Origin of the sequence: Gordonia liuliyuniae, from assembly GCF_021738805.1 — a bacterium.
Lineage (GTDB): Bacteria > Actinomycetota > Actinomycetes > Mycobacteriales > Mycobacteriaceae > Gordonia > Gordonia liuliyuniae.
On the sequence record NZ_JAKKOR010000001.1, the window covers coordinates 396,810 to 510,266 of the forward strand.

Annotated in this window: 111 protein-coding genes and 1 riboswitch (2 of these 112 running past the window's edge); of the genes, 67 read left to right on the plus strand and 44 right to left on the minus strand. The window is 67.0% G+C overall.

What is annotated here, in order from left to right; translation table 11 throughout:
• The 4 genes from L5G33_RS01805 to L5G33_RS01820 all read right to left on the minus strand — a co-directional run.
• A protein-coding gene (locus tag L5G33_RS01805; protein WP_236996421.1) for an HAD family hydrolase crosses the window boundary here: on the minus strand, positions 1-187 show its 5' end (the start). Its footprint begins 482 nt before the window's first position; only the first 187 of its 669 coding nucleotides appear in the window; the start codon lies at positions 185-187; the stop codon falls past the left edge of the window.
• Positions 188-328: 141 nt separating this feature from the next.
• A complete protein-coding gene (locus L5G33_RS01810) occupies positions 329-958 on the minus strand; it encodes a TetR/AcrR family transcriptional regulator (RefSeq protein ID WP_236996422.1) in 630 nt (209 codons plus the stop codon).
• Between the two features lie 52 nt (positions 959-1,010).
• Complete coding sequence (locus L5G33_RS01815) at positions 1,011-2,006, minus strand: oxygenase MpaB family protein (RefSeq protein WP_236996423.1); 996 nt, start codon at positions 2,004-2,006, stop codon at positions 1,011-1,013.
• A 29-nt stretch (positions 2,007-2,035) separates the two neighbouring features.
• Complete coding sequence (locus L5G33_RS01820) at positions 2,036-3,910, minus strand: acyl-CoA dehydrogenase family protein (protein WP_236996424.1); 1,875 nt, start codon at positions 3,908-3,910, stop codon at positions 2,036-2,038.
• Positions 3,911-4,103: 193 nt separating this feature from the next.
• Positions 4,104-4,193: riboswitch (SAM riboswitch) on the plus strand.
• A gap of 125 nt (positions 4,194-4,318) precedes the next feature.
• Between L5G33_RS01820 and L5G33_RS01825 the strand changes: the two genes are divergently transcribed.
• The 10 genes from L5G33_RS01825 to L5G33_RS01870 all read left to right on the plus strand — a co-directional run bounded on the left by L5G33_RS01825 (position 4,319) and on the right by L5G33_RS01870 (position 15,351).
• Positions 4,319-5,149 (plus strand): 2OG-Fe(II) oxygenase, encoded by an 831-nt coding sequence (locus L5G33_RS01825; RefSeq protein ID WP_236996425.1) that lies wholly within the window; start codon positions 4,319-4,321, stop codon positions 5,147-5,149.
• A complete protein-coding gene (locus tag L5G33_RS01830; RefSeq protein WP_236996426.1) occupies positions 5,149-5,838 on the plus strand; it encodes a tRNA-dependent cyclodipeptide synthase in 690 nt (229 codons plus the stop codon). Before L5G33_RS01825 ends, L5G33_RS01830 begins: the two co-directional genes overlap by 1 nt.
• A complete protein-coding gene (locus tag L5G33_RS01835; protein ID WP_236996427.1) occupies positions 5,835-7,208 on the plus strand; it encodes an MFS transporter in 1,374 nt (457 codons plus the stop codon). The genes L5G33_RS01830 and L5G33_RS01835 overlap by 4 nt, the downstream gene beginning before the upstream one ends.
• Complete coding sequence (locus L5G33_RS01840; protein WP_236996428.1) at positions 7,205-8,323, plus strand: LLM class flavin-dependent oxidoreductase; 1,119 nt, start codon at positions 7,205-7,207, stop codon at positions 8,321-8,323. The genes L5G33_RS01835 and L5G33_RS01840 overlap by 4 nt, the downstream gene beginning before the upstream one ends.
• Before the next feature lie 30 nt (positions 8,324-8,353).
• Positions 8,354-9,937, plus strand: a complete 1,584-nt coding sequence (locus tag L5G33_RS01845; protein ID WP_236996429.1) for an ABC transporter substrate-binding protein — start codon at positions 8,354-8,356, stop codon at positions 9,935-9,937.
• Complete coding sequence (locus tag L5G33_RS01850; protein ID WP_236996430.1) at positions 9,934-10,899, plus strand: ABC transporter permease; 966 nt, start codon at positions 9,934-9,936, stop codon at positions 10,897-10,899. The genes L5G33_RS01845 and L5G33_RS01850 overlap by 4 nt, the downstream gene beginning before the upstream one ends.
• Positions 10,896-11,759, plus strand: coding sequence for an ABC transporter permease (locus L5G33_RS01855; protein WP_236996431.1), 864 nt, complete (start codon positions 10,896-10,898; stop codon positions 11,757-11,759). The genes L5G33_RS01850 and L5G33_RS01855 overlap by 4 nt, the downstream gene beginning before the upstream one ends.
• Positions 11,752-13,176, plus strand: a complete 1,425-nt coding sequence (locus L5G33_RS01860; protein WP_236996432.1) for an ABC transporter ATP-binding protein — start codon at positions 11,752-11,754, stop codon at positions 13,174-13,176. The genes L5G33_RS01855 and L5G33_RS01860 overlap by 8 nt, the downstream gene beginning before the upstream one ends.
• 61 nt (positions 13,177-13,237) lie before the next feature.
• Positions 13,238-13,819 carry a TetR/AcrR family transcriptional regulator gene (locus L5G33_RS01865; RefSeq protein WP_236996433.1) on the plus strand — a complete coding sequence of 194 codons (582 nt, stop codon included), beginning with the start codon at positions 13,238-13,240 and terminating at the stop codon, positions 13,817-13,819.
• Positions 13,816-15,351 carry an MFS transporter gene (locus L5G33_RS01870; protein ID WP_236996434.1) on the plus strand — a complete coding sequence of 512 codons (1,536 nt, stop codon included), beginning with the start codon at positions 13,816-13,818 and terminating at the stop codon, positions 15,349-15,351. Before L5G33_RS01865 ends, L5G33_RS01870 begins: the two co-directional genes overlap by 4 nt.
• A gap of 251 nt (positions 15,352-15,602) precedes the next feature.
• On the opposite strand, the gene L5G33_RS01875 is transcribed toward L5G33_RS01870, so the two are convergent.
• Positions 15,603-16,172, minus strand: coding sequence for a TetR/AcrR family transcriptional regulator (locus L5G33_RS01875; protein ID WP_236996435.1), 570 nt, complete (start codon positions 16,170-16,172; stop codon positions 15,603-15,605).
• Between the two features lie 48 nt (positions 16,173-16,220).
• Between L5G33_RS01875 and L5G33_RS01880 the strand changes: the two genes are divergently transcribed.
• From L5G33_RS01880 to L5G33_RS01895, 4 genes are all read left to right on the plus strand, one after another.
• The gene (locus L5G33_RS01880; RefSeq protein ID WP_236996436.1) at positions 16,221-17,030 is read left to right on the plus strand and encodes an acyl-CoA thioesterase; all 810 of its coding nucleotides are present in this window, start codon (positions 16,221-16,223) and stop codon (positions 17,028-17,030) included.
• A 44-nt stretch (positions 17,031-17,074) separates the two neighbouring features.
• Positions 17,075-17,752, plus strand: coding sequence for a hypothetical protein (locus tag L5G33_RS01885; RefSeq protein WP_236996437.1), 678 nt, complete (start codon positions 17,075-17,077; stop codon positions 17,750-17,752).
• A gap of 72 nt (positions 17,753-17,824) precedes the next feature.
• Entirely contained in the window at positions 17,825-18,574 is a 750-nt protein-coding gene (locus L5G33_RS01890) for a hypothetical protein (protein ID WP_236996438.1), read from the plus strand.
• Positions 18,571-19,284 (plus strand): hypothetical protein, encoded by a 714-nt coding sequence (locus tag L5G33_RS01895; protein WP_236996439.1) that lies wholly within the window; start codon positions 18,571-18,573, stop codon positions 19,282-19,284. The genes L5G33_RS01890 and L5G33_RS01895 overlap by 4 nt, the downstream gene beginning before the upstream one ends.
• Before the next feature lie 111 nt (positions 19,285-19,395).
• On the opposite strand, the gene L5G33_RS01900 is transcribed toward L5G33_RS01895, so the two are convergent.
• A complete protein-coding gene (locus L5G33_RS01900; RefSeq protein ID WP_236996440.1) occupies positions 19,396-19,596 on the minus strand; it encodes a hypothetical protein in 201 nt (66 codons plus the stop codon).
• A gap of 311 nt (positions 19,597-19,907) precedes the next feature.
• Positions 19,908-21,251: an NADP-specific glutamate dehydrogenase gene (gene gdhA / locus L5G33_RS01905; protein WP_236996441.1), complete on the minus strand. Its 1,344-nt coding sequence runs from the start codon at positions 21,249-21,251 to the stop codon at positions 19,908-19,910.
• Between the two features lie 340 nt (positions 21,252-21,591).
• On the opposite strand from gdhA, the gene L5G33_RS01910 reads away from it, so the two are divergent.
• The gene (locus L5G33_RS01910; protein ID WP_236996442.1) at positions 21,592-25,362 is read left to right on the plus strand and encodes an NACHT and WD repeat domain-containing protein; all 3,771 of its coding nucleotides are present in this window, start codon (positions 21,592-21,594) and stop codon (positions 25,360-25,362) included.
• Here the strand turns inward: L5G33_RS01910 and ehuA are convergent, their stop codons facing one another.
• From ehuA to ehuB, 4 genes are read right to left on the minus strand one after another with little or no spacing between them, the layout of a single operon-like run.
• Positions 25,363-26,088: an ectoine/hydroxyectoine ABC transporter ATP-binding protein EhuA gene (ehuA, locus tag L5G33_RS01915; RefSeq protein WP_236996640.1), complete on the minus strand. Its 726-nt coding sequence runs from the start codon at positions 26,086-26,088 to the stop codon at positions 25,363-25,365.
• A 34-nt stretch (positions 26,089-26,122) separates the two neighbouring features.
• A complete protein-coding gene (ehuD, locus tag L5G33_RS01920) occupies positions 26,123-26,728 on the minus strand; it encodes an ectoine/hydroxyectoine ABC transporter permease subunit EhuD (protein ID WP_236996641.1) in 606 nt (201 codons plus the stop codon).
• A 32-nt stretch (positions 26,729-26,760) separates the two neighbouring features.
• Positions 26,761-27,489, minus strand: a complete 729-nt coding sequence (ehuC, locus tag L5G33_RS01925) for an ectoine/hydroxyectoine ABC transporter permease subunit EhuC (RefSeq protein WP_236996443.1) — start codon at positions 27,487-27,489, stop codon at positions 26,761-26,763.
• Positions 27,490-27,523: 34 nt separating this feature from the next.
• Positions 27,524-28,390 (minus strand): ectoine/hydroxyectoine ABC transporter substrate-binding protein EhuB, encoded by an 867-nt coding sequence (gene ehuB, locus L5G33_RS01930; protein ID WP_236996444.1) that lies wholly within the window; start codon positions 28,388-28,390, stop codon positions 27,524-27,526.
• 230 nt (positions 28,391-28,620) lie between these two features.
• Here ehuB and L5G33_RS01935 point away from each other — a divergent pair, with 230 nt between their 5' ends.
• Positions 28,621-29,079 carry a TY-Chap domain-containing protein gene (locus L5G33_RS01935; protein ID WP_236996445.1) on the plus strand — a complete coding sequence of 153 codons (459 nt, stop codon included), beginning with the start codon at positions 28,621-28,623 and terminating at the stop codon, positions 29,077-29,079.
• A gap of 7 nt (positions 29,080-29,086) precedes the next feature.
• Here the strand turns inward: L5G33_RS01935 and L5G33_RS01940 are convergent, their stop codons facing one another.
• Positions 29,087-29,665: a DUF2812 domain-containing protein gene (locus L5G33_RS01940; protein ID WP_236996446.1), complete on the minus strand. Its 579-nt coding sequence runs from the start codon at positions 29,663-29,665 to the stop codon at positions 29,087-29,089.
• A 100-nt stretch (positions 29,666-29,765) separates the two neighbouring features.
• Positions 29,766-31,235, minus strand: a complete 1,470-nt coding sequence (locus L5G33_RS01945) for a DUF6777 domain-containing protein (RefSeq protein ID WP_236996447.1) — start codon at positions 31,233-31,235, stop codon at positions 29,766-29,768.
• Positions 31,236-31,448: 213 nt separating this feature from the next.
• Between L5G33_RS01945 and L5G33_RS01950 the strand changes: the two genes are divergently transcribed.
• From L5G33_RS01950 to L5G33_RS01975, 5 genes are all read left to right on the plus strand, one after another.
• Positions 31,449-32,462, plus strand: a complete 1,014-nt coding sequence (locus tag L5G33_RS01950) for an SIS domain-containing protein (RefSeq protein ID WP_236996642.1) — start codon at positions 31,449-31,451, stop codon at positions 32,460-32,462.
• Positions 32,459-33,640, plus strand: a complete 1,182-nt coding sequence (locus L5G33_RS01955) for an N-acetylglucosamine-6-phosphate deacetylase (RefSeq protein WP_236996448.1) — start codon at positions 32,459-32,461, stop codon at positions 33,638-33,640. Before L5G33_RS01950 ends, L5G33_RS01955 begins: the two co-directional genes overlap by 4 nt.
• A 65-nt stretch (positions 33,641-33,705) precedes the next feature.
• A complete protein-coding gene (locus L5G33_RS19345) occupies positions 33,706-34,410 on the plus strand; it encodes a Rho termination factor N-terminal domain-containing protein (protein ID WP_308191528.1) in 705 nt (234 codons plus the stop codon).
• 99 nt (positions 34,411-34,509) lie between these two features.
• The gene (locus tag L5G33_RS01970) at positions 34,510-35,598 is read left to right on the plus strand and encodes an S-(hydroxymethyl)mycothiol dehydrogenase (RefSeq protein ID WP_236996449.1); all 1,089 of its coding nucleotides are present in this window, start codon (positions 34,510-34,512) and stop codon (positions 35,596-35,598) included.
• Positions 35,595-36,221, plus strand: coding sequence for an MBL fold metallo-hydrolase (locus L5G33_RS01975; RefSeq protein ID WP_236996450.1), 627 nt, complete (start codon positions 35,595-35,597; stop codon positions 36,219-36,221). Before L5G33_RS01970 ends, L5G33_RS01975 begins: the two co-directional genes overlap by 4 nt.
• 31 nt (positions 36,222-36,252) lie before the next feature.
• Here L5G33_RS01975 and L5G33_RS01980 read toward each other — a convergent pair whose 3' ends face one another.
• Entirely contained in the window at positions 36,253-36,645 is a 393-nt protein-coding gene (locus L5G33_RS01980; protein ID WP_236996451.1) for a YccF domain-containing protein, read from the minus strand.
• Positions 36,646-36,750: 105 nt separating this feature from the next.
• On the opposite strand from L5G33_RS01980, the gene L5G33_RS01985 reads away from it, so the two are divergent.
• The 4 genes from L5G33_RS01985 to L5G33_RS02000 all read left to right on the plus strand — a co-directional run bounded on the left by L5G33_RS01985 (position 36,751) and on the right by L5G33_RS02000 (position 40,251).
• A complete protein-coding gene (locus L5G33_RS01985) occupies positions 36,751-37,389 on the plus strand; it encodes a GntR family transcriptional regulator (protein ID WP_236996452.1) in 639 nt (212 codons plus the stop codon).
• The gene (locus L5G33_RS01990) at positions 37,386-38,642 is read left to right on the plus strand and encodes an MFS transporter (protein WP_236996453.1); all 1,257 of its coding nucleotides are present in this window, start codon (positions 37,386-37,388) and stop codon (positions 38,640-38,642) included. The genes L5G33_RS01985 and L5G33_RS01990 overlap by 4 nt, the downstream gene beginning before the upstream one ends.
• 29 nt (positions 38,643-38,671) lie before the next feature.
• The gene (locus tag L5G33_RS01995; protein ID WP_236996454.1) at positions 38,672-38,917 is read left to right on the plus strand and encodes a hypothetical protein; all 246 of its coding nucleotides are present in this window, start codon (positions 38,672-38,674) and stop codon (positions 38,915-38,917) included.
• 80 nt (positions 38,918-38,997) lie between these two features.
• Positions 38,998-40,251, plus strand: coding sequence for an ATP-binding protein (locus L5G33_RS02000; RefSeq protein ID WP_236996455.1), 1,254 nt, complete (start codon positions 38,998-39,000; stop codon positions 40,249-40,251).
• 154 nt (positions 40,252-40,405) lie between these two features.
• Here the strand turns inward: L5G33_RS02000 and L5G33_RS02005 are convergent, their stop codons facing one another.
• The 5 genes from L5G33_RS02005 to L5G33_RS02025 all read right to left on the minus strand — a co-directional run bounded on the left by L5G33_RS02005 (position 40,406) and on the right by L5G33_RS02025 (position 47,142).
• Complete coding sequence (locus L5G33_RS02005; RefSeq protein ID WP_236996456.1) at positions 40,406-41,854, minus strand: catalase; 1,449 nt, start codon at positions 41,852-41,854, stop codon at positions 40,406-40,408.
• Between the two features lie 167 nt (positions 41,855-42,021).
• Positions 42,022-43,536, minus strand: coding sequence for a fatty acyl-CoA synthetase (locus tag L5G33_RS02010; protein WP_236996457.1), 1,515 nt, complete (start codon positions 43,534-43,536; stop codon positions 42,022-42,024).
• A gap of 91 nt (positions 43,537-43,627) precedes the next feature.
• A complete protein-coding gene (locus tag L5G33_RS02015) occupies positions 43,628-45,163 on the minus strand; it encodes a CoA-acylating methylmalonate-semialdehyde dehydrogenase (protein ID WP_236996458.1) in 1,536 nt (511 codons plus the stop codon).
• Positions 45,164-45,213: 50 nt separating this feature from the next.
• Positions 45,214-45,999, minus strand: a complete 786-nt coding sequence (locus L5G33_RS02020; RefSeq protein ID WP_236996459.1) for an enoyl-CoA hydratase — start codon at positions 45,997-45,999, stop codon at positions 45,214-45,216.
• A gap of 69 nt (positions 46,000-46,068) precedes the next feature.
• Positions 46,069-47,142 (minus strand): 3-hydroxyisobutyryl-CoA hydrolase, encoded by a 1,074-nt coding sequence (locus L5G33_RS02025; protein ID WP_236996460.1) that lies wholly within the window; start codon positions 47,140-47,142, stop codon positions 46,069-46,071.
• 178 nt (positions 47,143-47,320) lie between these two features.
• On the opposite strand from L5G33_RS02025, the gene L5G33_RS02030 reads away from it, so the two are divergent.
• Complete coding sequence (locus L5G33_RS02030; RefSeq protein WP_236996461.1) at positions 47,321-48,235, plus strand: LysR family transcriptional regulator; 915 nt, start codon at positions 47,321-47,323, stop codon at positions 48,233-48,235.
• A 49-nt stretch (positions 48,236-48,284) separates the two neighbouring features.
• Here L5G33_RS02030 and L5G33_RS02035 read toward each other — a convergent pair whose 3' ends face one another.
• Positions 48,285-49,295: an alpha/beta hydrolase gene (locus L5G33_RS02035; RefSeq protein WP_236996462.1), complete on the minus strand. Its 1,011-nt coding sequence runs from the start codon at positions 49,293-49,295 to the stop codon at positions 48,285-48,287.
• Between the two features lie 236 nt (positions 49,296-49,531).
• On the opposite strand from L5G33_RS02035, the gene gltB reads away from it, so the two are divergent.
• Together gltB and L5G33_RS02045 are read left to right on the plus strand one after the other, a co-directional pair.
• Positions 49,532-54,181, plus strand: a complete 4,650-nt coding sequence (gene gltB / locus L5G33_RS02040) for a glutamate synthase large subunit (protein WP_236996643.1) — start codon at positions 49,532-49,534, stop codon at positions 54,179-54,181.
• Positions 54,174-55,628, plus strand: a complete 1,455-nt coding sequence (locus tag L5G33_RS02045; protein ID WP_236996463.1) for a glutamate synthase subunit beta — start codon at positions 54,174-54,176, stop codon at positions 55,626-55,628. The genes gltB and L5G33_RS02045 overlap by 8 nt, the downstream gene beginning before the upstream one ends.
• Positions 55,629-55,656: 28 nt before the next feature.
• On the opposite strand, the gene L5G33_RS02050 is transcribed toward L5G33_RS02045, so the two are convergent.
• From L5G33_RS02050 to L5G33_RS02065, 4 genes are all read right to left on the minus strand, one after another.
• Positions 55,657-56,418, minus strand: coding sequence for an isocitrate lyase/PEP mutase family protein (locus tag L5G33_RS02050; RefSeq protein WP_236996464.1), 762 nt, complete (start codon positions 56,416-56,418; stop codon positions 55,657-55,659).
• Between the two features lie 38 nt (positions 56,419-56,456).
• Positions 56,457-57,644: an ABC transporter permease gene (locus L5G33_RS02055; protein ID WP_236996465.1), complete on the minus strand. Its 1,188-nt coding sequence runs from the start codon at positions 57,642-57,644 to the stop codon at positions 56,457-56,459.
• Positions 57,641-58,549: an ABC transporter ATP-binding protein gene (locus L5G33_RS02060; RefSeq protein ID WP_236996466.1), complete on the minus strand. Its 909-nt coding sequence runs from the start codon at positions 58,547-58,549 to the stop codon at positions 57,641-57,643. Before L5G33_RS02060 ends, L5G33_RS02055 begins: the two co-directional genes overlap by 4 nt.
• Before the next feature lie 315 nt (positions 58,550-58,864).
• Entirely contained in the window at positions 58,865-59,077 is a 213-nt protein-coding gene (locus L5G33_RS02065) for an RNA-binding S4 domain-containing protein (protein ID WP_236996467.1), read from the minus strand.
• 140 nt (positions 59,078-59,217) lie between these two features.
• Between L5G33_RS02065 and rraA the strand changes: the two genes are divergently transcribed.
• Both rraA and L5G33_RS02075 read left to right on the plus strand, forming a co-directional pair.
• Positions 59,218-59,706, plus strand: a complete 489-nt coding sequence (gene rraA / locus L5G33_RS02070) for a ribonuclease E activity regulator RraA (RefSeq protein ID WP_236996468.1) — start codon at positions 59,218-59,220, stop codon at positions 59,704-59,706.
• A 53-nt stretch (positions 59,707-59,759) separates the two neighbouring features.
• The gene (locus tag L5G33_RS02075) at positions 59,760-61,307 is read left to right on the plus strand and encodes a succinic semialdehyde dehydrogenase (RefSeq protein WP_236996469.1); all 1,548 of its coding nucleotides are present in this window, start codon (positions 59,760-59,762) and stop codon (positions 61,305-61,307) included.
• 3 nt (positions 61,308-61,310) lie between these two features.
• Here L5G33_RS02075 and L5G33_RS02080 read toward each other — a convergent pair whose 3' ends face one another.
• The 3 genes from L5G33_RS02080 to L5G33_RS02090 all read right to left on the minus strand — a co-directional run bounded on the left by L5G33_RS02080 (position 61,311) and on the right by L5G33_RS02090 (position 63,532).
• A complete protein-coding gene (locus L5G33_RS02080) occupies positions 61,311-61,871 on the minus strand; it encodes a hypothetical protein (RefSeq protein WP_236996470.1) in 561 nt (186 codons plus the stop codon).
• A gap of 93 nt (positions 61,872-61,964) precedes the next feature.
• The gene (locus L5G33_RS02085) at positions 61,965-62,687 is read right to left on the minus strand and encodes a cutinase family protein (RefSeq protein ID WP_236996471.1); all 723 of its coding nucleotides are present in this window, start codon (positions 62,685-62,687) and stop codon (positions 61,965-61,967) included.
• A 128-nt stretch (positions 62,688-62,815) separates the two neighbouring features.
• The gene (locus L5G33_RS02090; RefSeq protein ID WP_236996472.1) at positions 62,816-63,532 is read right to left on the minus strand and encodes a DUF6474 family protein; all 717 of its coding nucleotides are present in this window, start codon (positions 63,530-63,532) and stop codon (positions 62,816-62,818) included.
• Between the two features lie 134 nt (positions 63,533-63,666).
• Here L5G33_RS02090 and L5G33_RS02095 point away from each other — a divergent pair, with 134 nt between their 5' ends.
• A complete protein-coding gene (locus tag L5G33_RS02095; protein WP_236996473.1) occupies positions 63,667-65,304 on the plus strand; it encodes a TM0106 family RecB-like putative nuclease in 1,638 nt (545 codons plus the stop codon).
• Positions 65,305-65,410: 106 nt separating this feature from the next.
• Positions 65,411-65,854, plus strand: coding sequence for an XRE family transcriptional regulator (locus tag L5G33_RS02100; protein WP_236996474.1), 444 nt, complete (start codon positions 65,411-65,413; stop codon positions 65,852-65,854).
• Between the two features lie 57 nt (positions 65,855-65,911).
• Here L5G33_RS02100 and L5G33_RS02105 read toward each other — a convergent pair whose 3' ends face one another.
• Both L5G33_RS02105 and L5G33_RS02110 read right to left on the minus strand, forming a co-directional pair.
• On the minus strand, positions 65,912-66,673 hold the full coding sequence (locus L5G33_RS02105) for an SDR family NAD(P)-dependent oxidoreductase (protein WP_236996475.1): 762 nt from the start codon (positions 66,671-66,673) through the stop codon (positions 65,912-65,914).
• 52 nt (positions 66,674-66,725) lie between these two features.
• Positions 66,726-67,448 (minus strand): TMEM165/GDT1 family protein, encoded by a 723-nt coding sequence (locus L5G33_RS02110; RefSeq protein WP_236996476.1) that lies wholly within the window; start codon positions 67,446-67,448, stop codon positions 66,726-66,728.
• Between the two features lie 158 nt (positions 67,449-67,606).
• Here L5G33_RS02110 and L5G33_RS02115 point away from each other — a divergent pair, with 158 nt between their 5' ends.
• The 5 genes from L5G33_RS02115 to L5G33_RS02135 all read left to right on the plus strand — a co-directional run bounded on the left by L5G33_RS02115 (position 67,607) and on the right by L5G33_RS02135 (position 72,617).
• Positions 67,607-69,631, plus strand: a complete 2,025-nt coding sequence (locus L5G33_RS02115) for an ATP-binding cassette domain-containing protein (RefSeq protein ID WP_236996477.1) — start codon at positions 67,607-67,609, stop codon at positions 69,629-69,631.
• 1 nt (position 69,632) lies between these two features.
• On the plus strand, positions 69,633-70,382 hold the full coding sequence (locus L5G33_RS02120; RefSeq protein ID WP_236996478.1) for an energy-coupling factor transporter transmembrane component T family protein: 750 nt from the start codon (positions 69,633-69,635) through the stop codon (positions 70,380-70,382).
• 119 nt (positions 70,383-70,501) lie between these two features.
• Complete coding sequence (locus L5G33_RS02125) at positions 70,502-70,954, plus strand: ABZJ_00895 family protein (RefSeq protein WP_236996479.1); 453 nt, start codon at positions 70,502-70,504, stop codon at positions 70,952-70,954.
• A gap of 197 nt (positions 70,955-71,151) precedes the next feature.
• Positions 71,152-72,078: a helix-turn-helix domain-containing protein gene (locus L5G33_RS02130; protein WP_236996480.1), complete on the plus strand. Its 927-nt coding sequence runs from the start codon at positions 71,152-71,154 to the stop codon at positions 72,076-72,078.
• A complete protein-coding gene (locus L5G33_RS02135; protein WP_236996481.1) occupies positions 72,075-72,617 on the plus strand; it encodes a dihydrofolate reductase family protein in 543 nt (180 codons plus the stop codon). The genes L5G33_RS02130 and L5G33_RS02135 overlap by 4 nt, the downstream gene beginning before the upstream one ends.
• A 135-nt stretch (positions 72,618-72,752) precedes the next feature.
• On the opposite strand, the gene L5G33_RS02140 is transcribed toward L5G33_RS02135, so the two are convergent.
• Positions 72,753-73,382 (minus strand): superoxide dismutase, encoded by a 630-nt coding sequence (locus L5G33_RS02140; protein WP_236996482.1) that lies wholly within the window; start codon positions 73,380-73,382, stop codon positions 72,753-72,755.
• A gap of 142 nt (positions 73,383-73,524) precedes the next feature.
• Between L5G33_RS02140 and msrA the strand changes: the two genes are divergently transcribed.
• Both msrA and L5G33_RS02150 read left to right on the plus strand, forming a co-directional pair.
• Complete coding sequence (gene msrA / locus L5G33_RS02145) at positions 73,525-74,238, plus strand: peptide-methionine (S)-S-oxide reductase MsrA (RefSeq protein WP_236996483.1); 714 nt, start codon at positions 73,525-73,527, stop codon at positions 74,236-74,238.
• Positions 74,238-75,344: a winged helix DNA-binding domain-containing protein gene (locus tag L5G33_RS02150; protein WP_236996484.1), complete on the plus strand. Its 1,107-nt coding sequence runs from the start codon at positions 74,238-74,240 to the stop codon at positions 75,342-75,344. The genes msrA and L5G33_RS02150 overlap by 1 nt, the downstream gene beginning before the upstream one ends.
• Here L5G33_RS02150 and L5G33_RS02155 read toward each other — a convergent pair.
• A complete protein-coding gene (locus L5G33_RS02155) occupies positions 75,310-76,044 on the minus strand; it encodes a VOC family protein (protein WP_236996485.1) in 735 nt (244 codons plus the stop codon). The two genes, L5G33_RS02150 and L5G33_RS02155, sit on opposite strands and share 35 nt — an antisense overlap.
• A 464-nt stretch (positions 76,045-76,508) precedes the next feature.
• On the opposite strand from L5G33_RS02155, the gene L5G33_RS02160 reads away from it, so the two are divergent.
• The 4 genes from L5G33_RS02160 (at position 76,509) to L5G33_RS02175 (ending at position 79,632) form a co-directional block, all read left to right on the plus strand.
• On the plus strand, positions 76,509-76,841 hold the full coding sequence (locus L5G33_RS02160) for a rhodanese-like domain-containing protein (RefSeq protein WP_236996644.1): 333 nt from the start codon (positions 76,509-76,511) through the stop codon (positions 76,839-76,841).
• Between the two features lie 302 nt (positions 76,842-77,143).
• Complete coding sequence (locus tag L5G33_RS02165; RefSeq protein ID WP_236996486.1) at positions 77,144-77,911, plus strand: DUF4328 domain-containing protein; 768 nt, start codon at positions 77,144-77,146, stop codon at positions 77,909-77,911.
• Entirely contained in the window at positions 77,908-78,693 is a 786-nt protein-coding gene (locus tag L5G33_RS02170) for a glycerophosphodiester phosphodiesterase (RefSeq protein ID WP_236996487.1), read from the plus strand. The genes L5G33_RS02165 and L5G33_RS02170 overlap by 4 nt, the downstream gene beginning before the upstream one ends.
• Positions 78,694-78,717: 24 nt before the next feature.
• Entirely contained in the window at positions 78,718-79,632 is a 915-nt protein-coding gene (locus tag L5G33_RS02175; protein ID WP_236996488.1) for a DUF5926 family protein, read from the plus strand.
• Between the two features lie 27 nt (positions 79,633-79,659).
• On the opposite strand, the gene L5G33_RS02180 is transcribed toward L5G33_RS02175, so the two are convergent.
• The 3 genes from L5G33_RS02180 to serS all read right to left on the minus strand — a co-directional run bounded on the left by L5G33_RS02180 (position 79,660) and on the right by serS (position 82,893).
• Positions 79,660-80,205 (minus strand): ferritin, encoded by a 546-nt coding sequence (locus tag L5G33_RS02180; protein WP_236996489.1) that lies wholly within the window; start codon positions 80,203-80,205, stop codon positions 79,660-79,662.
• Between the two features lie 43 nt (positions 80,206-80,248).
• Positions 80,249-81,550 carry an LCP family protein gene (locus tag L5G33_RS02185; RefSeq protein WP_236996490.1) on the minus strand — a complete coding sequence of 434 codons (1,302 nt, stop codon included), beginning with the start codon at positions 81,548-81,550 and terminating at the stop codon, positions 80,249-80,251.
• Between the two features lie 86 nt (positions 81,551-81,636).
• Positions 81,637-82,893 (minus strand): serine--tRNA ligase, encoded by a 1,257-nt coding sequence (gene serS / locus L5G33_RS02190; RefSeq protein WP_236996491.1) that lies wholly within the window; start codon positions 82,891-82,893, stop codon positions 81,637-81,639.
• A gap of 75 nt (positions 82,894-82,968) precedes the next feature.
• Here serS and L5G33_RS02195 point away from each other — a divergent pair, with 75 nt between their 5' ends.
• Together L5G33_RS02195 and L5G33_RS02200 are read left to right on the plus strand one after the other, a co-directional pair.
• Entirely contained in the window at positions 82,969-84,273 is a 1,305-nt protein-coding gene (locus tag L5G33_RS02195) for a septum formation family protein (protein ID WP_236996492.1), read from the plus strand.
• Positions 84,274-84,279: 6 nt separating this feature from the next.
• Positions 84,280-84,630 carry a metallopeptidase family protein gene (locus L5G33_RS02200; protein WP_236996493.1) on the plus strand — a complete coding sequence of 117 codons (351 nt, stop codon included), beginning with the start codon at positions 84,280-84,282 and terminating at the stop codon, positions 84,628-84,630.
• A gap of 4 nt (positions 84,631-84,634) precedes the next feature.
• Here L5G33_RS02200 and L5G33_RS02205 read toward each other — a convergent pair whose 3' ends face one another.
• Both L5G33_RS02205 and pheA read right to left on the minus strand, forming a co-directional pair.
• Positions 84,635-85,282 carry a histidine phosphatase family protein gene (locus tag L5G33_RS02205; protein ID WP_236996494.1) on the minus strand — a complete coding sequence of 216 codons (648 nt, stop codon included), beginning with the start codon at positions 85,280-85,282 and terminating at the stop codon, positions 84,635-84,637.
• Position 85,283: 1 nt separating this feature from the next.
• Positions 85,284-86,207 (minus strand): prephenate dehydratase, encoded by a 924-nt coding sequence (pheA, locus tag L5G33_RS02210; protein WP_236996495.1) that lies wholly within the window; start codon positions 86,205-86,207, stop codon positions 85,284-85,286.
• A 167-nt stretch (positions 86,208-86,374) separates the two neighbouring features.
• Between pheA and L5G33_RS02215 the strand changes: the two genes are divergently transcribed.
• Both L5G33_RS02215 and L5G33_RS02220 read left to right on the plus strand, forming a co-directional pair.
• Complete coding sequence (locus L5G33_RS02215) at positions 86,375-87,136, plus strand: DUF2470 domain-containing protein (RefSeq protein WP_236996496.1); 762 nt, start codon at positions 86,375-86,377, stop codon at positions 87,134-87,136.
• Positions 87,137-87,192: 56 nt separating this feature from the next.
• Positions 87,193-87,960 (plus strand): CPBP family intramembrane glutamic endopeptidase, encoded by a 768-nt coding sequence (locus tag L5G33_RS02220; RefSeq protein WP_236996497.1) that lies wholly within the window; start codon positions 87,193-87,195, stop codon positions 87,958-87,960.
• Positions 87,961-88,263: 303 nt separating this feature from the next.
• Here L5G33_RS02220 and L5G33_RS02225 read toward each other — a convergent pair whose 3' ends face one another.
• The gene (locus L5G33_RS02225; RefSeq protein WP_236996498.1) at positions 88,264-88,911 is read right to left on the minus strand and encodes a TetR/AcrR family transcriptional regulator; all 648 of its coding nucleotides are present in this window, start codon (positions 88,909-88,911) and stop codon (positions 88,264-88,266) included.
• A gap of 15 nt (positions 88,912-88,926) precedes the next feature.
• Entirely contained in the window at positions 88,927-90,534 is a 1,608-nt protein-coding gene (locus tag L5G33_RS02230) for an MBL fold metallo-hydrolase (protein WP_236996499.1), read from the minus strand.
• Between the two features lie 125 nt (positions 90,535-90,659).
• Here L5G33_RS02230 and L5G33_RS02235 point away from each other — a divergent pair, with 125 nt between their 5' ends.
• The 5 genes from L5G33_RS02235 (at position 90,660) to L5G33_RS02255 (ending at position 95,307) form a co-directional block, all read left to right on the plus strand.
• Positions 90,660-91,415 carry a lysophospholipid acyltransferase family protein gene (locus tag L5G33_RS02235; protein WP_236996500.1) on the plus strand — a complete coding sequence of 252 codons (756 nt, stop codon included), beginning with the start codon at positions 90,660-90,662 and terminating at the stop codon, positions 91,413-91,415.
• Positions 91,416-91,433: 18 nt separating this feature from the next.
• Positions 91,434-92,210 (plus strand): lysophospholipid acyltransferase family protein, encoded by a 777-nt coding sequence (locus L5G33_RS02240; RefSeq protein WP_236996501.1) that lies wholly within the window; start codon positions 91,434-91,436, stop codon positions 92,208-92,210.
• A gap of 26 nt (positions 92,211-92,236) precedes the next feature.
• Positions 92,237-93,046 (plus strand): HAD family hydrolase, encoded by an 810-nt coding sequence (locus L5G33_RS02245; RefSeq protein WP_236996502.1) that lies wholly within the window; start codon positions 92,237-92,239, stop codon positions 93,044-93,046.
• Between the two features lie 120 nt (positions 93,047-93,166).
• A complete protein-coding gene (locus L5G33_RS02250; protein WP_236996503.1) occupies positions 93,167-94,084 on the plus strand; it encodes an alpha/beta fold hydrolase in 918 nt (305 codons plus the stop codon).
• Positions 94,085-94,122: 38 nt separating this feature from the next.
• A complete protein-coding gene (locus L5G33_RS02255) occupies positions 94,123-95,307 on the plus strand; it encodes a thiolase family protein (protein ID WP_236996504.1) in 1,185 nt (394 codons plus the stop codon).
• A gap of 80 nt (positions 95,308-95,387) precedes the next feature.
• Here L5G33_RS02255 and L5G33_RS02260 read toward each other — a convergent pair whose 3' ends face one another.
• Positions 95,388-96,200, minus strand: a complete 813-nt coding sequence (locus tag L5G33_RS02260; protein ID WP_236996505.1) for a FadR/GntR family transcriptional regulator — start codon at positions 96,198-96,200, stop codon at positions 95,388-95,390.
• A gap of 254 nt (positions 96,201-96,454) precedes the next feature.
• Here L5G33_RS02260 and L5G33_RS02265 point away from each other — a divergent pair, with 254 nt between their 5' ends.
• Positions 96,455-97,354: a DUF2889 domain-containing protein gene (locus L5G33_RS02265; protein ID WP_236996506.1), complete on the plus strand. Its 900-nt coding sequence runs from the start codon at positions 96,455-96,457 to the stop codon at positions 97,352-97,354.
• Here L5G33_RS02265 and L5G33_RS02270 read toward each other — a convergent pair.
• Complete coding sequence (locus L5G33_RS02270) at positions 97,330-98,019, minus strand: TetR/AcrR family transcriptional regulator (protein ID WP_236996507.1); 690 nt, start codon at positions 98,017-98,019, stop codon at positions 97,330-97,332. The genes L5G33_RS02265 and L5G33_RS02270 overlap by 25 nt on opposite strands.
• Before the next feature lie 142 nt (positions 98,020-98,161).
• Here L5G33_RS02270 and L5G33_RS02275 point away from each other — a divergent pair, with 142 nt between their 5' ends.
• From L5G33_RS02275 to L5G33_RS02295, 5 genes are read left to right on the plus strand one after another with little or no spacing between them, the layout of a single operon-like run.
• Positions 98,162-99,298 carry an amidohydrolase family protein gene (locus L5G33_RS02275; RefSeq protein WP_236996508.1) on the plus strand — a complete coding sequence of 379 codons (1,137 nt, stop codon included), beginning with the start codon at positions 98,162-98,164 and terminating at the stop codon, positions 99,296-99,298.
• Positions 99,299-99,305: 7 nt separating this feature from the next.
• Complete coding sequence (locus tag L5G33_RS02280) at positions 99,306-100,520, plus strand: thiolase C-terminal domain-containing protein (protein ID WP_236996509.1); 1,215 nt, start codon at positions 99,306-99,308, stop codon at positions 100,518-100,520.
• Entirely contained in the window at positions 100,520-100,945 is a 426-nt protein-coding gene (locus L5G33_RS02285; protein WP_236996510.1) for a Zn-ribbon domain-containing OB-fold protein, read from the plus strand. The genes L5G33_RS02280 and L5G33_RS02285 overlap by 1 nt, the downstream gene beginning before the upstream one ends.
• Positions 100,946-100,981: 36 nt before the next feature.
• Positions 100,982-101,206, plus strand: coding sequence for a hypothetical protein (locus tag L5G33_RS02290; protein WP_236996511.1), 225 nt, complete (start codon positions 100,982-100,984; stop codon positions 101,204-101,206).
• The gene (locus L5G33_RS02295; protein WP_236996512.1) at positions 101,203-101,856 is read left to right on the plus strand and encodes a PaaI family thioesterase; all 654 of its coding nucleotides are present in this window, start codon (positions 101,203-101,205) and stop codon (positions 101,854-101,856) included. Before L5G33_RS02290 ends, L5G33_RS02295 begins: the two co-directional genes overlap by 4 nt.
• A gap of 60 nt (positions 101,857-101,916) precedes the next feature.
• Here the strand turns inward: L5G33_RS02295 and L5G33_RS02300 are convergent, their stop codons facing one another.
• Positions 101,917-102,828, minus strand: a complete 912-nt coding sequence (locus L5G33_RS02300) for an acyl-CoA thioesterase (protein ID WP_236996513.1) — start codon at positions 102,826-102,828, stop codon at positions 101,917-101,919.
• A gap of 117 nt (positions 102,829-102,945) precedes the next feature.
• On the opposite strand from L5G33_RS02300, the gene L5G33_RS02305 reads away from it, so the two are divergent.
• Genes L5G33_RS02305 through L5G33_RS02315 form a run of 4 tightly spaced genes read left to right on the plus strand, consistent with a single transcriptional unit; the run spans position 102,946 to position 105,640 of the window.
• A complete protein-coding gene (locus tag L5G33_RS02305) occupies positions 102,946-103,971 on the plus strand; it encodes a TIGR03617 family F420-dependent LLM class oxidoreductase (protein WP_236996514.1) in 1,026 nt (341 codons plus the stop codon).
• Positions 103,971-104,267 (plus strand): enoyl-CoA hydratase/isomerase family protein, encoded by a 297-nt coding sequence (locus L5G33_RS19210; RefSeq protein WP_265742363.1) that lies wholly within the window; start codon positions 103,971-103,973, stop codon positions 104,265-104,267. The genes L5G33_RS02305 and L5G33_RS19210 overlap by 1 nt, the downstream gene beginning before the upstream one ends.
• Positions 104,237-104,788 (plus strand): enoyl-CoA hydratase/isomerase family protein, encoded by a 552-nt coding sequence (locus L5G33_RS02310; RefSeq protein WP_265742364.1) that lies wholly within the window; start codon positions 104,237-104,239, stop codon positions 104,786-104,788. Before L5G33_RS19210 ends, L5G33_RS02310 begins: the two co-directional genes overlap by 31 nt.
• 45 nt (positions 104,789-104,833) lie before the next feature.
• A complete protein-coding gene (locus L5G33_RS02315) occupies positions 104,834-105,640 on the plus strand; it encodes an enoyl-CoA hydratase (protein WP_236996515.1) in 807 nt (268 codons plus the stop codon).
• Positions 105,641-105,650: 10 nt separating this feature from the next.
• Here L5G33_RS02315 and L5G33_RS02320 read toward each other — a convergent pair whose 3' ends face one another.
• The 3 genes from L5G33_RS02320 to L5G33_RS02330 are packed head-to-tail and all read right to left on the minus strand — an operon-like array spanning position 105,651 to position 108,736.
• Positions 105,651-106,724: an NADH:flavin oxidoreductase gene (locus tag L5G33_RS02320; protein ID WP_236996516.1), complete on the minus strand. Its 1,074-nt coding sequence runs from the start codon at positions 106,722-106,724 to the stop codon at positions 105,651-105,653.
• A 55-nt stretch (positions 106,725-106,779) separates the two neighbouring features.
• Positions 106,780-107,541 carry an SDR family NAD(P)-dependent oxidoreductase gene (locus L5G33_RS02325; protein ID WP_236996517.1) on the minus strand — a complete coding sequence of 254 codons (762 nt, stop codon included), beginning with the start codon at positions 107,539-107,541 and terminating at the stop codon, positions 106,780-106,782.
• 46 nt (positions 107,542-107,587) lie between these two features.
• Positions 107,588-108,736, minus strand: coding sequence for an acyl-CoA dehydrogenase family protein (locus L5G33_RS02330; protein WP_236996518.1), 1,149 nt, complete (start codon positions 108,734-108,736; stop codon positions 107,588-107,590).
• Between the two features lie 140 nt (positions 108,737-108,876).
• On the opposite strand from L5G33_RS02330, the gene L5G33_RS02335 reads away from it, so the two are divergent.
• The 5 genes from L5G33_RS02335 to L5G33_RS02355 all read left to right on the plus strand — a co-directional run.
• Entirely contained in the window at positions 108,877-109,641 is a 765-nt protein-coding gene (locus tag L5G33_RS02335; RefSeq protein ID WP_236996519.1) for a crotonase/enoyl-CoA hydratase family protein, read from the plus strand.
• A gap of 1 nt (position 109,642) precedes the next feature.
• Entirely contained in the window at positions 109,643-111,151 is a 1,509-nt protein-coding gene (locus L5G33_RS02340) for a class I adenylate-forming enzyme family protein (protein WP_236996520.1), read from the plus strand.
• Entirely contained in the window at positions 111,148-112,707 is a 1,560-nt protein-coding gene (locus L5G33_RS02345) for an AMP-binding protein (RefSeq protein WP_236996521.1), read from the plus strand. Before L5G33_RS02340 ends, L5G33_RS02345 begins: the two co-directional genes overlap by 4 nt.
• 79 nt (positions 112,708-112,786) lie before the next feature.
• Positions 112,787-113,092: a hypothetical protein gene (locus L5G33_RS02350; protein WP_236996523.1), complete on the plus strand. Its 306-nt coding sequence runs from the start codon at positions 112,787-112,789 to the stop codon at positions 113,090-113,092.
• A 12-nt stretch (positions 113,093-113,104) separates the two neighbouring features.
• Positions 113,105-113,457, plus strand: partial view of a class I adenylate-forming enzyme family protein gene (locus L5G33_RS02355; protein WP_236996524.1) — the start only. The gene runs 1,165 nt beyond the window's last position; only the first 353 of its 1,518 coding nucleotides appear in the window; the start codon lies at positions 113,105-113,107; the stop codon falls past the right edge of the window.

Genomic DNA, 113,457 nt, shown 5'->3' on the forward strand with positions numbered 1-113,457 from the left:
CAGATGCACGCCGCTCGTTACCTACTGCTGTCATCATGAGGATCAACCACGGTATGGCGGTGAAGAGACGCCACGGAGCCCTAGCCAGGCGTCGGCCGATGAACCACATCATCGTGTCCCTGCGCGTGAGGACGCCGTCGAGGTCATACACGGCTACGGGCTGCTGGACGCGCTCGAGGATTGCCATACTGATCGACGCTACCGCCTGTGACCTGACCAATTGATACCGGAGCAGTCATCACACCTCTTGACCACGTCGTCGCCGATCACGCTGCGCGAGATAGCCTTCCAATGACGACACGTTCGAGAACGTGTGCTCGAACAGTAGTCAGGCTCCGCGGAGTCCGCGGTACACCGCCGCGCCGACGAACGCGCCGAGGTTGTACGGCGTCCACGCGCCGTCGTCCGCCTCCCGTGATGCGAGCAGCGTCCGGACTGCTCCCTCGCCCGACGACACCCAGAACTCGACGAGTGCGGGCAGCTTTCGGTCTGCGTCCTGCGTCCCCCACGCGGCGAGCGTCGGCCGGAGAAGATCGCAGCAGCGGGTGAGCACGAATGCGCGGCCCCGACCGAACAGGTCCGTGACCTCCGCATCCGGGTTCCCGTACAGGAGCTGCCACGACTCCGGCCGCGCGTCGACCGCTTCGAGCAGCGACTGGAATCCTTCGACGAACACCGATTCGGTCGCGTTCACGCGGCGGTCGCGGAGAATGCTCGACAGCGCTTCGCCGAGGTAGGTCTCCTCCCGCGCGATCAACGCGCCGAGGATCTCCGACCGGCTCGGGTAGGCGGCGTACACGACCGGCCGGGTCACGTCGAGAGCCGATGCGACGGCGGCCATCGTCACCGATGAGATGCCGTCGCGGCTGGCGATCTCCAACGCCGCATCCAAGATCTGCGGACGGCGGCGGCCCGGACCGAGGTGCGGTGCACGCGTCCGTGACGTGCGAGAAACCACCGCTACACCCGCCTCCCGCTCGATTCGTCGAAGCAACCTCCAACCCTACGGTTCAGTGAGAAGCTCCGACTCCGTCGGGGTAGGGAGCAGTTCCGACTCCGCCGGGGGCACCGAGGTACTTCGCGCGTGCATCGGCGACTGTCACCGTGTGCGCGAACATCGGTGTCCCCGCGTGGCGATGCTGGCGGTACAGCCTGCCGGTCATCGGTCCGATCGCCTTCGACACGAGCCGGTCCATCAACTCCGGGCTTCGGGACATGCTGCTCACCGCGGCCCGCGTCGCTGCCCGGTAGGCGACGTCGACGGCGGCAGGCTGGTCGAACCCGCCGAGCGTCCGCATCCACTTCGGCAGCGTCGCGATTGCGGCTGGTGCGACGAGACGGCTCGACGCCCACACCCGCGGCCCGCGGTCGAGCGGCGTGTGCAGCAGGTAGTGCATGCCGCGTCGGGCGCGTTCGGATACGCACAGAGTCGGCCGGACCGACTCGAAGTAGTCGTGCACTTCGTCGCGCGACGTCGGCACGTCCGATGGGCGACATGTCTGCAACTCGGCGGCCACCACGCAGTCGGCCCAGAACCGCTGCTCCTCGTCCGGCGTCAACGCGCCCGGCCCGTACATCTCGTAGCACTTGAGGACCGAATGCCAGCCCGTCACATGGATCCACAGCTGCGACGCGGGATTGTTCGCGCTGTACCGTTTCCCGGCGATCGGCTCGATCCCGGTGGACACCGCATGCACCTTCATCAGATGGTCGGCGGCAGTCACCGCCATCCGGCTGTCGCCGACCGCAGCGATCAGGAAGTACGCAAACGTATGGTCCAGCCTCCCGTACGGGTCGCTGTAGATGCCGCCGACGTCGGCGACCGACGCCGTCAGATCGGGATCGAAGTGTTCGAGCGTGACGGCTCGCTGGAAGCCGATCAACGCGGTCGGCGACGTCCACACCTTCCAGGTGGGGGAGTCGGGGCCGAAGAAGCCGTAGTCGGTCTCCCGCAGCGGCATCGTCGGGTCGCTGAATGCGGGACGTGACGGACTCTGTGTAGTCATGGATTCTCCGATGGTCAGGATGTGATGGGTCAGGGCTTCATCGTGTAGGCGCCCGCGAGGCCGCGCGCCCGTTCCAAGACTCGGTCGGCCCGGTCGAGGTCGGCGACCGGACGTCGGACGAGGTCGAGCGCCCGCGACTGCTGCATCGGGGTCGCCGTCGGCTTCCCGTGGAGGGTCACCGCGTGCCGGGAGAACTCGCGGACAAAGATGTCGAAGAGATGGTCGAGCACATCGGTGTCCGCGCCTTCGATCCGCGACTGTTCCAGTACGAGCTGTGCGTACGGGATCAGCGTGAACAGCTCGCCGATCGCGAACAGGAAGTCGACGTCACTGCGCTGGTCGGCTGTCGGCTCTGCGGCCGCGAGCAACGCTTGGAAGGCGAGTGCCTGCTCGGTGAAGACCGCGACGTTCGGGATGTGCGCGAACTCGGTGAACGCCGGTCGCCAATCGGGGAACGTGATTGCGCCGAGTCCCGAGCTCGGCCCCTGGTGGAACAGAAACGAGTCGTCGGCGGCGTCGCGTCGTACCGGGACGCGACGTACCGTGGCCTTGGCCGTCTCGGAGCGCAGCCGCGGCACCACGCCCGCCGCCCGCTGTCCCGCCCAGCGCAGCACCCCGGTCAACGGTGCGGCGGCCGGAACATGCTTGAGGGCCAGCAGCCCGACGTCGGTCGGACTGAACATGTAGGCGGGCATGAACTTCAGCGACAACGCCATGTTCACGTGGACGGTGCCTTCCAAGCGGGGCAGCCCGAACATCGAGGTGAGGCCGTTCGGGAACATCATGTCGTTCTCGAAGCCGCGCGCCGCGATCACGTCCGCGATGTCCTCGTACACCTTCTGTCCGGCACGGGTCACCGACATCTTCTCGATCGCGCTGATCAACAGGTATCGACGATCGTCGCGGTTGGCCGACCGCATGTAGTCGACGGCGCGCTCGCTGAACAGCTTCATCCCGGCCAGGCGCGCGAAACTGTCGGACACGAGGGCCTTCACCTGAGGGAACTCAGTCACCCGGTGACCGAAGAGGATGCGGTTGTCGGCGTGCGTCAACGCCTCGAACATCGCGTTCTCGCACGCGCCCACAGCCCCGAAACCCAGGTTGAACTTTCCGACGTTCACCGTGTTCATCGCCGCGTCGAAGGCGGCGCGGCCGGTGTGGAGCACGTCGTCGGACGCGACTGGATAGTCGTGCAGATCGAACGCCGCGACGTACATCTGCGAGTCGACGACGTTCTTGTGCAGCCGGTAGTTCGCGTGCTGCGAGTCGGCGGCGAAGAACATGTAGCCGGCGTACTCGTCGTCGGAGATCCGGCGGGTGGAGTCCGCAGAGTCGATGACGGGTGTGTCGGACCGTCGCCCGAACACCGACACCATCCGCGCCTGGTTGCCGTTGCCGATGTAGTACTTGCCGCCGTTCGCGGTGAATCCGCCGTCGCCGGGTTCGAGCAGCATGTCGGTGGAGTAGACGTCCGCGCCGTGCTCTTTTTCCGACAGTCCGAACGCGAAGATGTCGCCGTCGTCCAGGAGGGCCACCGCACGCTTCTTCGCGGCCGCATTGGTGCTCTGCCAGATCGGCATCAGACCAAGCACGGTGACCTGCCATACGTACCAGTACTGCATGCCGTAGAAGCCGAGGATCTGACTCATCCGGGCGTTGCGCGCGGTGTCCCACCGCTTGTCGCGATCGCCGTCGGCGAGTGCCTTCGGTGTCAGGAAAGTGGCGAACACCCGCTCGCGCCGGTTGAAGTCGAGGAAGTCCTGGTACCAGATCCGGTCTCGGGTGTCGGCAAGCAGCCGTGCCTTGCCGAGGTCCTCGAAGTAGTCGACGGTCTTGCGCAGGATGCGCTGCGTCGCAGTGTCGAACTCGTCGAACGTGTGCGTCGTCGGATTGAAGATCTCCATGGTGCCCTTCTCAGATTCCTACGGTGGTGTAGGACCAGTTCCTACACGAACGTAGCATTCTGTTCCGACGGTGAGAAGACCCAGGATTACGTGCGCGCCGATTAATAGGCTCCGACCTGCGCGGGAATCCGGCGAGCGCGGTGTCGGCCATTGATGGGAAAGCAGTGCCGCGCATAGGTTTCCAATGCACAGACATTCATCACGAGCGGCCGAGAGACTGGCTCTTTGACGCCGCAGCAACCGTGGATCCTCCACAAGGTGCTAATGCCAGAGACGATGAACCCGCCACCGGGCGACTCTGCCGGTTCTTCGCCCGCTCGTGATCGATCGACGTGTGCCGGTCCAGGGCCCCTGGACCGATCGAGATCGAACGAAGTCCGGCGACGGTCCGGACAGGGGAGGTGCACGATGACCACGACATTCGATACCCGGGTAGACGGCCTGGGTGGGACCGCTGACGAGCATCCGCGCGTCGCGACCACGGCGGCGGATGACTTCTCCGCCGACCATCTGCTTCAGTTGCTCAAAGGCGACGTCTACGCCGTGCGTATCACGGGACTGATCGAAGCCGACGCCCTCGACGGGCTGCGCAGGGTGTTCGTCGGACGGGACGATCACGGGCCGCTCGCTACTGACCCACAGTTCAGGCGCATCGGACATGCGTTCTCCGAGACCGGTCCTGGGCAGGAGGCCGAGTACTTCGACGAAGCGGCGGGCCACCGGCGTTCGCTGCGATCGCTCGCTGCGCCTTACCCGTACCCGTCCGACAGCGTTCGGCTCCTGCTCGACGAGACCTGGCCGTTCGGAGCCACCCTCCTCGAGTCTGAAAGTCGCAAGTTCTTCGCGGGCGTCGTCCGCTACCAGCAGGCGGGCGTCGACCTGGAGCCTCACACCGACAACGTCCAACGCAACCTGCCGGACGGGGGCCTCGGAATCCGCAGGCAGCTGTCGGTGAACGTGTACCTCGACGTGCCGGACGTCGGCGGCGAACTCGAGATCTGGGATTCGTTCCCCACCGAAGACGACTACCGCGAGCTGTCCGGCGGCCGTGCCTGGGGCGTCGACCGGAGCATCGTCGGCGAGCCCGCGGTGACGGTGAAGCCGACTGTGGGGGAGGCGATTTTCATCGATCCACGCAGAGTCCATGCGGTCGCGCCGTCCGCCGATCGGCCTCGCGTGACGATCGGACTCTTCATCGGTGTCCGTGCCGACGAGCAACCGCTGGCGGTGTGGAGCTGATGTCCGTCGCCACCGCAGACGCACCCGTCGGCTCGGTGTCGCACAAGGCGGCATTCGATCTCAAAGGGCTGCACTACGACTACTCGGGCCGCTCGACGATCCTGCTGGTCAGCGTGGGAGCCGATTACCATGAGGGGGAGAAGCTCGGCGCGACGATCGATCTGCTCAACCGAAGCGGATTCGGACGCGTCACCGTCGCCGTCGCCGACACACTGCAACGGCACAACCTCGACGCTGACCCGGGTAGCGCGTACCGCTTCTCGCGCCGTCGCGGCGACCAGTGGCTGGCCCGCAACCGCCGGTTGCTCGACCTTCTCACCGCCGACGTCGACATTTTGCGCTGGGACGCCGCACTCAGCGACCCGGACTATCCGCGGGCACTCGACCGAGTGCGCGCCGCATACGCGTCCGACGCCGCATACGCGTCTGCGATCGACACGACCATCGATCGGTTCGTCGCGCGCCGCGGTGACGACCTCCCCGACGAGGAACGTGTTCGCACCGGCTGCCGCACCTACCTCCTCGAGGAGGTCCCGATCATTCAACCGCTGTGGGCCGCGCAAGGGTACGACTTCGTCGTGTATCCGCAGCAGATCTCGACCGCGATGCAGGCGACTCGAGACCTGTTCGTCGAGAGCGGTGCGGCGTGGTTGCCGTTGCGGTTCAAGAAGCGGCGGTCGGCGCGATGAGTGTGGCGCAGGCCGATGTGAGTGTCGGACGCCGTACCGGAGGATTCATCGGGTTGGCGACGGCGTCGTTCCTCGGGTGCATCGATCTGACGATCGTATCGACGGCTCTGCCGTCGATCACCCGAGAGCTCGGAACCACGATCGGCACCAGTCAGCTCGTGCTGAGCGGATTCCTGACCGCGCTCGCGATGTTCATGGTGACCGCCGGGCGTCTCGGCGACCGGCGCGGGCGCCGCTCGGTGCTGCTCGTCGGGCTCGCAGTGTTCGTCGTCGCGTCCGTCGGCGCCGCGCTAGCGCCTGGCATCGGGTGGCTCATCGCCGCGCGGTTCGTCCAGGGTGCGGCGTGCGCGGTGCTGTACACGGGCACGTCCACACTGGTGGAACAGCTGTTCCCGGAGGGAGAGCGTGGACGTGCCGTGGGGTGGCTATATGCGGTGAACGGTGTCGGGCTGGCGATCGGACCGGTGCTGGGCGGGCTCCTTGTGCCCGCTTTCGGCTGGGGAGCGGTCTTCTGGATCAACGTCCCGTTCGGGCTGGCGGCGATCGCGTTGATCGTCGCGGCGGTCCCGTCGCCGGCCCCGAGGTCGACCACCGCTCTGGACGTGCCGGGCCAGGCGCTCCTGGCGGTGACAGTCGCCGCGGTGGTCGCGTTCGTGTCCCTGCCGGAGACGATTGGGTGGATCAGTGCTCCCGTCCTCGTCGCCGCCGCGATCGCCGCGGTCGGCGTGATCGCACTGGCGGCCGTCGAACGGCGGGCCGACGATCCACTGTTGCGCATCGACCTGTTCGCACACCCACGTTTCCGCGCGGCTCTGCTGTCGGACTTCTTTCTGGCCGCGTTCTATGCATCGGCGCTGTTGGTGCTACCTCCGTACCTGGCCGACCGACACGGTCTGAGCGACCCGGCGATCGGCGGATCATTGTTGCTGGTGAGCGGGACGATGGCGGTGACGTCGGCCCGCGTCGGAAGGTGGGTCGACAAGGCCGGCCCCGCAGGGCCGCTGCGGTACGGGTTCGCGGCATTGGCGGTCACTGCGGGCGCCGTCCTGGTCGGCGCGTCGACCGGATCGCTCGTCACGCTCCTCGTCGGCTTCGTGTTCTTCGGACTGGGCTGGGCGTTGATCCTCGCACCGGCGACCCTCGCCGCTCTGTCCGCGGTGCCTGCAGCCGAGTCCGGGTTCGCCATCGGCGCGTCCTGGACATTCCACAACCTCGGTGGGGCACTAGGCGCCGCCGTCGCCGCCGCGCTCTATGCGTCGTCGGACGCCGACCGGGGGCTCCTCTATGCGGGAGTGTTTCTGCTGGTCGGCGCGCTGATCGCGTGGGCTGCCAACTTGGTGATAGGACGAGGCGAAGGAGCCCCGGCATGACCGAACTCGGAGTTTTGGATCTCGTCCCGATCCGGGCGGGAGGCACCGCACGGGAGGCGCTCGACGACACCGTCGACCTGGCTCGCCGCGCAGAGGAGTTCGGCTACCGGCGCTACTGGCTGGCCGAACACCACTTCGCGGCGCTCGCCTCGTCTGCGCCGGCGGTGGTCGCGGCACACGTGCTCGCCGCGACGTCGACGATTCGGGTCGGGGCCGGAGCGGTCCAACTCAGCCAACGCGTCGCCTCGCGCGTCGCCGAGGAGTGGGGCACGCTCGCGGTACTCCATCCAGGGCGCGTGGACGTCGGGCTCGGGCGCAGCGCAGGCCGCGCCGGGCAGTACCGCGACGCGCTGCGCAGGCAGGGAACGCCGGACACACCTGCGAAGGTCGACCACCCGGTGGTCGACGGAGTCGTCCTCCCGGAACCGCGCGACCTGCGCGGACTGGTCGACTCGCCGCGGACGGCGACCGCGCTCGCGGTAGTCTCACCGCCCGGCGACGCGCCGGACTACGAGACGCAGGTGCGTAGCGTCCTGCATCTGATCGCGGGGACGTTCACCCCCGAAGGGCTCGACGAACCGCTGCATCTGACGCCGGGTGCGGGGACCGATCTGCTGCCCTGGATCCTGGGTAACTCGCCTGGAGTCAGCGCACGGCTCGCCGGTCGGCTCGGGCTGCCGTTCGCCGCCAATTACCACCTCGCGCCCGGCAAGACGGTTGAGACCGCCCGCGCCTATCGTGAGGCATTCACGCCCGGTGTTCTCGACGAGCCGTATCTCGCGGTCTCGGCCGACGTACTCGCCGCGCCGACCACCGGCGACGCAGAACGCCAGGCTCGCTCGTTCCTGCCGTGGGTCGACGCGGTGGCCCGCGGACGCGGAGCCGTGCCGGTGCCCGATCCCGCCTCGGTGTCGGACGCCGACTCCGTAAAGCTCACCGCCCGGCACTCGGCTCGTGTGGTGACCCGTTTCGTTGGGGACCCCGACCATGTCGTCGGCCGTCTACGCGCGCTGGCCGCGCTGACCGGTGCCGACGAACTCGTCCTCACCACCCTGACGCACCGACACGACGACCGCGTCCAATCCCACCGCCTCATCGCCGACGCCTGGCGCTGACGGCCTTCCACGAGAAGAGAATTCGATCCAATGAAGACCATTACCAGAGTGGCGGCCGCCGTCCTCTCCGTCTCGACGGCGGTCGGGCTCGCCGCCTGTGCGGACGACGCGGCCGACTCGGACACCCTCCGCTACGGGCTGTCGTCCGCGCCGAGCTGCGCCGACCCGGCCCAGGCGAGCACCAACCAGACGGTGAACGTCGCGCGACAGGTGGCCGACTCGCTTCTCGACCAGGATCGACGGACCGGCGAGTTGAAGCCGTGGCTCGCCGAACGCTACGAGGCGTCCCCGGACGGCCGAAGCTTCACCTTCACCCTCCGCGACGACGTGACGTTCAGCGACGGTACGCCGCTCTCCTCCGACGTCGTGAAGAAGAACTTCGACGCCCTCACCTCTGACGAGTCGACGTCGACGCGGACCCTTCAGGCGTCCGGATTCTTGCTCGGCTACGAACGGACGGATACCCCAGACCCGCGGACCGCCGTCGTCCGGTTCGCCGACCCGAACGTGCAGTTCTTGCAGGCGGCCGCCACCACCCAGCTCGGGATTCTCGCGCCGTCGACTGTCGCGCGGTCGTTCGACGAACGCTGCTCCGGCACCGCGGTGATCGGCAGCGGGCCGTACACGTACTCCGGATGGGAGCAGGATCGTTCGGCGACGCTGACCCGCCGGGACGGCTACGGGTGGGCCCCCGACGTCGGTCTCACGACGGCGCGATATCGGACAGTCGAATTCAGCGTCGTCCCCGAATCCGGGGTGCGGGCGGGAAGCATCGGATCCGGCCAGTTGGATGCCGTCGCCGATCCTCAGCCGCAGGACCGGGAAGTGTTGGAATCAGCCGGTGCGACGCTGACCTCCCGACCGAACCCGGGACTGCCGTACGTCTTGCAGCCGAATGTGTCCCGCGGAGTGCTCGCCGACCGCGAGGTGCGGCAGGCCGTCAGCACGGCGTTGAACCGGCCCGAGTTGGTCGAGACCGCGCTCGGCGACGGGTTCACCCCGGCGACCAGCGTTCTCGCCTCGACGACGCCCGGCTATCGGGCTGACCCGCGGGTCCGGTACGACGTCGCGGCGGCGAAGAAGGCCCTCGATGCCGCAGGCTGGCGGGCGACGGGCGACGGGATTCGCGAGAAGGGCGGCAGGAGGCTGGCGTTCGACGTGATCTATTCGCCAGAGTTCTACGGCAACAAGCCGATCCTAGAACTCGTGCAGCGTCAACTCGCCGCCGTCGGCATCGACCTGTCGATCACCGCTTTGTCGAACGACGACTTCCTTTCGCGGCGCAGCGCAGGCGACTTCGACGCCGTCTACTACAACGTGACCAGGGCCGACCCGGACATCCTTCGTTCGCGCCTGGGCGCCGACGGCACCAACTATTCGCAGCGGGGCTTCGATCCCCAGATCGATCCGCTGCTGTCGCAGCAGGCGGGGACGGCCGATCGTGCACAGCGACTCAAGATCGTCGACACCCTGCAGGCTCGTCTCGTCGATGCGGGCTATGCGATCCCCGTCGTCGAACTGTCGCAGGTCGCGGCGGTCGCATCCGGTTTCGGCGGCGTCGGATTCGACGCGTCGGGCGTCCTGCGTCTGCAGTTCCCGAACGGTGCGTCGTGAGTCCAGGGCCGGCGAGCAGGCGACTCGTGCTCCGGGTCGGCGGGCGTCTTGCCGTCGGCGCCGCGGTGGTGTGGGCGGTGTTCACCGTGGTCTTCGGGATCCTGCGGGTACTGCCGGGCGACCCGGTGTCGTTGGCGGCGAACGCGGACGCATCGGGCGCGCCGCCGTCGCCCGCGGCGATAGCGGCGTTGCGCGCGCAGTACGGCCTCGACCGTCCGTTGTGGCAGCAGTACTTCGCAGCATGGGGCGACTTCGTCCGCGGCGACTGGGGGACGTCGGTCGTCACCGGCCGGCCGGTCACGACGTCACTGCTCGAAGCACTGCCATCTACCGCGACGCTCGCCGCCGCAGCGCTGGCGCTCGGCGCGCTGGCGGCGTTCGCACTTGCGTACATCGCGACCTACCGACCAGACGGTGTGCTGGCCCGTGTCGTCGGTCAGATCCCGTCGGTGCTGGTCTCGATGCCGACCTTCGCCGTCGGTCTGGTGCTGATTCAGGTGTTCGCGTTCGGTCTCCGTCTTCTGCCGGGATTCGGCGACGATGGGTTCGCAGCGCTCGTGCTGCCCGCGGTGACATTGGCGGTGCCGGTGGCCGGATACCTCGGCCAGGTGATGGCGGCCGGGATGAGGGAGGCCGCCGACCAGCCGTTCGTCGAGGTCGCCCGGGCGAAGGGCGCGTCGGACGCCATGGTGCACCTGCGGCACGTTTCGCCCGCTGCGGCGCTGCCCGCATTGTCGGCGTTGGGCGTATTCGTCGGGTCCGCGCTCGCGGGCGCGGTCGTCGTCGAGACAGTGTTCTCGCGGGCCGGCCTCGGCCGGCTCACCCAACAGGCGCTCACCGCACACGACGGACCGGTGATGCTCGCCGTGGTCGTCGTGTCTGCGGCGATCTTCGTGGTGGTGACGTTGATCGTCGACCTGGTCGGACCGCTCGTCGACCCGAGGGCGAGGGGCGCGGCATGATCGACCTCGTCGGAGACCGCCTGCTCACGCCCCGAAAGGGGCGGATCCGGTTCGGGAAGCATCCGATGCCTCCGCTCGGGGCCGTCGCCGCGGTCGGAGTCCTCGTAACGGTACTTGCCGCCGCCGTCGTTCCCGGGCTCCTGACCCGGACGGACCCGGTGGCGGTGGCGCCCCGCGAGCGACTGAGGGCGCCGAGCGTCAGCCACGTGTTCGGTACCGACCAACTCGGGCGTGACGTGTTCGCCAGAATCGTCCACGGGACCGGAGCCTCGCTGTCGGCGGCGCTCATCGCCGTAGCGATCGCGATCATCGGTGGATCGCTGATCGGCGTCGCCACCGGCTATCTCGGAGGATGGACGGACCGGGTCGGCATGCGGCTGGTGGACGTGCTGCTCGCCGTTCCCGGCCTCTTGCTGTCGATGACGGTGGTCGCGGCGACCGGTGGTGGAACGGTCGAACTCGGCGTCGCGGTCGGTATCGCCGGGGTGGCTGGAGCCGCCCGCGTGGTCCGGTCCAGAACCCTCCAGTTACGAGCGTCGCCGTTCGTCGAAGCGGCACTGGTCAGCGGTTGGCGGAAGCCGACCGTCGTCGCCCGGCACGTGCTGCCGCATCTGTGGCCGACAGCGGCGGCCGTCGCATCCGTCGAGTTCGGTCAGGCGGTCCTCGCCGTCGCAGCACTCGGATTCCTCGGGTTCGGTCCCCCGCCGCCCGCCCCGGAATGGGGCGCGATGGTCGCCGACGGTCGAGCCTTCCTCGCCGCGTCGTGGTGGCTGACCGTCGTCCCAGCGGTGGTCATCACGCTCGTCGTGCTCGCGGCGTATCGACTCTCGCGCATCGTGGACGGAGGCCATCGTGCTTGAGATCGAGCGACTGAACGTGTCTGTCGGGACCACGGTCGTCCTCCGTGACATTGAGCTGACCGTTGGGGCGGGGGAGGTCGTCGCGGTGGTCGGCGCGTCCGGCAGTGGAAAGTCGACGCTCGCGCGGACTGTGCTCGGGTTGCACGGGCCGCGCACACGGCTGTCGGCTGGACGATTGCGGCTCGCGGGAGACGATCTGCCGAGTCCCGGCTCCGCAGCGTGGCGGTCGGTGCGCGGCAGGCGGGTCGGCTACGTGCCGCAGGATCCGGGAAATTCGTTGAATCCGGTGCGGCGCATCGACAGTCAGGTCCGTGAAGCGCTGCGATTGGCTGGGCGCCCGGCCGGTGGTGCGGCGGTCCCCGAACGGCTCGCCGAGGTGGGCCTGCCGGACGGGGCGCTCGCCCGACGGTATCCGCACGAACTGTCGGGCGGTCAACGACAGCGCGTGCTGATCGCGATGGCGCTGGCGGGCCGCCCGGGGCTCCTCGTCGCCGACGAGCCGACGAGCGCACTCGACGCCGACGTCGCCGATCAGGTTCTCGAAGCGCTCACGGCGGGCGTCGCCGACGGCGCGGGCCTGCTGTTGATCACTCACGATCTTGCCGTGGCTGCTGAGCGAGCCGATCGCATCGTGGTATTCGACGACGGCCGGGTTGTCGAGACCGCATCATCGACGGGCGTGCTCGACTCCCCGAAGAGCGCCGCCGCTCGCGCGCTGAAGGACTCCCTGCCGGGCGGCAGGCGGCCGCCCCGGACTCCGACGCCGCGCGAACCGGTGCTGAGCGTGCAGTCGGTGACCAAGAAGTTCGGCAGTACCACTGCGCTCGCCGACGTCGATCTGACCGTGTCTCGCGGGGAGACGGTCGCCGTCGTCGGGCCGTCGGGATCTGGCAAGTCGACGCTGGCTCGCGTGCTGGTCGGGTTGACCTCGCCGGATGCGGGTTACGTCGAGACAGCCGACGGCGCGCGGACACAACTCGTGTCACAGAACCCGTTCTCGGCGTTGGAGCCGAGGTGGTCGGTGGCTCGGATCATCGAGGAGTCGCTGCACCCGGCGCTCGGGCTGTCGACAACTCAGCGCGCCGCGCGGGTGACGCACGTTCTCGACGAGGTCGGCCTGGACGCGTCGTTCGCCGATCGGCGACCGCACCAACTGTCCGGCGGGCAGAGCCAGCGTGTCGCGATAGCCAGGGCACTCGCGCCGAACCCGGCGGTCGTCGTGCTCGATGAGGCGGTGTCGGCGCTCGACGTCGTGTCGCAAGCTCGGGTCCTCGACGTTCTGGCCGGTCTGCAGACGACACACGACACGGCGTTTGTCTTCGTAACGCATGACCGCGCTGTCGCCGCCGATATCGCGCACCGCACGGTCGAGGTGGTCGACGGTCGGGTGCGGGAGGTAGACGAAGCGGCGTCCTGACCGGTTCGGTTGCCGATCCCAGACCACTTCTGTACACATGTACATGTACAAACGTACAGAAATGGGTGACCGTATGGCCAAGCATGATCCGGCGGCACGACGCGACGCGATCGTGCAGGCCGCCGCCGACCTCATCGTGGAAGTCGGCCCGGGCAAGCTGACGCACCGCCTCGTCGCAAAACGCGCGAAGGTGCCGCTCGGCTCGACCACCGCGTACTTCGCGTCGCTCGACGAACTGCGGCAGGAGGCGTTGGGGCTTCTCGTCCGGGAGATCGACGACGCGTTGACGCAGATCCGGCAGGTGTTCGAGTGCGATCCGGCCGCGGCGCCGGACCACCTGATCGACATGCTGCACGATTACCTGTCCGAGCGGCGCAACGTCGTCGCCGACGTCGCCCTGTCGGCCACCGCCACCTTCGACGATCAGGCGCGCGAACTAGCCCTCTCGTGGGCCGACGGACTCGTCGTCGTGCTGCGCGAGTACCTCGGCGCCGACAACGCGCACGCCGTCGCGATGATCACCGAGGGGGCGGGCGTGCACGCCGCCATTCGAGGCGAGGCGCTCAGTCGCGATCACCTGCGTCGAGCCCTCTCCCCGTTCATCCCCGCCTCGTTCACACCTGTCGACGGAGTCTCGAAATGACCGACGCCGCAACGCCGTCCATGATGTCGACGCGCCGCGCGTGGGCCGGCACCGCCGTTCTGTCAGCGAGTCTGCTCGTCATCACGATGGATATGACGATCCTCAACATTGCATTGCCGACGATGTCGCAGGACCTGCGGCCGTCCGGTGAACAGCTCTTGTGGATCGTCGACGTCTACTCTCTGGTCCTGGCAGGCCTGCTGGTCGCGGCCAGCGCCGTCGCCGATCGGTGGGGGCGCAAGAAGCTCCTGCTCACCGGGTACGCAGTGTTCGCGGTCGCCTCGATCCTGGTGCTGTTCGCCGATTCGGCGGGCATGGTCATCGCGATCCGCGCGGCTCTCGGTGTCGGCGGCGCGATGGTCATGCCGACCACGCTGTCGATGATCCGCACCATCTTCACTGATGCGAAGCAGCGGGCCATGGCGCTCGCCGTATGGTCGGCCGTCGCCGGCCTCGGCGCTGCCGTCGGCCCGCTCGTCGGCGGGCTGCTGTTAGAGCACTTGTCCTGGCACGCCGCCTTCCTCGTCAACGTCCCGCTGATGGTGATCGCGGTGATCGCGGGAGCGTTCCTGCTGCCGGAATCGCGCTCGGACAAGCCCGGCGCGTGGGACTGGCCGACCATCGGACTCTCGTTCAGCGGCATGGTCGCGCTGATGTGGTCGATCAAGAAGTTCGGCAAGGAATCGAGCCTGCTCGTACCCTCGGCATGGCTCGCGCTCGCCTTGGCCGTCGTCGCCCTGACAGTGTTCGTGCGGCGTGGTCTACGCCAGGACGATCCGATGCTCGACGTCGGACTGTTCCGGAGCAGACCGTTCACCGGCGGCATCGCCGCCGCACTCGGATCGATGTTTGCGATGGCAGCGGCCCTGCTGCTCCTCGCGCAGTGGCTGCAGAGCGTCGAGGGCAGTTCGCCGATCCGCACCGGCGTACAGCTGATTCCGCTGGCGCTCGCGGCGGCCGCGGCGTCGCTGGCCGCGCCGAAGCTCGCCGAACGGATCGGGCCGCGCGCAGTGCTCGCCGCGTCGATCGCGATCTCCGGGATCGGCATGACGGCGATCTACCTGACGCCCGGCGAACTCCACTATCGGGCGGTCGTCGTCTCGCTGTGCCTGGTGGGGGCCGGGATCGGGTCGTTGGCCGTCGGGTCGGTCCTGATCATGTCTGGCAGCCCCGAACATCGGGCGGGCAACGCCGCAGCCATGGAGGAGACCTCGTACGAGGTCGGCAGTGTCCTCGGCGTCGCGGTGCTCGGCAGCATCGCGTCCGTCATGTACCGCGCGGACCTCGACGCCGTCGACTCGTTCGCGAACCTTCCGGCCGACGTCACCGCCCCCGCCCGCGAGTCGATCGGTGCCGCCGTCGACGTCGCGGGCCAGGCGGGCATCCCGGAACTCGCCGACACGGCGGGACGGGCGTTCACCGCATCGATGCAGACCACCAGCCTCGTCGGCGGCGTCGTCATGCTGGCCGTCGCCGTGCTGGTGTGGTGTGTTGTGCCGAAGGGGACCACATTGGAGCCCGGCGCGCACTGACGGCCGGGCGCCCTACCTCTTCCTCGTGCCGGGCGCATTGCTGTTCGTCAGTGCTGCTGCCGGGCTTGCCGTCGGAGGCCGCATGGGCGGGTGGGCCTCGGTGGCGTTGGGCTTGAGTCTGGCGTTCGGCGCAGTTTTCGTTGCGACGCCGTTCGCGTTGTCGGTCCCGGCGAAGGCCGCAGCTGTCGATGAACTCCAAGAAGCGCTCACTGAACGCCGCAGCGGAGGTGGGGTCGCAAGCAGCCGGACGATCAGTGCGGCTCGCGACCCCACGTGGCGCGAGTGTGCCCGACGAAGCTGTCGAACGGCTCGACGGACCGCGTGGCGCGCGCGACGATGATCACGCCTTCGATCCCCGACACGATCGCGCTGCCCGCCGCTCGCGCTCGTTCGGCGTCGTGGCCTTCACGCTCCAGTGCGTCGCCGATGATCGACGTGAGGCGCTCGAACGCTCTCGCGGCCTCGGCGGCGGCATCCGGATAGTCCGGGGCGCTCAACGACGCGGCGGCGAGCGGACAGCCGAGCGTGTAATCGCTGTCGGTGAGCGCCGACTTCCAGTAGTCGGCCCACAGATCGAGCGCGTCCATCGCGTCGTGCTCGGTGAGGAGCATCTCGAGCTGGGCGCACAGGCCCTTTCCTGCGACGGCCGTCGCCTCGCGGAGAAGCTCAGCTTTCCCGGCCGGAAAGTGCTGGTACATGGAACGTCTCGCGACGTTGCTGTGTTCGAGGAGCGCGGCCATTCCGAATCCGTCGGCACCGTGCGTGCGCAGCATGGTGACCGCGGACAACACCAGACGGTCGTGCACGGAAGGGGTGGGCATGGCCACATCCTAGCGCAGTAGAACAATTGGTCTGTATTGTTCTCAGTCATGACCCACGTCTTCGATGAAGCAACCGCCGTCGCCCGGATCGACGAGATCGATGGTCACGTCGTTCGCGCCACCACGCACCCGGCCTACAACAACATGGTCGGACCGTTCGGCGGCGTCACCGCGGCCACCGTCGTCCGCGCGCTGCAGGAGCACCCTGAAGTGCTCGGCGAACCGCTCGCGCTCACGATCAACTATGCGGCGCCGATCGCCGAAGGCGAATGGGATCTCGCGCTCGTGTTGATCCGGACCAACCGGACCAACCAGCACTGGACGTTCACCATCGACCAGAACGGTGGAGTCGTCGCGACGGGCACCGCGGTCTTCGGCGTGCGCCGCGACACCTGGGCCGACACCGAGGACCATGCGCCCGACCTGCCGCCGGTCGACGACGTGCCAGCCTCCGACTTCCCCGAGTTCATCGCGTGGGCCCGCAATTACGACAAGCGCTTTGTAGTCGGCGGGCTCGACGCGGCGAGCGACGACTCGACGTCCACTCTGTGGCTGCGTGACGAGCCCGCCCGAGCGATCGACTATCCGTCACTCACATCGATGACCGATGCCTTCTTCCCGCGGGTGTTCTTGCGTCACGGCACGTACATGCCCGCGGGAACCATCTCGCTGACCACGTACTTCCATGCGACCCGCGACGAATTGGCGGCGCAGGGGGCCGGCCACGTGCGGGCGACGGCGCGCGGCAGCCGCTTCGGCAACGGCCACTTCGACCAGTACGGCCAGATCTGGGGCGACGGCGACCGCCTGCTCGCCACGACGCACCAGCTCGTCTACTACAAGGACGTACCCCAATAGATCTGCGACGCCAATCGATCTGACGGCCCAGTAGATTGAACGGCATGTCGCAGACTCTCCGGGCAGTCGGATCGATCCTCGCAGGCGCCACGTTCGCCGTAACCGTCGCGGCGTGCGGACAGTCGGAGCCGGTCGACCCCGAGACACAGCGGGCTCTCGACTCGGTGCTGTCCGACGCCGACTTCCCGACCGGGTACAGCGTGGTCAAGCTCGGTAAGGACGACGAGAAGGCCATCAGCGAGCAACTCGACGACAGCCGCAAGGACGCGAAGGTCACCCCGGCTGCGTGCGAATCCGGTGACGACGTTCCGGACTCCGCGGAGACGGGCAACGTCGTCGCCTCCGACGGGGAGTCGACACTCAGCCAGTCCGTCGTCGCGTCGAGCGTCGACGCCGAAGCGCTTGCGGCCGCGGTTACCGGTGAGTGCGCGCGGGTGCGTGTCGAGGTGACGACCGGTGCGGCGAGCGGGACGATTGTCGACATCACGCATGACGATGTCACGACGCCGAGCATCGACGGTCACCGCGGGGTGGTGTTCCGACAGGTCTCTACGGCGCCCGGCGATGGCAGCGAGCGGCATCAACTTCTCATCGGCAGGGTGCCGGTCGACGACTACCTCGTCACCGTCCAGGCGGTGGACGCGGACGGATCCGCACCGGATCGCCCCGCGTTCGACGCGACGCTGACCGCTGCCGTGCGGAAGGTCGCCGACGCGCGCTGAGGCATCCGTCGTGTGGGCGGCCACGCGTCGTAATGTTCTCGGCATGTGTCTGAGTGGATCGGGGAGTCTGTCGTGAGTGCGAGGTTGAGGCGAGTTCTAGGCGCGGTCGTCGCTAGCGTCGGTCTGGTCGGGTTCGCCGCCGGGTGCGGTGTCGACGGAACTCCGGTCGTCGCTGGAGGAGTGAACCAGGGAGGGTCGAGCACGGGTGCCGCGTCGTCGACGGCAGACCCGACGCGAGTCCACGAACTGGTGTTGGACGCGGCTGGCTTCCCGGCGGGCTACACCGCGCAAGTCGTGCCGAGCGACCAGATGCAGCAGATGATGGACATGGTCCTGGCGAGCACGAAGTCCGCCGATGTCTCGCCGTCACACTGCATGCAGCTCAGCGCCATCCCGTCCTCGGTGAATGTGAACGACATCGGGCTGGTCATCGCCACGAAGGGCGGCGTGTCCTCGCTCGCCGAATCGGTGATCGTCACCGCGTCGTCCATCGACGAGTACCGGGCTCAGGTCAGCGGCGACTGCGAGCACTTGACGATGGACATGACGGTCGAAGGACAGTCTGTGAAGGCGACGGCCGAACAGAAGGTTGTCGCCGGTCCGACCACGCGCGCGGACGACACGCTGGTCGTTGAGATGACGACCGTCTCTCGGGTCGGGTCACAGTCGATCACCCAGCGGGTCATCGTCGGTTACGCGGAGGTCGCCGGGTACACGCTGTCTGTTCAGGCGTCGTCGATGGATCCGTCGGGGACCCCCGACCGGGCCGGATTCGATGACGTCTTCACCAAGGCGATCGACAAGGCGGTAGACGAAGCGTGACCGCATCGAAGTACGCAATCGTATCGGTCGCCTGCGCAGCCGGGATCGCGCTGGTCGCGGGTTGTGGCTCAGGCGACGACGCGGCAGCATCGGAAGCGTCGGGCACCGGGGACGCGTCGAAGGCGCAGTCACTCGTATTGGCGAGCGACGGCTTCCCCGACGGTTACGAGATCCTCGACGTTGAGAAAGATCAGATGCTCGACCTCGCGGAGGCCGCCGACTCGGCAGCCTCCGGCAAGGTGACGCCCGCGTCGTGTGGCAAGAGTGCCGTGCTGCCCGACGACGTCGCCGCCGACGACGTGGGTGTGGCCGCGGCGATGAAGGGCACCGAAGGAACTCTGATCGAATCGGTCACGGTGCTCGATCGAAGCATCGCCGACTTCCGGGCCGCCGTGACGGGCGAGTGCGCGACGGTCACGACCGTCCTCGCGAGCGGTCCGATGGCCGGGCTCAAGGCTACGGTCAAGAACACCGTGCTCGACGCGCCCGATACGAAGGCAGGCGATCAGGCGATCGTCTACCGCCAGGACGCGACGTCGAAATCGTCCGGCCAGACGTCCAAGACACAGTCGCTGACGGGCATCGCGACGGTCGACGGTTACGTCGTCCGTGTGCAGTTCGCGCCCCTGGCGCCCGGCGCGAAAGCCGACCGCACCGCGTTCGACGAGGCATTCGCCGCCGCCGTCGACCAGGTGGCCGCCAAAGCGTGACCTGCAGCGGTCGAGGGCCGTCACAGACCGATGAAGACCACGACGCAGAGTATCAACACCGTTGCCAACAGCATGAGCGCGCGGAGCGCGATGGCGAGCCCGCGCGCGGTGTCAGAATTCATGCCCGTCCCCCGCGGCCCGGACGTGCCCCGTGCCGACATCGGTCCCGAATCCGATCGCCCCGTCGGTGTGTGACGGCGCCACCACCACCGCGAGCACGATCGCGACGGCGACCGCGATGACGGCGCTCGTCTGCAGGATCGCGACGCGGAGCGACGGCGATCCGCAGACCGCTGCAGCTGTAGCCGACACCTCTGACGCCAAACGGCCCCGTCGTCGCTGCGAGTGTCCTTCCATGATTCCCCCTCGTGCTACCGGCGGTCTCGCCGGTGGAGCATCTCCCCGAACTCGATTCCACCAGGAGTAGCAACCCCGCAGCAATTTCAATTCCGCGAGATCCGGTGTTTGCGCAGGTCAGCGGGAAGTGTGAGTTGTCCGGTCCGGACAAGAATGAGGGTGCCACAGCGTCCCGGAGGAGACGAAAAGGCCGCCGTGCCCTCGCGCCATTGAGAGGGGACGGCGGCCACGTGTGTTCACACGTCGTCGCTCACTGCGAAGTCAGATCAGATGACACCCAGCGACTGCATGGCGTCGGCGACCTTCACGAAGCCTGCGATGTTGGCTCCGGTCACGTAATTGCCCGGGTCGCCGTACTCGTCGGCGGTCGTCAGGCAGTTGTTGTGGATGTCGCGCATGATCGCGTTAAGACGCTCCTCGGCGTAGCCGAAGCTCCACGAGTCGCGTGACGCGTTCTGCTGCATTTCCAGCGCGGAGGTGGCGACGCCGCCTGCGTTGGCAGCCTTGCCCGGGGCGTAGCCGACACCGGCAGCCTGCAGGACCTTGATGGCGTCCGGCGTCGTCGGCATGTTCGCGCCTTCGCCGACGATCTTGCAGCCGTTCTTCACGAGTGCTTCGGCGTCGTCCGCGTCGAGTTCGTTCTGCGTCGCGCAGGGGAGCGCGATGTCGGCGGGGACCTGCCACAGCGAGCCGTCGGTACCGACTTTGGTGCCGTTGCCGCGGAGCTCGACGTACTCCGACAGGCGAGCGCGACGAACCTCCTTGACCTCCTTGAGGAGTTCGAGGTCGATGCCCTTGTCGTCGATGACGTAGCCGGACGAGTCGGAGCAGCCGATCACGGTGCCGCCGAGCTGGTGAATCTTTTCGATCGCGTACGTCGCGACGTTGCCCGAACCGGAGACGAGCACCTTCTTGCCTTCGAAGGTCTCGCCCTTGGCTTTGAGCATCTCGTCGACGAAGAACACCGCACCGTAGCCGGTGGCTTCCGGGCGCACCTGCGAGCCGCCCCACGACATGCCCTTGCCAGTCAGAACGCCCGACTCGTAGCGGTTGGTGATGCGCTTGTACTGGCCGAACAGGAAGCCGATCTCGCGACCGCCGACGCCGATGTCGCCCGCCGGGACGTCGGTGTACTCACCGATGTGGCGGTACAGCTCAGTCATGAACGACTGGCAGAAGCGCATGATCTCGAGGTCGGACAGACCCTTCGGGTCGAAGTCCGAGCCGCCCTTGCCGCCGCCGATCGGCAGACCGGTCAGCGAGTTCTTGAAGATCTGCTCGAAGCCGAGGAACTTCACGATCGACAGGTTGACGGACGGGTGGAAGCGCAGGCCGCCCTTGTACGGTCCGAGTGCCGAGTTGAACTCGACGCGGAAACCGCGGTTGATGCGGACGTTTCCGGCGTCGTCGGTCCACGGCACGCGGAAGATGATCTGGCGTTCCGGCTCGCACATCCGGGTGAGTACATCGACGTACTCGGGGTGCTTGGCCACGACCGGGCTCAGCGAATCGAAGACCTCGCGGACGGACTGCTGGAACTCGGGCTCGCCCGGGTTACGGCGGTCGACGACGTCGAAGATCTCCTGAAGCTGGGGATCCCAGGCATTCATACGCAACTCTCTCTACTCGAAATTGAGCGACGTCCCGCCATTGCGACGTCCCTCGGCCTCGGCAAACCCCGTGTAACACGCGGTGGCCGCCGGGCGATTCCGCGTGTCACTCTAGTCCTGTGTAACGATCACGTGAAACTTCGCTCTTGGAATGTGGGATTAGACACGGACTAGAAACAAGCGCGAGACGCAGCAGAAACGTGACTCGGATTACCACAGTTTGCGCCGTGGCTCCCAATGCGCGAAGGACGCTGCGGCGGTATCGCCTCCACTTTTTCCGTCCGCTGGCGCGGGTTCTTCCGGTGCAGGTCACAGGGGCAGGTCGGGCTATCCTCGTCAGGTGAGTGCTACGCAGTCGGGGGATGCGTTCGGAGAAGCCCTGCGCGAACTGTTCCGTCAGGCCGGACAGCCGACGCTGGCGGCTGCCGCACGCGCGGCATCGCGGCCCAACGCGGCCGTCAGCCGTCAACGGATCAGCGACTGGCGAACCGGACGCCACATCCCGCGCGAGTACTCGGTCGTCGAGCCGCTCATCACCTGGCTGACCTGGCGAGCCGTCGACGCAGGCGCCGACGGCGTCGTACCGCTGCCTCAGTGGAAGAAGCTGTGGGCAGCAGTGCAGACGCGAAACACGGTGGACTCCGAGACCATGCTCGCACGGTCACCGTTCCGCGGGCTCGACGCACTCACCGAGGACGACGCCGACTTGTTCTTCGGTCGTGGGCCCACCATCGATGCACTCGTGTCGCATCTGGATTCCGTCGCCGATTCCGGCGGGGCGCAGGCCGTGATCGTCACCGGTGTGTCCGGTTCTGGTAAGTCGTCGGTGCTCGGAGCCGGGCTGGCCGGAGCACCCGAACCGTGGAACCGTCCGCACCGCATCAGAGTCACCGACGACGTCGCGGCATGGGATCGCGTGCGCGACCACAATCAGACTTTCGTGGCGATCGACCAGTTCGAAGAGGTCTTCTCGCTCGATGGCGACGAACGAGACCGAGTGCTCAGCGCAGTCGAAGACATCGCAGCCCGGACGCCCGTCGTCCTCGCCGTCCGGGCAGACTTCTTCGACGCCTGCCTCGAGATCCCATTCCTCGCGCGTGCATGGCAGAAACACTCCGTGATCATCGGCGAGATGACGGACGATCAACTCGGCGCCGTGATCCGCGAGCCCATCAAACTGGCCGGTGGGCGCATCGACTCCGGGCTCGCCGAACTCCTCGTTCGCGACCTGCACGAGGCAACGCCGTGCGATGAACGGGCCGGCCGGCTCCCGCTGCTCGCGCACACGCTGGAACGCTTGTGGGACAACCGATCAGGAAGCACCGTCTCGGTCGGAACGTATCGCGCGGTCGGGGGGATCGCGTCCGCTATCGCCGACACCGCCGAAGCCGCATGGGACTCGCTCGACGCCGATGACCAGCCAGCCGCTCGAGCGCTCCTGCTGTCGCTCGTCCAGTTCGGTCCTCGGGGCGTGCCGATGCGGGCGTCCGTCGATACGGACGAACTGCGCCGCCGGTTCCCGGACCGAGCGGATCGGATCGTCGACCGCTTCGCCGACGCACGTCTGCTCACGGCGGGCCAGCAGGTCACCTACATCCACGACGCCGTCCTCACATCGTGGCCCAGACTCCGCAAGAGCATCGCCGACGACGCCGAGACCCTGCAGTGGAGACAGCAGCTCGCCACCGACTCGCAGTCGTGGATCGACGCCGACCGCAGCAGCGAACTCCTCTACAGCGGTGGCCGCCTTGAGCACGCGCTCGACAACCTCGACGGACTCGGCGAGCTCCGGCGGCACGTCCTCCCGACCGGAGGACAGGAGTTCCTCGACGCATCGGTCCGCCGACGCCGCGGGCGCCGCAGCGCCCTCATCGGAGGCGTAGCCGTCATCACGGTCCTCGCCGTCGTCGCCGCCATCTTCGCGATCACCATCAGTCGACAGGCGGGCGACCTCGAACGGCAGCGCAACAGCGCCGAACGGACCGCGCTGCTGTCGAGCATCGATCGCCTGGTCACCTCCGATCCGTCTCTCGCGGCGCGACTGCTCCTCGCCGCGGACCAGCGGTTCGCCGACGACCCGGAGGTGGCCGCACTGCTCACCGCCGCCGCGTCGGCGCCGATGGCCCGGACCGTCGCCGGGCATGGCGGACCGGTGTACGACGTGTCGTACTCCGCCGACGGATCACTCGTCGCGACCGCGAGCAACGATCGCACCGTCCGCCTGTGGCGGCACCGCGACGACACGTCGACTCCGCTCGTCGCAGTGGCGGCCATCGGCGGGTTCGGCGACTACGTCACCTCGGTGACCTTCAACGCCACTCGGCCGCTGCTCGCCGCCGCCAGCGGGGACGGCACCGTCCGCGTGTGGAATATCGCCGACCCGTCATCGCCGAAACGCATCGCCGAACTGAGGCCAGGCGCAGGTACCGCCTACATCACGCGGTTCAGCCCGGACGGGAACATGCTGGCCACCTCGTCCGACGACGGGAGTCTCACCCTGTACCGGGTGGCCGGCGAGACGGTGGAACCGACATCACCGATCGTCCTGCGCGGGCACGCGGGCGCCGTCCGCACCCTGGCCTTCGACACTGCGGGCACCCTCCTCGCCTCCGGCGGCGACGACCAGACCGTCCGGTTGTGGCGCGTCCGCGACGGTGAAGCCGCGGCCGCGGGCCAGCCGATCCGCGGATTCGGCAACATCACCCACTCCGTCGCGTTCCTCCCGAACTCCGAGACGATCGCTGTCGGCGGCGACGGGCCCAACGTCCAGCTGTGGGACGTGAGCGATCCCGCAATGCCCCGAGTCGAGAGCAGTTCGCTGTCCGGGGTGACGGGCGGATCCTGGTCGGTCGCCGCCGATCCGGCGTCGCCGCTGATGGCCCAGGCGGGCATCGACGGCACCGTCCGCGTGTGGAGCACGCTGTCGCGCACCGATCCGCCGCTCGTGTGGGATCTCGAGAATTCGACGGCGCGCGGTGCGGTCCGCATGTTCAGCGCGGCGTTCGATCCGAAGGGCGGGGAACTCGCCGTCGGCCGGTCCGACGGCGGAGTCGACGTGTGGCGTCTCCCACCCGGCGTTCAACCCGATCGCGGGGGGATCATCAGCGGTATCGCACAGAGCGCCGACGGGACGAGAGCCGCAACGGTCGGCAGCGACACCAGCCTCGACCTGTGGACCCGCGACGGTGAACGGTGGCGTAAACGCGGAACCACCGCCGTCGAACAACGAGTCAACGACCGACCGCGCGTCGCGATGAGCGACGACGGCGCCGTGACAGCGACCGCTAACAACAACGGCGGGGCCGTCGAACTGTGGGACACCGCAGACCCCGACCGCCCGCGCGCTGCCTTCCGGCTGTCCGTCGACACCCGGTACACGTCCGAGATCGCCTTCGTGCCCGGCAGGCGAATCCTCATCACGGGCGCATCCGACCGGTCCGTGCAACTCTGGGACGTTGCCGACCCATCGGCACCACGCGCTCTCGGTCGGCCGCTCGACGGTCCGATCGACCTGATCCGCCAGATCGTCGTCGACCGCGGCGGACGACGCCTCGCCGTCACGTCCGACGATTCGCGCACCTATCTGTACTCGGTCGACAGCAGGCGACTCGTGCGCACCCTCGACGTGGGGAGCCCCGGCGCCGACGCGGTGTTCGACCCGTCGGGGCGGTACCTCGTCGTGGCAGGCGACGACCTGTCGGTGTGGCGGGTCGATGACGGGGCGCTCGTCGCCCGCGAAACGTCCGACCACCCGGACACCCTCTCGCTGATGGCGGGCAGCGGGCCGGCCCCCAGTGAGCCGGTCCTCTTGGCCGGGACGATGACACGCGACATCGTCGCCTTCACCATCGGAGACGACGGACGGCTCACCGACCGGCGGATCGTGACACCGGTGCTCGGCGGGCCGCGCACCACGACCGCACGCTGGGAACTGCCGCCGACACTGGACGACGGCGAGCGATTCATCACCGGTGGAGACGGAACCGGCCAGTTGTACTCGCAGTCGATCGATCCGGGCGACGGGCGCGCCTGGGTGTGCGCCACCACCGACGCGATGACCGACACGGAACGAGAGACCTACCGGATCGGACCCGGCGGCGACGACTGCTGACTACAGGACCGCCCGAAGGAACTCTCTGGTGCGGTCGCTGCGCGGGTCGCCGAAGAGCTGTTCGGGCGGCCCCGACTCGGCGATCCGACCGGCGTCGAACATCAGCACCCGGTCGGACACCTCGCGGGCGAAACGCATCTCGTGCGTGACGATCAGCATCGTGATGTCGGTGCTGACCGCGATGTCCCGAAGCACCGACAGCACGTCGTCGACCAGTTCGGGGTCGAGCGCTGACGTCACCTCGTCGAGCAGCATCACCTGCGGGTTCATCGCCAGACACCGCGCGATCGCCACGCGCTGCTGCTGGCCGCCCGACAACTGGCTCGGGTGCGCGTTCTCCCGACCGGTCAAGCCGACCATGTCCAGGAGTTCGCGGGCCCGGGTCTGCGCCTCGTCCCGCGACTGTCCGAGAACATGGATCGGTGCCTCGGTGATGTTGCCGAGCACATCCATGTTCGGAAACAGGTTGAACTGTTGGAACACCATCCCGATGCGTTTGCGGACCTCGCGGAGACTGCGCTCCTTCTGGTTCAGCGACTCGCCTGCCACCAGGATGTCGCCCGCGGTCACCTTCTCCAACGTCATGAGCAGACGGAGGATCGTCGTCTTGCCGGAGCCGCTCGGCCCGATCAGCGTCACCTTCTCGCCGCGGTCGACGGTGAAGTCGAGCTCGTCGAGCACCACGTGGTCACCGAACTTCTTCACCACGTGATCGAACCGGATCATCTCGTCCGGTTCGGCCGGCGGCTGTTTCTCCAGATCAATGGACAAGTCGTTTCTCCAGACGTCGGATCAGAACGGATGTCGGGTAGCTGGCGACCAGGAAGAACGCACCAGCGAGCGTGAACGCCTCCAGGTAGGCGAACTCCGACGCGCCGTAGGTCTGTGCCGACGTCACCAACTCGACGACACTGATCGTGAACAGGTACGGGGTGTCCTTGAACATGGCGACGAGGTTGTTGCCCAACGCGGGAAGGCTGTTCCGCATCACCTGCGGAAGGATCACCGCGCGCCACATCCGTGACTGCGGCAACGACAACGCGTGCCCGGCCTCCCACTGGCCTTTAGGCACGGCTTCGATGCCCGCTCGATACACCTCAGCCATATAGCTCGAATAGTGGATGCCGAGGACGGTGATACCGATCGACAACCCAGAGAACTGAGGGAACAGCGCGTACACGAACAGCAGTTGGACCACGAGGGGGGTCAACCGCACGAACTCCGAGACCGCGTGAACCGGCCACGACAGCCAACGCGGGCCCGACCGCCGGATCACCGCGATGAGCAGGCCGAGGGCGGCGGCCACCAAGAAACCGATGGCTGTCGCCAACAAGGTGATCTTGAAGCCGTCCCACAGGACGGGCATGGCCTCTTCGGCCCGCTGCCAACTCCAGTCGATCACAGGCCACCTCCGACAGTGGCGTCCGTCGTCGGACGGAAACTCAAGACTTCGCGCAGCGACGGCCCACGCCCTAGCTTGTGTTTGGCGCGGGCCTCGACGAGGTTGATGATCACCGTCACCACATAGGCGAGGACCAGGTAGATCAGCAGTCCGATGCCGAACGAGAACAGCGTGTCACCGGTTGTCTTCTGCAAGTCGACGATGCTGGACGTCAAGTCCTGGAGCATGATGAACGATGCGAACGCGGTGCCTTTGAGCAGGTGGATGAGCAGGTTGCCCAGCGACGGCACCATCATCGCCCACGCCTGTGGGAACACCACTCGCCGCAACCGTTGCCCCGCCGTGAAGTTCAGCGCGACGGCGGCCTCGATCTGGCCGTCGGGTACCGAGTTCAGTGCGCCGCGGACCACCTCGGCGCCGTATGCGCCGTAGTTCAACCCGAGGGCCAGGATGCCGCAGAACAGTGGATCGAGCTGGTAGCCGAGCAGAGGCAATACGTAGAACAGCCAGAACAGCTGCACGACGAGCGACGTCCCGCGGAAGAACTCGATCAAGACGCGGGCCACGAACCGGACCGGCAGGAACCGCACTCGTACCACAGTGCCGAGAGTGACGGCGAGGACGAACGCCAGCAGGCCTCCGCCAGCGGTCAATTCGAGCGTGACGAGGATTCCCTCGCCGATCCGGGGAAGCGCGTCGACGAGGTCGTCGATGTTGGTGTTCACCGGATCGTGACGCCCGATGCTCGACGCGGCACGACTACTCTCCGGCGCACAGCTGTTCGGTGGTCAGCGACGGGTCGGGGATGTTCTCCTCGGTGAACCCGAACGGGCCGAGGATCCTCAGGTACTCGGCCTTGTCCGACAGGATCTTCTTGACCTCCGCGTTGTAGGCGTCCCGCAGGTCGGTGTCCGCCTTCCGGAACACGGTGGCACCGGCCGGATTCTGTTCCTCGCCGTTGATGACCGCGATGAACGGCTTCGTCACCTCGACGTTGAGACTCGGGTCGTTGTCTTTCGCGTACTTCAACGACACCGCGGTGAGTGCGAACGCGTCGGCGCGTCCCGACGTCACCGCGTCGATGCCTGCCTGCTGATCCTTGACCAGCAGCGGGTCGGAGATCGCGAGCTCTTCCGCGTAGTTGGATTCGATGGCCCCGGTGATCGCGGCCATCTTGGCGCCGCTCGACTTGATCGAGTCCATGTTCGACAGGTCCATCGGGTTGCCGGGTTTCACCATGAGCGCGGTCGTGTAGTTGATCTCGGGGACGCTGAACGAGGCTTGGTCGCACCGCTCCGGAGTGATCGACATTCCGGCACTCACCAGGTCGTACCGCTTCGCGTTCAATCCGGGAATCAACCCGCCCCAGTCGGTCTTGACGGCCTTCAACTCGTCGACACCGAGCCGTTTGAACACTTCGCGGTGCAGTGCGATCGTCGCCCCGGTGACCTTGCCGTCCTTCTCGAACGAGTACGGAGCCTCGTTGGCGTACGCGACGGTGACGACGCCCGCCTCCCGAAGGCTCTCGAGCGAGGTGGCTTCATCAGAGTCGGTCTTGGTACAGCCGGCCATCGCGGTGACCGCGAGGACCGCAGCGGTCAGGACGGCAGCACTCTTGATTCTCATGGTCGCGTTCTCCCTGCTGGGCGCCGACCGCGGTGCCCACGTTCCGTATGTTCGTAGTCCTAATTCTTCGGGTGAATTGACCGTACCCATACTTCGCCGACGTTCGCGGCGAAATCGACAGGTGCACATGAGGAACCGGGCGCGCCGGGCGGTGGGAGAATCCGCCCGTAACTCGTCGGGCGAGGCTACGGTGGAAAGTGCAAGCCACGTTCGCGAAGCGGGAGTGTGTTGTGACTGATCCGATCACCGAAGACGTCAACGGATTCGACGAGTCGGCCTACGACGCCGAACTCGATGCGCGATGGCGTGACTTCCGACTACGACTCGCGGACTATCTTGCCGATCTGTCCGTCGGGCAGCGATTCACCGTCTACGACCTCGTGACCGACCACGAGGTGATCACCGCGCACGCGGACGCCGTCGCGGTCGCCGACGACCGGCTCGAACTCGTGGTGGCGAGCGGCAGACTCGCGGAATCCGCCGCCGACCGCGCGGCCCGCATTGAGCTCCTGCGGGCGAAGGGCTGGCAGATGCACGGCGACGACACCATCGTCCTCGGCTTCGATCGCCGCCATGTCGACGCGGCAGCGGTCGCCGTCGAACACGCGTTCCGCGAGGTCTGGGATGTCCCCGACCCCGCCTACCTGGCGGGCGACGAGGATCAGACGGCGCGGTTCTTCGCGCCGTGATGTGAGGTCAGGAGCGGACGAGCTCTTGTTCCTCGGACGTAGCTGAGGTCGCTGACGTCGCCGCGCGGCGGGACGCGCCGACGATCAAAGCGGCGACCCCGGCGCCGACGGCGATGACGCCGAGCACTGCGGCCGGAATCCAGAAGTCGCGGGGCGACGCGAAGTCGGTGAGCCCGGCGATGAGGCCGAGCGCCACCGCGCCGACCAGCGCGATCGTGGCGACGACGCTCAACCCGATGCCGACGAGGGCGGCGCGGCGGCCGAGGTCTTCGCCGATGAAGCCTGCGGGCCGCTCACCGGTGTAGGCGCGACGCCAGACGTGGATGTTCGACAGGCTGCCGACACTCTCCCAACCCATGTCCCGGCGGGCGATGAAGTAGAGCGAGGGCACCGGCTTGTCGCGGCGTTCGAGCGCGTATCGGTAGCGTCCGGCCTCGCCCTTGTCGAACGTCATGCGGAGTGGGCTCCACGCGTTGACGCGATTGAGGACTTCGCCGCGGGCGGCCTTCTCCTCCAGCCACAGCTCGAGATCGTCGGGCGACGGGTGGCGGACGGGAACCAGCCAGGATGTGGCAGTCGTGCTCATGGTTGCCTCCGGGAGAATCGATGGAAAACGTGTTCACTATCGACTCTCACCGTGTATCGTGCCGCGGTCAAGGATTTTGAGACGGCAATCACGAACTGTCTCAGGCGCTGGGCTCAGTTTCGACGGTGCTCGTCGGCTCCATCTCGGTCGTGGTCGCAGACTCCGTCGTCGTAGGCGCCTCTGTCTCTACGGGGGATTCCGCCGTCTCCGGGGATTCAGCAGTGTCCGGGGTCTCCGTAGTCGCTGTCGTCTCTGTGGCCGGGACCAGGGTCTGCCAAGCCGCGCTGGTGACCGTCAGCGTCTGGCCGTCGGTAGTGGCGACGGTCCACACCCGGTCGGACGACGCGTTCACCGCAGTGGTCACGGCGTCGAACAGTAGGTCGGCGGTGGCGAAGGTGCGTGTGGAGCCGTCAGTGCAGTCGGCGGCGACCTCGCCGGAGTCGAATGTCGACGGCAGGGTGCAGGTGATGCCCTGCCCGTCGGACGTGAATGTCAGCGCGCCGATCGCGTCACCGGTCGACGACCCGAAATCCGTCTGGGCCTGTGCGGCCGAACTCTCGCCGGCACCGGTGGCCTCGCTGGTGCCCGCCTCGGGTGTCGCAGAGGTTCCGGCGACGCTCGGTCCGTTGGCTGCGATTGGATCGGGCAGCTTCATGCCTGCGGGAGCCGGGCCGAGATCGGTCAGCGTGTTGCCGATCTCGGTGACGACGTTGACGCCGCGCACGACGTCGAGAACGGTCAGCTGGGTCAGCGGCGCAGGGGTGTTGACGACGCCAGGATTGTTCGCCCCAGGATTGTTCGCCCCAGGATTGTTCACTGTGGTGTTGTGCACGGTGTACGACACGCGTTCGATGTTCGTCGTCCGGTAGCTCGGCCACGGCTGCCCGACCACCCGATAGTCGCCGACCGGGGCCGACGCGGGCGGAACCAGCGGGTTGCCGCAGGTACAGACGGCGCGCGGCACGCCGGCGCCGTCGACGTAAACGGCGGTGCCCGCCTGGAGCACCGACTGGAACGGCTGGGCGACTCCGCTGCGGTAGGCGTGGTTCGTCACCCACGTGTCGGCGGTCAGGAGCACCGGGGTGAGCGTGTTGAGATACCAGGGGATGTCGATGCGTCGGATGCCGAACACGCCGGCCCACGCGGTGCCCGCCGCCGGATCGCCTGCGAGGAGATCGGCGAGGGCCGCCGTGTCGCACGCTGCGGCCCCAGTCGTCCCGTAGAGCCCGGGTGCGGTGCCGTCGACCGCTCGGACGCCGCGATCGTCCACGCCGTGCGGCGCGATGGCTGGCAGGTCGAGTCGGTTGGTGAGGGCCACCGACCGGGTGAACGGGTCGGGCCCGGGATCGTCGGCCGCTCGTAGGCTCAACGCCGGGATCAGGATGTCGCCGGTCTCGTCCTGGTACAGCTTCACGGCGCCGAGGCCCACCACGACGGCGAGGATCGCGACGATCGCCGACAGGACGATCGTCAACCGGCGTCGACTCCTGCGCCGCGCCGTGTGGAGCGCGGTGGTCGCCGGGTCCGGGCCGTATGGGGTCGCCGGGTCCGGGCCGTATGGGTACGTCATGAGTGCTCCTCGTCCGCGTGCGCGGTTCTCTCTGCTGAAGGCTTATCGCCGATCTGTGCAGGTCCGCATCCCTCTGGTCGTGAATTGGCCCGAACGAAGGAACGCGCGGTCCGCCTGTGCCGGTGCCCGATCGTCGATATGGTCGAAGCGACACGTCAGCTCCTGCCGCGAAGGACACTCATGGCCGTGAACGATCAGCAACCCGGACATCTGATGGCGGCGGAGATCGCCGAGCAACCGAGCGCCTGGCGCAATCTGCTCGCGGCCCGCGCGGCGTGTGTCGAGATCGGCGAGCTGATCGCCTCTCGCGCACCACGTTTCGTCCAGTTCGTCGCGCGGGGCACCAGCGATCACGCGGCCTTGTATGCGAAATACCTGGTAGAGATCGGTCTGCAGATCCCGGCCGGGATGGTCTCGCCGTCCGCGGTGACCGTCTACGGCGCGCGGCCCGACCTGCGCGATGTGCTGCTGATCGCGGTCTCACAGTCGGGTGGCTCGCCCGACCTCGTCAAGTCGGTCGAGGTGGGCCGCGCACAGGGGGCGTTGACCCTCGCCATCACCAACAACGAGTCGTCGGCCCTGTCGGACGCCGCGGAACTGCACGTCGACGTGATGGCCGGCGCGGAGCAGTCGGTGGCCGCCACCAAGAGCTACACGTCCGAACTGTTGGCGCTGTACCTGGTGATCGCCGCCTGGCAGGGCGTTGACACGTCGGCGGTCGACGCGCTGCCTGATCTCGGCGACGAGGTCCTGGGTTCCGATGGCGCGCTGGCTGCGGCCGCCCAGAAGTACCGGTACGCGCAACGTCTGCTCACCACGGGCCGCGGCTACTCGTATCCGACGGCACGTGAGGCCGCGTTGAAACTGATGGAGACGTCATACCTGACGGCGCAAGCCTTCTCGGGCGCCGACTTGCTGCACGGTCCGCTCGCGACCGTCGACCCGCAGGTCCCCGTGCTCGCGGTGGTGCCGGGTGGTCGCGGCGGCGACGCGATGGCGCCGGTCATCGCGCGCCTCGTCGAGCGGGGCGCCGACATCTTCGGGGTCGGCGCCGCATCGGCGGTCGCGGAGCTCACCGGCGGTGTCGCCATTCCCGACGCGCCTGAAGAGTTGTCACCGCTGCTGGAGATCATCCCGTTCCAGCTGATGGCGCTGCACTTGTCGTTGGCGCGCGGGGAGAACCCGGACAGCCCCCGCGGCCTGCGCAAGGTGACGGAGACCCTGTGATCGTTGCCGCGGGCGCCGTCGTCGGTGACGGCGTCGTCCACCGGCCCGGGTGGTTGTCGATGCGCGACGGCCTGATCGACGCGGTCGGATCGGGTGAGCCGCCGGCGGCTGCCGATTTCGAATTCCCACGCGGCACAGTGGTTCCCGGGTTCGTCGACCAGCACGTCCACGGCGGTGGGGGAGCGTCGTACACCGACGGCGACCCCGACCAGGTGCGAGCCGCTGCGGCGTTCCACCGCACGCACGGGACGACGACGACGGTCACCAGCACAGTCAGCGCGAGCCCCGACGAGTTGGCGCGCATCGTCGCGCGGCTCGCACCACTCGTGCGGGAGGGCGTCAGTGCAGGCATTCACCTGGAAGGCCCGTGGATCGCGCACGCACGGTGCGGCGCACACGCGCCCGACCGGCTGCGGTCGCCCGACCTCGACGAGATCGACCGGCTCCTCGCGATCGCCGACGGTGCGATCGTCATGGTCACGATCGCACCTGAACTGCCGGGCGCCCTCGACGCCATCGACCGGTTCGTCGTCGCAGGCGCCCGGGTGGCCGTCGGACACACCGACGCCACCTACGAGCAGACTCGCGCCGCCCTCGATCACGGTGCGCGCGTGGCTACCCACCTGTTCAACGCGATGGCCCCGTTGAATCATCGTTCGCCGGGTCCGGTGCTCGCGCTGACCGAGGATCCGCGCGTCGTCGTCGAGTTGATCGGCGACGGTGTGCACCTGCACCCAGCACTGGTCGCCGACGTGCAGCGGACAGTCGGACCGGCTCGCGCCGTGTTGGTCACCGACGCGATGGTCGCCGCCGGAATGGCCGACGGCGACTATGTCCTCGGGTCGCTCGACGTCTACGTCGACGGCGGCGTGGCGCGTCTACGCAGCACCGATGCGATCGCCGGCAGCACGGCGACGATGGACTCGTTGTTCGCCAGGACCGTCGCGGGACTCGTCGGTGCGCCAGACCCGCTGCCGCGAGACGACGCGTTGCTCGCCGCGTCCGTCATGTGTTCGACGACACCCGCGCAGGTCCTCGGGCGCGATGACATCGGTCTGCTGGCCCCCGGACGCCGCGGCGATCTCGTCGTTCTGGGCGAAGAACTGCAGGTGCAGCATGTGACTGGAATTGACATCAACGCCGCGTCGAGTGCCACACGAGGTGGTTGCGCGTCGTAGGGTGATGGGCGAGCCTGCTCGGAACCGCCAGCGGGCGACACGACATCTTCGGAGGGGACCTGCCGATGACTGCCAAGAAGACCCTGATCAAGCGCCTCGAGGACGAGGTCAAGCGCCTCACCAATGAGGTCATGGCTCTGCGCGATCTCGTGATCGCCTTCTCGCCGCTCGCCAAGAAGGACGAGCCGGGCGCCGAGATCGTCGCAGCGGTGACGAAGTCGGCCCCCGCTAAGAAGGGGGAGGCCGCCAAGAAGGGAGACGCAGCCAAGAAGGCTGCGGCTCCGAAGAAGGCGGAACCAGCCAACAAGGCCGAACCAACCACGAAGGCCGCGGCTCCCAAGAAGACGGCGGCGCCGAAACCGGCCGCTGCCAAGCCTGCCGCCACGAAGGCTGCTGCCAAGCCCGCCGCCACGAAGGCTGCTGCTCCCGCAAAGAAGGCCACGCCCGCCAAGGCTGCTGCTCCAGCGAAGACTCCGGCTCCGGCCAAGCCTGCTGCCGCCAAGCCCGCTCCGGCCAAGACCGAAGCCTCCAAGCCTGGTGCACCCAAGACCGGAGCACCCAAGACCGAAGCACCCAAGCCTGCTGCACCCAAGACCGAAGCGGCGAAGAAGACTGAGCCCGCCAAGCCCGTTGCGCCGGCTGCTAAGACTCCGGCTTCGGCGAAGCCTGCCGCGAAGACTGTCGCGCAGCTCAAGGCCGAGGCGAAGGCCAAGGGCGTCAAGGGCTATTCGACGATGAACAAGGCAGAGTTGATCGCCGCCTTGAAGTGAATCGGCGGTGATGTGAGTCGGCGTTGAAGTGAATCCGGGCCTTCCCTGACCTACCATCGACTCAGGTCAGATATGCATCGAACTGAATAGGAGCCCGGAGTGTCTCAGGTGGTCAAGGGAGTCGTCTCCCGAACCAAGAACGCGCCGACCGAACTCGTCGATGTCGTGATCCCCGATCCGGGGGCGCACGACGTGGTCGTCAAAGTGCAGACGTGCGGCGTCTGCCACACCGATCTCGCGTACGCGAGCGGTGGAATCAACGATGAGTATCCGTTCCTGCTGGGGCACGAAGCCGCAGGTGTCGTCGAATCCGTCGGCGACGCCGTATCGCATGTCGCAGTCGGCGACTTCGTCGTCTTGAACTGGCGTGCCGTCTGCGGCGAGTGCCGGGCCTGCCGCAAGGGCAAGCCCTGGTACTGCTTCGACACGCATAACGCGAGCGTGCCGATGACTCTCACTGACGGCACGGAGCTGACGCCCGCGCTCGGCATCGGTGCGTTCGCCGAGAAGACGCTGGTCCATGAGGGGCAGTGCACCAAGGTGGACCCGTCGGCCGACCCGGCCGTGGCCTGCCTGTTGGGTTGCGGCGTCATGGCCGGTCTCGGTGCCGCGATGAATACCGGGCAGGTGTCGCGCGGTGACTCGGTCGCTGTCATCGGCTGCGGAGGCGTCGGCGACGCTGCCATCGCGGGCGCTCGCCTCGCCGGCGCGACGACGATCATCGCCGTCGACCGTGATCCAGGCAAGTTTGCGTGGGCCACCGAACTCGGCGCGACGCATACTATCGACGCGTCGAAGACCGAGGACGTCGCCGAAGCCGTCAAGGAGCTCACTGACGGCAACGGCGCGGACGTCGTGATCGACGCCGTCGGCCGTCCGGAGACGTATCAGACCGCGTTCTATTCTCGCGATCTCGCCGGGGTCGTCGTCCTCGTCGGTGTTCCGACTCCGGAGATGCGTTTGGAGATGCCGCTCGTCGACTTCTTCAGCCACGGCGGTGCGTTGAAGTCGTCGTGGTACGGCGACTGTCTGCCCGAACGCGATTTCCCGATGCTCGTCGACCTGCACCTGCAGGGACGTCTGCCGTTGGAGAAGTTCGTCTCCGAGCGGATCGGCATCGACGGCGTCAACGAGGCGTTCGAGTCGATGGAGGCCGGCAAGGTGCTGCGATCGGTGGTGGAGCTGTGACGCTGCGCATCGATCGAGTTGTCACCTCCGGCACCTTCTCGCTGGACGGCGGCACGTGGGACGTCGACAACAACATCTGGGTGGTCGGCGACGACGCCGAAGCCGTGATCATCGACGCTGCGCATGACGCGGCGCCGATCCTCGCCGCCGTCGACGGCCGCAAGGTGGTCGCGATCGTGCTGACACACGCGCACAACGACCACATCGGGGTCGCGCCGGAGCTCGCGGAGGCCACCGGTGCCCCGATCCTGTTGCATCCCGCCGACGAGATGCTGTGGGAGCAGACCCACCCGGGGGTGCCGCATGGTGAACTCTTCGACGGTCAGGTCGTCGAGGTCGGCGGCGATCGGCTTGAAGTGATCAACACGCCGGGCCATTCGCCCGGATCGTGCGTGCTCTGGTCGCCGTCGGCCAAGGTGCTGTTCTCCGGCGACACCCTGTTCCAGGGCGGCCCGGGCGCAACCGGCCGGTCGTACTCGAGTTTCGACGACATCATCGCGTCGATCCGGGACCGCATCCTGGTACTCGATGACGACACTCGGGTCTGCACCGGGCACGGTGACGAGACGACGGTCGGTGCCGAAGCTGGCGATCTTGACGAGTGGATCCGGCGAGGTCAGTGACCTTTCGCCGCTAGCTGCTGGTCGAGGCGTCTCAGTACGCTTGCCGCACGGCGTCGACGGGCACGATGTCGACGCCGAGCGGCATCAGCGAGATCGGCACCATCTTGAAGCTCGCGATGCCGAGCGGGATGCCGATGATCGTGATGCACATGGCGATGCCGGTGGTGATGTGTCCTATCGCGAGCCAGAGGCCGGCGAAGATGATCCAGATGATGTTGCCGATGAGTGATCCGGCGCCCGCATCACGTCTGGGGACCGTGGTCCGCCCGAACGGCCACAGTGCGTAGGCGGCGATGCGGAACGACGCGATCCCGAACGGGATGGTGATGATCAGGATGCAGCAGATGACGCCTGCGACGAGATAGCCAATGGCCATCCACAGTCCGCAGAGGAGGAGCCAGATCACGTTCAGCAGCGTTCGCATACGGTAATCATCCACCATCGTGGGCGGTATGGGCGGCGAAGACGGGTCGCAGACCCCGAAGCCATAGCTTGCATGCAAGATTGCATGCAAGCTACCGTCGGTGCCGTGGAATCGAAGACCGAGGTCGCGGCCGAACGTGCGTATGTGACGACGAAGAACGGCATCATCAGCGGAGCTCTGCCCGGCGGATCGCTGCTCAGCGAAGTCGCGGTGAGCGCCGACCTGGGACTCAGCCGCACGCCGGTGCATGAGGCGTTCCTCCGGCTTGCCGCCGAGCAACTCCTCGATCTGCAGCCGAGGCGCGGAGCAGTCGTCCGACCGGTGACACCGTCCGAGGCCGCGGACGTTCTCGCCATGCGACACGCGATCGAAGCGGCGTCGGCCGCGCAGCTGTTCGGCAAGGGTGGGCCCGACGACGCGGTGCGAGCCGAGATCGACGAGAACCTCGCGCGCCAGCGCGACTTCGTGGCGGTCGAGGACGTCGACGGGTTCGTCGATGTCGACGACGAGTTCCACCTTCTCGTGGTGCGCGCGTCGGGCAACCCGATCGCCGAGCACTTCTACGAGCAGCTGCGTGCACGCCAACAGCGGCTGCGGAATCTGCTGCTGCGGATCGACCCGGCCAACCTTCGGTCCTCACTCGTCGACCACGAAGAGCTGGCGGCGTGTCTGCGTGACGGTGACACCGACCGCTATTCGGCGCTGCTGCAGGCTCATTTCGATCTGTACCAGGGCGCGCTGTGACGACCGAGGCGCAGGTCAGTGCTGCGTCGGACACGGCGGCGAGGGCGTTCCCGCGCGATTGGATGCTCGTGTTCGGCGCGCTGTTCGTGTGCGCGTGGTCGGGCAACCAGTTCAGCCCGCTGCTCGTCATGTACCGGGAACAGGACCACTTCTCGGCGTCGACGGTCACCGCATTCCTCGGCATCTACGTCGTCGGGCTGGTACCCGCGCTCATCGTGTCGGGCAGCATCGCCGACCGTGTGGGACGTCGCGCGCCGATGCTGGTCGCCGTCATCGCCGGCCTGATCGGCAGCGTCCTCCTCGCGAGCGAGGGACTGGGGCTGTGGACGATCTTCCTAGGCCGAATGTTCTCCGGTGTCGCAGTCGGCACGGCGACAGCGGTCGGCACCACGTGGCTCAAAGAACTGTCGCGTCGGCCGTTCGATCCTGCCGCCGACGCGTCGTCGGGCGCACGCCGCGCGTCGCTCGCGTTCACTCTCGGTTCCGCACTGGGCGCGCTCGTCGCGGGCTGCATCGCTCAGTGGGGGCCGTGGACGCACTCGCTGCCGTTCCTGTTGCACATTGTTGTCACGGTTCCGTTCCTGTGGCTGATCCGCCGACCCGTCGAGACCGCGCCCGCGCTCGACGACGATGTGCGTGATCGAGGCGGATTCCTCGTGTCGTCGGCCCGGCACCGTCGTTTCGTGCGCGTCGTGATGATCTGCTGCCCATGGCTGTTCATCGCGTGCGGTCTGTCGTACGGCTACCAGCCGGTGCTCCTCGCCGACGCGGCCGGAGGGCTGGGGCTCGCGTACGGGACGCTGCTCAGCGTCATCGCATTGGGTACCAGCGCCGCCGTTCAGCCGCTCGCCAAACGCATCGACTCGGAGTCGAGCGCACGCGGACTGCTCGTCTCGCTGGCGATCCTCGTGGTCGGCATCGGGGTGATGATCGCGGCCGTCACCACCGACAGCCTGCTGGTCGGCGTTGTCGCCAGCATCGTGTTCGGCGTCGGGTTCGGAATCGGACTCACATCCGGTCTGATGGAGGTCCAGCGGATCGCACCGCCGACCGAACTGGCGCGCCTGACCGGCATCTTCTACGCCGTCGCCTACATCGGTTTCGCGATGCCGACTCTCCTGGCCGCGCTGACCCCGCCGTTCACTACCCTCGAACTGCTGATCGCGTTGGCCGTGCTGCTCGGCGTCTCGCTCGGCGCCATCGGGTACGCCTCCGAGAAGCATTTGCCCCGGAGGCACCTACCAGATAGCTGATTCGCGAGGACACGAATAGTGTTGCGGACATGAGTACGGCACGCCGCGCAGCATGGTCGATCGCCGCGACCGTCGTGTTGACGATCCGGTTGATCGCCACGATCGCGACCGTCGGAACCGTGCTCGTCTGGCTGGTCGCCGCCGTCCGCGACGGTCTTCTCAACGGTTGGCTGTGGTGGGCGGTCGGCTCGGCGGGCACGCTGATCGTCGCCACCTACCTCTACAGTCACCTGCGCGTCCGCTACCCGAGTACCAGCGATCGCTGGGAGGAATAGCGTCGCGAATCGGCGATCTCGTTTCCGCGAATCGGCAGACTCGATGCCGCGAATCGGCAGACTGGGCGTGGTATGGCCTCATGTCCGCCCTTCTGAACAGGCACGTCGAACCGATCGTCGGCGACTTCGTACGACACTTTCCTGCCATCGTGATCGAGGGTGCGCGGCAGGTCGGAAAGAGTACGTTGGCCGCGCGCGTGGCACAGTCGGACGCGCTCACGATGAATCTCGACTATGAACAGGTGCGGGCGGCGGCAGAAGCTGATCCGGCCGGATTCCTCGCGCAGGCGGGGAACCGGCAGATGGTGATCGATGAGATCCAGCGGATGCCATCACTCACCTTGGCGATCAAGGCTGCAATCGACGCCGACCGACGTCCGGGCAAGTTCATCCTCACCGGCTCGTCCAGCCCGCTCCGGGTGAAAGGCCTGGCGGACAGTCTGGCCGGCCGTGCCGTGCGACTCAACCTCTACGGGCTCAGCCAAGGCGAGATGGCGGGCCGGTCAGACGACTTCGCCTGCGCGGTGCGCGGACATGCGTGCCTCGCATCAGACTTCTCGACGTCGGTGGGGCGCGACGACTACGTGAGTCGCCTCGGAACAGGAGCCTATCCGGAGATGCGGACTATACCGCAGCGCATGCGCGGCCCCTGGATCGACGGATATGTGCAGGGCGTCGTCGGCCGAGATATGCGTGAGCTCAACAGGCTGCTCGACCCGGATCGCGTCATGTCGATGCTCCGTGTGCTCGCCGGCCGACCGTCGGCAGAACTAGTCAAGGCGAAGCTCGCCGACGAGACCTCGATTCCGGCACGGACGGTAACGTCGTACGTCGACCTTCTGCACGACGTCGGGTTTGCGGCGAGTATCCCATCGTGGACACCGAATCTGGCGAAACGGGAGGTCGGTCGGCCGAAGACCTTCGTCGTCGACTCGGCGATGGCGATGCGCCTGGCGAGGGTAACGGCCGACCAACTGTCTCGTCTCGAGTACGGCGAAGCGTTCGGCGGGTTCCTTGAATCGTTCGTCGCCACTGAACTGCTTCGTCAGCGGACGTGGTCGGACCGGAGTTTCGATCTGTTCCACTACCGTGATCGGGACGGCACAGAAGTTGATCTCATCCTGGAGTTCGACGACGGCAGCGTCGTCGGTGTCGAGGTGAAGGCCGCGGCGTCGTACAACGCTCGGCAATTCCGCGGACTCGAGAAGCTGCGGGACGAGTTGGGTGACAGATTCGTCGCCGGAATCGTGCTGGGAACGGCGCAGACCGGCTACCGGTACTCCCCGAAACTCTATGGACTGCCGATCGCGAGCCTCTGGGAGTTCACCCCATAGCGGTCAAGCCGTATCGCGCGCCGCTCCTTCTCGCCCGCCGCCATAATCGTGATGAGCCCGCCGACCGAGTACACCCGCGGCCGCCAAGCGCGGCGCGACCCCCACCGAGATGAGGATCCCGCCGACAGCTTGGACGACGCCGTTGGCGCGGCACCTACCCGGCTCGCACCCTTCGTTCGATGTCGGCTCCGAGGTCGGCGTCGACATTCCGCCAGTACTCGAATGCCCGCGCCAGCACCGGCTCGCTGACACCGTCGAGGAGATGTCCGGCGACGTTGCCCGCCAACCGATCCCGTGCGGCGTCGTCGAGCACGTCGCGAACGAGCGTGCCGGGCTGCCCCCAGTCGTCGTCTTCCGGGTGATCGACGTACGCGCTGCGGACGATGTCGCCGTCGGCCGCCCACTGTGGCTCCGCCTGCCCGGAGTACGTGGCCGCGGGGCCGCCCTTCGAGTTCGGGGCGTACACCGGATCGCTCACCGGATCGATGCGCATCGCACCGTCCTTCGAGTAGCTGCGGACCTCGTTGTGCGGCCGGTTGACCGGTATCTGCTTGTAATTGGCTCCGAGCCGAGCCCGGTGGGCGTCCGAGTACGCGAACACGCGGCCGAGCAGCATCCGGTCCGGGCTGAAACCGATTCCCGGAACGACATTGCTGGGCTCGAACGCGGCCTGCTCGATCTGGGCGTGGTTGTCGGTCGGGTTGGTGTGCAAGGTCATCTTGCCGACCTCGTGGAGCGGGTAATCCGAGTGCGGCCACACCTTGGTGAGATCGAATGGATTGAACCGGTACGCCGTCGCGTCATCGAACGGCATCAACTGGACTTTGAGCGTCCAGCTGGGGTTCTCGCCCTTCGCGATCGAATCGAAAAGATCCCTGGTGTGGTAATCGGTGTCGGCGCCTGCGAGCCGATCCGCCTCGTCCTGTGTCAGATACTCGACGCCCTGATCGGTGATGAAGTGGTACTTGACCCAGTGCTTGACGCCTTCGGCGTTGACCCACATGTAGGCGTGCGAGCTGTAGCCGTTCATGTGTCGCCACGTCCGCGGGATGCCGCGGTCGCCCATCAGCCAGGTGACCTGGTGCGCCGATTCGGGGGAGAGCGTCCAGAAGTCCCACTGCATGTCGTGGTCGCGCAGGTTGTTGTCTGCGCGCCGTTTCTGCGAGCGGATGAAGTGCTGGAACTTCATCGGGTCCTTGATGAAGAAGACGGGCGTGTTGTTGCCGACCATGTCGTACACGCCTTCGTCGGTGTAGAACTTCAACGCGAACCCGCGGGGATCACGCCACGTGTCGGGGCTGCCTCGCTCGCCGGCGACCGTGGAGAAGCGCGCCACCATCTCGGTCTTCGCGCCCGGCTGGAACAGCGATGCGCACGTGTACGCGGATACGTCGCTCGTCGTCTCGAAAGTGCCGAAGGCTCCGCTGCCCTTGGCGTGGGGCTGACGTTCGGCGACGCGTTCGCGGTTGAACTGCGCCATCTGCTCGATCAGATAGTGGTCGTGCAGGACGATGGGGCCAGCAGCGCCCGCAGTGAGTGAATGCTCGTCGCTGCCTGCCGGAGCGCCGGAGTCCGTGGTCGTGTAATTCTTGTCCTCGGTCATGCTCGTCCTCCTAGGGAGGTAGGCGTTGGGCTGTACAAGGCCCGTGACCGGGGCACGGGCCCACCACCGAGGTTAACCGCTGGGGCCGAATACTTCCCGTCGTTCGCGCAAGCATCCGCCGTCGAGGACGCTCCCGAACTCGCCGGTCGAACCCCGGCCCGCGCCTGTCACGCCTTCGCCCGCAACTCCCGCTTCAGCAGCTTGCCGCTCTGGTTGCGCGGCAGTTCGTCGACGAACATCACCGACTTGGGCACCTTGAACGGCGCGATCCGTTCCTTCACGAACGCGATCAGCTCGTCCTCGGTGGCCGTCTGGCCGTCTTTGACCACGACCACGGCGGTCACCGCTTCGATCCACTTCTCGTCCGGTGTGCCGATCACCGCGACCTCGGCTACCGCCGGGTGCAGGTAGACGGCGTCCTCGACCTCCCGGGAGGCGACGAGGACCCCACCGGTGTTGATGACGTCCTTGATGCGGTCGACGACGGTGATGTAGCCCCGATCATCGCTGGTCACGAGGTCGCCAGAATGGAACCAGCCGTCGGTGAACGCCTCCTCGGTGGCCTCCGGCTTGTTCCAGTAGCCGTTGCACAACTGCGGCGAGCGATAGCAGACCTCGCCCTGCTCGCCGAGCGGCACATCGTTTCCGTCGCCGTCGACGATCCGGGTCTCGACGAAGAACACTGGACGGCCGCACGACGCGGGTCGGTCGGCGTGCTCCTCGGGCCGCAGAATGGTGGCCAGCGGCCCGATCTCCGACTGTCCGAAACAGTTGTAGAAACCGATGTCCGGGTACCGTTCGCGCAGCCGGTTGAGCACGGTCACCGGCATGATCGATGCGCCGTACTGCGCCTTCGTCAACGAACTCAGGTCGCGCGAATCGAGCTCGGGGCTGTTCGCGAGCGGCACCCACACCGTCGGTGCGAGGAACAGGGATCCGATCCGCCGCTCCTCCACCAGGCGCAGAATCTCACCGACGTCCGGCTTCTCGATCAGCGAGATCGTCGCGCCGATCGACAGGTACGGGAGAGCGAACACGTGCATACCTGCCGAGTGGTACAGCGGCATCGCGATCAGCGGTGCGTCGTCGGCCGTGAAGTCGAGGCCGAGCAGGGACGACACGTACTCGTGAACGAGCGCCTGATGGGGCATCATCGCGCCCTTCGGCGCGGACGTGGTGCCCGAGGTGTACAGCAACTGGGCGAGATCGGTCGGAGCCACGTCGACGTTCACGTCTGGGACGGGCCCGTCCGATGCGGTCGCGAGGAGACTGTCGTCGGCGTCGCGCAGGGCGATCACCGGCAGATCGCCCACGACCTCGTCGAGGGTCGTCCGCAACAACGGATCGACGAGCACTACCGACGCCCCCGAATCCTCGAGGAGATAGCGTAGTTCGCCCGCCTTGAGCGCGAAGTTGATCGGCACGTGCACGAGGCCCGCGCGGACGGCGCCGAGGAAACCGATGAGGTAGGCGTCGGAGTTCACACCGAACGCGGCGATCCGCGCCCCGGCCTTCACGTCGAGGGCGAGCAGCCGACCGGCCGCCCGCGTCACCGCGTCATCTAGTGCTCGGTAGGTCCAGTCGCGGTCGGCGAACCGGAGCGCGACGGCGTCGGGGGTGCGCGAGGCAGACCGGCGCAGCAGGGAATCGATGGTGTTCACTCGGACGTCCACGTTTGTCACGGTACGGTTCGGCCTTCCGGTTCGGGCGGTATTGGAGCGCCTCACCCCGCTCGCTGGTCGAGCGAACCGGGCGAGGCGCGACCGGCGGCTGTCAGTCCATCGTCGGGATGGAGAACTCGGCGCCGTCCTTAATGCCGGACGGCCACCGCTGGGTGACCGTCTTGGTTTTCGTGTAGAACATGATCGACGCCGGTCCGTGCTGGTTCAGGTCGCCGAATCCGGACCGCTTCCAGCCGCCGAACGTGTGGTAGGCGACGGGCACCGGGATCGGCACGTTGACGCCGACCATGCCGACCTCGACGCGTGAGGTGAAGTCGCGGGCGGCGTCGCCGTCCCGGGTGAAGATCGAGACGCCGTTCCCGTACTCGTGGTCAGTCGGCAGGGCGAGCGCCTCCTCGTAGTCCTTGGCGCGCACGATCGTCAGCACCGGTCCGAAGATCTCGTCGGTGTAGATGGACATGTCCTTGGTGACGTGATCGAACAGGGTCGGGCCGACGAAGTAGCCGTTCGTCAGGTCCTCGCCCTCGAAGGTCGCGTCGTCGCTGGTGCGTTCGCGACCGTCGACGACGAGCTCAGCGCCCGCTGCGACGCCCTGTCCGATGTAGTCGATGACCTTGTCGCGCGCGGCACCGGTGACGAGCGGACCGTAATCGGCCTTCGGGTCGAGCGAGTGGCCGACGCGGAGCGCCTTCACTTTGTCGACGAGCTTGGCGCGCAACGCTTCCGCCGTCTCCTCGCCGACCGGGACAGCAACCGAGATCGCCATACAGCGTTCGCCCGCGGCACCATAGCCCGCGCCGATCAAAGCATCGGCCGCCTGGTCGAGGTCCGCGTCGGGGAGGATGATCATGTGGTTCTTCGCGCCGCCGAAACACTGCGAACGCTTGCCGTGGGCCGCGGCGGTCTCGTAGATGTACTGCGCGATGTCGCTGCTGCCGACGAAACCGAGCGCCTTCACGTCCGGGTGAGTCAGCAGAGCGTCGACGGACTCCTTGTCGCCGTTGACAACCTGGAAGACGCCGTCCGGCAGACCGGCTTCGGAGAACAGTTCGGCCAGACGCAGAGTGACGGACGGGTCGCGCTCGGACGGCTTCAGGATGAAGGCGTTACCGCACGCGAGAGCCGGGCCGGCCTTCCACAGCGGGATCATCGCCGGGAAGTTGAACGGGGTGATGCCCGCGACGACGCCGAGCGGCTGACGCATGGAATAGACGTCGATGCCCGGGCCGGCGCCCTCGGTGTAGTCGCCCTTGATCAGATGCGGAATACCGGTGGAGAACTCGATGACCTCGATACCGCGCTGCACATCGCCCTTCGCGTCCTCAAAGGTCTTGCCGTGCTCCATCGACAGCGCCGTCGCCAGCTCGTCCATGTTCTCGTTGACCAGGGCGGTGAAGCGCATCAGGACGCGGGCGCGGCGCTGCGGGTTCCACGACGCCCACTCCTTCTGAGCTTCCGCGGCGATGGCGACGGCGGCGGCCACCTCGTCGGTCGACGCGAGTGCGACCTGCGCCTGCACCGTGCCCAGGCTCGGGTTCAGCACGTTCGCGGTACGGCCCGACGCAGCGGCGTCACCGATGCTGACGGTGCGCTTGCCTGCGATGTAGTGGGGGATGACGTCGGTCATGGTGGTGCTCCTTTGGGTGGATCTCGAATCCGCTCGATTCAGCGGGGCGGTCAGCGGTGAGTGAAGGTCGGCTTGCGTTTTTCGACGAACGCGGCCATGCCCTCGGTCTGGTCGTCGGTGGCGAACGTCGAATAGAACAACGAACGCTCGGTGCGGACGCCTTCGGTGAGGCCGGACTCGAAGGCGCGGTTCACGGCCTCCTTGGCGAGCGAAGCGGCGATCGATGACTTGCCGGCGATCTCGGCGGCCACCTCCAGGGCAGTGCTCAACGTCTGTTCGGCGGGCACCACGCGGGAGACGAGTCCGAGGCGTTCGGCCTCGTCGACCTTCATCTGACGGCCGGTGAGGATGAGGTCCATCGCCTTGGCCTTGCCGACGGCGCGGGTGAGGCGCTGCGAACCGCCGATGCCTGGGATGACACCGAGGGTGATCTCTGGTTGACCGAACTTGGCGGTGTCACCCGCGATGATGAGGTCGCACAGCATCGCCAGTTCGCAGCCTCCGCCGAGCGCGAAGCCGTTGACCGCAGCGATCGTCGGGGTGCTCAATCCGGCAAGCCGGTCCCAGTCGCCGAAGAATCGCTCGGACTGTACATCGCTGAACGACTTCTCGGACATCTCCTTGATGTCCGCGCCCGCCGCGAAGGCGCGGTCGGAACCGGTGATGACGATGGCGCCCACCGCCTGATCGGCATCGAGAGCGGTCGCGGCATCGACGACTTCGGTCATCAACTGCGTGTTGAGGGCGTTGAGTGCCTTCGGGCGGTCGAGCGTGATGACGCCGACCCGGCCCTCGGTGCGGACCTGGATTGTCTCGTACTTGAGTGTGTCGGCCATATACGTCTCCTTAATGCCTGTCCCCGGATGTCTGTGCCCGGATGTTTCGTGCGCGGATGTCTTGTGGGTCTAGAGCCTCAGTTCGAGATGATCCGGCAACGGGGCGAGGAATGCATCCGCATCGGCGGGACCCGGCTGCCATTTCGGCTTGCGGTCCTTGTCGATCACCTGGGCGCGGATGCCTTCGGCCAGGTCGGGATGCTGCAGGCACCGCAGCGACGATCGGTATTCGCGGACGAGCGAGTCCCGCAGCGACGCGTCGCCCGCTGCGGCACGGAGTGCGGCGAGGGTCGCTGCCAGTGCTGCGGGCGACTTGCCTTCGACGGCCTCAGCCGTCGCGAAACTCTCCGGGGTGGCGGTAGCGACGCAGTTCTCCACGATCTGCGCGACGGTGTCGGCGGCGAACGCCTTCGCGATCCACTCGCGGCCCGCCGCGACCTTCGACTCGGGCGGGGTCTGCGCGAACTCGGCGAGGACGTCGTCGAGCGGCCGCTCGACGAGGGCGTCGACGAACGCGTCGAGACGATCCGCGGCCACGAAATGGTCGGCGAGGCCGAGCGCGATCACATCGCCTCCGCGCAGATGCGTCGTGGTCAGCGCGGCGTACGTGCCGAGTTCGTCGTCGACGTGCGACAGCAGCCAGGTGCCGCCGACGTCGGGCACCAGCCCGATGCCGACCTCCGGCATCGCGAGGCGGGTGCGATCGGTGACGATGCGGGTGTTCGCGTGTCCGGAGACTCCGACGCCGCCGCCCATGACGATGCCGTCCATGAGCGCGACGTACGGCTTCGGGTAGTCACCGATGCGTGCGTTCATCAGGTACTCGTCGCGCCAGAACGCGGCAGACGCCGAGGCCGCCGCGGCTTCGTCGCCCGCTCCGGTCAGGGCCTTCGCATCTGTGTGGATCGCGACGATGTCGCCACCCGCGCACAGACCTCGGTCGCCTGCACCGCGCACCACGACGGCGTCGATGGCCGGGTCATCGGCCCAGGCGATGAGCGCTGAGTCCATCAGCCGCACCATCTGGTGGTCGAGCGCGTTGATCGACCGGGGCCGGTTCAACGTGATCACACCGATGCGCCCGGTGACCGTTGTGACGACGGCGGGTGCGTCGGCGGGTGTCGAATCGGGAGCAGCGGGCATCGTGGGTGTTCTCCTTATCGATCGAGTCCGGCGTGAATCGAAATCCGCCGAACTCGAGTCAGCGGGTGTCCGTCGCCACTCATCCTGAGGTTGAACCGGATGTGCGTCAACGCACAATCGCGCACCGGCGGGGTGCAGAACTGCCAGCCTGGACAGGTGTGGAGATTACAATCGTGCAATGCCGGACAGTATTGATGCGCGAAGCGTGCGGGCCGACGACCTCCGCTACCTGTTGGCCGTCGCGCGGGCGGGGAGCCGCGCGGTCGCGGCGACGGATCTCGGCGTCGATTCGAGCACGGTGACCCGCCGGATTCGGGCGCTGGAGAAGGCCCTCGGCGTGCGCCTGGTGGAGCAGGGGGTCGACGGCTGGGAGTTGACCGAGGTAGGGCGCGACGTCGCCGAGGGGGCGGCGCCGATCGAGGCGGCCGTCGAGCGGACGATCGATGCCGTGGCGGGTGCCAGGGCGAACTCGTTGCGAGGCAACGTGCGGATCACCGCTCCGGATGCCTTCGGCGCCTACTTCGTCGCTCCGGCGATGGCGCGTCTGCGCAACGAAAACCCCGATTTGACTGTCGAAGTGCTTACCGCCACAAGGCAACTCAACTTGCAGCAGTCGGGTTTCGACGTTGCGATCGCCGTGGGCGTCCCGATGAGCGGCAAACTGGTGACCGCGCCGCTCGCCGAGTACGCGCTCGGCCTGTACGCGACCGACGAATACTTCCAGACGCGCCCGGTCCCACAGACGGCCGCGGACCTCACTGCGCACTCGCTGATCTGGTACGTCGAATCTCTGCTGCAGGTCGGCGACCTCGACCTGACGCACCACTTGCCCGCACTGACGTCTCGCCTGATGTCGACGAATGTGTTCGCGCAGGTGGAGGCGACGCGCGCCGGCGGCGGGATCGGCCTGCTGCCGGCATTCGTCGCGATGCGACACCCGGAGTTGAAGCGCGTCCTGGGCGATGCCGTCGAGATCCGGATGGACTTCTCGTTCGCGGCCCGACGCGAACGCCTGTCCAGCCCGACGGTCCAGGCGATCCACGCCGCTCTGCGCGCCGAAGTGGACGCGCGGGTGGGGGAACTGCTCCCATAGCCCGCCCGCCGTGCTGCGACAGCAACGCTGAGGCTGCGAGGACCCCCGGTCAGCCGAGGTGCTGGTCGATGAAGTCCTTAGCCTCGCGGACGGCTTTGCGCGACTCGGGGGTGAAGTAGGGGAACATCTGGAACACATGGCCCTGGTCGGGCCACGCCTGCAACGTCGACGTTCCGCCCGCGGCCAGGATGTTCCGATGAATGGTGCGGGCGTCGTCGGCCATGACCTCGCGGGCGCCGTACTGGATCAGGGTGTCGGGCAGATCCATGTCGGGTGTCAATGCGATCCGCATCCGCGGGTCGTCTCCAGTCGCGTCGCCGCGGTACATGCCCATCAGAAGTTGCGCGCTCGCTGCATGGATGTGGGGGTCGTGCACACCGGTGCGCTCCAGTGCACGAGCGACGTCGAACACCGGATCGTAGAGCGGGGAGAACAGCACCATCGCCTTCGGTTGCGGGACGCCGTCGGTGTGGTTCGCGGCCAGCAGGTCTTGCGCCAGATGTCCGCCGGCGGAATCGCCGCCGACGATGATCTGGTCGCCCGAGAACCCCTGGTCGAGTAGCCACCGGTAGCCGCGGATCGCGTCGTCGCCGCCCGCCGGGAACTGGTACTCGGGTCCGAGTCGGTAGTCGAGACTGAACGCGCCGATCCCGGCTCGGCGGACCAGCCGGGCGACGAGTCCGCGGTGCGTCCGCGGCGAGCAGATGAGGTAGCCGCTGCCGTGAAGGTAGTAGAGGATGGACCGTCCGCTCGACGGGGAGGGGAGGCCGCCGCCGAACCGGTCGGCCTCGTGCGTCCACTCGCCGCGGACCTGCCCGCCGTCGACATACCGCTTGACCGTCGTGATCTTGGTTCCACGTGGAACAGGGCTGATCGTCGACAGCGATCGGTTGAGCGCGGGGCGAATCAGCGGGAGGGCAGCCGGGCCGACCCCCGGGACGCGGCTCATGACGCCCATCAGTGGGCGGGACGCCCGCCAGACGTACGCGTTGAGCGTGCGGGCGCGCAGCGAACCGACATCGGCGACGCTGGGCGCAATTTCCGTGTGACTCGCGGTCATAGACGAGACGATACGACGGATCTGCCTCATTACGGGGCTGTTTCCGCCCGATGTCGTGCCAATTTTGCTGAAGAGGCCGCTGACGTGGCAGAATCAGTGTTACTGCACTCGGGCCATGTGTCCGAGTAACCCAGCAAAGACGCTGAATCCCCGGTGATGTGCAGCTCGCATCGATCCGCCCGGGTTCTTCAAGTACAAAACAGTACGCAGCGTCGCGTGCAGGAATGGCAGATTCCATGAAGCACTTGCCGGGGCCCACTGGCCTCTACGATCCGCTCAACGAACATGACGCCTGTGGTGTCGCGTTCGTCGTCGACATGCACGGACGACGCAGCCGCGACATCGTCGAGAAGGCGATCACCGCGCTGGTCAACCTCGAACACCGCGGTGCCGCAGGTGCCGAGCCCAACACCGGCGACGGTGCGGGCATCATGATTCAGGTCCCCGACCGTTTCCTCCGTGAAGCCGTCGCCTTCGACCTGCCTGCCGAAGGCTCGTATGCCACCGGCATCGCCTTCCTGCCGCAGTCCGCACAGGACGTGCGCGACGCCGTCGCGGGTATCGAAGCGATCGTCCGCGAAGAGGGCCTCGACCTGCTGGGCTGGCGTGACGTGCCCGTCGACGAGTCGTCGCTCGGCGCGCTCGCCCGCGACGCGATGCCGACGTTCCGGCAGATCTTCATCGCGCTCGCCGGCACGCAACCGAACGGGGCCGGCCCGGATAACGCAGCCGTGATGGACCTCGAACGCAAGGCGTACGTGGTGCGCAAGCGCGTGCAGAACGAACTCGGTGAGAAGGGCGCGGGTCTCGACGGTCCCGGCCGCGAGACCGCCTACTTCCCGAGCCTGTCCGGCCAGACTTTCGTCTACAAGGGCATGCTGACCACACCGCAGTTGCGCGACTTCTACCTCGACTTGCAGGACGACCGCGTCGAGAGCGCGCTCGGCATGGTCCACTCGCGCTTCTCCACCAACACGTTCCCGTCGTGGCCGCTCGCCCACCCGTTCCGCCGCGTCGCCCACAACGGCGAGATCAACACCGTCACCGGCAACGAGAACTGGATGCGTGCCCGCGAAGCGCTCATCAAGACCGACGCGTTCGGCTCCGCCGTCGGAAGCGGTCTCGACAAGATCTCGCCGATCTGCACGCCGGGCGCGTCCGATACCGCGCGGTTCGACGAAGTCCTCGAACTGCTGCACCTCGGCGGACGCAGCCTGCCGCACTCGGTCCTCATGATGGTCCCCGAAGCGTGGGAGCGCAGCGAGGACATGAAGCCCGAGCACCGCGCGTTCTACGAGTACCACTCGGCGCTCATGGAGGCGTGGGACGGCCCGGCGTCCGTCTGCTTCACCGACGGCACCGTGATCGGCGCGGTCCTCGACCGCAACGGCCTGCGTCCGTCCCGCATCTGGGTCACCAAGGACGGGCTCGTGGTCCTCGGCTCGGAGGTCGGCGTCCTCGACATCGACCCCGCCGACATCGTCACCCGCACCCGTCTGCACCCGGGCAAGATGTTCCTGGTCGACACCGCGCAGGGTCGCATCGTCGCCGACGAGGAGGTCAAGGACTCCCTCGCCGCCGAGCACCCGTACCAGGAGTGGCTCGACGCGAAGCAGGTGAAGCTCGAAGACTTGCCCGCTCCGCCGCACATCCACATGGCGCACGACCGCGTCACCCTCCGCCAGCAGGTGTTCGGGTACACCAACGAAGACCTGAACCTGCTGATCTCGCCGATGGCGGCGACCGGAGCTGAAGCGATCGGCTCGATGGGCACTGACACACCGGTCGCTGTGTTGTCCGCGCGGCCGCGCATGCTGTTCGACTACTTCCAGCAGATGTTCGCACAGGTCACGAACCCGCCGCTCGACGCGATTCGCGAGGAGATCGTCACCAGCATCCGTCACCGCATCGGTGGCGAGCGCGACCTGTTGAACCCGGGCCCCGACTCGGCCAAGCAGATCGTGCTGAGCGCACCGGTCCTCGACAATGGCGACCTCGCCCGACTGACCGACATCGACGGTGACGCGACCGGTTTCCCGTCCGTCCATATCCACGGCCTGTACCCGGTCGCCGAGGGCGGACCCGGACTGCGCAAAGCGCTCGATGACGTTCGGTCCGCGGTGTCGGCGGCCATCGCCGACGGCGCGCGCATCATCGTGCTCTCCGACCGCGAGTCCGACGAGACGCTCGCACCGATCCCGTCGCTGCTGTTGACCTCGGCCGTCCACCACCACCTGGTGCGGGAACGGACCCGGACCCGCGCGAGCATCGTCGTCGAATCCGGTGACGCCCGCGAAGTCCATCACATGGCGCTGCTCGTCGCGTTCGGCGCCAGCGGCATCAACCCCTACATGGCGTTCGAGACCATCGAAGACATGCTGCTGGCCGGCGCGCTCGTCGTGCCCGGCACCGACGACCTCGACCATGACGCCCGCTTCGCGAAGGCCCGTGGCAACTACATCAAGGCCGCCAGCAAGGGCGTGCTCAAAGTGATGAGCAAGATGGGCATCTCGACGGTCCCGTCGTACAACGGTGCCCAGCTGTTCCAGGTGATCGGTGTCGCGCAGGACGTCGTCGACGAGTTCTTCACCGGCCTCAACAGCCAGCTCGACGGCATCGGCCTCGACGAGATCGCAGGCGAGGTGGCCAGCCGCCACGCCGTCGCGTTCACCGACCGGCCCCACGAGCGCGCCTACCGTGAGCTCGAAGTCGGCGGCGAGTACCAGTGGCGCCGCGAAGGCGAATACCACCTGTTCAACCCGGACACCGTGTTCAAGCTGCAGCACGCCACCCGGACCGGTCAGTACAGCGTGTTCAAGGAGTACACCAAGCTCGTCGACGACCAGTCGACGCGCCTGGGCACCCTGCGCGGCCTCTTCGACTTCAAACTCGGCGACCGGGACCCGATCCCGCTCGACAAGGTGGAGCCGGCCAGCGAGATCGTCAAGCGCTTCTCGACGGGCGCGATGAGCTACGGCTCGATCTCCGCGGAAGCACACGAGACCCTCGCCATCGCCATGAATCGGTTGGGCGGACGCTCCAACTCCGGTGAGGGCGGTGAGGATCCGCGGCGCTTCAGCCACGACGAAAACGGCGACTGGCGGCGCAGCGCGATCAAGCAGGTCGCGTCGGGCCGGTTCGGCGTGACCAGCCACTACCTGAGCAACTGCACCGACATCCAGATCAAGATGGCGCAGGGAGCGAAGCCCGGCGAGGGCGGCCAGCTGCCGCCGCACAAGGTGTACCCGTGGGTCGCCGAGGTCCGTGGCTCCACCCCCGGCGTCGGCCTGATCTCGCCGCCGCCGCACCACGACATCTACTCGATCGAAGACCTCGCGCAACTGATCCACGACTTGAAGAACGCGAACCCGCAGGCGCGCGTCCACGTCAAGCTCGTCTCCGAGCTCGGCGTCGGCACCGTCGCCGCCGGTGTGTCGAAGGCGCACGCCGACGTCGTCCTGATCTCCGGACACGACGGCGGCACCGGTGCTAGCCCGCTGACCTCGCTCAAGCACGCGGGAGCACCGTGGGAGATCGGCCTCGCTGAGACCCAGCAGACGCTCCTGCTGAACGGTTTGCGCGACCGCATCGTCGTCCAGGTCGACGGCCAGCTGAAGACCGGTCGCGACGTGATGATCGCCGCCCTGCTCGGCGGCGAGGAGTTCGGTTTCGCGACCGCGCCGCTCGTCGTCTCGGGCTGCGTCATGATGCGCGTCTGCCACCTCGACACCTGCCCGGTGGGTGTCGCCACGCAGAACCCGCTGCTGCGCGAACGGTTCACCGGCAAGCCGGAGTTCGTCGAGAACTTCATGCTGTACATCGCCGAAGAAGTGCGTGAACTATTGGCGCGCCTCGGATTCCGCACATTGAACGAGGCGATCGGCCAGTTCGACGCGCTAGACACAAGCAAGGCGATGGCCCGCTGGAACGGCTCCAAGGCAGGCAACCTCGACCTGTCGCCGATCCTGACGACGCCGGAGTCGCCGTTCATGAACCAGGACCTGTACTGCACCGGCACCCAGGATCACGGACTCGACAAGGCCCTCGACAACGAACTGATCGAGAAGGCGCGCGCCGCCCTCGACTCGGGGACGCGTGTCAACCTGACCAGCCCGATCACCAACGTCAACCGAACCGTCGGCACCATGCTGGGCCACGAGGTCACCAAGGCGTACGGGGCGCAGGGACTGCCCGAGGGCACGATCTCGATCGACTTCACGGGTTCGGCGGGCAACAGCTTCGGCGCGTTCGTCCCGCGCGGCATCACGATGCGGCTTGAAGGCGACGCGAACGACTTCGTCGGCAAGGGGCTGTCGGGCGGAAAGATCGTCGTCCGTCCGCCGCGGACCGCGCCGGCCGAGTTCATCCCGGAGCACAACATCATCGCGGGCAACGTCATCGGCTTCGGCGGCACCGGTGGCAAGATCTTCCTGCGCGGCGTCGCAGGCGAACGTTTCTGTGTCCGGAACTCGGGCGTGGCGGCCGTCGTCGAAGGCGTCGGTGACCACGGATGCGAGTACATGACAGGCGGCAGCGTGATCGTCCTCGGCGAGACCGGGCGCAACTTCGCAGCGGGCATGTCCGGCGGCGTCGCCTACGTCTACGACCCGAACGGCACGTTCGAGGCCAACCTCAATGTCGAGCTCGTCGACCTGGAGGAACTCGACGCCGACGACGTCACCTTCCTGGAGGGCGCGCTGATCGAACACCGTGACGAGACCGGTTCGACGGTGGCCGCGGCCGTCCTCGACGACTGGTCGAGGCAACAGGGACACTTCGCCAAGGTGATGCCCCGTGACTACAAGAAGGTCCTCGCCGCCATCGACGTCGCCGAGCGGACCGGACGAGATGTGAACGACGCGATCATGGAGGCGGCTCGTGGCTGACACCAGAGGTTTTCTCAAGCACACCGAACGTGAGACGCCCACCCGGCGCCCAGTGGACCTGCGACTCATGGATTGGAAAGAGGTCTACAACGACTTCGACAAGTCCACCCTGCAGACGCAGGCGAGCCGCTGCATGGACTGCGGCGTCCCGTTCTGCCACAACGGTTGCCCGCTCGGGAACCTGATCCCCGAATGGAACGACCTCGTCTATCGGGACCGCTGGGATGCGGGCATCGACCGCCTGCACGCGACGAACAACTTCCCGGAGTTCACCGGGCGACTGTGCCCGGCTCCGTGTGAGGCGTCGTGCGTTCTCGGTATCAACCAGCCGGCAGTCACCATCAAGCAGGTCGAGGTGGAGCTGATCGAGAAGGCATGGGACTCCGGCACCGTCGCGCCGATCCTGCCGGACCGCAAGACCGGTAAGAAGGTCGCCGTCGTCGGTTCGGGTCCTGCCGGCCTGTCCGCAGCCCAGCAGTTGACGCGAGCGGGCCACGACGTGACGGTGTTCGAGCGCGCCGACCGGATCGGTGGTCTGATGCGCTACGGCATCCCCGAGTTCAAGATGGAGAAGCGCTTCATCGACCGCCGTCTCGAGCAGATGGAGGCCGAAGGCACCGTCTTCCGTGCGGGCGTCAACGTGGGGGTCGACGTGACCGTGGAACAGTTGCGCGGCGACTACGACGCCGTCGTGTTGGCGAACGGTTCGACGATCGGCCGCGACCTGCCGATCCCCGGCCGTGAACTGAACGGCATCCACCAGGCGATGGAGTTCCTGCCGCAGGCCAACCGGGTGCAGCACGGCGACACCGTCGAGAACCAGATCACCGCGACCGGCAAGAGCGTCGTGATCATCGGCGGCGGCGACACCGGAGCCGACTGCCTCGGCACGTCGCTGCGTCAGGGCGCCAAGCAGGTCCACCAGTTCGAGATCATGCCGAAGCCGCCGATCGAACGCGCCGCGTCGACTCCGTGGCCGACGTACCCGCTCATGTACCGCGTCTCGTCTGCTCACGAAGAGGGCGGCGAACGCGTGTACAGCGTGAACACCGAAGAGTTCGTCGGTGAGAACGGACAGGTCACTGGCCTGAAGGCGCACGAGGTGGCGATGGTGAACGGCCGCTTCGAGAAGGTCGAAGGCAGCGACTTCGAACTCGAAGCCGACCTCGTCCTGTTCGCGATGGGCTTCGTCGGCCCCGAGCGCGGTGACCTGCTCGACGAGTTGGGCGCCACCTACGACGCTCGCGGCAACGTGGCACGTGGCGACGACTTCGAGGCGATCGGCCTGCCCGGCGTGTTCGTCGCGGGTGACGCCGGCCGCGGCCAGTCGCTCATCGTGTGGGCGATCGCCGAAGGCCGTTCCGCGGCAGCGGCGGCCGACCGCTACCTGTCGGGTGCGACGCTGCTCCCAGCACCGATCGTCCCGACGCTGGTCGCCCAACGGTGATGTGCCGCGGGTGAACGGGTTGCGTCGGTCAGCGCCAGCGGCCCAACAACTCGCTGGCCTTCTCAGCGAGCGCGGCCTGTAGGAACGGACCGAAACTGATCCGGCCGACGCCGAGCGGACCGAACGACGCCGGATCGTCGGTGCCGGGCAGTGCGATCGCGTTGACCGGCAGCGGTAGTTCGTCAGTCAGCCTGCGGAGCACGGTGTCGTCGTGGCGTCCGACGGGATAGAGACTGTCGGCGCCTGCTGCGGCGGCCTCGGTCATCCGCGCGATGGCGCGGTCGACGCGGTCGGCGTCGTCGCCGTCCTTGCGCACGAACAGGTCGGTGCGGGCGTTCACGACGACGTGGACTCCCGCGTCGTCGGCTGCGCTGCGGAGAGCACCGACTAGCTCGGCGTGTTCGGTCGACGAGCGCAGGCGGCCGCCCTCGCTGTGGACGGTGTCTTCGATGTTGAGGCCGACGGCTCCCGCGTCGAGGAGCCCGGAGATCAGGCGTTGCGCACTCTGGCCGTACCCCGACTCGATGTCCACCGAGATCGGGACGTCGACGACCGCGGTGATCTGCGCGACGCGGGCCAGCAGATCGTCGAACGACATGCCCTCGTTGTCGGCCTTGCCGATCGAGTCGGAGACCGGGTGGCTGCCGACGGTGAGGGCGGCGAATCCCGCGTCGACGGCGAGTCTCGCCGACCACGCGTCCCACACGGTCGGCAAGACGACGGGATCGCCGGGACGATGGAGCTCGAGGAGCGCGGCGGCGCGGGCGGTCAGTTCCTGAGTGGAGGTCATGACATAGGCCTACCCGGTGAACGGCCGGACGTCGACCGCTACTTGCCCAGTGCGGTCTTCCACGGCACGCGGGAGCCGGTGAGCAGCACCGAACGCCGATAGATGCGTCCGGCGATCCACACGGCGATTCCGGTCACGACTGCCATCACGATGCACGAGCCGAGGACCTCCATCCAGGTGGCGTATCCGGTCGCGACACGCATGGGCACGACGGTCGACGAGAACGGCGGAATCCATGCGAGGATCCGGATCGCCGTCGAATCGGGGGCCCCGATGCCGAAGATCCCGGCGTAGAGGGCGCCCATCGCGAGGATCATCAATGGCCACGACGCGCTGTTGATCTCCTCCTGTCGGGAGACCATCGCGCCGGTCGCCGCGTACAGGGCGGAGAAGAACGCGAAGCCCAGCAGCAGCCAGATCACCGACACGCCGAGCATCGTCGCGGCGACGTCTGGAACGGTCAGCAGTCCGGTGACCTGGGCGGTGATGAGCGCTGCGGCCGCGAAGAGGAGCGTCGACGCCATCTGGACGACGCCGATACCGAGGATCTTGCCCCACAGCAGGTGACCGGGTTTGACGGTGGCGAGGAGGATCTCGACGATCCTCGACACCTTCTCCTCGACGACGCCGACGGCGACGGCCATGCCTCCGCCGAAGATCATCATGAACATCAGGACCGACCCGACGTACGACAGGGCGAGGCGTTCGCCTTGGGCTTCGGCGACCTGCTTCGTGCGCTCCACCGTCACGGCCGCGCCCCGTTGCAGAGTCGCCGGATCCACCCCTGCCTTCGCGAGGGCGCCGTCGACGGCGGCCGCCGAGACGCCGCTCTTGATCGCGGCCTCGATGTCGGTGTCGAGGTCGTCTTCGGAGTAGACGGTGTAGCCGCCCCCGGGCGCGGCGACGATCGCGGCCGTCACCGAACCGTCCGCGGCCGCCGCTCGCGCGTCTGGGGACTCGGAGAACGACAGCGAGACGCCGAGTCGCTCCCCGGTCGCCTTGATGGCGGCGGTCGTGCTGGCGTCGACGCCCTGGACCGCGACCGTCTCCGACTTCGTGTCGTCGCCGTCCACGAACTGCGAGGCGACGATGCAGCCGACGATCGCCACGAGCAGCATGATGATGTTGGTGACGATGAACGACCGCGTCTTGACGCGGGTGACGATCTCGCGCGCGGCGATCAGCCGGACTGACGTCCAGGCCGACGCGGGTTCTGGGGCGCTCATTCGGCGGTCACGACCTCTCGGAACATCTCGGTCAGATCGGGGGTGGCAGACGCGAAGGTGTGGACGGGCCCGGTGGCGAGGGCGGCAGCGAGGATCTGTTGATCGTCGTGGGTGCCGTCCAGGTAGATCGTCGTCGACGAGTCGTAGTCGGCGCGGACCACGCCGCGCAGGCCGTCGGCCCACCCGTGAGGAGCGGCGGGTGCGTCGACTCGGAGCCGGACGCCGCCCCGGGAGCGGAGTTCGTCGACGGTGCCGAGCGCTTGCATCCGGCCCTGTCCGATGATGCCGACACGGTCGCACAGGCGTTGGACGAGGTCGAGTTGGTGGCTGGAGAAGATGACGGGGACGCCGTCGCCCGCCTTCTCGGTGAGTACTTCGCTCATCACGTCGACGGCTACCGGGTCGAGCCCGGAGAACGGTTCGTCGAGCACGAGGACGTCGGGGTCGAAGACGAGCGCCGCGGCGAGCTGGACGCGCTGCTGGTTGCCGAGCGAGAGGTCGGCGACGTTGTCGCCGACCCGGCCGTCGACACCGAGCCTGCGCGTCCAGTACCGGGTGCGCTCAGCCGCGTCGGACGCCGACAGGCCGTGCAGTCGCGCCAGGTAGACGAGTTGGTCGCCGACCTTCATCTTCGGGTAGAGCCCACGTTCTTCGGGCATGTAGCCGATGCGGCGGCGGACATCGGCGTCGATTGGACGGTCGCCGAACGTCACGGTCCCCGCGTCGGCGGCGAGGACGCCGAGAATGATGCGCATGGTGGTCGACTTGCCTGCACCGTTCGACCCGACGAAACCGAAGATCTCGCCCGCGCCGACTTCGAACGTCACATCGTCGAGTGCCTGCAACGAACCGAAGCTCTTGGTGAGTCCGGCGACGGACAGATCTGCGGACGGGCTCTGGGGCATGCCGATCCCTCTCATCGTGGTCTGTTCGACGGACACCACAGTAACCCGACGCCAGCGCAGCTCGCAGGGTTCGTCACCCGTCGCAGCCGATGTGAAATGACCCTCTTCTCAGCGCTCGGGGTAACGATTCGGCGTCGATGCGACGATGATCAGGTGAGACATCAAGTTCGTCTCGGGGAGGGGACCTACCAATGCAGTCCAGCAGTCAGCGTCGTCGTGTGTCGCTCGTGAGTATCGTTCGCCTGTTCGCGGGCCGACGGCGCGCACCGTCCGCACTCGCCGAACAACGTGAGCGTCTGGCCACGACGGCCGAACTCACCGAATTGCGACTCGCACGCTGAGCCCACCGATCTCCACGACGTCGCCGCCCGTCAGTTGACGGCCGCGACGGGTCTCGACTTCGCCGTTCACGGACACCAGTCCGTCGCCGACGACGATCTTCGCGTCGGCGCCCGTCTCGATCAGGTTGGCCAGCTTCAAGAACTGGCCCAAGCGGATGGAATCGTCACGGATCTCGATATCGTCCACGGCATCATTGTCGCACCCGCCCGGGTGTCGCGCGCTCCGTGGTTTCCGCGAGCGAGACGACTGTCACCGGGATGACTGTCACCGAGATGACTGTCACCGGGGGGTTACTCCGCAGTAGGTACAGCGAATAGACTGTGGACATGACCTCGCTCACCTTCACGCCGACCGCAGACCTCGTCGATGAGATCGGCGAAGACGTCCGCAGTTGCGACACCCAGTTCACCCAGTACGGCGGCAACCATGAGTTCGTCGGCGCCGTCACCACGGTCCGCTGCTTTCAGGACAACGCTCTGCTCAAGTCGATTCTCTCCGAGCCGAACGAGGGTGGCGTGCTCGTCATCGACGGCGCCGCGTCGGTCCACACCGCGCTCGTCGGCGACATCATCGCCGAGCTCGGCCGCTCGAACGGCTGGGTCGGGATCATCGCCAACGGAGCGATCCGCGATGCGAAGACCATCGGCGGCATGGCGATCGGCGTGAAGGCGCTCGGTACCAACCCGCGCAAGTCGACCAAAACCGGCGTCGGCGAGCGCGACGTCCCGGTCGAACTCGGCGGCGTCACTTTCGCTCCGGGCGACATCGCCTACTCCGACGACGACGGCATCGTCCTCGTCTCCCGATCCGCCTGAGTCTCCCGACCCGTCTGACCCCTCCAGTCCGCCACTCGCTCCAGGGAGTTTCCATGCCGAAGCCTTCGCCCGCCTACTTCACCCGACTTGCCGCGCTCGCCGCGATCGACGAGCCGCGTCCCACCAAGCCCGTGCTCGAAGCGTTCAGCGGCGCCGAGATGGCGACGATCCCCGTCGCCACCGCCGATGACCTGGAACGCGCCGTCGAGCGCGCACGCACCGCGCAGGCCGACTGGGCGACCCGCACGCCCGCCCAGCGCGCCAAGGTGATCGCCGCGTTCTCCGAACTCGTCCACGGGGCGGCCGAAGAACTGATGGACATCGCGCAGGCCGAGACCGGCAAGGCCCGGATCTACGCGCAGGAAGAGGTCATCGACGTCGCGCTGACCGCCCGCTACTACTCCCAGCAGGGGCCGGGAATGCTCGCCGAACACCACGTGCAGGGCATGCTGCCGGGTGCGACAGATGCTCGCGTCCGGTACCAGCCGAAGGGTGTCGTCGGCGTCATCAGTCCGTGGAACTACCCGCTGACGCTCGCGGTGTCGGACGCGGTCGCCGCCCTGATCGCAGGCAACGCGGTCGTCATCAAGCCGGACAGCAACACCCCGTACTGCGCGCTCGCCCTCGCCGAACTCCTGTACAAGGCCGGACTTCCGCGTGAACTGTTCGCCGTTGTCCCAGGGCCCGGCTCGGTCGTCGGACAGGCGATCGTCGCCTCCACCGACTACGTCATGTTCACCGGTTCGTCCGAGACGGGCGCGACGCTCGCCGCGCAGGCGGGTAAGCGCCTCATCGGGTTCTCCGCCGAACTCGGCGGCAAGAACCCGATGATCGTCACCGAGGGCGTCAACATCGGCGACGCCGTCGCCGGGGCCGCCCGCGCGTGCTTCTCGAACTCGGGCCAGCTGTGCATCTCCATCGAACGCATCTACGTCGAACGGTCCATCGCCGACGAGTTCAGCCGCCGCTTCGGCGAGCACGTGACGAACATGCGACTCTCGTCGGCCTACGACTTCACCGCCGACATGGGGTCGCTCGCCTCTGCGCAGCAGGTCGACACCGTGCAGGCGCACGTTGACGACGCGGTGGCGAAGGGTGCGACGGTGCTCGCAGGCGGACGCAAGCGCGCCGACCTCGGTCCGTTCTTCTTCGAGCCGACCGTGCTCGCCGACGTGACCGACGAGATGACGTGTTTCGGCGACGAGACGTTCGGTCCCGTCGTGTCGATCTACCCGGTCGACGACGTCGACGAGGCCGTCGCGCGCGCCAACGACACCGAGTACGGCCTCAACGCGAGCGTCTTCGCCGGGAGCACCGCGCAGGCGCAGAAGATCGCGGAACGACTGCACGCGGGCACCGTCAACATCAACGAGGGCTACGCCGCGGCGTGGGGTTCGACCGCGGCTCCCATGGGCGGTATGGGCATCTCCGGGGTCGGGCGACGCCACGGCCAGGAAGGACTGCTCAAGTACACCGAGCCGCAGACCATCGCCACGCAGCGCGTCATCGGTCTCGACGGGATCAAGGGTGTCCCGCAGAGTCTCTACTTGAAGCTGACTCCGGTCCTCATCAAGTCGCTCAAGTACCTGCCCGGCCGGTAGCGGCTATTTCGGCACGTCCAGCGCCGCCACACCGGGGATCACGCTGATCACGATCGGCGGCGCCTGATACTGCGTCCGCATCACGGAGACGGTCGCGACGACGGGGCCGGCTCCGGTCTGCGCGACGGCGGACGTCGGCAAGGACGCCGGGTAGCCGGTCTTAGTCGGCCCCTTCTCCCAATGTCGGAGATCGAGGTGGCCGGTCTTGCCGGTCCGCAGGTTGCGCCAGTTCACCGATAGATACCGGTAGGCGTACTGGAAGTAGTAGGGCGCGACGTCGGTGACCGTGAACTGCACGGTCGCCGGCGCAGGCGGGAAGATCATCGGCCGGATACCCGGTCGGGCTGTGACGGTCGTCGTCTGGAACGAGCCGCCGGGGACACCGGCGGGGCCGACCTCCAGTCCGCCGACGGCGGGAATGTGGAAGCTCAGGGAGTCGGTGGACGGCCGTACGGGCGCCGCCTCCGCGACCGGCGCGATCGCGATGGAGGCGGCGAGGGAGACGGAGGCGGCGAGGGCGACGGTCGCCGCGATCAGGGTTCGTGTGCGCGTGAAAAGTGTCATCGGTAGGCGGGCGCGGTCTCCCACGCCGAGGTCGACGAATGCGGTCCTATTGTGACTGTCGACACTCGACGCGGAAACGTTAGCCCGTTCGGCCTACACGCGGCGTGCGACGTATGCCGCGGCACGGTCCGTCGAACCGTTCACCGGGTACAGCAGGTGCAGAGCGTTCGGACCGGCGAGAGGTGCACCGTTGCAGATCGTGTCGCCCTGCGTGCAGAAGCGGATGGTCTTGCCCGCGTAAGCCTTTCCGACCCTCATCGTCGGTGCGCCCGCGTCCTTGAGGAAGCGAGCCGACGGGGGAGCGAACAGGACGACGGCGGCGACGTGGTCGGCGAGTTCGGCGGACATCGGCTTCGGTGCGTACTGGCGGTAGTCGGCGTACGACGCGGGGATGTCGTACGAGTCGGCGACCGTGTACGCGGCGAGTGCGCCGCCCTGCGAGTAGCCGCCGACGACGATGTCGGTCTTCGGGCATGCCGCCGCGATCTGACGAACTCGCTTCTGGGCGTGCTTCACGCCGGTCACGAAGGTCTCAGCGAACTCCAACTTGTTGCTGAAGTTACTGCTCGCCGGGTAGTTCACGGGTTCGACGCGGACCGAGTCGCCCTTGATCCGGTTGCGCAGCGAGTTCTCGAAGGCGATGCCTGTCACGCCGAGCGGGGGTGCGGTCTCGGCGGTGCCGCGTGCGAACAGTACGTGCACGTCGGCGCAGCGGGGCGCGGCTGACGCGTTCGGCGCGGCCGGCGCCTGGAGAGCCAGAATCCCGCTGAGCGCGACGATCACACCGGACACGAGGACGACTATGCGCTTCACCATGAGGTCCAGCTAATCACGGTTCGGAGCGGAGTGGGTGGTTCGGCACAGCATTCGCACGGATAAAAACTTCGGCACTCGAACCGTTCCTGGGGAACGGTTCGAGTGCCAAAGATTTGCCGACTCGTGATTCAGGTCGGGTGAACGTTCAGCCGGGCGAGCAGATCGTTGTCGATCGCGGTCAGTTCGTTGTCGATCGCGCGCTGCGCGGACTTCCGTTGCGCGGGCGGCATCGCGTCTGCGGCGTCGGCCGCCACCTCCAGATTGGCCAGCCGGTCGGTCATCGCGTCGACGAACGCCTTGCCCTCCGCGGTCTGCTCGGCCGCCGCGACCTTGGTCGCCGAGTCCCGCGAGGTGGCGATGCGGGCGCGCAGCGCGGCGCTCGGGCCGCCGAACTGGGTCAGAACTTGCGCGGGCACCCCGGCGCGCCGCGCCTGGATCTCGGTCAACTGAGCACGGGCCGCAACGGCACCGCGGTAGACGATCGGCACCACGACGGGCGCCGCCATGCGGCCGACGGTGAGGAACCGCTTCATCTTGGCCGGTGTGAACAGCGCCTTCGCCGCGTCGGCCTTCGCCTGCTCGGCGACGATCTTGGCTTCGGCCTCGGCGACCTTGCGCTGCGCCTTGGACGCGGTCTTCGTCGTCTTGCGTTCGGCCTTCTGCGTGCGTTTGTGGAATTTGTCCTCGGTCCGCAACTCCTTCTTCCGGAGCTTGCGGTCCACGGCGGACTCGGCTTTGGCCTGTGCCTTTGCGCGGTACTTGATCGCCTTCTCTTCGCCCTTGCGGATCTTCTTGCCCGCCTTGCGATCAGTACGCTTCGCGCGCACGGATGAGAGCAGTCCCATGCTCTGACCTCTCCGTCGGAATGTCGACACCTGCGAATGATTGTCTCCAGCTTTGCATAGTCTCGTGGGGTAGTGAATCACCCGGCCCGCGTGGGCCGGCGTTCGAGTCGACGAAACGAAGAGGGGCGCGGCACGTGAGTTCTGCGGTGTTGGGGGCACGGAACCTCAGCGGATGTGAACACCGGCTCGCTCTCGACTTCGCCGAACGCGGTGATGCGGCGGCCTCGGACGTGTCGCCGGAGGCCCGGCGCCGCATCGAGGCGGCCCAGTCGCACCGCGCGTCGGTGATCGCGACGCTGCACGGCTTCCAGAGCGGGCAGCCTGCGGACACGATCGTCACCGTCGACGACGGTCCGCACCGCGATCGTGTCGAGCAGACTCGACGCGCCGTCGAGTCCGGCGCCGCATGGATCTTTCGAGCGGCGCTGCCGACCGACGCAGGCCGCGGTCGCCGCGGGCACGCCGAAGCGCTGATCCGTCACGACGGCGGATACCTGCCGGTGATCGTCGTCAACCATCGAGTCACGACACCCACCAGCCCGGATCGGCCGGCCGATGCGCCCGCGCCGACGCTGCGGACGAGCCCGCTGTGGGGTTGGCTGCCCGAACTGGACGCGACTCGCTCGTTCCGATCGCAGCGTCGGGACGTGCTGCGGTTGTCGCATCTGACGGCCATGCTCGACGATCTCGGCTGGGGCGTCGACGCCGCCGACCGGTGGGGCGGACTGATCGGCCTGGACGCCGACTGCATCGTCGCGGTGCCGCTCACGGCGGCGATGGACGCATACGCCGAGGTGTTCGCGCGGCGGCGCGCGGTGGTCGACGGACAGGTCCGGACCGGTCCCCGCCGAGTCGCCGAATGCCGCAGCTGCCACTGGTGGCCGCGATGCGAGGCAGAACTGGTCGAGCGCCGCGATGTGAGTCTCGTCGTCGGCGGCAGTCAGTCGCTGGTCCTGCAGGATGCGGGCATCGTGACGGTCGACGACCTGGCGACCCACCGCGGGGATCCGCCCGCCGACTGGCCCGGCGCGGTGTCGTTCGACGACGCGATCGTGTCGGCACGGTGCTGGGTCGACGGGGTCCCGCTGGCGCGCCGCGGCGATCGGCCGTACGTGCGTCGCGCCGACGTCGAAGTGGACGTCGACATGGAAAGCTACTCCGAGCGCGGCGCCTACATGTGGGGCACACTCCTGACGGACACCACCGATCCCGGCCGCGACGTCCGGTACCGCGCGTTCGTCACCTGGGATCCATTGCCGAGCGTCGACGAGGGCAGGTCGTTCGCCGAGTTCTGGGCGTGGTTGAGCGCCGAACGGGCGGCCGCGCACGCCGCGGGGAAGACGTTCGCCGCCTACTGCTACTCACAGCAGGCGGAGAACCGCTGGCTTCGCGGCAGCGCCGACCGGTTCCACCGCGTCGTGCCCGGCGTGCCGTCGCGAGCCGAGGTCGACGCGTTCATCGGATCCAAGGAGTGGGTCGACGTCTTTGAGGCCGTCGGCCGCAACTTCGTGTGTCCGCGCGGCAAAGGCCTCAAGCGGATCGCGCCGGTCGCGGGATTCGGGTGGCGAGACGACGAGGCGAGCGGGGAGGCGTCGATGGAGTGGTATGCGGCGGCCGTCGCCCTCGACGGGGCCCCGCAGGACCTGTCGCAGCGTGACCGTCTCCTCGTCTACAACGAAGACGATGTCCGTGCGACGAAGGTCTTACGCGAGTGGATGTCGTCCGACGCCGTCCTGGATCTGCCGAGCAGTCGGGATCTGCTGTCGCACTGAGTAATTCAGTCCGAATTGCATAATCGAGCGCGGACACGATTGAATAGCTGCGACTGAGTCGGAGACGATTTCACGGCCGGGGGGCACGAGAGGGGCAGTAGTTTTCATGTCGGATGGGGAGGCGGGCGTGTTCGCCCTGCGACTGGACGAGTTGTTTCGGAGTCTTCCGGGACCGGACGGGCGTCCGTACAGCGCGAAGACCATCGCGCAACGCGCCGCGGACCGCGGGTACCGGATCGGTGAGTCATATCTGAGCCAGCTGCGTTCGGGCAAGGCCAAGTCGCCGTCGTTCCGGACCGTCGAAGGACTCGCGGCGGCGTTCGACGTCGACATCCGCCATTTCCTCACCGACGACGCTGAGCGCCGCACCCGTGCGGAGATCGAGCGGTTCCGGGCGACGGCCGACCCCGAGGTGCATCGGGTGGCGCAACGCCTAGCCGGACTGCCGAGGGAGACGGTCGCCGTCGTCGACGATCTCGTCGACGTACTGCACAGACGGCGAGAGCCCGTCGTCGTCGACCAAGGTCTACATCTGGTCGCCGACACGTGACGGGCCCTCGCACATCGGGATCGACCACATCGGGATCGACCTAGCTGGGCATCACACCTAGCGCGGCGCCATCCGGAGCGCGCCGTCCATGCGGATCGTCTCACCGTTCAGGTAGTCGTGGCCGACGATGAGTGCGGCGAGGTCCGCGTACTCGCTCGGCTCGCCGAGTCGCTGCGGGAACGGGATGCCCGCCTCGAGGGTCTTCTTGATTTCCGGTGTGACGCCGGCGAGCATCGGCGTGTTGATGGTGCCCGGCGCGATGGTGCAGACGCGGATGCCCGCGCGAGCCAGGTCGCGGGCCGCGGAGATCGTCATGGCGTGGACGCCGCCCTTGGACGCGGTGTACGCGATCTGGCCGATCTGACCCTCGAAAGCGGCGACCGACGCGGTGTTGATGATGACACCGCGGGCGTTGTCGTCGTTCGCGGCCTGCTCCGCCTGCATGCGGTTGGCGGCCAAGCGCATCACGTTGAACGTGCCGACCAGGTTGATCTCGATGACCTTGCGGAACAAGTCGAGGTCGTGCGGCCCCTCCTTGCCGAGGATGCGCGACGCCCAGCCGACGCCCGCGCAGTTGACGGTGACACGCAGCGGGAGGTCGGCGTCGACGATCCGGTCGATGACCGCCTGGACCTCGGTCTCACTGGTGACATCGGCAGCGACGAGGTGGACGCCGTCGACCTTGTCGGCCTTGTCGATGGAGGGCTGCAGGTCGATGCCGAAGACGGTCGCGCCGTCGGCTGCGAAACGCTTGGCGGTGGCGGCGCCCAGCCCGGAGGCGGCACCCGTGACGATGACGGCGGAGCCGGTGACGTCCATGCGAGAGTCCTTTTCTTCAATCCACGGCCCGAGAGGCCCGGTCGAGGAGACTTTAACGCACTGATGCCGAGCGATCGATCGGTAGCTCGTCGGTCGGCGCCGATTCGGCTGCTCGACGCCGGTTCGTTGCGATGATCCACCAGACACCTGCCGCGATGATCACGGTGGCGGCTGCGAGGGTCGACGCCACGACGACCGCCGACATGCCGATCAGGCCGTCGACGACGAGCCAGATCGCGAACACGAAGAAGAGCGCGGCAGCGCCGAGTGCGATGGTCCGCTCGGGCAGGTGCCGGTTGAGAACCCGCCCGACGGCGATCGCGAGCGCGTCGGCTGCCACCATGCCGATCGTCGAGCCGATCCAGACGCCGAGCCAGTCGCGGTCGGCGGCCAGCGCGATGGTCGCCAGCATTGTCTTGTCGCCGAGTTCGGCGAGTAAGAACGCCGACATGACCGCCAGGAACACCGAGCGACCGACGCGTCCGGCACGGCCGGCCTCGCCGTCGTCGAGTTCGTCGCCGCGCAGCGTCCACAACCCGAACACCAGCATTGACAGGCCGCCGACGATCGACAGGAGTTCGGTGGGGATCGACAGGCCGAGGAAATGCCCGAAGAACACCGACGCGGCATGCACGAGCGTCGTCGCGGTGAGGATCGCGGTCAACACCACCCACCACCGGTAACGGAGCGCGAACGTCATCGCCATCAGCTGGGACTTGTCTCCCAGCTCCGCGACGAAGATGACGGCGAAACTCAACGCCAGGGCTGCGAACATAACGCCAGGTTAGGGTGACCTGTATCCCTCATTCAACACTCGGTGAAGCCACTGAACCGCAGGTCGGGGGCCCGTATGTGGCTGTTCGGCTCACCTGAACATCGGGTGCGGGGTCCTCGGACAGCGGTCGAACACGCCGTGCGAGGCACAATGGTGCGGTGATCTCCCCTGCAATCGATGTCCGGCGTGCTTCGACCGGGCCGCTCCGGCCGATCGAGATCGCGTCCATCGCGATCTTCAGCGGTCTCACCGTCGTGCCAGCCGTCATCGTCGCGGTGGTCCCGATGGCCGCAGCTCTCGGCTTCCTTGCTCCGGTACCGATCGCGCTGCTCGCGGCTCGCACCCGCTCCCGAGCCGTGATCGCCGCGTTCGTCACCACCGTCGCCGTCACGTTCGCCGTCGCCGGGCTCGGCACCGCGTTCGGGGTGGCCGCGACCGCGGTGATCGGCGGGATCGTCGGAGAAGTCCGGCGCCGCGGCGGGGGACCCGCAGTCCTGGCCGTGGTCGCGTTGATCGTGTCCCCGCTCATCGCCGGTCTCACCGTCGCGTTGATGTGGTTGCTCGCACCGCTTCGTCGACTCGGCCTGGAAGTGTTCGACAACGTGTTGACTGGCCTGGCGAAGACGGTCAGAGCGGTCCGCCTCGACGCCGCGGGCGACGCCATCGAGAGCTTCTCCGGCAACGTCGTCGACCACTGGTGGCTGTGGCTCTGGATCCCCGGCACCATCGGGACGCTCGTGACTATTCTCGTCGCCGGGTGGATGCTCGGCAAGGTGCTCGACCGGCTCGCCGACGTCAAACTCGACGACACCCTCGAAGCCGCCTACCTCGTCGACGACGCGGCACCCGGTCCGCTGCCGATGCGGACGGTCGGGGTCGGCTACCGCTATCCGGGAACCTCGCACGACGTGCTGACCGGGATCGATCTGGAACTGCATCCGGGCGAGTTCGTGGCGGTCGTCGGCGCCAACGGGTCGGGCAAGTCGACGCTCGCGAAGATTCTCGCGGGCGTCGAACCGACGATCGGCGTCGTCGACCGTCCCGGATCGCCTGGCCTGGGACGGGCGGGCGGAACGGCGCTGGTCTTGCAGCGCCCGGAGGCGCAGATGCTCGGGTCGCGGGTGGCCGATGACCTGGTGTGGGGTCTACCTGATGACGCCGCCGTCGACATCGACGGTCTGCTCGCCGAGGTCGGCCTGGCCGGTCTCGGCGATCGGGACACGTCCGACCTGTCCGGCGGGCAGCAGCAGCGGCTCGCCGTCGCGGCGGCTCTCGCGCGCGGTCCGCGTCTCGTGATCGCCGACGAGGTCACGTCGATGGTCGACCCGGAGGGGCGCGACGATCTGCTCTCGATCCTCGCCGAGCTTCCGCGACGGCACGGCATCACCGTCGTCTTGATCACACACCGTGATTCGGAGGCGCGCGCCGCCGACCGGATCATCCACCTCGCCGACGGTCGCATCGTCGCGCATCACCCGGAGTGGATGCGACCGGAGAACACTGGGCCGGCGTTGACGTCGAAACCGTTCGGCGGCCACCCGCTGCTGGTCGTCGACGGCGTCGCGCACACCTATCTGCAAGGGTCGCCGTGGGAGGTGACTGCGCTGCACAGCGTGAGCCTGCGCGTCGATCGCGGCGACGGTGTGTTGATCGTCGGCGGCAACGGGTCGGGCAAGTCGACGCTGGCGTGGATCCTCGCCGGGCTCACCGAGCCGACGACCGGGCAGGTGCTGCTCGGCGGTAAACCGGTCCGCGAGAACGTCGGACGGGTCGGTCTCGGGTTCCAGCACGCGCGTCTGCAACTGCAGAAGGTCAGCGTCGGCGACGAGATCATGGCGGTCGGCGGCGAGAACGTCGGCACCACCGAGGTAGGCCGCGTACTCGACCTCGTGTCATTGCCGCGAGAGTTCGCGGCCAAACGCGTCGACTCACTGTCGGGCGGACAGATGCGACGCGTCGTGCTCGCGTCATTGATCGCGTCCGACCCGGACGTCCTCGTGTTGGACGAGCCGCTCGCCGGACTCGACCCGCAGGCGCGAGAAGAAGTGTTGAACGTGTTGGCGGCGCTGCGTGAACAGCACGGATCGACGATCGTGATCATCTCGCACGACCTCGAGTCGTTGGACAGGGTGTGCAACCGTCGCGTCGAACTGGTGGCGGGCGTTCTGGAAGGCGGTGCGTGACATGCAGATTCCGATGCTGCGGCAGATTCCGGGCGACTCACCGGTGCACCGTCTGTGGGCGGGCACCAAACTGATCGTCATCCTGGTGCTTGGCCTGATGACGTGGATCTTGCCGTCGTGGCCCGCGCTCGGATTCGTCGCCGTCTGCGCCATCGTGTTCGCGCTGGCCGCCGGGATCCCCGTCGGCGCGCTGCCGCGTCCGCCGTGGTGGTTCTGGGCGTTGATGGCGGTCGGTGTCGCCTGGTCGTGGGTCGCGCGAGGGTCCGACGGCGGGCTCACCGCGCTGCGTGCGGTCCTGCTCGGCCTCATTGTCATCGCGCTCTCGGTGCTGGTCGTGTGGACGACGCCGGTCGCCGAACTCGCACCCGCGATCGCCGTCCTGATGCGTCCACTGCGGTGGCTTCGGCTGCCGGTCGACGAGTGGGCGGTCACGATCGCGTTGTCGCTGCGGGGACTGCCGCTGCTGATCGACGAGATGCGGCTGTTGTGGGCGGCGCACCGGCTACGACCGAAGTCGAAGGCTGGATCGGGTCATCCGTCCGCCGAGTTGGGGGTCCTGGACATCATCGTCGCCGCCATGTCGTCGGCGATGCGGCGCAGCGCCGAGATGTCGGAGGCGATCACCGCCCGCGGCGGTACCGGCCGCCTCACCGCTTATGCGTCCCGCCCGGGTCGCTTCGACGCCGTCGTCCTGGCCGTGTTCCTCCTTGTGTCCGCTGGCGCGGCGACCGTCGGAATCATCTACCTGTAGAGTCCCGCCGCTACTTCGGCACTTTCTTTCGGCCTCAGGCCGAAAGAAAGTGCCGAAGTCCTTCCAGTGCTAGTGTCCAGCTAGGGGAGGCTACGGGCTTGTGAACCGCAGCCGCGCGTTTGGGAGGACGCATCAACATCTGGAAGTACGTGGGCTGGTATGCCCTTGGCTATGCGGTGGCGACGTTGGCATTGGGTGCCGTCGCGGTGTTGATCGGCGGTACGGGCGGGCTGGCCGCGACGACTGCTCCGTTCATCGCGACGTTCACTCCGGTCGCGCGGTTCGTTTCCGATTTTCGGACGATCCCGACGCGTGCTGAGCGGCGGACATTGTTCAGTGCGTGCGTTGGATTCTTTCTCGTCGTCCAATCAGTGATCGTTCTTGTGGTGGCCGTGGTGCACCCAGAGGTGGTGAGCGATGTGCTGGCACGACCACGTGCCGTCGTCCAGGCGTTGGTCGTCGGCGTCGCTCTCCAGGTGGGGCTCATGTGGCTGTCGTTCCGCTTCATGCCTGCCAAATTTCTTCGGAACCTTCTCAAGTCGGAAGCGAAGAAGGTGTCGCGGCAGGCGTGAGGTTCGACGGTCGGCGCGATCTTCATGGCTGCGGCTGCGGCTGCGAGACCAACGGCCTTCCCTACTTCGGCACTCTCTTTCGGCCTCAGGCCGAAAGAAAGTGCCGAAGTTCTTCCAGAAAGAGCGCCGTCGGGGCAGCAAGAGGTCGAGCAAGAACTGTCATGCGCGCCGCATCGCCGCCAGTCGATACTGAACACATGACAGATCTGCTGAGACGCCTGCTGGACGCTGTCCTCGATGAATCGCGGGACGGCCTCGGTGAGATGGCGGCGGCGACGTACACGTCGCCGTTTCACTTCGCCCGGTCGGTTCGGGCAGGTGCAGGCGAGTCGCCGGTCGCTCTTCGACGACGCGTCACGCTCGAACGGGCCGCGTGGGAACTGCAGCGCGGGGCCACCGTCACCGACTCAGCGTTCGCCGCGGGGTACGCGAGCGTCGAAGGGTTCAGCCGGGCGTTCGCGCGCGCATACGGGCACCCGCCGACCGCGATGATCGGTGCCGAGCGTTCCGGGCACTGGCTGCCCGCGCCCAACGGAATCCACTTCCACTCGCCGACTGTCCTCTACATCGACTCCGGGGAGGAGTCCGCAGGCGATGTCCTGTTGTTACAGGTTCAGCACGACGTCGCCGACATCGCTGCGCTGCTCGACGCCGCAGCAGGCCTGTCCGACGATGCGCTGGCCGCCGTACGCCTCCCCGGTAGCGCGCCACGTCATTGGGACGGGGCGGACGAGAGTCTCGTGCAAGTGCTGTGGCATCTGGTCTCGAGCAAACAGCCGTGGCTCGCGTCCATCGCCGGTGACGCGATGCCCGATATGACAGCGGTCCAGGATGTCTCAGCGTTGGCGTCCCTCCACGACCATGTGTCCGCACGCTGGCTCGCCACGATCCGCGACATCGAGCACCGCCGCGGGTGGGCAGACTGGATCGTTGACGCACTCTGTGAACCGCCCGAGTCGTTCCGGCTCGCGCAGATCGTCGCGCACGAGTTGACGTTCTCGGCGCATCGCCGACTCCTCGTGCGCTGGATGCTCGCCGACGCGGGTGTCGACGTGTCGACGCCCGCACTCGATCCCGATCCGATCATGTGGCAACGCCGCACCTCAGGAGGAGAGTCCAGATGACCGCCTACATCTACTACACCGCGTCCACGATGGACGGCTTCCTCGCAGACGAGAACGATTCCCTCGACTGGCTGCTCACCCAGCCGATCGACGACGACGGGCCGTTCAGCATCGACGAGTTGATGTCGTCGACCGGTGCAATCGTCATGGGCCGGACCACCTATCAGTGGGTCGTCGATCACATCGCCGAGAGCGGTGAGCCGTGGCCGTACGCCGACTACCCGACCTTCCTGTTCACCCATCGCGGCGTCGACGTGGTCGACCCGTCGATCGAGACCCTGTCCGGGAAACCGTCGGAGCACCGCGCGAGACTGGAGGCTGCGGCCGGGGAGAAGAACATCTGGGTGGTCGGCGGCGGCGACCTCGCCGCTCAGTTCGCGGAGTCGGCGATGCTCGACGAACTCGTCGTGTCGTACGCGCCCGCGACCGTCGGCTCCGGCAGGCCGCTCTTTACCCGAGCGTTCGACTTCGAACTCCTGGAGACCGGCCACAACCGGGCGTTCCTCATCGGCCGGTACCGCGTCGTTGGACCGCGATGACTCTTCAGAGTGAACGCTGCGTGCGTGACTTCCCGCTACGAGTCCGGACAATACGCAGGAGGCGACGCATGCAGCGTGAAACACGAACGGCGGCCGCCCCTCAGGGGCGACCGCCGTCGGTGTCAGTACGAGAGATCAGGCGGGAACGATCAGACCCGAACCCTGGGTCTTCGCGCGGTTGAGGCGCTCGGAAGCGTCCTCCCAGTTCACGACGTTCCACCAAGCCTTGACGTAGTCGGGCTTGACGTTCTGGTAGTCGAGGTAGAAGGCGTGCTCCCACATGTCGAGCATGACGACCGGGATGAGGGCGGCCGACGTGTTGCCGCTCTGATCAGTCAGCTGCTCGATGACGAGACGCTCACCGATGGTGTCGTAGCCGAGGACGGCCCAGCCGCTGCCCTGCAGGGTGGTGGCTGCCGCGGTGAAGTGCGCCTTGAACTGCTCGAAGCCACCGAAGTCGACGCCGATCTGCTCGGCGAGGTCGCCGGTCGGCTCGCCGCCGCCGTTGGGCGACAGGTTCTTCCAGAAGATCGAGTGGTTGGTGTGGCCACCGAGGTGGAACGACAGGTTCGCCGACAGGCCGTACACCTTGCCTGCGATGCTGCCGTCCTCACGTGCTGCTGCGAGGTTCTCCAGCGCGGTGTTCGCACCCTTGACGTAGGTGGCGTGGTGCTTGCTGTGATGCAGCTCCATGATCTTGCCGGAGATGTGCGGCTCGAGGGCGCCATAGTCGTAATCGAGTTCGGGCAGGGTGTATTCAGCCACGATGATCCTCTCTACAAGTTGAATGAGATCCGTACTGGGTCCAGTCATCAACATTTCCCCACACGGATGGTTATTGCAACAGATGTGCTCACGGTTCTGTTCCCGTCAGCCGGAGTTCACCGGCTCGTCGTAGCCTGGATCCATGAGTATCTTCGATCGTCTTCTCGCAGCGTCCGCGGTCAAGACCGCGATGGTCCCCCGGGAGAACGCTCTCCCCGGGCGCGATACCGCGATGCCGCTTCGTGGGGAGAACCTCGTCACTCACCGGCCGATGCGGGGAACTCCGGACGCCACAGGCGGATTCGGTGCGGCGGGGATCGGCGAGTGGGGCCCGGACCTGCAGGCCGTCGTTCTCGCCGGAGGCTGCTTCTGGGGCATCGAGGAGATCTTCTGGCAGCAGCCGGGGGTGTACACGACGGCCGTCGGCTATGCGGGCGGCTACACGCCGAACCCGACGTACGAGGAGGTCTGCACCGCGCAGACCGGACACACCGAATCGGCGCTCATCGTCTTCGACCCCGCGAAGACGACCCTCAAGCACCTGATCGAGCTCTTCTTCACCTCGCACGATCCGACGCAGGAGATGCGACAGGGCAACGACGTCGGCACCCAGTACCGGTCTGCCGTCTTCGGGCTCGACGGCGAGGCGACCCGGCTGGCCGTCGCCACTGCTGAACGCTACGAGCCGACGCTGCGCGCCGCCGGGTACGGACCGATCACCACTGAGATCGTCCCGCTCGCCGAGGCGGGCGACGGCCACTTCTACTACGCCGAGGACGTCCACCAGCAGTACCTGTTCACGAACCCGAACGGATACCGCTGCCATGTGAGCACCGGGCTGGCATTCGACGCCTGATGGCGCGCGCCCTCACTCTCGAGCAGTGGAACCGCACCCTGCTCGCGCGTCAGCACCTGCTCGAGCGGGTCGACGACGACGTCATGGAGGTGGTCGACCGCCTCGTCGGACTGCAGTCGCAGGATCCGCAGGCCGCCTTCTACGGTCTGGCATGCCGGGTCCAGGACTTCGATCCGGCCGACGTCGACGATCTTCTCATCGGCCGCGAACTCGTGCGCATGACGTTGCAGCGCGGCACCGTCTTCCTGATGGACGGACTCGACGCACGCTGGGTCCGTGCCCTCGTCCAGCCGTCGATCGACGCGGCTGCAGCCACGAACCACGGAAAGAAGCTGCGGGCCGCGACGGCTGCCGAGATCGTCGATTGCGCCGTCGAACTGCTCACTGCCACAGACGAACCCGTGCGCGGTTCAACGCTCCGCGATGCGCTCGTGCAGCGGTGGCCGGACGAGCCTGCAACGGACCTCGCCGCTGTCGCGCGCTGGCGGCTGCCGCTCGTCCAGACACCACCGCGCGGACTGTGGCGGGCATCGGGGGCTCCCGCGTACCGGCTCCTCGACGACTGGATCGGACCGGGCGAACCCGCGGTGACCGGCGACGAAGCACGCAGGGACCTGGTCCGCCTGTACTTGCGCGGATTCGGGCCCGCGACCGTCAACGCCGTCCAGACGTGGTCCGGTCTCACCGGGCTCGGTCCGCTCATCGCGGCAATGGAAGCCGACTGGGAACTGGTAGAGCTCACCGGGCCGGGCGGAGAGAAGCTCTACGACCTGGAGGGCCTGCCGATCGCGTCGGGCGACGAACGCGCTCCGGTCCGGTGCGTCGCGCCGTACGACAACCTCCTCGTCGCCAATGCCGACCGCGTCCGCGTCGCCGACCCCGGCCTGTACACGGCGCTCGCGACACCGAACGGACGCTTCCCCGGATTCGTCCTCGTCGATGGCTGGCTCGCCGCGACGTGGGCCCCGACCAAGGACGGTGTCACGCTTACCGAACTTCGCGACCTGACATCCGCGGAAAGGTCCGATGTCGAACGCGAAGTGTCGGCGGTGCGGGAGATGCGGGCGGCCGCTACGCGCCGGTCCGAGGATTGCGAGCGGAGATGAAGTAGCGGCGTCCGATCGGGTCGGACATCATCACGCGCTCGGTGCACTGCTTCACCACGGATGCGCCCCACCCCTCGTGCCGCTCGATCTCATCGTCGATGTCGGTGGCCGCCACCTCGATGTACGTCGCGGGCTCGGCGACGTCCGAGCGCACGAGGAGAACCTGAAGGGCCAGGGCCGGGTTTCGAGTCAGTCCAACACGGTCGGGGTCGTGTCTGCCCGGAGTGGGATGCCCGGTGAGCGCCTCCCAGAACGCGACCTCGGCGTCGAAGCGCTCGGTCGGCACGTCGAAGCACACCTGGTCGATGATGCTGATGGTTCCACCCGGCCAGCGGATGGGGCGGGCGCGTTCGCTCTCGCCCTGATATGGGACCAGACAGAACACTCCTCCGCCCGGCGACGACATCACCCGATGGGTGCGGTAGTCGGCGATCAGCGACGCACCGAGCGAGACGGCCTCCAAGGATGCGGACACCGGGTCGGCGACGTGGATGTCCAGGTGGGTTCCGCCGGGACCGTCGCTCACCCGTTGGACGCGGAGATGTGCGTCGCCGTTGAACGGTTCGAGCGTCGCGAATTCTTTGTGATCGCCGCGCGGCGGCGACACAGTGCTGCCCGAGATGGCCCGCCAGAAGGTCACCTCGGAGCCGAAGTCGGCGCCCGGGAGGTCGAGATACGCGGTCAGCCATTGCACATGCACGTCGACGATTCTAGGCAACCGGCCCATCCCGCAGCGTGTGGTCCACACAACTCCAAACCTCGCCTTGAGAGTTTCGTACGGCGTGTTATCCCCAAGTTGTCCACAACTATGGGTGTGGATAACTTCGACGAATCTTGGATGGCGCAGAGGTGTCCAGGAGCCGAAATCAGATGAATCGGACGGTCGATTAGAGACGTGCGACACACATTTACCCGCTTTACCTAGGTCTATCCACATTTCCACAGGGTTATCCACACCTTCTGGGGTCCTGTGAACGAATCGAACTCGACCGGTTTGTCACAGTGAAACGCTGCTTTGTGGATAGAACTATGCAGGTCTGCATAGTTGCGCGTGAGCGGGGTTGCTTGACTCTGGGAACGGCCCGTCTCAGATCTGAGCTAGGCGCGCGTCGGCTCGACGACCCACCCGTGGCCGCGACGTGTGGAAAACTGGACGGCGTGAGTATGGGCGACATCGAGACCGTGGCGGTGACCGACCTTCCCGACGACTTCACCAGCGATGCGGAGCGAATCCTGCTCGACGTGCGCGAGGTCGACGAATGGGAGCTGGGGCATGTCCGCGGCGCCATGCATATCCCGCTCGCCGAGGTCCCGGCCCGCATCGACGAGATCGATCTCGATCGCGAACTCCTCGTCGTCTGCCGGACCAGCGGCCGTTCCTACCGGATCATGGAGTACTTGCTGATGCGCGGAATCGACGGCGCGGTCGTGACCGGCGGCATGGTCGCGTGGGAGAGCGCGGGCAAGCCCATCGAGACCGGGTCGGGCGACGAGTGAACCTCGACGTCTGCCCCGCCTGCCGAATCCAGGCGCCTCACCGCGACGGCCGAACCGTCTGCCCGCGGTGTGGCGGGCCGCTCCTCCACACCGACGCCCGGGGAGCCGCCGAGGCCGCACAGGGATACCAAACAAGACAGGGATACCAAACAAGACAGGGACACCAAACGAGACAGGGACACCCCACAGGACAGGGACAGCCTCGTCCAACGCCTCCTCGTCCGGCACGGCCGCGTCCGCCCCAGCCGTCCAGGGGAACGCGCCCCGCGCTTCGTTGGGCCGCGCACCGCCCGCGTGAGGCGATGCCTGCGCCGCGGCCGTCGCGGAGGGCGAAGCCGGGTCCGACGCCGTCGTACGCGAACATTCCGCGCTGGGGACTGGTGGACGCGCATCCGGATTCCACCGACCCGGTGTCGGAGACGTCGGCCGATCCGGTGTCGTTGACCACCGACGCACTGGTGCGGGCGCTGCGGCTGGCCACCCTGATGCTCGCCGCGGCGGGCGTCGTCCACGCGATCCGCTATCTCGTCGCAGTCGTCAACCGGACCCGCCCGATCCCGGCGTGGATCGACTGGTTGACCAGCATCGGTGTCCTCGTGTTCGGGCTGATGGCGCTCGTCTCCGTCGTCATGACAACCGTCGCGTTCGGACGGTGGGTACGGCAGATCAGAGTGCGCCAGTACGAGTCGACCGGTTTCGTCGACCCCCGCCACGTCGTCTGGGTGTACCTGCTGTCGATGATTCCGCTCGTCAACGTCGTCGGGGCGCCCTGGTTGCTCCACGAAGCCGCGCGCGTCGCCGCACCAGATGCGCGGGCTGATCGCGTCCGTGTCCGGCTCGCCGCCGCGTGGGCCGTCGTCAACGCAGTCGCAGTGCTGGCCGTGGGCTACCGGATCGCGGCATGGAGTACCTCCTCGCTGCAGGTGGATGCCGACGCGCTCGCGTTGGTCACCGCAGTGTTCGCGGTGTCCGCGGTGTTCGCACACTGGGCTGTCCGCCGGATCGGGATTCTCGCCGGAACCCTCGACCCAGCCGCCGAGCGACCCATTCGACGTCTGGTCGCGGCTTGAGTCGGCCAGGAGTGTCCCGGTCGGGCAAGCCCGCCGTCGTCGCGCACCGCGGGGCGTCCGGTGAAGTCGCCGAACACACTCTCGGCGCCTACGAACTGGCCCTCGAGCAGGGCGCCGACGGGCTCGAGTGCGACATTCGCTTGACCGCCGACCACGAACTGGTCTGCATCCACGATCGGACCATTGAACGGGTCTCCGACGGTATCGGCGCGGTCAGTGAGATGACGTTGGCGCAGCTCCGTGAGCACGACTTCGGTTCGTGGCACAGCGGGACCCCCGCGCAGGTGCTGACGCTGCGCGAACTGCTCGGCCTGGCACTCGACTGGCATCGGCCCGTCCGGTTGTTCATCGAGACCAAACATCCGGTCCGTTACGGGTCGCTCGTCGAGACCGAACTCCTCGCGATGCTCCACGAGTTCGGGGTCGCCACCCCGCCGTCCGCCGACCACAGTCGGGCCGTTGTCATCTCGTTCTCGTCGGCAGGCGTCTGGCGTATCCGGCGGAGCGCCCCGATGCTGCCGACGATCCTTCTGGGCGACACCGCCCGCATCATCGGCGGCACCGCGGCGACCGCGGTGGGTGCCACCGGCGTCGGACCGTCTATCGACACGCTCCGCACTCATCCCGATCTCGTCGACCGTGCTGCCGCATCCGGTCGCGTCACCTACTGCTGGACCGTCGACGAACAGCCTGACGTGCAGTTGTGCGCCGACCTCGGGGTTCGCTGGGTGGCGACCAACCACCCGGCGCGCGTGCGGGACTGGCTGGTCACCGCGTACTGACCGTCCCCGTGAGATATTGGACGCATGGGTAAGAAGAGCAAGCGCGGCAGTGGCCCGCGCCCGGGAAGCAATCGCGCCGAGCGAGTAGCCGCACGAAAGGCCCGGCAGGAGGCGTCGTTGGCCGGTCCGGTCCGGCCGTTCGAAGGCCTCGCCGCCGAGTGCGACCTCGTCGCGATGCGCACGTTCATCGCGTCGGCGACGGCGCCGGTGCCGTTCGTCGACGGTTTCGGCGCGAAACAGGACGTCGAGTTCGCGACAGTGCTGCCCGGAGCGGTGTTCGCGGACGTGCGGGGCGACGCACCGGCGCACGGCTACGCCGCTCTCCAGACTGATCCGGATCCCGACGACCTCCGAGCGTCGGTCGCGAGTGCGCTCGCCTGGGCCGCGTCCGCAACGAGTGGGGACGAGTACCGGGGCGCCGCCACCGAACTCGATCTGGCCGCCATCGTCGATCCGACCGCGTCGATCCAGGTGACCGTCCATGACGATTTCGGATGGTGGTTCGCCGACGACACCGACTTGGACCCGCAGATCAAGGCGATGCTCGAGCGCGCGAACGACACCATCCTGCCGACCGCGCGTCTGACGGCCGCGAGCGGCGTCGGCGCCCCGTGGTGGGTCGACGCCGGGGAGAAGGCACACCTGCGCTGGGTCCGCCCCGAGGGCGAGGACGCACTGATGAACGCGTTGGCTCGCGTGCACGATGCCGGTGGTTTGACGCTCGGTGTCGGCTCCCGGTTCGCCGGTTCGTTCCGGACGCACGGCTTGCTCGTGCCGGTCTTCGACCTCGACGTCGAAGCCCACCACGCCGAGTGGAACGACGGCCTCGACGCCTTCGACAAGGCGCTAACCGAAGCCCTTGCCGACACTTCCGATCTGACCGCAGCCCAGCGCTCGTCCAAGGCGGGCATCATCGCCCGCCAGGTGACCATTCGGTAGGCGGCCCCGACATCACTCGGCCGCAGGCTAGGGCAGGTTGCCGCCTGCGGCGACGGGCGCGGAGGCGTCGGGCGACGAACTGGGGCTGTTGAGTTCACGTTCGACGAAGTTCTCGAGGTCGAACAGATTGCCGTTGGCGCGCTCGGCGATGGTCTGCAACGTCGTCATGCTCGCGACCTCTTCGACCTGTTCCTTGAGGAACCACTGCATGAACTGTTCGCCGAGGTAGTCGCCGTTGTCGCGCGCCGAACTGGCCAGGGCGACGATCTGCTCGGTGACCTCCTTCTCCTGGGACAGGGCCAAGGCGATCGGCTCCTGGTAGTCGGCGAACTCGGTGATCGGCGCGGCGGCCGCCGGAACCCGCACGTCGATGTCGCGGTCCAGGAAGTACTGCACGATCATCATCGCGTGGTTGCGTTCTTCGACGGACTGCTCGTAGAAGTGGCGCGCCATCTGCGGCATGTCGTGGGCGGCGTACCAGACGCCGAGCGCGATGTACTGCTGCGACGCCGAGAACTCATTGCTGATCTGGTCGTGGAGGAGTTCCTGGAATGCGGACGGCGTTTCACTCATGCGCCCAACCCTAGGACATCGTCAGCCTAGGACATCGTCGGCGTCAGTTCCCGATCACCGAACCGGTCGACGCGGTGAGGAGGTCGTCTGGGACTTCGACGCCGCGGCTGACGTACTCGAAGAACTTCGACGTGGTCTCGCCGGGGACCAGCGAGTCGCCGTCGTCAGTGACCTGGTCGCCGTCGGTCGGCACCGTTGTGGTCACCGGATTGCGCAGACGGAACGCGAGCCATGCCAGATTCCAGAGATGGTCGCCCTTGGCGACGGTCACCGCGTCTACGGCGCCGTTCGCGAACCCGATCAGCTTGAACGGATTCAACAGCACCGACGGGCTCGTCGCCTTCGACATGAGCGCGGAGAAGAACTTGCGCTGGTTGACGACGCGTTCGAGGTCGGCGTTCGGGAACGCGCGCGTCCGCACCAGGCCGAGGGCCTGCGCGCCGTCCAACGTCTGACAGCCCTTCGGGAGGCGGAGCCCGGCCTTCGGATCCCGCAGCGGCTTATCGAGACACATCTCGACGCCGCCGACCGCGTCGACGAGCTTGTCGAAGCCGCCGAATCCGATCTCGATGTAGTGGTCGATGTGGACGCCGGAGAACTGTTCGACGGTCTGCACCAGCAGCTGGGGGCCGCCCGCGTTGAACGCCGAGTTGACCTTGTGGCTGCCTTGGCCGGGGATCGGCACGTACAGGTCGCGGGGAACGCTGATCAACATAGGCTTCCCGGAAGTCGGGATATGGGCGAGCATGATCGTGTCGGTCCGGGCGCCGTCACTGTCGCCGGTCGCGAGCTTGTCCTTGTCCTCCTGGCTGAGGTCGGCGCGCGAATCGGTGCCGACGACCAGCCACGTCGTGCCGGGAGTGTCGCCGACTCGTCCCGCATAGTTCGTGAGCGCGTCGACACGGTGCAGTTTCGCGTCGTAGTAGAACATCAGCGCGACGGGCGTGATCAGCAGCAACAGCACGATGACCAGGATGATGCGCAGGACGCGGCGCGGTCTGCGGCGACGCTTCGGTGGCGGCGTCGCCCCGGCCGGTCTGCGGGGATCGTGCGGTCGGCGCGGCGGCGGGCCGCCGGGCTCCCCGTGCGGTCGGTGCGGCGGGGGAGCGGCCGGGCCGGGCCTGCGGTGTCGGTCCTGCGGCGGAATTGGCTGGGGTTGTTGTCGGGGCGCGTACCCGGGACGGCCCTGTAGTGGTTCCTGGCCGGGCTGCGGCGTGTATCGCCGCCGCTGCTGCGGCTCTTCCGACCACGCCAGCGGTGGACGATACGGCTGGCCGCCGGGCCCCCCATTCGGCTGGCCGCCGGGTGGCCGTCGCATCATCGGCGGCTCGGGCTGGTCGTTCATCCTCGCCACGTTACCGACGGCACCTGAAAACCGTCTGGGACACTCGTCCGACCGAATGCGCTGACGGGTGGGTCAGCCGGTCGGCGTCACTTCCGAGTCAGTACGTCGACACCGACGAATCGGGCCAACTCCTCGGGCAGCTTCACGGTGCCGTCGGGCTGTTGGTGGTTCTCCAGGATGGCGACCAGCCACCGGGTTGTGGCGAGCGTGCCGTTGATCGTGGCCGCGGTCTGCGGTTTACCGTTCTCGTCGCGGTAGCGGACCTGCAGGCGACGCGCCTGATAGGTGGTGCAATTCGAGGTCGACGTCAGCTCGCGATAGGTGTTCTGCGTCGGAACCCAGGCTTCGCAGTCGAACTTGCGGGCCGCGGAACTGCCGAGGTCGCCGCCTGCGACGTCGATCACGCGGTACGGGACGTCGATCGCGGCGAGCATGTCCCGCTCCCAGGAGAGGAGACGCTCGTGCTCGGCTTCGGCGTCCTCGGGCTTGCAGTAGATGAAGCCTTCGACCTTGTCGAACTGGTGGACGCGGATGATGCCGCGCGTGTCCTTGCCGTACGAGCCCGCTTCGCGTCGGAAGCACGTTGACCAGCCGGCATACCGCCTCGGTCCGCCGTCGAGGTCGAGGATCTCGTCGGCGTGATAACCGGCGAGCGGTACCTCGGAGGTGCCGACGAGATAGAGGTCGTCGGCTTCGAGCCGGTACACCTCGTCGGCGTGCGCGCCGAGGAACCCGGTGCCCTGCATGACTTCGGGCCGCACCAGTACGGGCGGGATCATCAGGGTGAAGCCGTTGGCGGTCGCCTTCGCCGCGGCCATGTTCAGGAGGGCCAGCTGCAGCTGTGCGCCGAGGCCGGTCAGGAAGTAGAAGCGCGACCCGGACACCTTGGCGCCGCGTTCCATGTCGATCAGCCCGAGGTGCTCACCGATCTCGAGGTGGTCCTTCGGACTCTCGATCGAGCGCGGTTCGCCGACGTGCTCGAGGACGATGTAATCGTCCTCGCCGCCCGACGGGGTCTGCGTCGACACGATGTTCGAGATCGCGCGCTGGCACGTGGTGGCAGTCTCCTCGGCATCCTTCTGCCGGGCGATCGCCGCCTTGACTTGGTCGGCGAGTGCCTTGCCGCGGGCCAGTAGCTCGGCCTTCTCGTCGCCGGACGCCTTGCCGACCAGCTTGCCGAGCGACTTCTGCTCGGTGCGGAGCGCATCGGCTTCGGCGATCGCCGCACGTCGATCGACGTCGGCTTGCAACAGCCGGTCGACGAGTTCGGGGTCTTCGCCTCTGGTTCGCTGCGACGCGCGGACGAGGTCGGGATCTTCACGCAGGATCTTCAGGTCGATCACCCTTGGAAGCCTACCTGGGCGTGTTCACGGCCCGGGGGACGACATAGCCGAGGCCGACCAGGCATGATGGAGGTGATGACTTCTGACAGCGACCGACCGGGAGACGGCGACGAATCGTTGCCGCAGGATGCTGACGCCGACTCGGTGTTCGACGCTGCCGATGAGACGGCGGCCGACGACACCGCTGACGACGGTCAGCACTTCAGTGATGCCGCGTACGTGAACGACGAGTACACCGACGACGAGTTCCCGGACGACGAATACACCGACGACGACGAGTTCCCCGAGGGTGACCCCGGCGAGGACGACACCCACTCTGTGACCGGGCGCCCACGGCATCGGATGCTGCTGATCTTGGCGGCGATCCTCCTCGGAGCAGTCGCGGCGGGCGGCGTGCTCCTGGCGCGAGGCGGATTCGCTGACCACGGCAGTGTCGGGTCGACGGTGATCGGCGAAGGCAACGCGCTCGTCGAGAACGACTTCACGCGCTCGGAACCCGGCGACTGCCTTCAGTGGGACGACACCGACGTCGGGGAGCCGACCCTGACCGACTGTGCCAAGCCGCACCGGTTCGAGGTCGCGGGCGCGCTCGACACGGAGACGTTCCCGACGTCGGAGTTCGCTGAGGACGCGCCGTGGCCCGGTCCGGAACGCTTCGGCACCATCCGCGACGAGAACTGTCCGGCCATCGTCGACCGGTATCTCGGCGGCGGGCTCGACCCGCAGGGACGATTCGCCTCCGGGCTGATGTTTCCGTCGAAGGTCCAGTGGGAGAAGGGTGCGCGCGTGCTGCGCTGCGGCATCGAGCAGCCGGGCGCCAAAGGGGTCCAGGAGCAGTTCGCCGGGCGCGTCGGCGACATCGACCAGTCGTTCACCTGGCCGGTCGGCACGTGCGTCGGGATCGACAAGGCGACCCGGCAGGCGACGAGCGACGTCGTCGACTGCTCGGAGCCGCACGCCTTCCAGACGACGGGCGTCGTCGATCTGACACAGCGTTTCGGCGGGCGGGACTCCGGAAAGGCGTGGCCTAGCGCGCGCGACCAGAACGAGTATCTGACGAAGATCTGTCCCACTGTGACCAACAAGTTCTTCGGCGGCTCGTCGAAGTTCGACGACACCACGCTCAATGTGCAGTGGTCGGTGATCTCGGAGGTCAGCTGGCTCACCGGCAGCAGGCGCGTGGTCTGTTACACGGCGCTGCCCGACCGCGGCGGTTTCGCGACACTCGTCGGCGACGCTCGTGAGCAGGTGCTGATCAACGGTCGAGTCCCGGTGCCTCCGGAGAAGGGGCCGCCCGGACGTTCGGTCGGCTCCCCGGTTCCGTTGCCGCCCGGCTACAACCCGGACAGTCGGGAGATTCCCGCGCCCGCGGCGGGATGACACCGGATGCCCGTATCGATGTCAAACCGACGGTTCGAGGAACTCGTCGGTGACGCTCTCGACCTGCTGCCGTCCGAACTCACCGACGCGATGTCGAACGTGGTGATCCTGGTCAACGCGCAACACCCGGACGATCCGACGATCCTCGGGCTGTACACGGGCGTCTCGCTCACTGAGCGCACCAATGAGTACTCAGGCTTCCTGCCGGACACGATCGAGATCTTCCGCGAGCCGCTCCTGGCGATGTGCTCCACAGCGGACCAGGTACGCCACGAAGTGGCGGTCACCGTGCTGCACGAGGTCGGCCACCATTTCGGCATCGACGACCGGTGGCTGCACGCGAACGGCTGGGGCTGAATTCTCAGCCCATCGGGTCTGCGGGGCTCCCGTCGCCTGCGGGCAAGTCGGCGGTGCCCCACTGGGTGACCGTCCAGCCGCTGTCACCGGACTCCAGGACGATGGACCCGGTGTTCGGGAGGAAGTTCTTGAGCGCGAACTCCGAGTCGATGCCGGACAGGTGGGCGGCGATCAACCGGATCGCGGCGCCGTGCGAGACGAGGTAGACGTCCCGTCCCTCACCGGTCACGTACTTCGTGGTGAGCTCGTCGACGACCGGGAGATAGCGTTCGTGCAGCATTTCCAACGATTCGCCGCCGGGCAGCCGGGCGTCGAGTTCGCCGTGATGCCAACGGGTCACGACGTCGTGGAACACTTTGTGCGACTCGGTGTCGGTCTTCCCCTCCAGGTCACCGACCTGGACTTCGTGGACGCCGTCGACGGCGACGGTGTCGGCCTCCCAGACCGACGCGATCATGTCGGCGGTCTGGCGCGCACGGTGCGCGACCGAGTGGGCGAGGACGGCGGGTTTCCCGTCCGGATGCTCCAAACCGAATCGCACACCTTGGCGGGCGCCGAAATCGGTGAGCGACGCGCCGGGGAGTGCGGTGTCGAGGATCCGCATGACGTTGGATGTGGTCTCGCCGTGTCGGACCAGATGGAGCCGGGCCATGTCAGTCCTCTCCTTGCAGCAGGTTCGCGAACCACTCGTGGGACTCGTGGTGGTCGGGCGGTTCGGCCGCGGTGCCGCGGTCTTTCGGCCATGATCCCAGATAGACGACGTTCTCAGCGGTCCGGTGCAGCGCACGCAGCGCCTCGCCGACGGCGGCGTCGTCCACGTGTCCGCACGCGTCGAGATAGAAGCGGTACTGGCCCGGAGCGCCCGCGCCGCGCGGGCGCGACTCGATGCGAGTGAGGTCGACGCCCCGCATCGCGAACTCGTTCATTGCTGACACCAGGCTGCCCGGGGTGTTGGGGAGGTCGAGGATCACACTGGTGCGGTCGGCTCCGGTCGCCTGCGGCGGCGGTCCGGGCGGCCCGAGGAGAAGGAAGCGGGTGACGGCGTCGTCGGCGTCGGCGACGCCGTCGGCGAGGGTGACGAGGCCGTGGAGTGCGGCGGCGGCAGCCGTCGTCACCGCCGCATCGGCGCGACCGGCTTCGACGTCGGCTGCGGCGCCCGCATTCGACGTCGCGATCACGAACTCCGCGTTCGGGAACCTCTCGGCGACGCTGCGGCGGACCTGCGCTGCGGCCACCGGGTACGCCGCGATCGTGGCGACCGCGGCGTCGGCGAGAGGTTCGCGAGCGGCGACTCGGAAGGCGATATCGAGGGCGACTTCCGCGTAGGCCTGCACGCGAGTCTGTCCGCGGTGGGGGACCAGCGCGTCCATGGTTGCCGGGACGGCGCCTTCCAGTGAGCTCTCGATGGGCACACAGCCAAAGTCGGCGTCGCCCGCTCGGACGGCGGCGATCACCGCGAGTGGGCTTCCCAGTGCGCGCTTGTCGGCGGAATCGGCGTCGGAGCGGGTGGTGAGGATCGCGTCGAGAGCCATCTCGGTGAAGGTGCCTGCGGGACCGAAGTAAGCGAAGACTGGCACGTCTCCACAGTAGTCGAGAGACGGGGGGGTCGAGCGACGCGGCCATTGTGCTCGAGGTGAACCGAAGCATTGACGCACATCCATCCGGGAACTAGGTTAGGCATACGTAAGTTAGGGTTACCTATATCGCCGAGGTTCGGTGCACGAGAAGAATGCTGGAGGATCCCATGGCCACGATCGTTGCCCCTTGCGACGCCGAAATGATCCAGACGGCCTGCCGCCGAGCACGGGGCGGAACCCTCTCCGTCGACGGGGCCGCGTCGGCCGACGCGTGCGACGAGATCTCGATGATCCACCTGTTCGAAGGCGACGCGTTTCTGCTCATCAACGACGACGCACCGGCGCTCGCTGTCGCGGGGGGTGACGGTGAGCGCAGGTGCGTCGTCGAGGTGATCGACTGCGCCCCACTGCAATTGCGTGAACGTGTTCGGGCGCTCGTGTGGTTGACCGGGGGGTTGCACGAGGTGCCGACGGACCTGCAGCGCGAATTGGCCGTCGAGATCGCGGGGGACCACCCCGACGAACGGCTGCTTGACGTCGGACACGGCTACTCGATGGTCCGCATGGCGTTGGAGACGGCCGTCATCGCCACCTCGATCGGCGCCGGCGCGGTGGCCGTCGACGAGCTGGCCTGCGCTGAGCCCGACGTGTTCTGGGCGTACGAGAACGACTGGCTCGCCCATCTCGAGTCCGACCACGCCGACCTCGTCCACCAGCTGGCGCTCCGGATCCCGGCCGCGCTGCGGTCCGGGCGTGTCCGACCGCTTCGACTCGACCGCTTCGGCCTGACCTTCCGTGTCGAGACCGCCGACTCCGACGTGGACGTTCGCCTCCCGTTCAGCCGCCCGGTCGGCCGGGTCGCCGACCTCTCGGCCGCCCTCCACGCGCTCGCCCTGCATCCGGAGCTCGACCGCCAGTCCTCCCACTGACCGCCGCTCACCGCGGAGGCGGGGCCTCCCGAGTCGAGATCCCCTAACCTGGCACGGTGCAGGTGAATCGAGTCGACGACCCCCGAGAACGGCGGGCGATCGTCGTCGAGATAGTTCTGGTCGCGATCTTCACCTTCGGGTTCTCCGGGCTGTCCGCGATCCTGTCCCTGATCGAGATGTGGGTCGGCGCGGGTGTCGCGGAGACGACCGTCGCGCTCAATCCGGAGACGTCGTCCCATGTGGCGATCGATGTGGCGCGTGAGCTTATGCGGATCGTGAAGCTGTTCGCGATCGGAGCGCTCGGCGTGTACCTGCTGTGGCGCAGCGGATTCCGTCCGTCGGCATGGGGGATCGGCCGACCGACCGGTCGAGATCTGCCTCCCGGACTCGGGCTGGCCGCCCTGATCGGGCTGCCCGGACTCGCGCTCGTCGCCGCGGCGTCCGCGTTCGGATTCAACGCGAGTCTCGTGCCCGCATCGGACGACGCCCCGTGGTGGCGCATCGTGCTGCTGTGTCTGGTCGCGGTCGGCAACGCTGTCGCCGAAGAGGTGATCGTCGTCGGCTATCTGATGGTGCGGTTGAAGCAACTCGGTGTCCGCGACGGTGCGAGCCTCGCCGTGTCGTCACTACTGCGCGGCTCGTACCACCTGTATCAGGGTGTCGGCGGCGGGCTCGGCAACGTCGTGATGGGGCTGGTGTTCGGCCGCTGGTATCAGAAGACGAGCCGTCTGTGGCCGCTGATCGTCGCGCACGGGACCATCGACATCGTCGCGTTCGTCGGCTATGCGCTGCTCAGCGATCATCTCGGTTGGCTGGGGCTGTGAGGCGTGCACCCGGAGTGTGAACGGGGAAGCGCGGCACAGGGCCGAGTGGGCGGACCAGCTCTGTCCTGTGCCGCGCTCCAGCGATCCGAGTAGCTCCCTCCCAAGAGCCCCGATTCCACCCGGATCGAGCCTGATAGGCCGTCGGTGGAACCCCCTCGACGGCCGCGCGTGTGAGACTCAATAGTCTCACTTCGCTGTAAACGTATCACGAGGTTACCCTTACCGCTACGACCGTCATCGGCTCGAACGGCCCCGGTACGGATTTCACGTGTGACGAACGCACGGCGTGTGACCGCCGAGGCGTCAGGTGGTCTCCTCGTCGGCCGCGAGCCGCAGCAGCATGTCGGACAGCAGGTCGATGATCTCGCTGCGGTCCGGCCGTTGCTCCGACGTCGCCCACCGATGGACCACCGCGATCAGCGAGCCGATGAACGCCGTCGCCCGATAGTCGATCGTTCGACACGGCGAGTTCGGCAGGCTCGCGACCACGTCCGCGATGTACCCAGCCCAGTCATCGCGTCCGGCGACCCGATGCTTCTCCATCGTCTCGGAGATGCCACCGACCTCGACGAACAGACAGCGCACAAGCCGTGGATCAGTGGCGACGGCGTCGATGTACGCGGCGATCGCCGCATGCGCGACGACGCTCAGATCAGAGCGGTCCGCAGCGCGTACGGCCTCCGTGACGCGCTCGCGCGTCATTTGCTGGATGACGTCGTAGATCTCGGTCATCAGATCTTCGCTGCCCGAGAACTCCTCGTAGAACTGTCTACGCGACAGTCCGGCTTCGGTGCACAGCGCCGAGATCGTCACCCGTGCGAAGCCGACGGTGCCGAACAGTTCGACGCCGGCCTCGTGAAACCTGGCCCGCCGGTCGGCGCGGCGATCGGCGAGCGACCGGCCGCCGTACGATCGGGCGGCTTCGCCCGGCCTGGGTGAGCGGCCGGTCACGGTGTCCTCATCGACTCATGACTCCGCTCGCTCCGAGCGCAATTCGTGCCCCTTGGAGGTCAAACAGCGTCCGCTCGGCAGATCCCACTGCCACCCGTGAAGGTTGCAGGTCAGTTTTTCGCCTTCGACGACGCCGAACGCGCTGAGGTCGGCCTTCAGATGCGGACAGCGTCGCTGGATCTTCCATCCGTCCAGTTCGATCGAGGCCTCGTCGTCGTGCGCCTCGTTGAACCAGCCGTCCGCGTACGCGATCCGCTCGTCGGTCAGGCACTTGAAGAACGTGTACAGGTACTCGTTGTAGCCGCCGATGCGCCACGTCGTGAACCGTGTCGACAGGAAGATCGTGTTGACCCAGTCCGGCTCGTCGTCGCGCAGCACCGTGCGGACCAGCTCCGCCGCGATCCGGAATCCGTAGCGGTACTTGCCGTCACCGTCCTCGGCCATGCGGACGGTCCGGGCGGGGAAGTCGAGAACGAACGTCTGCACGTCCGGCCCCTTCGGATCGCTCCCTTCCGGGAAGACCACGAGTCCGACGGGGTATCCGATGCCGTCCGAGATCAGATCCGACGCCGCCATGATCGGCTCGAACAGTGCCTTCAACTGGGGGAGGAGCGGTTCGCCGTCGGCGGGCGCCCACGTCGCCTTCTCTGCTGCGATGATCGGCGCGAACTTCTCCTTCATCGAGTCGAGGTATGCCTTCTTGCCTTCGCCGAAGATCTGCTCGGGCGGGTACGGGTGCGACAGTTCGAGGAGTTCGTCGCCGCGGAAGTCGGCTGCCGAACCCGACACCATCATCAGGCCGCGGTGACGGATGCCGTCGTCGGTGCCGTGGATACGCATCTGCTCCAGGAAGTCGGCCTGGTCGGGGAAGATGCTCGCCTTGTCGGCGTCGCTGCCGGTGTTGAAGTCGTTCAACGAGTACAGGTCGTCGTCCAGGAACATCGGCGGGCCCGCGGACGGGACCACCCAGGTGGCGTCGACCTGTTCGATGTACGAGCGCGCCCGGTCCATGCCGCGCTGGCGTTTCTGCATCGCGAAGTTGGCCTTCGACTTGCGGGGGATGTCGTAGACCATCGGGTACCAGATCGCGCCCGAGTACTGGAGGAGGTGGACGTCGACGCGACCGAACTGTTCGCGCACCACGTCGAGGTCGACGGGCCGAGCATCGTTCATGTTGAAGCAGACCGTCTCGCCGTCGTCGACGATCAGGCCGGAGTCGCCGATCGGGCCGTCGGCCGGCGCGCGCAACGCGATGATCATGACGTCCAGGTCGCCCTTGGGTCCGGAGAGGCGATGCTTCGTCGAGTCGTCGGTCTCCAGGAACTTCGTGAACCCTAGCCGCTCCAGTTCGCGCTTGAGATCCGGCACCGGGTAGTCCGGCAGCAGGACCGTCGCGTCCTTGTTGACGTTCTCGACCAGGTTCTTCTCGTCGAAGTGATCCCGGTGGAGATGCGAGACGTACAGGTAGTCGCAGTCGCCGATGGCTTGCCAATCCAGTTCCGTGTTGTCCGGGAACGGGATCCACGACGCGAAATAGGCCGGGTTCACCCAGGGGTCGCAGACGATGGAGCCTGCCGCGGTCTGGATGTGGAAGCCGGCGTGGCCGATGCTCGTGATCTGCACGGGGCTGGTGCCTTTCGATGGGGACTGCTACCCGGCCAGCTTATCGCCGCGACGCACCGCATTTCCTGTCGGCGGGTCCGCAGGCGGTACGTCATGGGTCACAAGTCCCGGCTACGATCACCCGTATGGAACCCGTGTACGCGTCAGTCGTCTCCACCGCTCGCATGCTGTGGCTCGCGCAGGGACTCAAACTCGACATCTCGGGGGTCGAGAACGTGCCAGCCGACGGGCCCGGCGTCGTCGCGTTCAACCACACCGGATACCTCGACTTCACGTTCGCGGGAATCCCCGCGTTCCTGCAGGGGCGACGCTACGTCCGCTTCATGGCGAAGAAGGAGGTCTTCGACAACCCGGTGGGCGGCCCGATCATGCGGTCGCTCAAGCACATCCCCGTCGACCGCGGGAACGGTGCGGAGAGCTACCAGGCTGCGGTCGACTACCTCAAGCGCGGTGAACTCGTCGGTGTCTACCCGGAGGCGACGATCAGCCGGAGTTTCGAACTCAAGGGTTTCAAGAGCGGTGCTGCCCGAATGGCTCTCGAATCAGGTGCACCGCTCATCCCGACCATCGTGTGGGGTGCGCAGCGGATCTGGACCAAGGGGCATCCGCGGAACATGGGGCGCAGCGGCGCGAAGATCATGGTCGGCGTGAGCGAACCGATCCAGCCGGAGGGCACCCCCGCGGAACTGACCGCACGCTTGCACGAGTCGATGCGCGCCAAGCTCACCGAGCTGCAGGATACGTATGGCCCGTACCCTCCCGGCGAGTTCTGGGTTCCCGCCGCCCGCGGCGGTGGAGCACCGACGCTCGAGGAGGCGAACGCGATGGACGTCGCCGACGCCGAGAAGAAGGCACGCAAGCGCGCCGAGCGCGAGGACTGACCGAGGAGGTTCACGGCGATGGAGCCCGTGTATCGGACCCTCGAGATGATTGCCGCAGCCATCCGCGCGGTGCAGGGGACCCGCCTGCGCTTCGACGGACTGGACAACATCCCGGACGGCGGTGGCGTGCTGGCGATCAACCACACCGGGTACGCAGACTTCCTTCCCGTCGGCCTCGCTCTGCGCGAGCGCGGTCGACGGGCACGTTTCCTGGTCAAGTCCGAGGTGATGGACCTGGCTATCATGAGGTTCCTCGTCGCCCACACCGGCAGCGTCCCCGTCGACCGGTCGGCCGGATCGGAGGCGTATCGCGCAGCAGTCGAAGCACTGACGCACGGTGAGCTCGTCGCCGTCTACCCGGAGTCGACCATCAGCCGAAGCTTCGAACTCAAGGAGTTCAAGACCGGAGCCGTCCGGATGGCCGTCGAAGCAGGCGTCCCGGTGGTCCCAGTGATCGTGTGGGGCGCTCAACGCCAGCTCAGCAAGGGCGCGAAACGCAGAATCGGCCGCACGCATATCCCCATCCATGTGGCATTCGGACGACCGGTGATGTTCGACGGCGGCGAGGTGGCAGGCCAACTCAGTGCGGACGGGGCGACGCGTCGGCTGCACGAGGTGATGGTCGCCCAACTGCACTGCGTCCAAGATGGGTATCCGGATGCACCGGCGGGCGCCGACTGGTTGCCCGCACGACTCGGCGGCAGCGCCCCGACACCAGAGGAGGCTCTCGTCATCGAAGACGCGGAAGCTCAGGAGAAGGCCGCGCGTCGCGCGGCGAAACGGCAGGGCGAGTGAGCGGCGCGAGGTTCGGTCCTCCCACGATGATCGCGTCCGACGTCGACGGCACCCTCATCGACGATCGCAATCAGATCACCCAGCCGACGGTTGACGTCCTGGTGCGGGCCGCCGACGCGGGCGTCGAACTGGTGCTGTCGACGGGGCGCCCGCCGAGGTGGATTCCCGAGATCGCCGAGCAACTCGCCGCGACGCCTGCCGCCGTGCGGTACGCGGTCTGCGCCAACGGCGCGATCGTCTACGACGTGCGCGAGGATGCCGTGCTGTTCGCCGCCGAACTCGGACCCGACGTGCTGGAGTCGCTGCGCACGGTGTGCACCGAACTCGTCCCGGGCTGCGGTCTGGCCGCCGAGCGGGCGGGCACCGTCGAACACGACGCGGCGACTCCCTCGTTCGTGTCGTCGGCGGGGTACGAGCACGCCTGGCTCAATCCCGACCACGTGGAGGTCGCCGACCACCATCTCACCGAGCTGCCCGCGGTGAAGCTGCTCGCCCGCAAGCCCGGCATGAGTTCGCATGAGATGGCCGCGCTGATCACCCCGCACATCGGCGATCTCGCCGAAGTCACCTTCTCCATCGACACCGGGCTCATCGAGCTCTCGGTGCCCGGAGTCCACAAGGCGTCCGGTCTGCAGTGGCTGCTCGCCAACACCGACGTCGCGGGGTCGTCCGTCATCGCGTTCGGCGACATGCCGAACGATGCCGAGATGCTCCGCTGGGCCGCCCACGGCGTCGCCATGGGCAACGGCGACCCGGTCGCTCTCGCCGCCGCCGACGAGATCGCAGGAACCAACGCCGATGACGGCGTGGCTCGGGTCCTCGAACGCTGGTTCTGAGGGCAGTTCTGGGTGGATTCGTCACTTCGTTTCGTCGCCCGTTCGACGAGCGTCCTGGTCTGCCGCACTGTGTCGGAGGCACGACACCGATCTTAGTAGATTAATCAGTAAACTGTATCTATGGAGACAGCTAGAGGTGCCGCGTCGGGTGCGAAGGACGGCGTGTGCCTTCGTCGATCGCTTGAGGTCGACGGCGCTGAGATCCGCTATGACGTCAGAGGGTCTGGCGACCTGACTCTGGTGCTCGTCCATGGACACCAGGCTCATCACGCGTGGTGGCACAGTGTCGAACGAGAACTGTCCGCCAATTGGCGCGTTGCGTTGCTCGATCTGAGCGGCCACGGCGACAGTGGTCATCGCGACAGCTATGGCGGTGACGTCTGGGTTCGCGAGGTGCTTGCCGTAGTGGAAGCGTCGACGGATGATCGAGTCGTTCTCGTCGGACACAGTATGGGCGGCCGGATCGCCCTCGCGGCGGCTGCCGCCACGCGTTCATCGCGGATTTGTGGCGTGATCATGTTCGACAGTGCGGTTCCACTGGACGGGCCGCCGCGCGTCAAGCCGTGGGATCCCGACCGTGCACCGCGCCTATTCCAGTCGCGCGAAGAGGCGACGGCACGCTTTCGGTTGATGCCCCCGCAGCCTGAGGTGATGCCGGAAATATGGGGACCGTTGGTCGGCCGCTCGATTCGAGAGGTCCCCGGAGGTTGGACGTGGAAGCATGACCAGCGCGGACTGCCCGCGTTCGTCGACGAATTCGGTGACAGTCTGAACGCAGTCGATATCCCGGTCAGCTACATGTGGGGCACCGAGAGTCGAGTCGTCGGTCCGGCGACGGTCGACTATATCCGGGCGAATTTTACGGTCGACCAGATCTCAGTGGTGGAGATGCAGGGCGTCCATCATCACATGATTCTCGAGGCCCCGGCTCGGTGTGCCTTTCTCGTCGATCGCTTTGTCCGAGGCCTGGTCGCTGAGCGCGGCGGCGATATGGATGCCGAAACTCCGGCATTGCCCCGGCCGCGGTCAAATGGTTGAATTAGATAACTGTTACCCACCTAGGCAAGGAATAACTCATGGCTACAGCTGTCATCGTCGACATCGTTCGCACCGGCTCGGGTAAAGGAAAGTCCGGTGGTGCGCTCTCGGGTATCCATCCAGCTGAGATGTTCTCCCAGGTCATCCGACAGCTCGTCGATCGCAACGGCCTCGATCCGGCACTCGTCGACGATGTGATCGCCGGCTGCGTCGGGCAGGCCGGCGATCAGGCGTTGAACATCGCTCGGACCGCCGTGCTCCATGCAGGGTTTCCCGAGTCTGTGCCCGGTACGACGATCGACCGCCAGTGCGGCTCCAGTCAGCAAGCGGCGCACTTCGCGGCGCAGGCCGTCATCGCGGGAGCCCAGGACATCGTGATCGCAGGCGGCGTTGAGTCTATGAGTCGCGTCCCGATGGGCGCTGCCGCGTTGCCCGGCACCAATCCGCACGGCCCGCTGGCGCAGCGCTACCCGGACGGGTTGGCGCACCAGGGCATCGGAGCGGAACTCATCGCCGCGCGCCGGAAGATCGATCGGGCGGCGCTCGACGCGTTCTCGGCACGCTCACATGCCAGGGCCGCCGCAGCGTTCGCCGACGGCTCCTTCGGCGACGAGATCGTGCCCGTCACGCTACCTGACGGATCGGTCCACACGAGTGATGAGACCGTCCGTCCGAGCACAGGAGCCGAAGGGTTGGCAGGCCTGAAGCCTGTGTTCGTCAACGACGAGTTCTCGACGCGGTTCCCGGAGATCGACTGGGTGATCACGCCGGGTAACTCGTCACCACTCACCGACGGAGCCTCTGCGGCGCTCATCATGAGCGAAGAGAAGGCTGCCGAACTCGGACTCAAGCCTCGAGCGCGGTTCCACACCTTCGCGGTCACCGGCTCGGACCCCCTGGTAATGCTCGACGGGATCATCCCGGCGACGCAGAAGGCGCTGGCGAAGTCAGGACTGTCCATCGACGAGATCGACGCGTACGAAGTGAACGAGGCGTTCGCGCCGGTGCCGCTGGCCTGGGCGCAGGAGTTCGGCGCAGACGAGGCGAAGCTGAATCCACGAGGCGGCGCCATCGCGCTCGGGCATCCGCTCGGCGGCTCCGGAACACGACTGATGGCCACCATGGTGAACTACCTCGAAGCGACAGGCGGACGGTACGGACTGCAGACGATGTGCGAGGGCGGCGGGATGGCGAACGCCACAATCATCGAACGTCTCGGATAGCGCGCGCTACCAGGGTGGTTCGTGCCGACGGCGCACGGATCATCCCTGGCTTTGGCGTATCGGGGCGGAAGGCTTGCCGATCACTCGAACAGGTCGACGAGCGGCATGTCTTTGGGATCGAACAGGAACGCCGACTTCTTGGCCGCAGCCATGTGAGCGCGCCACTGCTGCTCCGCGGCGTCAGCGTCCCTGGCCTCGATGAGCCGGACCATCTTCCGGAAGGATTGGAGGAGACGCTTCAGGTTCGGCTCGACGAATCGATCCCGCCTCATTCCCTGCGAGATGGATCGAGTCAGGTGGGTCTGTGCGATGTCTGCCAGAACGGCGCCCTGGACCGCCAAGGTGGTGTTGCCGCAGCGCTGCATCAGCAATTCGTGAAACCGGTACGCGGCCTCACTCCATCGCGATATGTCGGTGACAGTCTCGGGGCCCGCCTCGATCAAGGCGGCGAGACCGTCGACGACCACATTGAGGTCGGCGAGGTCCTGTTCGGTACGGATCTCGGCCAGCATCCGAGCGCACACTGGTTCGGTGACCTCGCGGGCGTTGTACACGTCCTCGAGTGTTGTCCCCTGGAGCTGCAGGAGCAGGCCGACGTGTCGCGCAGCGACCATCGGGTCGGGTGCAAGCACCTGGGCGCCCCCGCGTGCCCCTCGCCGTACTCGAATGAGGCTCTCGGCTTCGAGGATGCGGAAGGCTTCACGAAGGGTCGGGCGGGACACGCTGAACTGTTCCATGAGCCCGACCTCGGGCGGCAGTGTTTCGCCTGCGGTGAGTTCGCCTCGAACAATCTGTCGGCGCAGGTGGCTGGCGATCAGTTCGGCGGTCTTCGGGGCGCGCATGGCGGTACCGACCTGGGTCTTCGCCGGTTGTGTCGATTCTGCGGCAGTCATGCAGATGATCCTAACTTTCTCACTACTGCGCTCGACGCCGGTCGGGCGTGGAGGCGTGGAGGCGTGGAGAGTGGGGCGCACCTCGTTGTACGTTTAAATCATTCTACTGATACCGAGGTGATGAGATGGACCAGTCCGAGAAGCGGAACAGTGAAGCGATCGCCGCGTCTGATCCGCGCGTGCGAGTACGTGGTCCGCGACCGTCCGCGCCGGCACGTCGGCCGCGATCGGTCCGTCGCACCAGCACGATCGATATGACCTGGACTGACGGGTGGGGCACCGAACTGCACCTCGACGGTCGAGGTCGTGACCTGGCGACTGGCGGGGACATGTCGACAGACGTGCTCGCCGCCAGTCGGATGGTGGTCGACGTGGATCCGATGCGGCAGATTCGGCGCATCAAGACCATTCCCGAGCGCGAAGGCCTCAGTCGGCTCGTGGGGACCGGCTCGGGCAGCGGATATCGTACGCGGCTCGCTGACGCGGTGTCGACGCTCGTGGGCTCAGATCCGGTCGATCTCCTTCTCGATGACGTACCGGGAGCCACGTTGGTCTCGGGTTTCGCTTTCGCGCAGTGGTTTCCGATCGAGGAGTTGCTTGCGAGTGCCTCCAAGGGGGCGGGTGCCGGCCGCTCGATGGAGGGGATCTGTACCGGCTTCATGCCGGGGTCGAGTGGCCTGGCTCCCGACGGGACGTCGCGATGGACGCACCGCACGCGGCCGGTGGAACCGCTTGGCTCCGGCTCGGACCATCGTGCATGGCATGAGCTCCCGGAGATCACCGAGGTGTCGATGCGTCGCGCACGGCGCATCGACGTGTGGCGCGAGGATTCCGTCGTATATGTGGACGCGATGTTTCAGGACAGCTCCACTCGGCCCGCGGGTGGACGGATCGCAGTGCATGAGTATGCGTTGACCGCCACAGTCGACATGCGCACCGGGCGGTTGACGTCGGTGATTCCGGAGCCGCACGTCCTTCCGTATGCCGAGTGTCCGCTCGCCGTGCTCAATGTCGACAGGCTCCTCGGGGTTCAGACGCGGGAGCTACGGACCGTGGTGCTGGACGAACTGCAGGGCGTCGCCGGATGCACCCATCTCAACGACGCGCTCCGAGCTCTCGCCGATATCCCCTACCTCGTCGGTCGGCTCTCGTGAGCCTCGCGGTCGGCCACTAGCCGTTCGGTCTCGGGCGAGACGGGAGCGGTGAGCAGGCCGACCCAGGCGTCGATGAAGTTGCTCAACTGCACCTCGCTGATCGGATGTCCCGCCCTGGCCTGTTCGCCGAGGAGGTTCAGAATGCTGTTGTACAGCTGAAACGTCCGCCCTCGCCACAGGCGGTCCGGCATGTCGACGACGGCGGCGTCGACGAGGGTCTCGACCATATCGGAGGTCCAGTCCCGAAGCTCCTCGGGCCAATAGTCCTTGGTGGCACGGGGATTCTCGCTGAGTCGTGCGAGAAACGGGACGAACATCGCGCCCGCGCGGATCGATTCGACGAGCGGGCGTACGACAACCCAGACGATCGTGCGCGGCTCGTGTTCGCTCTCGGTCGCGCGCGCGTCGGCCAGCAGATCTGTGCGCCGTCGGTCGAGGTCGATGCTGCGCCACCGTATGAGAGCTTGGACCAGCCCCAGCTTGGATCCGAAATGGTAGGAGATCACCGATACATTCGACTGGCCCGCCGACTCCTGGATCTCTCGCATCGTCACGCCGTCGATGCCGCGTTCGGCGAACAGTCGCTCCGCCGCCTGCATGAGAGCGACGCGGGTCGCCTCTCCCGCCGCATGCGCTCGTCTGGCCACCGTCGGCCCCCTATCCATCGTTGTCGTCCCTGGTCAGTGTGCCACCGAAAAATCTAATGGAAAAGTCTTAAAAAGTCTTGACCTCAATCCGTTAGATGAATAGTCTCTTTGTATAAGGGTTCGCGTCCGGTGGACCCGTCGAAGTGTTGGAGGTATGCACATGCCCAAGATGTGGACGAACTCAGGTGACTCGCATTTCCTCGAGCCCGACGACGTGTGGTCGTCGCGGCTGTCGAAAGAAATGGCAGACCTCACCCCGAAGTCGGAGAAGGATCCGGACGGCGAGTATGAGACCGTGTCGGTCGACGGCCAGACCTTCCGTCGCAAGCTGCCGACGTCTGCTGCTGTCCAGTTCGTCGAGGAGAGCCACAAGCCGCAGGGGGTCCGCGACCCCCACGCACGCCTGGCCGACCTGGACAAGGAAGGCGTCTGGGGTGAGGTGATCTTCCCGAGCCTCGGGATGTGGGCGTCCACGTTCCGTACCCCTGAACTGCTTCAGGCGTGCATGCGTGCGAGCAACGAGTACGCGCACGAGGAGCTCGCTCCGGTGTCCGATCGATACGTGGTGACCGGACAGGTGTCGACGCTGCGCGTCGAGGATGCAGTCAGCGAGATCGAATGGCTGGCCGAACACGGCTTCAAGGCAGTGTTCCTACCGACCACGCCGCACCCGTCCGCACCCGACTGGCATCGTAACGACTGGGAGCCGTTCTGGGACGTCTGCGATAAGGCGAACATCGTCCCCGCGTTCCATATCGGTACCGATCCCGTCGACATGACGGCCGGCGGTGCAGGCGTCGTGTACCGGGGGCCGGGCGGGGCCATCATGAACTACACCGAGACGACGTTCTCCGGTCAGCGTGCGGCGATGAAGCTGGTCGCGTCGGGTGCGTTGGACCGTCATCCGAACCTGCGGGTCCTGATCTCCGAAGGCGGAGCGACCTGGATTCCGTTCCTCGGCGACCGGCTGCTCGAGGGATACCGTCAGCACCAGCAGGCGGTCCGGCCCAAGCTGAGCCGGGATCCCAAGGAGATCCTGATGACGCAGGTGTACGCGTCGTTCCAGCACGACGAGACCGCCGTCGCCGCGAACGAGGCGATGGGCTACACCAACGTGATGTTCGGTTCGGACTACCCGCATATGGAGGGCACGTTCGGTCACACTCAGAAGACGCTCGAAGGTCTGTTCGCCGACGCGAAGCCGGAGACCACCAAGCGAATCACCCAGGGGGCGTTCTACGAACTGTTCCCCGACGTCCCGCCGGTGCCCGAGAGCACCGACTGCATCGAAGCCTGAGGCGCAGATGGCTCAGATGAGTGGGCTCCGCGACGTCGCGATCGTCGGCGTCGGAGCGACCCCCTATTATAAGCGGGGCGAAAGTTGGCCCCAGACGACGACGCAAATGGCGTGTGAGGCGATTCTCGCCGCGTGCGAGGACGCAGGCGTCTCAGTCAAGGAGATCGACGGATTCGCTTACTATTCCGGAGCAGGCGCGGGATACGGCGAGAAGATGGACACCGCCGACTTCATGGAGACCCTGGGCATCCCCGAAGTCACCTTCACCGCGTCGCTCACGTCCGGCGGCGGGGGGTCGGCGGGGGCCATCGGGCTCGCCCGGGCGGCTATCGTAGCCGGCGATGCCACCATGGTCGTCACAGTCATGGCGCTGCAGCAGGCCAAGCAGCGATTGGGGACAGTGTTCGCCGCTGTCGCGCCCGATCCGGTGAACTCGTTCATCCAGCCGAGTGGTCTGGCCGGGCCCGGCCACCTGATGTCCGTACTCGCGCGTCGCCACATGCATCTGTACGGGACGCGCCGCGAAGCGTTCTGCGAGATCGCGATGAGCGAGCGGCAGAACGCGCAGAACCGCCCCAAGGCGCGGTTCCACGGAGTACCGATGACGAAGGACGACTACTTCTCGGCGCGGATGATCGCCGAGCCGCTCTGCCTGTTCGACTTCTGCCAGGAGACCGACGGCGCGGTGGCGGTCCTCACGACGACCACCGAACGGGCGCGCGACCTCAAGCAGAAGCCGGTTCCGGTCGTGGCCGTCGCACACGGCGGTACCAAGGACTGGGGCCGGGCGTTCGCGTGGATGGGTATGCCCGACGAGTACTTCGCGTCGGCCGGGAACAAGCCGATTGCCGATCGCCTCTATCGGCAATCCGGACTCTCGCCGTCGGACATCGACGTCGCGCTCCTCTACGACCACTTCAGTCCGATGGTCCTGATGCAGTTGGAGGACTACGGATTCTGTGAGCGCGGCGAGGGCGGTGCTTTCGTCGAGTCAGGGGCGATTCGTTACTCGCCGACGCCGAGCAAGGGGGCCATCCCGGTCAATACCCACGGTGGGCAGTTGTCCGAGGCGTACATCATCGGGATGACCCACATCCTCGAAGGCGTGGAGCAGATGCGCGGAACCGCGATCAACCAGGTGACGGACGCCGACCACGCCCTCGTCACCGGTGGGCCCGCCTCGTTGCCGGTGTCCGGCATGATCCTTGGAAGGGACGACTGATGACGCTGGCAACAGCTCTGCCCGGCGAGACCGTGCAGATCACGATGAATCCGGTGACGGAGCCGTTCTGGGAGGCAGCGAAGGACAAGCGCCTCGTCGCTCCCCAGTGCTCCCAGTGCGGAACCTTCCGGCTGCCACCGACGCCGTATTGTCCCGAATGCCAGTCGACGGAGGTCACGTGGACCGAGTTATCCGGCGAGGCGGAGGTGTACAGCTTCGCTGTCGTCCACGGCTTCCCGGGACTGCCCGACGTGACATTGGTCCCCGTGGTGGTGGACCTCCCGGATGCGCCCGGTGCTCGACTGATCAGCAATATCATCGATATCGATCCGGACGACGTCACGATCGGTATGAAGCTGCGCGTGGACTTTCACCCGATCACCGACGGCTGGATGCTCCCGGTGTTCCGTGCCGCCTCGAACTGATCGAACCGATATGGGTCGACTGACAAGGAGTGAATCATGAGTGATCACGACGAAGACAATTCTCTGCACGAGAAGCCGCTCGAGTTCATGCAGTCCATCGCGAACACCGGTGGCACCTGCGACGGGCAGGCGATCATCCCGTCGGACGACGGTACGCACTACGACTGCTGGTGTTCATGCGGCGAGTGGCGGATCGAGACGACGACGACCGAAGAGGGACTGCACGCGGCGAGGGCGCATACCGGAAGCGTTTCGGCTTGACCGCCGAACGTGCCGAGGCGAGTGTCGCCAAGGTCCTATCCGACACCGGCGAGCGACCGTGGCGGTCGTCGGACCTGCACGGCGGTGACGAGTACAGTGCGACGTATGAGGATCTGACCCACGCTCTCGGCGATTTTCTCGACAGGCTGGCCGAAGCCAGGCCCGACACGGAACTCATCGAGTCGATGACGGAGTCGCTGGCCGGTTGGGCGCGAGAACTGGGTCCACTGGCGGTCCGCGAGCGAGACCGAGTCTTCGGTCGTCGGACCGACCTCGCGAGCCGGGGACAGACGATGTCGCCGACGATCGAACTCGCTGAGATCTCCGACGATTCAGCGAGCGGGACCGTGTACTTCGGCTCGTACTTCCTCGGTGGGAATGGCGCAGTGCACGGCGGAGCCATCCCACTTATGTTCGACGAAATTCTCGGACGTCTTGCGAATGCGAGCGGGCGTCCGCCGCAACGTACCGCGTACCTGCACACCGACTACCGGTCGATCACGCCGGTTGGGCGAACGCTCGGTGTGCGGGCGTGGCTCTGCAGCGAAGACGGGCGTAAACGCATTCTGAGGGCGACCATCCATGACGGTGAGACGCTGTGCGCCGAAGCCGAGGGGTTGTTCGTGGCGCTGAAGCCCGGGCAGCCCTGAGCATCGCTCTCGACGGAGACGGACTCGCGTCCTGCCTACGGGCGGGGACGCGAGTCCGTTTCATCTAGCGGGTCGGATCAGCCCCTCCTGAACGGTCGTCGCGCACAGCCGTCCCTGTGTATCGAAGATTTCTCCTCGGCAGAGTGCACGGCCGTTGCCTGCCCAACGGGACGACTGGTCGTACAGGAACCAGTCGTCGACCGACAACTGCGCATGGAACCAGATTCGGTGGCTGAGTGTCGACATCCGGACGGTGTTCAAGTCGATCTCGGTCGCATGTGAGCCGAGCGCTGTCGCGATCAGCAAGACGTCGGAAAGGTACGTGAGAGCTCCGGCACGATCGGCCGCCGACTCGCTGATGGCGCGTCGCGCGCGTAACCAGACGCTTTGGGTTGGAGCGGTGTCCTGCCCGCGTGCCAACGCCGCACGCAGCGGCAACTCGGGAAACCGTGCCTCGACGTCGAGGCTGCCGAAGAGCCACTGGGCCCATCGTGTGCTGTCGACGTCGTCGGTCAAGAGGTCGACGACTGGGGGCAGCGAGGTGGGTGCGGGTGCGTCGAGGGTGGGGATCTGGTGGGTCAGTCCGGTGTCGTCGCGTTGGAAGGATGCGGTCATGGTGAAGATGACCCGGTGGTTCTGGATGGCGTGGACGTGTCTGGTGCTGAAGGATCCGCCGTCGCGGGTGGGCTCGACGGTGAACTCGACGGGCGCTGTGGTGTCCCCGGGGAGAAGGAAGTGCATGCTCGCCGAGTGGATCTGGCGGTCGATGGCGACGGTGTGGTGGGCGGCGAGGACTGCTTGTCCGGCGACTTCGCCGCCGAATGTCCGCGTTGAGGGTCCCGGATGGATGCCGCCGCGGAACCGTAGCGGGGCCACCTGGGTCAGGGCGATCCGCTCGGTGATGGACGGAATCTGAGGGACAGTCGGAGAGTCAGTCATCGACGGAATCGGAGCGTCCTTCTGCCAGTTCATATTGATTAGCTTAATCAGTAATCTAATTAAAGTATAGTCGAGCCGAACGCCGAAGCAGGTCCGAAGCTTGCGGGCGGCCAGGCTCCGCCGTCTGTGGAGCAAAGACGAGGAGGACGCATGAAAGTCGGTATTCCACTTGGCTCGCTCGACGGGGCACTCTCCGACGTGCCTGAGCGAGCAGCGGCTGCCGAGACCGCCGGATTCGACAGTGTGTCGTTCAGTGAGGTCAAGTCGGATCCGATGCTGCACCTGACGGTCGCTGCCGGGGCCACACACCGAGTCGACTTGCTGACGAACATCGTGGTCGCGTTCGCCCGCTCGCCGATGATGCTCGCGGTCCAGGCGCGAACACTGCAGGAATACAGCGGCGGACGGCTGGTCCTCGGCTTGGGAAGTCAGATCAAACCGCACATCGAGCGCCGATTCTCCATGCCGTGGAGCGCACCGGCGCCGCGTATGGCCGAGTTCGTGTCGGCGATGCGGGCGATCTGGCACGCGTGGTCGACTGGTGACCCGCTGGACTTTCGCGGAGAGTTCTACACCCACACGCTGATGACTCCGATGTTCTCCCCCGCAGGCGATGTCCCGGACCCCGCCGTGTTACTCGCCGCGGTCGGGGAGCAGATGACCGAGACCGCAGGACGAGTCGCGGACGGCATCCTCCTGCATCCATTCTCAACCGAGCGATACATCCGCGACGTCACACGACCGGCGCTAGAGCGCGGCCGGGCGAAGTCGGCGGGGCTCGGTCCCGTCGAGATCGTCGGATCCACCTTCGTCGTCACCGGCGAGACCGAGAAGGAGGTGGCGGCCTCGGCCGCCGCAGTCCGCGGCCAGGTGGCCTTCTACGGATCGACTCCGGCGTATCGGGGCGTGCTCGAACTCCATGGGCTCGGTGATCTCGGCGCCGAGCTGACCAGGCTGTCGAAGATGGATGCGGACGGCAGGTGGCAGCAGATGGCCGACCTCATCGACGATGAGACGTTGGACCTGTTCGCGGTGACGGGGACTCCTCGCGAGGCCGCAGCATCGCTGCGCCAGCGAGCAGGCGGCTGCGTCACCCGATACGAGATCAACAACATCGGCATCCGATCGCCTCGGATGCAGGCGGAAGTCGCCGCGGCGTTACAGGAGCTGCAGTGATGCTCATCGTCGAAGATCACGGGCCGCGTGCCAGGGTGCTCAGACTCGATCGGCCCGACTCGCTCAACGCGATGACTGTCGACCTGGTCGACGCGCTGCATCGCGAACTCGATGCACTCGCCACCGATCGTGACGTCTCGGTGGTCGTCCTGACAGGGCAGGGTCGCGGCTTCTGCGCGGGGCTCGACCTCAACGGATACGGCGGCGAGGACCGCGTGCCAGGCGATGCTGTTCGGCAGACAAGGTGGGGCCCATCCACTCAAGCATGGCGTCGCAGGTGCACATCGCTTCGCTAGTCCAGAAGATTCGCCGGCTGCCGCAGGTCTTCATCGCCGCGGTCAACGGCGCTGCGGCCGGCGGCGGACTCGCGTTGGTCTGCGCCTGCGACATCCGCCTCGCAGTCGAGTCCGCAGTGTTCGCGGTGTCGTTCATTCGTGTCGGTTTCTCCGGATGCGACATCGGTACGTCCTGGATGCTGCCGCGGCTGGTGGGTGCGGGGCGGGCCCACGAATTGATGTTGACCGGCCGTCGTTTCGATGCGGCCGAGGCGCTTGAGATCGGCCTCGTCGCTGATGTCGTCGCAGACGACCGCCTATGGGGCCGCGTCGACGAAGCCGTCCAGGCGCTATCGGCGGCTCCACCGATGTCGCTGGCGCTGACCAAACGCGGAATGTGGCTCGCGCTGGAGACTCCTGCGTTCGACACCGCGGTCGAGATGGAGAATCGCCAACAGGTCCTGACAGCGGCCACGGAGGATCAGAGCGAAGCGATGAACGCGTTCGTAGCCGGGCGCACGCCGCGGTACACGAACAGATGACCGCGGCGCGGCTGCAGACGATCGAAACGATTGAAGGAGACGAGCGTGACCACTGAGATCGATACGAACGAACCTGTACTTCTGGTGGAGCAGCACGATGCTGTCCGACTGTTGACCCTGAACCGACCGTCGGTTCGCAACGCGTTGAACACCGATCTGATCCACCGCTTGCGAACGGCTATCGCCGACGCCGACGCCGACGATCGGGTCGACGTCGTCGTGCTCACCGGATCGGGCGACGCCTTCTGCGCGGGACTGGATCTTCGGCAACTCGGCGGCACCGGGGCCAACGCCGAGCACATCTCCGCCGACACCATTCCGGTCGGCCACCCCTGGACGCCGATACGTAAACCGGTCATCGGTGCGGTCAACGGCCCGGCGATCACCGGTGGGCTCGAGATCGCCCTGGCCTGCGACTTCCTCATCGCCTCGGACCGCGCGAGATTCGCCGACACTCATTCCCGCGTCGGTGTCCTGCCCGGCTGGGGGCTGACCACTCGGCTCCCCGAAGCCGTCGGCGCAGGATTCGCCCGCCGTATGAGCATGACCGGCGACTTCGTCGACGCCGCCGGAGCGCTCCGCGTCGGACTTGTCACCGAGGTGGTGCCTCACGACGAACTCGTGCCGACCACGCTTCGGGTCGCGTTCGCCGTGGCGCAGAACGATCAGCAGGGTCTGCGCACCCTGCTGGCCTCATACCGCCGTGCGCACGCGCACATCATCGACCCGGCCCTTGCCGCGGAGAACGCCACTTCGGTCGCCTGGATGCGGGGATTCGATCCGGCCACCGTCGCGGAACGCCGCGCCTCGATCGTCGAGCGCGGTCGCGATCAGAACAAGGACGTCCAGTGACGCTCGTCCGCTAACTGACGAAGTCGTCCCAGTTCGTCGCGAGGTAGTCCAGAAAACGGGGACCGACGGCCTCGTTGGTGAGGTGGGCCGCGGGGACCGGCTGCTTCAGCGAACGGTAGTCGGGGTCGGCGATCACCTGGCGCGCGAAGTCGTGATGAAGGATGGCGGCGGTCCCGATCAGGACGAAGTCCGCCCCGCGGTCCAGGCACTGGCGTGCACCGGCGCCGTCCAGGATCTTCCCGGCGACGCCCAGTCGTGTGCGGCCTCGGGGGAGATCAGTGAAGTAGTCGATTAGTCGACCGTGATGACGCTCCTCGTGCGGCTGCTTGAACACGTCCCACATCGACATGTCGAGGTAGTCGAGGTCGCCGCTGGCCAGTACCTCGCGCGCAAGCGCGCGCGCTTCATCGAGAGCGACCCCGTAGCGCTCCGGTGACAGTCGCAGCCCCAATTGGAAGTCGGGAGACGTCGCCTGCCGGATTCCGGCGACGACCTCGTGGACGATGCGGAACCGGTTCGACGCGGATCCGCCGTAGCGGTCGGTGCGGTCGTTGCGGCGCGCGTCAAGGAACTGCCCGATCAGGTAGCCATGGGCGCCGTGGACCTCGACACCGTCGAACCCTGCGGTCTCGGCGCGGATCGCGGAGTCGATGAAGTCCTGGACGGCTTCCTCTACTCCTTCGGTCGAGAGCGCCGTGGCGCCCTTGTCGACGTCGTCCCACGGGGCGACGACGGGCAGCCCGGACAATTGCGTGTCGGATCGTCGACCGCCGTGCTGCAACTGCACCGACGACACCGCTCCCGCATCGCGGATGCCGTCTGCGAGACGCCACAGCCCTCGCAGATGGGTGTCGTCGCTGACTCCGAGCTGACCGCGGAACGCCTGCCCGGCCCGACTTACGTGTGCCGCGCACGTCATGACGAGTCCGAACTCGCCTTGGGCGCGACGGACGAGCCAGTCGTATTCGTCGTCGTGGAGCGTGCCGTCGTCATTGCTCTGCATGTTCGTGAGAGGCGCCAACGCCAATCGATTCGGCCATGACGGACCGTGCGGGAAGGTCAACGGAGATCCGAGGTCGGTCACGAGTCGTCTCTTTCGGGGTTCGTGTCGGGCCGGGCGAGGGCGAAAAATGCGCGGCTCAGCGCGGGGCGAAGCGCATACCGGCGTCCAGGCGCAGACACTGGCCGTTGAGCATGGAGTTCTCCACAATCGCGGTCGCGAGCTTCGCGTACTCGTCGGGGCGCCCCATGCGCTTGGGGAAGGCGTTCCCGGCGACGAGGGGCGGAATCATATCGGTGGGAAGACCCGCGACGGCCCCGGTCTCGAAGAGGCTCGGTGCGATCGCCAGGACACGGATGCCGTATGACCCCAGGTCACGAGCCATGGTCAGCGCCATGCCCGCGATGCCAGCCTTGGCCGCACTGTAGGCGACCTGCCCGATCTGTCCTTCGAATGCGGCGATCGACGACGTGTTGATGATGACGCCGCGCTCGCCGTCCTCGTCCGGCGCCGACTCGGCCATATGAGCCGCCTGGAGACGGTTGAGGTTGAACGTCGAGATCAGATTCAGGTTGATCACACTACTGAACGCATCGAGTGCATGCGGTCCATCTTTGCCGAGGGTCCTGCCGACGATTCCGCCGCCCGCGGTGTTCACCGCGATGTTCAAGCCGCCGAGCGATTCGACTGCCGTCGCGAGCTGAGTCTCGATCGCAGCATGATCGGTGATGTCGCCCTCGATGAAGACTCCGCCGATGGCTGAGGCGATCTGTTCGCCCTCGCCGCCGGGACGATCGATGATCGCTACCTTGGCTCCACGTTCGGCGAGGAGTTCCGCACTGGCGCGCCCCATTCCGGAGGCGCCGCCGACGACGAGGGCGAGCTTGTTCGCGATATCCATAGTCAATTCCTTCTCAATGTCGTTCGATAGTTGTCGGTACGGGGTGTCAGAAGCCGAGGTCGCGGCCCACGATGTCCTTCATGATCTCGGTGGTCCCGCCGAGGATGGTGCTGATCCGGACGTCGCGGTATGCCTTGGCGACGGGATACTCGAGCATGAAACCGTAGCCGCCGTGCAGCTGGAGGCACTGGTCGACGACGCGCTTGTGCAGTTCGGTGCACCACCACTTGGCCTTCGCCGCGTCGACTGCGCTCAAGGTTCCCTCCACCACCTGCGCGATGCAGTTGTCGACGTAGATCTGCGCGATGTCGAGTTCGGTCGCCATCTCCGCGATCGTGAAGCGGTTCGCTTGGAACGATCCGATCGCTTGGCCGAACGCTTGCCGGTCGTGGGCATACTGCACGGTCTGGTCGAAGATGTTCCGGGCGCCGGCCACTGCGCTGATAGCGATTGACAGCCGCTCGGACGGGAGATTCTCCATGAGGTGGTAGAAACCGCGGCCCTCGGTGCCGAGCAGGTTCGACGCCGGGACTCGGCAATCGGCGAAGAACAGTTCGGCGGTGTCCTGTGCCTTGTGCCCCATCTTGTCGAGCTTGCGACCGCGCTCGAATCCGGGAGTGCCCGCCTCTACCGCGATGAGGCTGAATCCCTTGTGGCCTGCCTCGGGGTCCGTGCGACAGACGACGATCACGACGTCGGACAGGATGCCGTTCGAGATGAAGGTCTTCTGACCGTTGATGACCCATTCGTCGTCTTCGCGGACCGCCGATGTACGAATGCCCGCGAGGTCTGAACCCGCCGTCGGCTCACTCATCCCGATCGCGAAGGTCAACTCACCTGAAGCGAGTCCCGTCAACCAGCGTTCGCGCTGGTCTTCGGTGGTCAGGCGGAGAAGGTACGGCGCGATGATGTCGTTGTGCAGTGTCAAAGCGGGGCCGCTGAGGTGCGAGGCGGCCAGTTCTTCGGCGACGATCGCGTTGTATCGGAAGTCGTCTACGCCGAGGCCGCCGTACTGCTCGGGAACGGAGAATCCCATCACTCCGGCCGCGGCGGCCGCCCGGTAGACACTCTTGTCCACCTGACCGTCGATCTCCCATTGATCGTGGTACGGAGCTACTTCTCTGGTGAGGAAGTCGCGGACGACGCCTCGGAACTCTTCATGTTCGGGTGTGTACACCGAACGGGGTGTAGGCATTTTGCTTCCTCTCATCTCTGTTGTCAGACAGCTTAATCATTAAACTGATTATGTGCTAGCGTCTGTCCAGAAGAGATCTGAAGCCGGCAGGGAGAGCCGATCGCGCCGGCGGTGAAATCATGAGATGTCGAGGAGTCTGAATGTCCAACGATGTACTGGTGGAACGACGCGGCGGAGTCCAGGTCATCACCATCAACCGGCCTGAAGCGAAGAATGCGATCAACGCCGCCGTTGCGAACGGGATAGCGGCGGCCGTCGACGAACTCGAAGCCAGCGACGACCTCCACGTCGGAGTGCTGACCGGTGCAGGTGGCACATTCTGTGCGGGTATGGACCTCAAGGCGTTCCTGCGCGGCGAGACGCCGACGGTGGAGAACCGCGGGCTCGGCGGGATCACCCAGGCGCCACCGCGTAAACCGTTGATCGGTGCGGTCGAGGGATGGGCGGTCGCCGGAGGGTTCGAGCTTCTGCTCGCCTGCGACATGGTCGTGGCTGCCGAAACCGCGAAATTCGGGGTACCCGAGGTGAAGCGGGCGCTGGTGGCGGGTGCCGGAGCGGCGATGCTTCTCCCGCAGCGGATTCCGCAGGCGATCGCACTCGAGATGTTGCTGACCGGCGACCCGATCACGGCTGAGCGCGCGGCGGCACTCGGTTTGGTGAACCGGCTGACGAGTGAGGGAGGCGCGGTCGACGGAGCCATCGAACTCGCCGCGGCGATCGCCGCGAACGGGCCGCTCGCAGTCGCGGTGACCAAGCAGATCGCCCGGGCCAGCGCCGACTGGTCGTTCGACGAGGGCTGGGGCAGGCAAGCCGCACTCATGGAGCCGGTCTTCACGTCCGAGGACGCGCGCGAGGGCGCAAGCGCGTTCGCCGAGAAGCGCGCCCCGGAATGGAAGGGCCGCTGATATGACCAGCAGATCGAGGTTCAACGAGCTGCTGTCCGAGGCACCCGCCGATGCTGAGGCGATCGAGTTCGACGAGCGTTGGCGTACGTGGGGCGACCTGCAGCGTATCGACGCGGCGCTCGACGAATGGCTGACGGGCCACGGGCTGGGCGCAGGAACACGGGTCGGGATCGTCTTGGAGAATCGTCCCGAGCACGTGGGAGTACTGCTCTCGCTCATCGCTCGTGACCGGTGCATCGTGACGCTGAGCGCCTTGCAACCGCCGAGGCGACTGTCCGAGGACATCCGCCGCGCCGATCTCCCGGTGCTCGTAGGTTCTCCGGCGGCCCTGGCCGGAGCCGGAGTCCTGGACGCTGCAGGAGATGCCCCCGTCCTCGAGCTCACCGAGGCGGGCATCCGGGAGATCGAGGCCGGCTCCGGTGCCCAGCGGCCCACGAACAGCTCGCCTGGAGTGATCGTCGAGATGTTGACATCGGGCACGACTGGGCCGCCGAAGCGGGTGCTGTTGAGCGAGAAGCAGTTCGACACGGCCATCTCCACCAGTGTGCCCGCGCCTCCCGAGGACCGCCTGTTCCGTCGCGGTGTGACGCTGGTGGTTACCCCGCTGGTCCACATCGGTGGATTCTGGGGCGCGCTCGGACCGATCTACGCGGGCCGCCGAATCTGCCTGATGGGAAAGTTCGTGCTGGATCCGTGGCTACGGGCGATCGAACGGCACCGACCGCGGGCCACGGGTCTGGTGCCTGCCGCGCTTCGGACGATTCTCACCGAAGGTGTTCCTGCTCAGAGCCTCGAAGGCATTGATGTCGTGACGACCGGGACGACAGCGTGCCCTCCGGAGCTGATCGACTCATTTCTTGACACCTACGGGATTCGCGTGCTGCCGACCTACGGAGCCACGGAGTTCGCAGGCGCCGTCGCCTACTGGACGAAGCCGCTGCACGAGCGGTGGTGGGCGACCAAGGCCGGAAGCGCAGGCAAGCCGATACCGGGAGTGACGCTGCGTATCACCGACGACGAGGGCGTCGACATCGGACGTGAGAAGCAGGGGCTGCTGGAGATCCGCACCGCGCAGTCGCCGGTCGGAGCCGACGCGTGGCTGCGTACCAGCGATCTCGCCACCATCGATGAGGATGGTTTCCTGTGGATTCAGGGCCGAGCCGACGACGCCATCGTGCGCGGCGGGTTCAAGGTGCACCCGGACGCGGTGCGCAAGGTCCTCGAATCGCACCCCGCAGTGGAGGAGGCGGCCGTAGCTCCGCTCCCGGACGAGCGTTTGGGGCAGGTTCCAGTGGCCGCCGTCGAGTTGGTGTCGGGTGAGTCCGCCGACGACAGGTCGGCGCTCGTCGACGAGTTGGTCGCACTCTGCCGTCAGCAACTGCTGCCGTACGAGGTTCCCGTTCACATATCGGTGCTGTCCGCACTGCCGCGGACTCCCTCATCGAAAGTCAGTCGAGTCGATCTGCTGGAGTTGGTATCGGCAGATCTGGGCCGGACCGCGCCGGTATGACCGCGTCTGCACCGGTCGACGAGCGCACCCTCGGTGAAGCAGTCCGATCCGGACTGGCCGTGCACGCCGACATCCAGCTGACCGTCGTCAGCGATGAGCGACCGGCCGATGTGACGCTCGCCGAGATCGGGCACGAAGCCCGCGAGGTCGCCGCCTGGCTGCAGTCGATCGGGGTCGGCCCCGGCGACGTCGTGGCCCTTCAACTGCCCAACTGGCACGAGGGAGTGGTGATTCAGGCGGCGACGATGCTCGTCGGCGCCGCCGTGCTGCCGATCGTGCCCACCTACGGGCCGCGAGAACTCTCGTTCATTCTGAACGACTCGGGCGCTGCGGTCGTCGTTCTCGCGGCCTCGTTCCGAGGCAGGGCGCGTCCTGTCACCGAGGCCGACATCGGCGAGCTCCCCGACGTGCGCGCCATCGTCGTCGTCGGCGACGATCCCGACGGAACCCTTGGCTGGGCAGATGCGCACGGCGACCCCTCCGCCTTTGTCGATCCTGATCGCGATCCGGACGACGTGGCATTGATTGTCTATACATCGGGGACCACCGGCACACCGAAGGGCGTCCTGCATTCGCATCGGTCGATGCTGGCCGACACGCGGTCGCCGATCGTGTCGGAGTCGGCGGGTCCGGACAGCTGCCACCTCGGGGTCTTCCCGTCGGGGCACATGGCGGCGGTCAACGGTTTGCTGCGAATCCTGGTCCTCGGCACGCCGACCGTCCTGATGGATGCGTGGGACCCGGAGCGTGCCGCACGACTCGTTGACGAGTATTCGGTGACCGCGACCGGCGGAGCGCCGGTGCACCTCGCGGACTTCCTCGACGCGCGCGATCGCGGTGACGTTCGCCTCGCGACCCTTCGCGAGTACATGGTGGGCGGCGCGACAGTGCCCGAGGCACTGGTCGCTCGAGCGGACGCCGCAGGCATCATCGCGTATCGCGCGTACGGATTGAGCGAACACCCGACCGTGTCCGGTGGGTCGGCGTCGGACCCACTCGCCAAACGCGGTGCGACCGACGGGCGTGTACAACCTGGAAATCGAGTCCGCATCGTCGACGACGTCGGTCAGGTCGTCCCGGACGGTGTCGATGGCAACGTGCTGACTGCGGGTGCTGAGCTGTTCCGGGGATATCGCGATGCGGCTTTGAACGCCGCGGCGTTCGACGACGGGTGGTTCGTCACGGGGGACATCGGGAACCTCGACACCGACGGATACCTGACGATCACCGACCGCAAGAAGGACCTCATCGTCCGCGGGGGCGAGAACATCTCGTCCCGAGAGGTCGAAGACGTGCTCGCTGCGCATCCGCGAATCTCCGAGGCCGCGGTCGTGGCCGCACCTGACCGACGGTACGGCGAGACCGTCGCGGCCTTCGTAGTCGTGCGCGGTGGCGGCGATCTCGGTGTGCCGGAACTGCAGGAGCATTTCGCAGCGGAGGGGGTGGCGCGACAGAAGGTGCCGACGGTGCTTCGCGTCGTGAGTTCGCTGCCTCGGACGCCGCTGGGGAAAGTCGCGAAGGCGGCGCTTCGCGACGAACTCGAAGCCTATCAATAAAGAGACTATTTATATAACTGATTATTGGCTATGGTGGACATCGACAGATCTACCTGTAGCTGAAGGCGAGGAGCGGGACATGAAACTTCGGGTTGGCCTGGCATTGGCCAGTGCTGTAGACGATACGAACGTGATCATCACGAAGCTGCCAGCCGACGAGGTGACTATCACCTGCGGCGGTGTGCCGATGGTGGCGAAAGGCGAGAAGGTCCCGGAGGCGACTCCCGATCCCGAACACATGACCGGGTCGATCATGGGTAAGCGCTATGTCGACTCGTCGGGCTCTCTGGAAGTCCTGTGCACCAAGCCGGGACAGGCATCGCTCGCTGCGAACGGCGCACTCCTTGTCACCGCGGAGGCGAAACCCCTCCCGGCCTCCGATTGAAAAGGACAACTCGTGAGACTCTCCATGCTTCTCGACATGGCGGCGGACGGCTTCGGTGAGCGAATCGTCGTGGGGCGGCGGACGACCGGGATCACTGCGTCCGAACTCCGGGCGCGGGCATTCGCAGGCGCTGCGGTGATCCAGGCAGCTCAGGCCGACGCCGTTGTCTACCTCGGTCCCAACGGCCCGGCGTATCCGGTCGCGATGTTCGCCGCCGCCTACGCGGGCGTGCCCTTGGTGCCGCTCAACTACCGACTCGGTGCCGATCAGCTCGCCTCCCTGCTCGCCAAACATCCGAATGCGTTCGGTATAGGCGACGCGCAGGGCGTGGCGCTTCTCGAGCAGGCGGGGCTGCCCGCCCACAC

Coding starts and splice junctions, on each gene's coding strand:
- L5G33_RS02350 (WP_236996523.1), top strand. CDS start 112,787: ATGAAACTTCGGGTTGGCCTGGCATTGGCCAGTGCTGTAGACGATACG.
- L5G33_RS02120 (WP_236996478.1), top strand. CDS start 69,633: ATGCAGATTCCGATGCTGCGGCAGATTCCGGGCGACTCACCGGTGCAC.
- L5G33_RS02265 (WP_236996506.1), top strand. CDS start 96,455: ATGACCTGGACTGACGGGTGGGGCACCGAACTGCACCTCGACGGTCGA.
- L5G33_RS02200 (WP_236996493.1), top strand. CDS start 84,280: ATGCCCGTATCGATGTCAAACCGACGGTTCGAGGAACTCGTCGGTGAC.
- L5G33_RS01825 (WP_236996425.1), top strand. CDS start 4,319: ATGACCACGACATTCGATACCCGGGTAGACGGCCTGGGTGGGACCGCT.
- L5G33_RS02110 (WP_236996476.1), bottom strand. CDS start 67,448: ATGTTCGCAGCCCTGGCGTTGAGTTTCGCCGTCATCTTCGTCGCGGAG.
- msrA (WP_236996483.1), top strand. CDS start 73,525: ATGAGTATCTTCGATCGTCTTCTCGCAGCGTCCGCGGTCAAGACCGCG.
- L5G33_RS01885 (WP_236996437.1), top strand. CDS start 17,075: ATGTCGCAGACTCTCCGGGCAGTCGGATCGATCCTCGCAGGCGCCACG.
- L5G33_RS02290 (WP_236996511.1), top strand. CDS start 100,982: ATGAGTGATCACGACGAAGACAATTCTCTGCACGAGAAGCCGCTCGAG.
- L5G33_RS02075 (WP_236996469.1), top strand. CDS start 59,760: ATGCCGAAGCCTTCGCCCGCCTACTTCACCCGACTTGCCGCGCTCGCC.
- L5G33_RS02060 (WP_236996466.1), bottom strand. CDS start 58,549: ATGCCCCAGAGCCCGTCCGCAGATCTGTCCGTCGCCGGACTCACCAAG.
- L5G33_RS01940 (WP_236996446.1), bottom strand. CDS start 29,665: ATGAGCACGACTGCCACATCCTGGCTGGTTCCCGTCCGCCACCCGTCG.
- L5G33_RS02175 (WP_236996488.1), top strand. CDS start 78,718: ATGGGTAAGAAGAGCAAGCGCGGCAGTGGCCCGCGCCCGGGAAGCAAT.
- L5G33_RS02280 (WP_236996509.1), top strand. CDS start 99,306: ATGGCTCAGATGAGTGGGCTCCGCGACGTCGCGATCGTCGGCGTCGGA.
- L5G33_RS02090 (WP_236996472.1), bottom strand. CDS start 63,532: ATGGGACTGCTCTCATCCGTGCGCGCGAAGCGTACTGATCGCAAGGCG.
- L5G33_RS01815 (WP_236996423.1), bottom strand. CDS start 2,006: ATGACTACACAGAGTCCGTCACGTCCCGCATTCAGCGACCCGACGATG.
- L5G33_RS02205 (WP_236996494.1), bottom strand. CDS start 85,282: ATGGCCCGGCTCCATCTGGTCCGACACGGCGAGACCACATCCAACGTC.
- L5G33_RS02160 (WP_236996644.1), top strand. CDS start 76,509: ATGGGCGACATCGAGACCGTGGCGGTGACCGACCTTCCCGACGACTTC.
- L5G33_RS02215 (WP_236996496.1), top strand. CDS start 86,375: ATGGCCACGATCGTTGCCCCTTGCGACGCCGAAATGATCCAGACGGCC.
- L5G33_RS01980 (WP_236996451.1), bottom strand. CDS start 36,645: ATGCGAACGCTGCTGAACGTGATCTGGCTCCTCCTCTGCGGACTGTGG.
- L5G33_RS02180 (WP_236996489.1), bottom strand. CDS start 80,205: ATGAGTGAAACGCCGTCCGCATTCCAGGAACTCCTCCACGACCAGATC.
- L5G33_RS02150 (WP_236996484.1), top strand. CDS start 74,238: ATGGCGCGCGCCCTCACTCTCGAGCAGTGGAACCGCACCCTGCTCGCG.
- ehuA (WP_236996640.1), bottom strand. CDS start 26,088: ATGATCCGGTTCGATCACGTGGTGAAGAAGTTCGGTGACCACGTGGTG.
- ehuD (WP_236996641.1), bottom strand. CDS start 26,728: ATGCCCGTCCTGTGGGACGGCTTCAAGATCACCTTGTTGGCGACAGCC.
- L5G33_RS02105 (WP_236996475.1), bottom strand. CDS start 66,673: ATGGACGTCACCGGCTCCGCCGTCATCGTCACGGGTGCCGCCTCCGGG.
- L5G33_RS02235 (WP_236996500.1), top strand. CDS start 90,660: ATGGAACCCGTGTACGCGTCAGTCGTCTCCACCGCTCGCATGCTGTGG.
- gdhA (WP_236996441.1), bottom strand. CDS start 21,251: ATGAATGCCTGGGATCCCCAGCTTCAGGAGATCTTCGACGTCGTCGAC.
- ehuB (WP_236996444.1), bottom strand. CDS start 28,390: ATGAGAATCAAGAGTGCTGCCGTCCTGACCGCTGCGGTCCTCGCGGTC.
- L5G33_RS19345 (WP_308191528.1), top strand. CDS start 33,706: ATGACTGCCAAGAAGACCCTGATCAAGCGCCTCGAGGACGAGGTCAAG.
- L5G33_RS02000 (WP_236996455.1), top strand. CDS start 38,998: ATGTCCGCCCTTCTGAACAGGCACGTCGAACCGATCGTCGGCGACTTC.
- L5G33_RS02270 (WP_236996507.1), bottom strand. CDS start 98,019: ATGGATAGGGGGCCGACGGTGGCCAGACGAGCGCATGCGGCGGGAGAG.
- L5G33_RS02335 (WP_236996519.1), top strand. CDS start 108,877: ATGTCCAACGATGTACTGGTGGAACGACGCGGCGGAGTCCAGGTCATC.
- rraA (WP_236996468.1), top strand. CDS start 59,218: ATGACCTCGCTCACCTTCACGCCGACCGCAGACCTCGTCGATGAGATC.
- L5G33_RS02135 (WP_236996481.1), top strand. CDS start 72,075: ATGACCGCCTACATCTACTACACCGCGTCCACGATGGACGGCTTCCTC.
- L5G33_RS02100 (WP_236996474.1), top strand. CDS start 65,411: ATGTCGGATGGGGAGGCGGGCGTGTTCGCCCTGCGACTGGACGAGTTG.
- L5G33_RS02275 (WP_236996508.1), top strand. CDS start 98,162: ATGCCCAAGATGTGGACGAACTCAGGTGACTCGCATTTCCTCGAGCCC.
- L5G33_RS02080 (WP_236996470.1), bottom strand. CDS start 61,871: ATGACACTTTTCACGCGCACACGAACCCTGATCGCGGCGACCGTCGCC.
- L5G33_RS01845 (WP_236996429.1), top strand. CDS start 8,354: ATGAAGACCATTACCAGAGTGGCGGCCGCCGTCCTCTCCGTCTCGACG.
- L5G33_RS02015 (WP_236996458.1), bottom strand. CDS start 45,163: ATGACCGACGTCATCCCCCACTACATCGCAGGCAAGCGCACCGTCAGC.
- L5G33_RS02260 (WP_236996505.1), bottom strand. CDS start 96,200: ATGACTGCCGCAGAATCGACACAACCGGCGAAGACCCAGGTCGGTACC.
- L5G33_RS02030 (WP_236996461.1), top strand. CDS start 47,321: ATGCCGGACAGTATTGATGCGCGAAGCGTGCGGGCCGACGACCTCCGC.
- L5G33_RS02330 (WP_236996518.1), bottom strand. CDS start 108,736: ATGCCTACACCCCGTTCGGTGTACACACCCGAACATGAAGAGTTCCGA.
- L5G33_RS02035 (WP_236996462.1), bottom strand. CDS start 49,295: ATGACCGCGAGTCACACGGAAATTGCGCCCAGCGTCGCCGATGTCGGT.
- L5G33_RS02050 (WP_236996464.1), bottom strand. CDS start 56,418: ATGACCTCCACTCAGGAACTGACCGCCCGCGCCGCCGCGCTCCTCGAG.
- L5G33_RS01995 (WP_236996454.1), top strand. CDS start 38,672: ATGAGTACGGCACGCCGCGCAGCATGGTCGATCGCCGCGACCGTCGTG.
- L5G33_RS02240 (WP_236996501.1), top strand. CDS start 91,434: ATGGAGCCCGTGTATCGGACCCTCGAGATGATTGCCGCAGCCATCCGC.
- L5G33_RS01870 (WP_236996434.1), top strand. CDS start 13,816: ATGACCGACGCCGCAACGCCGTCCATGATGTCGACGCGCCGCGCGTGG.
- L5G33_RS01835 (WP_236996427.1), top strand. CDS start 5,835: ATGAGTGTGGCGCAGGCCGATGTGAGTGTCGGACGCCGTACCGGAGGA.
- L5G33_RS01855 (WP_236996431.1), top strand. CDS start 10,896: ATGATCGACCTCGTCGGAGACCGCCTGCTCACGCCCCGAAAGGGGCGG.
- gltB (WP_236996643.1), top strand. CDS start 49,532: ATGAAGCACTTGCCGGGGCCCACTGGCCTCTACGATCCGCTCAACGAA.
- L5G33_RS01945 (WP_236996447.1), bottom strand. CDS start 31,235: ATGACGTACCCATACGGCCCGGACCCGGCGACCCCATACGGCCCGGAC.
- L5G33_RS02310 (WP_265742364.1), top strand. CDS start 104,237: ATGGCGTCGCAGGTGCACATCGCTTCGCTAGTCCAGAAGATTCGCCGG.
- L5G33_RS02245 (WP_236996502.1), top strand. CDS start 92,237: ATGATCGCGTCCGACGTCGACGGCACCCTCATCGACGATCGCAATCAG.
- L5G33_RS01880 (WP_236996436.1), top strand. CDS start 16,221: ATGACCCACGTCTTCGATGAAGCAACCGCCGTCGCCCGGATCGACGAG.
- L5G33_RS01840 (WP_236996428.1), top strand. CDS start 7,205: ATGACCGAACTCGGAGTTTTGGATCTCGTCCCGATCCGGGCGGGAGGC.
- L5G33_RS02020 (WP_236996459.1), bottom strand. CDS start 45,999: ATGGCCGACACACTCAAGTACGAGACAATCCAGGTCCGCACCGAGGGC.
- L5G33_RS02005 (WP_236996456.1), bottom strand. CDS start 41,854: ATGACCGAGGACAAGAATTACACGACCACGGACTCCGGCGCTCCGGCA.
- L5G33_RS02165 (WP_236996486.1), top strand. CDS start 77,144: ATGCCTGCGCCGCGGCCGTCGCGGAGGGCGAAGCCGGGTCCGACGCCG.
- L5G33_RS02255 (WP_236996504.1), top strand. CDS start 94,123: ATGGCTACAGCTGTCATCGTCGACATCGTTCGCACCGGCTCGGGTAAA.
- L5G33_RS01865 (WP_236996433.1), top strand. CDS start 13,238: ATGGGTGACCGTATGGCCAAGCATGATCCGGCGGCACGACGCGACGCG.
- L5G33_RS02130 (WP_236996480.1), top strand. CDS start 71,152: ATGACAGATCTGCTGAGACGCCTGCTGGACGCTGTCCTCGATGAATCG.
- L5G33_RS19210 (WP_265742363.1), top strand. CDS start 103,971: ATGCTCATCGTCGAAGATCACGGGCCGCGTGCCAGGGTGCTCAGACTC.
- L5G33_RS02300 (WP_236996513.1), bottom strand. CDS start 102,828: ATGAACTGGCAGAAGGACGCTCCGATTCCGTCGATGACTGACTCTCCG.
- L5G33_RS02055 (WP_236996465.1), bottom strand. CDS start 57,644: ATGAGCGCCCCAGAACCCGCGTCGGCCTGGACGTCAGTCCGGCTGATC.
- L5G33_RS02305 (WP_236996514.1), top strand. CDS start 102,946: ATGAAAGTCGGTATTCCACTTGGCTCGCTCGACGGGGCACTCTCCGAC.
- L5G33_RS01950 (WP_236996642.1), top strand. CDS start 31,449: ATGGCGGCGGAGATCGCCGAGCAACCGAGCGCCTGGCGCAATCTGCTC.
- L5G33_RS01830 (WP_236996426.1), top strand. CDS start 5,149: ATGTCCGTCGCCACCGCAGACGCACCCGTCGGCTCGGTGTCGCACAAG.
- L5G33_RS02025 (WP_236996460.1), bottom strand. CDS start 47,142: ATGCCCGCTGCTCCCGATTCGACACCCGCCGACGCACCCGCCGTCGTC.
- L5G33_RS02325 (WP_236996517.1), bottom strand. CDS start 107,541: ATGGATATCGCGAACAAGCTCGCCCTCGTCGTCGGCGGCGCCTCCGGA.
- L5G33_RS02250 (WP_236996503.1), top strand. CDS start 93,167: ATGGAGACAGCTAGAGGTGCCGCGTCGGGTGCGAAGGACGGCGTGTGC.
- L5G33_RS02340 (WP_236996520.1), top strand. CDS start 109,643: ATGACCAGCAGATCGAGGTTCAACGAGCTGCTGTCCGAGGCACCCGCC.
- L5G33_RS02085 (WP_236996471.1), bottom strand. CDS start 62,687: ATGGTGAAGCGCATAGTCGTCCTCGTGTCCGGTGTGATCGTCGCGCTC.
- L5G33_RS01875 (WP_236996435.1), bottom strand. CDS start 16,172: ATGCCCACCCCTTCCGTGCACGACCGTCTGGTGTTGTCCGCGGTCACC.
- L5G33_RS01820 (WP_236996424.1), bottom strand. CDS start 3,910: ATGGAGATCTTCAATCCGACGACGCACACGTTCGACGAGTTCGACACT.
- L5G33_RS02345 (WP_236996521.1), top strand. CDS start 111,148: ATGACCGCGTCTGCACCGGTCGACGAGCGCACCCTCGGTGAAGCAGTC.
- L5G33_RS02195 (WP_236996492.1), top strand. CDS start 82,969: ATGACTTCTGACAGCGACCGACCGGGAGACGGCGACGAATCGTTGCCG.
- L5G33_RS02185 (WP_236996490.1), bottom strand. CDS start 81,550: ATGAACGACCAGCCCGAGCCGCCGATGATGCGACGGCCACCCGGCGGC.
- L5G33_RS02285 (WP_236996510.1), top strand. CDS start 100,520: ATGACGCTGGCAACAGCTCTGCCCGGCGAGACCGTGCAGATCACGATG.